General features: G+C 67.2%; 100 protein-coding genes and 1 pseudogene (2 of these 101 only partly in view). 53 read left to right on the top strand and 48 right to left on the bottom strand.

Features of this window, described 5'->3' with window-relative positions; genetic code table 11:
* Positions 1-974, bottom strand: the 5' portion of a protein-coding gene (gene norW, locus NAV27_RS01620) for an NADH:flavorubredoxin reductase NorW (protein ID WP_102827979.1). 160 nt of this gene lie to the left of the window's left edge; only the first 974 of its 1134 coding nucleotides appear in the window; the start codon lies at positions 972-974; its stop codon lies beyond the left edge, outside the window.
* Complete coding sequence (gene norV / locus NAV27_RS01615) at positions 971-2425, bottom strand: anaerobic nitric oxide reductase flavorubredoxin (protein ID WP_102828264.1); 1455 nt, start codon at positions 2423-2425, stop codon at positions 971-973. The genes norW and norV overlap by 4 nt, the downstream gene beginning before the upstream one ends.
* Before the next feature lie 168 nt (positions 2426-2593).
* On the opposite strand from norV, the gene norR reads away from it, so the two are divergent.
* Positions 2594-4114, top strand: coding sequence for a nitric oxide reductase transcriptional regulator NorR (norR, locus tag NAV27_RS01610; RefSeq protein WP_003286686.1), 1521 nt, complete (start codon positions 2594-2596; stop codon positions 4112-4114).
* 144 nt (positions 4115-4258) lie between these two features.
* Here the strand turns inward: norR and NAV27_RS01605 are convergent.
* From NAV27_RS01605 to NAV27_RS01595, 3 genes and pseudogenes are all read right to left on the bottom strand, one after another.
* Positions 4259-4519: pseudogene (locus NAV27_RS01605) on the bottom strand (transposase); the annotation flags it as partial.
* 102 nt (positions 4520-4621) lie between these two features.
* On the bottom strand, positions 4622-5296 hold the full coding sequence (locus NAV27_RS01600; RefSeq protein ID WP_102827980.1) for a DUF1028 domain-containing protein: 675 nt from the start codon (positions 5294-5296) through the stop codon (positions 4622-4624).
* 94 nt (positions 5297-5390) lie between these two features.
* Positions 5391-7031, bottom strand: a complete 1641-nt coding sequence (locus tag NAV27_RS01595) for a methyl-accepting chemotaxis protein (RefSeq protein ID WP_102827981.1) — start codon at positions 7029-7031, stop codon at positions 5391-5393.
* 561 nt (positions 7032-7592) lie between these two features.
* Here NAV27_RS01595 and NAV27_RS01590 point away from each other — a divergent pair.
* Positions 7593-8039 carry a DUF2147 domain-containing protein gene (locus NAV27_RS01590; RefSeq protein ID WP_102827982.1) on the top strand — a complete coding sequence of 149 codons (447 nt, stop codon included), beginning with the start codon at positions 7593-7595 and terminating at the stop codon, positions 8037-8039.
* A gap of 87 nt (positions 8040-8126) precedes the next feature.
* Here NAV27_RS01590 and typA read toward each other — a convergent pair whose 3' ends face one another.
* Together typA and thiI are read right to left on the bottom strand one after the other, a co-directional pair.
* Positions 8127-9947, bottom strand: a complete 1821-nt coding sequence (gene typA, locus NAV27_RS01585; protein ID WP_102827983.1) for a translational GTPase TypA — start codon at positions 9945-9947, stop codon at positions 8127-8129.
* A gap of 167 nt (positions 9948-10114) precedes the next feature.
* Positions 10115-11569, bottom strand: coding sequence for a tRNA uracil 4-sulfurtransferase ThiI (thiI, locus tag NAV27_RS01580; RefSeq protein WP_102827984.1), 1455 nt, complete (start codon positions 11567-11569; stop codon positions 10115-10117).
* Positions 11570-11909: 340 nt separating this feature from the next.
* Here thiI and glnA point away from each other — a divergent pair, with 340 nt between their 5' ends.
* The 5 genes from glnA (at position 11910) to ntrC (ending at position 17311) form a co-directional block, all read left to right on the top strand.
* Positions 11910-13316, top strand: coding sequence for a type I glutamate--ammonia ligase (gene glnA, locus NAV27_RS01575; RefSeq protein WP_102827985.1), 1407 nt, complete (start codon positions 11910-11912; stop codon positions 13314-13316).
* Positions 13317-13476: 160 nt separating this feature from the next.
* A complete protein-coding gene (locus NAV27_RS01570) occupies positions 13477-14013 on the top strand; it encodes a DUF4124 domain-containing protein (protein ID WP_102827986.1) in 537 nt (178 codons plus the stop codon).
* Positions 14010-14633, top strand: a complete 624-nt coding sequence (locus NAV27_RS01565) for a DUF4124 domain-containing protein (RefSeq protein WP_102827987.1) — start codon at positions 14010-14012, stop codon at positions 14631-14633. Before NAV27_RS01570 ends, NAV27_RS01565 begins: the two co-directional genes overlap by 4 nt.
* A gap of 171 nt (positions 14634-14804) precedes the next feature.
* Positions 14805-15887, top strand: coding sequence for a nitrogen regulation protein NR(II) (gene glnL / locus NAV27_RS01560; protein WP_008567089.1), 1083 nt, complete (start codon positions 14805-14807; stop codon positions 15885-15887).
* Positions 15884-17311, top strand: a complete 1428-nt coding sequence (ntrC, locus tag NAV27_RS01555; protein ID WP_102827988.1) for a nitrogen regulation protein NR(I) — start codon at positions 15884-15886, stop codon at positions 17309-17311. The genes glnL and ntrC overlap by 4 nt, the downstream gene beginning before the upstream one ends.
* Before the next feature lie 100 nt (positions 17312-17411).
* Here ntrC and NAV27_RS01550 read toward each other — a convergent pair whose 3' ends face one another.
* Complete coding sequence (locus NAV27_RS01550) at positions 17412-17861, bottom strand: hypothetical protein (RefSeq protein ID WP_043295394.1); 450 nt, start codon at positions 17859-17861, stop codon at positions 17412-17414.
* Here NAV27_RS01550 and NAV27_RS01545 point away from each other — a divergent pair.
* From NAV27_RS01545 to NAV27_RS01530, 4 genes are all read left to right on the top strand, one after another.
* On the top strand, positions 17860-18354 hold the full coding sequence (locus NAV27_RS01545; RefSeq protein ID WP_102827989.1) for a tRNA (cytidine(34)-2'-O)-methyltransferase: 495 nt from the start codon (positions 17860-17862) through the stop codon (positions 18352-18354). The two genes, NAV27_RS01550 and NAV27_RS01545, sit on opposite strands and share 2 nt — an antisense overlap.
* A 108-nt stretch (positions 18355-18462) precedes the next feature.
* Positions 18463-18999: an ATP-dependent protease subunit HslV gene (gene hslV, locus NAV27_RS01540; RefSeq protein ID WP_003286699.1), complete on the top strand. Its 537-nt coding sequence runs from the start codon at positions 18463-18465 to the stop codon at positions 18997-18999.
* Positions 19000-19021: 22 nt separating this feature from the next.
* Positions 19022-20365, top strand: coding sequence for an ATP-dependent protease ATPase subunit HslU (hslU, locus tag NAV27_RS01535; protein ID WP_102827990.1), 1344 nt, complete (start codon positions 19022-19024; stop codon positions 20363-20365).
* Between the two features lie 83 nt (positions 20366-20448).
* Positions 20449-20823, top strand: a complete 375-nt coding sequence (locus tag NAV27_RS01530) for a gamma-butyrobetaine hydroxylase family protein (RefSeq protein WP_102827991.1) — start codon at positions 20449-20451, stop codon at positions 20821-20823.
* A gap of 108 nt (positions 20824-20931) precedes the next feature.
* Here NAV27_RS01530 and NAV27_RS01525 read toward each other — a convergent pair whose 3' ends face one another.
* The gene (locus NAV27_RS01525) at positions 20932-21207 is read right to left on the bottom strand and encodes a polyhydroxyalkanoic acid system family protein (protein WP_008567081.1); all 276 of its coding nucleotides are present in this window, start codon (positions 21205-21207) and stop codon (positions 20932-20934) included.
* Between the two features lie 195 nt (positions 21208-21402).
* Here NAV27_RS01525 and ubiE point away from each other — a divergent pair, with 195 nt between their 5' ends.
* From ubiE to NAV27_RS01475, 10 genes are all read left to right on the top strand, one after another.
* The gene (gene ubiE / locus NAV27_RS01520) at positions 21403-22173 is read left to right on the top strand and encodes a bifunctional demethylmenaquinone methyltransferase/2-methoxy-6-polyprenyl-1,4-benzoquinol methylase UbiE (RefSeq protein ID WP_102827992.1); all 771 of its coding nucleotides are present in this window, start codon (positions 21403-21405) and stop codon (positions 22171-22173) included.
* The gene (locus NAV27_RS01515; protein WP_102827993.1) at positions 22173-22796 is read left to right on the top strand and encodes a ubiquinone biosynthesis accessory factor UbiJ; all 624 of its coding nucleotides are present in this window, start codon (positions 22173-22175) and stop codon (positions 22794-22796) included. Before ubiE ends, NAV27_RS01515 begins: the two co-directional genes overlap by 1 nt.
* The gene (gene ubiB / locus NAV27_RS01510) at positions 22793-24403 is read left to right on the top strand and encodes a ubiquinone biosynthesis regulatory protein kinase UbiB (protein ID WP_043295380.1); all 1611 of its coding nucleotides are present in this window, start codon (positions 22793-22795) and stop codon (positions 24401-24403) included. Before NAV27_RS01515 ends, ubiB begins: the two co-directional genes overlap by 4 nt.
* Before the next feature lie 43 nt (positions 24404-24446).
* A complete protein-coding gene (gene hisI / locus NAV27_RS01505) occupies positions 24447-24848 on the top strand; it encodes a phosphoribosyl-AMP cyclohydrolase (RefSeq protein ID WP_256055285.1) in 402 nt (133 codons plus the stop codon).
* A complete protein-coding gene (locus NAV27_RS01500) occupies positions 24841-25173 on the top strand; it encodes a phosphoribosyl-ATP diphosphatase (protein ID WP_008569470.1) in 333 nt (110 codons plus the stop codon). The genes hisI and NAV27_RS01500 overlap by 8 nt, the downstream gene beginning before the upstream one ends.
* A 21-nt stretch (positions 25174-25194) precedes the next feature.
* Entirely contained in the window at positions 25195-25425 is a 231-nt protein-coding gene (tatA, locus tag NAV27_RS01495; RefSeq protein WP_003286709.1) for a twin-arginine translocase TatA/TatE family subunit, read from the top strand.
* Positions 25426-25501: 76 nt separating this feature from the next.
* Entirely contained in the window at positions 25502-25903 is a 402-nt protein-coding gene (tatB, locus tag NAV27_RS01490; RefSeq protein WP_102827994.1) for a Sec-independent protein translocase protein TatB, read from the top strand.
* Complete coding sequence (tatC, locus tag NAV27_RS01485; protein WP_008569468.1) at positions 25900-26703, top strand: twin-arginine translocase subunit TatC; 804 nt, start codon at positions 25900-25902, stop codon at positions 26701-26703. The genes tatB and tatC overlap by 4 nt, the downstream gene beginning before the upstream one ends.
* On the top strand, positions 26700-27407 hold the full coding sequence (locus NAV27_RS01480; RefSeq protein ID WP_102827995.1) for a 16S rRNA (uracil(1498)-N(3))-methyltransferase: 708 nt from the start codon (positions 26700-26702) through the stop codon (positions 27405-27407). Before tatC ends, NAV27_RS01480 begins: the two co-directional genes overlap by 4 nt.
* A 220-nt stretch (positions 27408-27627) precedes the next feature.
* Positions 27628-28047, top strand: a complete 420-nt coding sequence (locus tag NAV27_RS01475) for a UPF0158 family protein (protein WP_102827996.1) — start codon at positions 27628-27630, stop codon at positions 28045-28047.
* A gap of 3 nt (positions 28048-28050) precedes the next feature.
* Here NAV27_RS01475 and dtd read toward each other — a convergent pair whose 3' ends face one another.
* The 7 genes from dtd to NAV27_RS01440 form a co-directional block, all read right to left on the bottom strand.
* The gene (gene dtd, locus NAV27_RS01470) at positions 28051-28488 is read right to left on the bottom strand and encodes a D-aminoacyl-tRNA deacylase (protein WP_054093990.1); all 438 of its coding nucleotides are present in this window, start codon (positions 28486-28488) and stop codon (positions 28051-28053) included.
* Entirely contained in the window at positions 28488-29462 is a 975-nt protein-coding gene (gene pip, locus NAV27_RS01465; protein WP_102827997.1) for a prolyl aminopeptidase, read from the bottom strand. The genes dtd and pip overlap by 1 nt, the downstream gene beginning before the upstream one ends.
* A gap of 129 nt (positions 29463-29591) precedes the next feature.
* Complete coding sequence (locus NAV27_RS01460; protein WP_369805885.1) at positions 29592-30134, bottom strand: lipocalin family protein; 543 nt, start codon at positions 30132-30134, stop codon at positions 29592-29594.
* 5 nt (positions 30135-30139) lie between these two features.
* The gene (locus tag NAV27_RS01455) at positions 30140-30394 is read right to left on the bottom strand and encodes a lipoprotein (protein WP_043295364.1); all 255 of its coding nucleotides are present in this window, start codon (positions 30392-30394) and stop codon (positions 30140-30142) included.
* 80 nt (positions 30395-30474) lie between these two features.
* Positions 30475-31080, bottom strand: coding sequence for a DUF924 family protein (locus NAV27_RS01450; RefSeq protein WP_102828266.1), 606 nt, complete (start codon positions 31078-31080; stop codon positions 30475-30477).
* A 4-nt stretch (positions 31081-31084) separates the two neighbouring features.
* Entirely contained in the window at positions 31085-32095 is a 1011-nt protein-coding gene (locus NAV27_RS01445) for a class 1 fructose-bisphosphatase (RefSeq protein WP_102827998.1), read from the bottom strand.
* Positions 32096-32231: 136 nt separating this feature from the next.
* Positions 32232-34685: a glycogen/starch/alpha-glucan phosphorylase gene (locus NAV27_RS01440; protein ID WP_102827999.1), complete on the bottom strand. Its 2454-nt coding sequence runs from the start codon at positions 34683-34685 to the stop codon at positions 32232-32234.
* Positions 34686-34874: 189 nt separating this feature from the next.
* Here NAV27_RS01440 and NAV27_RS01435 point away from each other — a divergent pair, with 189 nt between their 5' ends.
* Complete coding sequence (locus NAV27_RS01435; RefSeq protein WP_008569458.1) at positions 34875-35288, top strand: YkgJ family cysteine cluster protein; 414 nt, start codon at positions 34875-34877, stop codon at positions 35286-35288.
* Positions 35289-35442: 154 nt separating this feature from the next.
* A complete protein-coding gene (locus tag NAV27_RS01430) occupies positions 35443-35895 on the top strand; it encodes a thioesterase domain-containing protein (RefSeq protein WP_102828000.1) in 453 nt (150 codons plus the stop codon).
* Positions 35896-35956: 61 nt separating this feature from the next.
* Here NAV27_RS01430 and cysQ read toward each other — a convergent pair whose 3' ends face one another.
* Together cysQ and nudE are read right to left on the bottom strand one after the other, a co-directional pair.
* Positions 35957-36775, bottom strand: coding sequence for a 3'(2'),5'-bisphosphate nucleotidase CysQ (gene cysQ, locus NAV27_RS01425; protein WP_102828001.1), 819 nt, complete (start codon positions 36773-36775; stop codon positions 35957-35959).
* Positions 36772-37338 carry an ADP compounds hydrolase NudE gene (gene nudE / locus NAV27_RS01420; protein WP_008569455.1) on the bottom strand — a complete coding sequence of 189 codons (567 nt, stop codon included), beginning with the start codon at positions 37336-37338 and terminating at the stop codon, positions 36772-36774. The genes cysQ and nudE overlap by 4 nt, the downstream gene beginning before the upstream one ends.
* A gap of 111 nt (positions 37339-37449) precedes the next feature.
* Here nudE and yrfG point away from each other — a divergent pair, with 111 nt between their 5' ends.
* The 3 genes from yrfG to NAV27_RS01405 all read left to right on the top strand — a co-directional run bounded on the left by yrfG (position 37450) and on the right by NAV27_RS01405 (position 41488).
* Positions 37450-38130, top strand: a complete 681-nt coding sequence (yrfG, locus tag NAV27_RS01415) for a GMP/IMP nucleotidase (RefSeq protein WP_102828002.1) — start codon at positions 37450-37452, stop codon at positions 38128-38130.
* A 161-nt stretch (positions 38131-38291) separates the two neighbouring features.
* Complete coding sequence (locus NAV27_RS01410) at positions 38292-40886, top strand: PAS domain-containing hybrid sensor histidine kinase/response regulator (RefSeq protein WP_102828003.1); 2595 nt, start codon at positions 38292-38294, stop codon at positions 40884-40886.
* 143 nt (positions 40887-41029) lie between these two features.
* Positions 41030-41488 carry a YMGG-like glycine zipper-containing protein gene (locus NAV27_RS01405; protein WP_102828004.1) on the top strand — a complete coding sequence of 153 codons (459 nt, stop codon included), beginning with the start codon at positions 41030-41032 and terminating at the stop codon, positions 41486-41488.
* A gap of 75 nt (positions 41489-41563) precedes the next feature.
* Here NAV27_RS01405 and NAV27_RS01400 read toward each other — a convergent pair whose 3' ends face one another.
* The 4 genes from NAV27_RS01400 to NAV27_RS01385 are packed head-to-tail and all read right to left on the bottom strand — an operon-like array spanning position 41564 to position 46218.
* A complete protein-coding gene (locus NAV27_RS01400; protein ID WP_102828005.1) occupies positions 41564-41995 on the bottom strand; it encodes an acyl-CoA thioesterase in 432 nt (143 codons plus the stop codon).
* Between the two features lie 12 nt (positions 41996-42007).
* A complete protein-coding gene (locus NAV27_RS01395) occupies positions 42008-43165 on the bottom strand; it encodes an iron-containing alcohol dehydrogenase (RefSeq protein WP_102828006.1) in 1158 nt (385 codons plus the stop codon).
* Positions 43166-43186: 21 nt separating this feature from the next.
* A complete protein-coding gene (locus NAV27_RS01390; protein ID WP_102828007.1) occupies positions 43187-44977 on the bottom strand; it encodes an acyl-CoA dehydrogenase C-terminal domain-containing protein in 1791 nt (596 codons plus the stop codon).
* A gap of 2 nt (positions 44978-44979) precedes the next feature.
* A complete protein-coding gene (locus NAV27_RS01385; protein ID WP_102828008.1) occupies positions 44980-46218 on the bottom strand; it encodes a 3-hydroxyacyl-CoA dehydrogenase in 1239 nt (412 codons plus the stop codon).
* 102 nt (positions 46219-46320) lie between these two features.
* On the opposite strand from NAV27_RS01385, the gene NAV27_RS01380 reads away from it, so the two are divergent.
* From NAV27_RS01380 to NAV27_RS01355, 6 genes are all read left to right on the top strand, one after another.
* Positions 46321-47220, top strand: a complete 900-nt coding sequence (locus NAV27_RS01380) for a LysR family transcriptional regulator (protein ID WP_102828009.1) — start codon at positions 46321-46323, stop codon at positions 47218-47220.
* Positions 47221-47590: 370 nt separating this feature from the next.
* On the top strand, positions 47591-48100 hold the full coding sequence (locus NAV27_RS01375) for a hypothetical protein (RefSeq protein WP_102828010.1): 510 nt from the start codon (positions 47591-47593) through the stop codon (positions 48098-48100).
* A 9-nt stretch (positions 48101-48109) separates the two neighbouring features.
* The gene (locus NAV27_RS01370) at positions 48110-48550 is read left to right on the top strand and encodes a DUF421 domain-containing protein (RefSeq protein WP_014854517.1); all 441 of its coding nucleotides are present in this window, start codon (positions 48110-48112) and stop codon (positions 48548-48550) included.
* Between the two features lie 195 nt (positions 48551-48745).
* Positions 48746-49453, top strand: coding sequence for a succinate dehydrogenase iron-sulfur subunit (locus tag NAV27_RS01365; protein ID WP_102828011.1), 708 nt, complete (start codon positions 48746-48748; stop codon positions 49451-49453).
* Between the two features lie 98 nt (positions 49454-49551).
* Complete coding sequence (locus NAV27_RS01360; RefSeq protein WP_165593822.1) at positions 49552-49725, top strand: hypothetical protein; 174 nt, start codon at positions 49552-49554, stop codon at positions 49723-49725.
* Positions 49726-49857: 132 nt separating this feature from the next.
* Positions 49858-51879: a methyl-accepting chemotaxis protein gene (locus tag NAV27_RS01355; protein WP_102828012.1), complete on the top strand. Its 2022-nt coding sequence runs from the start codon at positions 49858-49860 to the stop codon at positions 51877-51879.
* Positions 51880-51939: 60 nt separating this feature from the next.
* On the opposite strand, the gene NAV27_RS01350 is transcribed toward NAV27_RS01355, so the two are convergent.
* From NAV27_RS01350 to NAV27_RS01335, 4 genes are all read right to left on the bottom strand, one after another.
* The gene (locus NAV27_RS01350) at positions 51940-52542 is read right to left on the bottom strand and encodes a nitroreductase family protein (protein ID WP_102828013.1); all 603 of its coding nucleotides are present in this window, start codon (positions 52540-52542) and stop codon (positions 51940-51942) included.
* A 163-nt stretch (positions 52543-52705) separates the two neighbouring features.
* Complete coding sequence (locus NAV27_RS01345; protein ID WP_102828014.1) at positions 52706-54250, bottom strand: phosphoenolpyruvate carboxykinase; 1545 nt, start codon at positions 54248-54250, stop codon at positions 52706-52708.
* A 156-nt stretch (positions 54251-54406) separates the two neighbouring features.
* Entirely contained in the window at positions 54407-55294 is an 888-nt protein-coding gene (hslO, locus tag NAV27_RS01340; protein ID WP_102828015.1) for an Hsp33 family molecular chaperone HslO, read from the bottom strand.
* 119 nt (positions 55295-55413) lie between these two features.
* Entirely contained in the window at positions 55414-55809 is a 396-nt protein-coding gene (locus NAV27_RS01335) for an RNA-binding S4 domain-containing protein (RefSeq protein WP_008569433.1), read from the bottom strand.
* Positions 55810-55899: 90 nt separating this feature from the next.
* On the opposite strand from NAV27_RS01335, the gene rimB reads away from it, so the two are divergent.
* Entirely contained in the window at positions 55900-56367 is a 468-nt protein-coding gene (rimB, locus tag NAV27_RS01330) for a retropepsin-like aspartic endopeptidase RimB (protein WP_043295333.1), read from the top strand.
* Entirely contained in the window at positions 56364-57269 is a 906-nt protein-coding gene (gene rimK / locus NAV27_RS01325) for a 30S ribosomal protein S6--L-glutamate ligase (protein ID WP_008569430.1), read from the top strand. The genes rimB and rimK overlap by 4 nt, the downstream gene beginning before the upstream one ends.
* Positions 57270-57303: 34 nt before the next feature.
* Here rimK and NAV27_RS01320 read toward each other — a convergent pair whose 3' ends face one another.
* Positions 57304-58623, bottom strand: coding sequence for an ATP-binding protein (locus tag NAV27_RS01320; RefSeq protein ID WP_054093975.1), 1320 nt, complete (start codon positions 58621-58623; stop codon positions 57304-57306).
* A gap of 88 nt (positions 58624-58711) precedes the next feature.
* A complete protein-coding gene (gene ompR, locus NAV27_RS01315; protein ID WP_008569428.1) occupies positions 58712-59446 on the bottom strand; it encodes an osmolarity response regulator transcription factor OmpR in 735 nt (244 codons plus the stop codon).
* A gap of 209 nt (positions 59447-59655) precedes the next feature.
* Here ompR and NAV27_RS01310 point away from each other — a divergent pair, with 209 nt between their 5' ends.
* The 3 genes from NAV27_RS01310 to gshA all read left to right on the top strand — a co-directional run bounded on the left by NAV27_RS01310 (position 59656) and on the right by gshA (position 64040).
* A complete protein-coding gene (locus tag NAV27_RS01310; RefSeq protein WP_102828016.1) occupies positions 59656-61971 on the top strand; it encodes a Tex family protein in 2316 nt (771 codons plus the stop codon).
* A gap of 2 nt (positions 61972-61973) precedes the next feature.
* Positions 61974-62363, top strand: coding sequence for a PaaI family thioesterase (locus tag NAV27_RS01305; protein ID WP_008569412.1), 390 nt, complete (start codon positions 61974-61976; stop codon positions 62361-62363).
* Positions 62364-62462: 99 nt separating this feature from the next.
* Positions 62463-64040, top strand: a complete 1578-nt coding sequence (gene gshA, locus NAV27_RS01300; protein ID WP_102828017.1) for a glutamate--cysteine ligase — start codon at positions 62463-62465, stop codon at positions 64038-64040.
* A 39-nt stretch (positions 64041-64079) separates the two neighbouring features.
* On the opposite strand, the gene argA is transcribed toward gshA, so the two are convergent.
* The 4 genes from argA to NAV27_RS01280 form a co-directional block, all read right to left on the bottom strand.
* A complete protein-coding gene (argA, locus tag NAV27_RS01295) occupies positions 64080-65378 on the bottom strand; it encodes an amino-acid N-acetyltransferase (protein WP_008569410.1) in 1299 nt (432 codons plus the stop codon).
* A 35-nt stretch (positions 65379-65413) separates the two neighbouring features.
* Complete coding sequence (gene argE / locus NAV27_RS01290) at positions 65414-66568, bottom strand: acetylornithine deacetylase (protein ID WP_102828018.1); 1155 nt, start codon at positions 66566-66568, stop codon at positions 65414-65416.
* 100 nt (positions 66569-66668) lie between these two features.
* Positions 66669-67934: an inorganic phosphate transporter gene (locus tag NAV27_RS01285; protein WP_102828019.1), complete on the bottom strand. Its 1266-nt coding sequence runs from the start codon at positions 67932-67934 to the stop codon at positions 66669-66671.
* A gap of 37 nt (positions 67935-67971) precedes the next feature.
* Complete coding sequence (locus tag NAV27_RS01280) at positions 67972-68649, bottom strand: TIGR00153 family protein (RefSeq protein ID WP_102828020.1); 678 nt, start codon at positions 68647-68649, stop codon at positions 67972-67974.
* Positions 68650-68816: 167 nt separating this feature from the next.
* On the opposite strand from NAV27_RS01280, the gene NAV27_RS01275 reads away from it, so the two are divergent.
* The 4 genes from NAV27_RS01275 (at position 68817) to NAV27_RS01260 (ending at position 74174) form a co-directional block, all read left to right on the top strand.
* Positions 68817-70289: an inorganic phosphate transporter gene (locus tag NAV27_RS01275; RefSeq protein ID WP_102828021.1), complete on the top strand. Its 1473-nt coding sequence runs from the start codon at positions 68817-68819 to the stop codon at positions 70287-70289.
* 90 nt (positions 70290-70379) lie between these two features.
* Entirely contained in the window at positions 70380-71747 is a 1368-nt protein-coding gene (locus NAV27_RS01270; RefSeq protein ID WP_102828022.1) for a CYTH domain-containing protein, read from the top strand.
* A gap of 107 nt (positions 71748-71854) precedes the next feature.
* On the top strand, positions 71855-73639 hold the full coding sequence (gene tfpB, locus NAV27_RS01265; RefSeq protein ID WP_102828023.1) for a type IV pilus assembly ATPase TfpB: 1785 nt from the start codon (positions 71855-71857) through the stop codon (positions 73637-73639).
* A 79-nt stretch (positions 73640-73718) separates the two neighbouring features.
* Entirely contained in the window at positions 73719-74174 is a 456-nt protein-coding gene (locus tag NAV27_RS01260; protein WP_102828024.1) for a metallophosphoesterase family protein, read from the top strand.
* Here NAV27_RS01260 and NAV27_RS01255 read toward each other — a convergent pair.
* Both NAV27_RS01255 and NAV27_RS01250 read right to left on the bottom strand, forming a co-directional pair.
* Positions 74167-74814 carry a YitT family protein gene (locus NAV27_RS01255; RefSeq protein WP_043295313.1) on the bottom strand — a complete coding sequence of 216 codons (648 nt, stop codon included), beginning with the start codon at positions 74812-74814 and terminating at the stop codon, positions 74167-74169. The genes NAV27_RS01260 and NAV27_RS01255 overlap by 8 nt on opposite strands.
* 83 nt (positions 74815-74897) lie before the next feature.
* Positions 74898-75413: a dihydrofolate reductase gene (locus tag NAV27_RS01250; protein WP_223249975.1), complete on the bottom strand. Its 516-nt coding sequence runs from the start codon at positions 75411-75413 to the stop codon at positions 74898-74900.
* A 150-nt stretch (positions 75414-75563) separates the two neighbouring features.
* On the opposite strand from NAV27_RS01250, the gene NAV27_RS01245 reads away from it, so the two are divergent.
* From NAV27_RS01245 to NAV27_RS01230, 4 genes are all read left to right on the top strand, one after another.
* On the top strand, positions 75564-76676 hold the full coding sequence (locus tag NAV27_RS01245) for a glycerophosphodiester phosphodiesterase (RefSeq protein WP_102828025.1): 1113 nt from the start codon (positions 75564-75566) through the stop codon (positions 76674-76676).
* A gap of 231 nt (positions 76677-76907) precedes the next feature.
* Positions 76908-78428 (top strand): nucleobase:cation symporter-2 family protein, encoded by a 1521-nt coding sequence (locus NAV27_RS01240; RefSeq protein WP_102828026.1) that lies wholly within the window; start codon positions 76908-76910, stop codon positions 78426-78428.
* An 81-nt stretch (positions 78429-78509) separates the two neighbouring features.
* The gene (locus NAV27_RS01235; protein ID WP_369805790.1) at positions 78510-79910 is read left to right on the top strand and encodes a DUF2868 domain-containing protein; all 1401 of its coding nucleotides are present in this window, start codon (positions 78510-78512) and stop codon (positions 79908-79910) included.
* On the top strand, positions 79903-81303 hold the full coding sequence (locus NAV27_RS01230) for a GTPase/DUF3482 domain-containing protein (RefSeq protein WP_102828027.1): 1401 nt from the start codon (positions 79903-79905) through the stop codon (positions 81301-81303). Before NAV27_RS01235 ends, NAV27_RS01230 begins: the two co-directional genes overlap by 8 nt.
* 71 nt (positions 81304-81374) lie before the next feature.
* On the opposite strand, the gene phoU is transcribed toward NAV27_RS01230, so the two are convergent.
* From phoU to NAV27_RS01205, 5 genes are all read right to left on the bottom strand, one after another.
* Positions 81375-82103, bottom strand: a complete 729-nt coding sequence (gene phoU, locus NAV27_RS01225) for a phosphate signaling complex protein PhoU (protein ID WP_043295305.1) — start codon at positions 82101-82103, stop codon at positions 81375-81377.
* A 176-nt stretch (positions 82104-82279) separates the two neighbouring features.
* On the bottom strand, positions 82280-83107 hold the full coding sequence (gene pstB, locus NAV27_RS01220; protein WP_054093961.1) for a phosphate ABC transporter ATP-binding protein PstB: 828 nt from the start codon (positions 83105-83107) through the stop codon (positions 82280-82282).
* A gap of 99 nt (positions 83108-83206) precedes the next feature.
* Positions 83207-84877 carry a phosphate ABC transporter permease PstA gene (pstA, locus tag NAV27_RS01215; RefSeq protein ID WP_102828028.1) on the bottom strand — a complete coding sequence of 557 codons (1671 nt, stop codon included), beginning with the start codon at positions 84875-84877 and terminating at the stop codon, positions 83207-83209.
* A 54-nt stretch (positions 84878-84931) separates the two neighbouring features.
* The gene (locus NAV27_RS01210) at positions 84932-87208 is read right to left on the bottom strand and encodes an ABC transporter permease subunit (protein ID WP_102828029.1); all 2277 of its coding nucleotides are present in this window, start codon (positions 87206-87208) and stop codon (positions 84932-84934) included.
* A gap of 167 nt (positions 87209-87375) precedes the next feature.
* Positions 87376-88341 (bottom strand): PstS family phosphate ABC transporter substrate-binding protein, encoded by a 966-nt coding sequence (locus tag NAV27_RS01205; protein ID WP_008569376.1) that lies wholly within the window; start codon positions 88339-88341, stop codon positions 87376-87378.
* A gap of 220 nt (positions 88342-88561) precedes the next feature.
* Here NAV27_RS01205 and NAV27_RS01200 point away from each other — a divergent pair, with 220 nt between their 5' ends.
* Positions 88562-88963, top strand: a complete 402-nt coding sequence (locus NAV27_RS01200; RefSeq protein WP_008569375.1) for an acyl-CoA thioesterase — start codon at positions 88562-88564, stop codon at positions 88961-88963.
* A gap of 7 nt (positions 88964-88970) precedes the next feature.
* Here the strand turns inward: NAV27_RS01200 and NAV27_RS01195 are convergent, their stop codons facing one another.
* Positions 88971-90170, bottom strand: coding sequence for a GGDEF domain-containing protein (locus NAV27_RS01195; protein WP_102828030.1), 1200 nt, complete (start codon positions 90168-90170; stop codon positions 88971-88973).
* Between the two features lie 176 nt (positions 90171-90346).
* Between NAV27_RS01195 and NAV27_RS01190 the strand changes: the two genes are divergently transcribed.
* On the top strand, positions 90347-91255 hold the full coding sequence (locus NAV27_RS01190; RefSeq protein WP_102828031.1) for an AEC family transporter: 909 nt from the start codon (positions 90347-90349) through the stop codon (positions 91253-91255).
* Here the strand turns inward: NAV27_RS01190 and NAV27_RS01185 are convergent, their stop codons facing one another.
* From NAV27_RS01185 to recC, 4 genes are all read right to left on the bottom strand, one after another.
* Complete coding sequence (locus NAV27_RS01185) at positions 91256-91699, bottom strand: hypothetical protein (RefSeq protein ID WP_102828032.1); 444 nt, start codon at positions 91697-91699, stop codon at positions 91256-91258.
* 139 nt (positions 91700-91838) lie between these two features.
* Positions 91839-93686 (bottom strand): exodeoxyribonuclease V subunit alpha, encoded by a 1848-nt coding sequence (gene recD / locus NAV27_RS01180; RefSeq protein ID WP_102828033.1) that lies wholly within the window; start codon positions 93684-93686, stop codon positions 91839-91841.
* Positions 93686-97234, bottom strand: a complete 3549-nt coding sequence (gene recB, locus NAV27_RS01175; protein WP_102828034.1) for an exodeoxyribonuclease V subunit beta — start codon at positions 97232-97234, stop codon at positions 93686-93688. The genes recD and recB overlap by 1 nt, the downstream gene beginning before the upstream one ends.
* Positions 97231-100485, bottom strand: a complete 3255-nt coding sequence (gene recC / locus NAV27_RS01170) for an exodeoxyribonuclease V subunit gamma (RefSeq protein WP_102828035.1) — start codon at positions 100483-100485, stop codon at positions 97231-97233. The genes recB and recC overlap by 4 nt, the downstream gene beginning before the upstream one ends.
* Positions 100486-100713: 228 nt before the next feature.
* On the opposite strand from recC, the gene NAV27_RS01165 reads away from it, so the two are divergent.
* The gene (locus NAV27_RS01165; RefSeq protein ID WP_054093950.1) at positions 100714-101607 is read left to right on the top strand and encodes a cache domain-containing protein; all 894 of its coding nucleotides are present in this window, start codon (positions 100714-100716) and stop codon (positions 101605-101607) included.
* A gap of 141 nt (positions 101608-101748) precedes the next feature.
* On the opposite strand, the gene NAV27_RS01160 is transcribed toward NAV27_RS01165, so the two are convergent.
* Entirely contained in the window at positions 101749-104298 is a 2550-nt protein-coding gene (locus NAV27_RS01160; protein ID WP_102828036.1) for a TRAP transporter permease, read from the bottom strand.
* A gap of 118 nt (positions 104299-104416) precedes the next feature.
* A complete protein-coding gene (locus NAV27_RS01155) occupies positions 104417-105382 on the bottom strand; it encodes a TAXI family TRAP transporter solute-binding subunit (protein ID WP_102828037.1) in 966 nt (321 codons plus the stop codon).
* Positions 105383-105740: 358 nt separating this feature from the next.
* Between NAV27_RS01155 and NAV27_RS01150 the strand changes: the two genes are divergently transcribed.
* A complete protein-coding gene (locus tag NAV27_RS01150) occupies positions 105741-107324 on the top strand; it encodes a methyl-accepting chemotaxis protein (RefSeq protein WP_102828038.1) in 1584 nt (527 codons plus the stop codon).
* 14 nt (positions 107325-107338) lie between these two features.
* Here NAV27_RS01150 and NAV27_RS01145 read toward each other — a convergent pair whose 3' ends face one another.
* Both NAV27_RS01145 and NAV27_RS01140 read right to left on the bottom strand, forming a co-directional pair.
* Positions 107339-108736: a sensor histidine kinase gene (locus tag NAV27_RS01145; RefSeq protein WP_008569356.1), complete on the bottom strand. Its 1398-nt coding sequence runs from the start codon at positions 108734-108736 to the stop codon at positions 107339-107341.
* The gene (locus NAV27_RS01140; protein WP_102828039.1) at positions 108729-109400 is read right to left on the bottom strand and encodes a response regulator; all 672 of its coding nucleotides are present in this window, start codon (positions 109398-109400) and stop codon (positions 108729-108731) included. Before NAV27_RS01140 ends, NAV27_RS01145 begins: the two co-directional genes overlap by 8 nt.
* A gap of 172 nt (positions 109401-109572) precedes the next feature.
* Between NAV27_RS01140 and NAV27_RS01135 the strand changes: the two genes are divergently transcribed.
* The 4 genes from NAV27_RS01135 to NAV27_RS01120 all read left to right on the top strand — a co-directional run.
* Entirely contained in the window at positions 109573-110829 is a 1257-nt protein-coding gene (locus NAV27_RS01135) for an OprD family porin (RefSeq protein ID WP_008569353.1), read from the top strand.
* A gap of 24 nt (positions 110830-110853) precedes the next feature.
* A complete protein-coding gene (locus NAV27_RS01130) occupies positions 110854-111828 on the top strand; it encodes a Bug family tripartite tricarboxylate transporter substrate binding protein (RefSeq protein WP_102828040.1) in 975 nt (324 codons plus the stop codon).
* A gap of 79 nt (positions 111829-111907) precedes the next feature.
* Positions 111908-112351 carry a tripartite tricarboxylate transporter TctB family protein gene (locus tag NAV27_RS01125; protein WP_008569351.1) on the top strand — a complete coding sequence of 148 codons (444 nt, stop codon included), beginning with the start codon at positions 111908-111910 and terminating at the stop codon, positions 112349-112351.
* Position 112352: 1 nt separating this feature from the next.
* Positions 112353-112824 carry the 5' portion of a tripartite tricarboxylate transporter permease gene (locus tag NAV27_RS01120; protein WP_102828041.1) on the top strand. Its footprint extends 1043 nt past the window's final position, so the window shows 472 of its 1515 coding nt (coding positions 1-472); it begins with the start codon at positions 112353-112355; its stop codon lies off the right edge, out of view.

Here is a 112824-nt window from a genome sequence, read left to right as displayed (position 1 = left end):
GCCAGTTGCAGCGGCAGGCGCGGGGTTTTCACGCGGATCAGCATGGGCGGCAGCTGCAGCGCCTGCGGTTGACCGAGCAACTTCCTGGCAAGGGCACTGGCCGCCAGTTGCGTCGGCTGCAGGAACGGCAGCACGCGGCCGTCGATCTCGGCGCAGTCGCCGAGGGCATGGATATGCTCGACGCTGCTGCGCAGGAGGCGGTCGACCTGAATGCCGCGGCCCACTGCCAGCCCGCTGCGGCGCGCCAGCTCCACGTTGGGGCGCAGGCCGATGGCGGCGATCGCACTGTCGCAGTCGACCACATGACCGTCGTTCAGATAGGCGCGAATGCCGTCGCCGCTTCGCTCGAGGCGCTGCAGGCCGCTGCCCAGGCGCAGCTGAACACCGCTGCCGACCAGGCAGGCCTGCAGCCGCGCGCTGACGGTCGCCGGCATCAGCGATGCCAGGACGCTGCTGGCCTGGTCGACCAGCACCACCTGCTTGCCGCTGCTGTGCAGGTCCATCGCCAGCTCGCTGCCGATCAGCCCGGCGCCCAGCACCAGCACGCGACGGGCGTCACGCAGCTGCGCCTCGGCAGCCTGGTACTCGCCCTGGCTGTTGAGCGTCAGCAGCAGCTCATGACCCGGCACGGGCGGCACCAGGGCATTGGCGCCGGTGGCGAGCACCAGTTGGCCGTAGGCATGGCTGGCGTCGGCGGTATGCACGCGGCGCGTCTGCGGGTCGATCGACTCGACCCGGGTGAAGGGCTGCACGGTCACCTGGTACTGCTCGGCGAAGCGTGCGGCGCTCAGACGGGTCAGGTCCGCGCTGCTGCGGCCCTGGCTGAATACATGGCTGATGTCCGGCTTGTTGTACTCGTCGCCGCTGTCGGCGGTGAGCATGCGGATGGGCACCTCCACGTCCAGTTTGCGCAGGCTCTTGACCAGTTGGCAGGCGGCGAACCCCGAGCCGATGATGAGGATTTCGCGGCTCATGCGGCTTTCTCCCGCAGCACGTCGAAGACATCCTTGCCCAGGCTGCAGTCGGGGCAGAGGAAATTGTCCGGCACCTCGCTCCAGGGGGTACCGGCAGCGACGCCTTGGATTGGTTCGCCGAGTTCAGGTCGGTAAACCCACTGGCAGACGCTGCACTGCATGGCCGGGCCGGCGTCGCCCGAAAGCACGACGGACGGCGGGATCGCCGCTTCGGGCGTGACGGGCGTGGCGCTCGGGTTGACCCCTGGCGGTGTGTTCAAGGCCCATTCGCGCGCCAGTTGCCGGCCATGCGCGCGGCAGGCTTCCAGAGCGCTGCCGTCGGGGCGCCATTTGCTCTTGAGCGATAGTGAGGTGCTGAAGCCGGCATCCATCAGGCGGGTCTGGATACGGTCTACGGCGCCGCCGTTCCAACCGTAGCTGCCGAAGGCGGCCGCCTTCTTGTTGCGAAAGCGCAGGCCGGTGATCTCCTCCAGCATGCCGGCGATCTTCGGCATCATCACATTGTTCATGGTCGAGGAGCCGACCAGGATGGCCTTGGAGCGGAACACCTGGGTGAGGATCTCGTTCTTGTCGTGGCGAGCGACGTTGAAGATCTTCACCGCCACGCTCGGATCGGCCTCGTGGATGCCTTGGGCCAGAGCGTCGGCCATCATCCGGGTGTTGTTCGACATGCTGTCGTAGAACAGGGTGATGCGGTTTTCCTGGTAGTGATCGGCCCATTCCAGGTACTTGCCTACGATCTGCGCCGGGTCGGTGCGCCAGACCACGCCGTGGGCGGTGGCGATCATCGACAGCGGCAGATTGAAGCCGAGCACCTCGTTGATCTTGGCGGTGACCAGCGGGCTGAAAGGCGTGAGGATGTTGGCGTAGTAACGCAGGCACTGCTCCAGCAGCTCCTGCTGATCGACCTCGTCGTTGAACAGGTGCTCGTCGCAATAGTGCTGGCCGAAGGCGTCGTTGCTGAACAACACGGCGTCGCCGCTGAGATAGGTCATCATGCTGTCGGGCCAGTGCAGCATCGGCGTTTCGATGAACACCAGTTGCTTGCCATTGCCGATGTCCAGGCTGTCGCCGGTCTTCACCGGGATGAAGTTCCAGTGCGGCTGGTGGTGATGGCCGGTGATCGAATCGATGGCGTTGGCGGTGCAGTAGATCGGTGTGCCCGGGATGTGCGCCATCAGCTCGGACAGCGCGCCGGCGTGGTCCTCTTCGGCATGGTTGATGACGATGTAATCGATGCTCGCCAGGTCGATCTGGCTGGCCAGGTTGAGGATGAACTCGCGGCTGAAGCGATGATCGACGGTGTCGATCAGTACGGTCTTCTCCTCGCGGACCAGATAACTGTTGTAGCTGGTGCCCTTGAGGGTCTTGTATTCGGTGCCGTGAAAGTCACGGACTTCCCAATCGCGTTGACCGACCCAGTGAATGTTGTCCTTGAGCAGAATTGTCATGCGGAGCATTACCCTTGCAGAGGTGGATAAGAAGCCTGCCCGCCTCTATTGCAGGTGCCGTGCCATAACTTAACTAGTTGATATATATAGTTTTTTATTATTCCGTTTGTCCAAATGACAAAGCCTCTGTATTGTCCGATCGACATATATGAGTCAAAAGGACACAGGATGGCGCTTTCGATGGACAGCCTGGCCCGCATCGCACTCGACCTGCAGTGGGGCATCTCCAACCAGGACCGTTTCCAGCAACTGATCAACAGCCTGCGTCAGTTGCTGCTGTGCAACGCGCTGGCCCTGCTGCGCTACGAGGGGCAGATGTTCCGCCCGCTGGCGATCGACGGGCTGGCCCCCGACGTGCTCGGGAGGCGCTTCCGCCTCGGCGAGCACCCACGCCTGGAGGCCATCGCCCGCGCCGGTGACGTGGTGCGCTTTCCTGCCGACAGTCAGTTGCCCGACCCCTATGACAACCTGATCCTGCCGAGCCGCGAGCAGCTCAAGGTGCATGCCTGCATCGGCCTGCCGCTGTTCGCCAACCAGACGCTGATCGGCGCGCTGACCATCGACGGTTACGACCCCGCCCAGTTCGATCACTTCAACGACGAGGAGCTGCGCCTGATCGGCGCGCTAGCCTCGGCGGCGCTGAGTAATGCGCTGCTGGTCGAGCGTCTGGAACAGCAGACTGTGGCGCCCATCAGTAACGCACCGGCAAACAAGCCCGGCGCCGACGAGATCGTCGGGCTGGCGACCAGCATGTTGCAGCTGAAGAGGGAGATCGGCGTGGTCGCCGGTTCCGATCTGAACGTGCTGATCACCGGCGAGACTGGGGTCGGCAAGGAGCTGGTGGCCAAGGCCATCCACCTCGCCTCGCCTCGCGCCGGTCATCCGCTGGTCTACCTGAACTGTGCCGCACTGCCCGAGTCGGTGGCCGAAAGCGAGCTGTTCGGCCACGTCAAGGGCGCCTTCACCGGAGCCATACACCACCGCGCCGGCAAGTTCGAGATGGCCGACAAGGGCACGCTGTTTCTCGACGAGATCGGCGAGCTGTCGCTGACCTTGCAGGCCAAGCTGCTGCGCGTGCTGCAGTACGGCGACCTGCAGCGCATCGGCGACGACCGCAGCCTCAAGGTCAACGTGCGCATCCTCGCCGCCACCAACCGTGACTTGAAAAGCGCGGTGCTGGCCGGGGAGTTTCGTGCCGACCTCTACCACCGCCTCAGCGTGTTCCCGATCAGGGTGCCGGCACTGCGCGAGCGGCAGGAAGACATCGCCCTGCTCAGCGGTTTCTTCTGCGAACGATGCCGCAGCCAGCTGGGCCTCGGCGGACTGGCGCTAAGCAAGGCCGCGCTGACGTTGCTGCAGCGCTACCCCTGGCCTGGCAACGTGCGCGAGCTGGAGCATGCTATCCACCGCGCCGCGGTACTGGCGCGGGCCGAACAGGGCACGGGAGAGGTGCTGCTAAAACCATCCTATTTCTGCCTGGAAGGGCCGACTGCCACCGTCAGCCAGCTGCCACCGGCACCCGCCGGCCTGTCCGGCGTTGGTTTGCGCGAGGCACTCGACGAATTCCAGGGGCGCCTGATTCGCCAGACGCTGGAGAGCTTCAACGGCAACTGGTCGGCCACCGCCCGCGAGCTGCAACTCGACACCGGCAATCTGCATCGCCTGGCAAGGCGCCTGGGCATCAAGTAGCCGGACACGCAGTCTGGTCAGCTCGCGTCGGCTGTCGTTTGCTCGCATACCGGCTCGCTCTGCGGCCCAGGCGAGCGGCACTGCAGCGAGTCGCTGCCATTGCGGGTCTCCCGGTGGTAGACGTAGCGGGAAAAGGGAACAGATCTATTTTCCCGTGCAGGCCGGCCTGCCTTGCCCTCTCCGCTCGATTCGCAGCCCGGCAATCCGCTCTACTTCGTCTACGAAGCGGCTATCCCCCGTCAGCTGGCCGCGCTGCAGACCTTCACGAATCAGGGATAGCTCCGCTTGCGATACGGCGCCATGAACGAACGTTCGATATCGCTCGCTCCGCTGCTGCGCAGTGTTCCCTAACGCCAGGTAGCAGGGATCGGCCACCATTGGTGCACGGACAGGGTTCAGTCGGAGACGCGCGAAGCGGTTTGTAGCGCGCGTGACGAACACGTCCGGAAAATAAATCCCTCCCCTTTTTGCTCACCGCGGTGCTAGCGCCGATGGCTGCCGGGCGCGTCAGATCGGCTCCTCGGCGGCCTTGCCCGCCGGGTTCGCCCGCGTCGGCATGGCGAGGATTTCCGGCACTACCTCGCGGGCAAACACCCGATGCAGCCGGCGCAGCTCCGTCAGCGGCTCGCGGTGATGATCGACGCGGATATCCCACAGCGGATATTCCTCCTGATCCACCACATAGACGGTCGCCGAGGACTCGCCGCAGCGGTCGCCACCACCGGCGTCACCCGCCGCGAGCGCTTCCATCAGCCGCTCCACCAGCGGGCGCACGCTGGCGCGGCGATAGGCCTCGGCCGCCGCCTCCAGCACCGTGCGCCCGGCGAGGCGGTTGCCCTGCACGCAGAACTGTTCCGCGGCGATGGCACCGGCCCAGGGCGGGCATTTCGCACCGGTCCAGCAGGCCACCTCGCCGCGTCGGTCGATCACCGCGCACTGGCGCAGCTCCATGCACGGATCGATGTCCCGGAGCCGCTCGATCACCTCGGCCGCGGCACACCCCTCGCGCAACAGACGCAGGCCGTCGATGCCGAGGTAAGGGTTGATCTGCGCCTGCGTCGCTACCGCGCCAACGCGCGCGGCGGCATGGCTTAGCAGCTTGCCGACCGCCGGCATGGCGGTGGCCGCAGCCACCCCGAACTGCCCCGTGCGCGGGCAGCGGGCGATGATCGAAAAGGTCATGGGCTCGATTCCGGGAGGGATGAACCTTTGAAGGCAACTCGCTGCGCTTCGTTCCAACCTCCGCACGAATCAGCGCAGCCTTCGACCCGCCCGCTCAGGCCGCGCGAAAATAGCCAACCTTGCGGTTGAGTTCCTGGGCGAGCTGGGTGAGGTCCGCGCTGGAGGAAGCGACCTGGTTCGACGCCGCCGAGCTGGCGACCGTCGAGTCATGGATGCGCGTCACGCTCTGGTTGACCTCTTCCGCCACGGCGCTCTGCTCCTCGGCGGCGGTGGCGATCTGCGCATTCATCTCGTTGATCGAGCCGACCTCCTGGCGAATCTTGGCCAGCGCGCTTTCCGCCTGCAGCGTCTGTTCGACGGTCTGTTGCGCCAGCTGCCGGCTCGACTGCATGACCTCCACCGCCCGGCCGGCGCCCGCTTGCAGCGAGGCGATCATGGCGCTGATCTCGCTGGACGACTGCTGCGTGCGATTGGCCAGCGAGCGCACCTCGTCGGCCACCACCGCAAAGCCGCGGCCATGCTCGCCGGCACGCGCCGCCTCGATGGCCGCATTGAGGGCCAGCAGGTTGGTCTGCTCGGCGATGGCGGTGATGACCTGCAGGATCTTCTCGATGTCGCCGCTTTCGGCCGACAGCTGGTTGACCGTATCGGTGGCAGTCTCCAGCACCTGGGCAAGGTTGTGGATCGACGACGCCGTCTCGCCCACGATGCGTGTGCCAGTCTCGACCTGCTCGTCCGCGCTCTTCGCTGCCGCCGCCGCCTGGGCCGCGAAGCTCGCGACCTCATTCACCGTCGCGGCCATCTGGTTGATCGCCGTGGCCACTTGCTCGGCCTCGGCAGACTGATGCTGGATCTGCTGATTGCTGCTCGCTGACGAGCTGAGCAATTCGCCCGACGCCGTACCGACGCCACTCGCCGCCGCGCGCACCTCGGCGATGATCGCCGTCAGCTGCGTGGCCATCTTCGCCGTCGCGCCCATGACACTATTGGGGAACGGCGTGACGATCACCTGTCCGAGGTCGCCACTGGCCAGGTTGTTGATCACGCGGGCCACCTCGTCCGGCTCGGCGCCGAGCGTCGAGCGCAGCTTGCGGATGATCACCAGGGCGATGGCCGCGCCGAGCAACACGGCGATCCCGGTCACCGCGACGATCAAGGCGAGGAAGCCGCTGGCGGTGTCGCGCACGATGGTCACGTCCTCGTTGATGCTCGCTTCCTGATGGTCGATGAACGCGTTGATCAGGCGCAGCCACTCGGTGTAAGCGTCAGCGACGTTATCCAGCAGGAAGGCATGGGCGCGCTCCGAGCCTTCGGCGAAGCGCAGCTCGACCACCTGTTGCGTCAGCGCGTTGGTTTTCGCCTCGATGGCTTCGATCTGCCCCATCAGCTGCTTCTCCACAGCGTCGGCCGCGGACTGCGCGAGCATTGCCTTCATCGGCGCCGCCGAGTCCGCATAGAGCTGCGCCAGGCGCTCGATCTCGGCCACCTGGCTACGCGCGAAAACCGGATCGGCGGCACTGACGGCATCGCGCACAGCGATTGCCCGGTCATGCACGCTGCCACGGAAGTTGATCGCGTAGCGCTGCTTCAGGCCTGCCTGGGTGCCGATCTGGTTCATACTGCGGTCGATGATGCCGACCTTCACGGCACTGAGGACCGCCACCGCGACCATCAGCGCCAGGATCACGCAGAACCCCAGCCCCAGGCGCATGGATACCGACATCTGCCTGTTCATTCGCTGTTTCCCCTGTTAGCTACTTCAATCGATACCGGCCGAACGAAGCTCGGCGGCCCTGAGGCAAAAAACCTGTACAAGATACTGTCACCCTGCCACTACTTTGTACAAGTTTTTCCGCACGCCGTACACGCGTCGAAAAGCCGTATAGCGCCAGAAACCGTCAAGCGGGCGGTAAGCAGAAGGGAACAAAATCTTTACGCCTGCAACATCCTGTACAGGTTGCGTGCAATGCGTGGCGGCGCGGTAGGCGCTGGCACCCCGCGCGGCGGAAGGGTCGTACCGCGGCGCCCGGACAGCCGACCTGCAACCGACAGGCGAATGCCGATCGAAACGACACGTCCGACGAGGCGCGGCGTGCTCGCCAAGCATCCTCCCGGCATGACGCATGCCGCGATCATCGCGGTCGCATCGCCGCCGACAGCGTCCGCAACAGAACCCCGAAACAGGACGACTCGAAGGGCATATGTGACGAGAACCAACCGGTCAGGCGGTCAGGCGCAACGGGGCGGAATCGTCGCTGGTAGAGTCGGCGGCGCCTTCCCGATCACTGGAGAAATCATGCGTCCACTGTTCAATGCCCTGTTGCTGGCCCTGCCCCTTTCGCTCTCGTCACTGGCCTTCGCTGCCGAGTCGCCAGCCGGGCGCTGGCAGACCATCGACGACGAAACCGGCAAGCCCAAGTCCATCGTCGAGATTCAGCAGACTGCTGACGGCTCGCTGACCGGCAAGGTCGTGGAAATCCTGCATTCGGAGCACGGGCCGAACCCGCTGTGCGACGAGTGCGAAGGTGAGCGCAAGGGCCAGCCCATCACCGGCATGACCATCCTCTGGGACCTGAAACCGGACGGTGAGCAGGTCTGGAGCAACGGCACCATCCTCGACCCGGCCAATGGCAAGACCTACCGGTCCAAGGCCACATTGCTCGATGGCGGCGACAAGCTCGAAGTACGCGGCTACATCGGCATCGAGGCGCTGGGGCGCAGCCAGACCTGGGTTCGTCGGTAACCCCCGCGAGCGGCCATCCGGGCCACCCGGCAGACAGCAAAAAGGCGCCCTTGGGCGCCTTTTTTGTTGCGGTCAGCTACCTGACGATCAGACCTTGCTGCGCTCGAAGCGCTTGCGGTCGTTCTCGTTGAGGTACTTTTTGCGCAGGCGGATCGACTTCGGCGTCACTTCCACCAGCTCGTCGTCGGCGATGAACTCCAGCGCCTGCTCGAGGGTGAACTTGATCGGCGGCACCAGGGCGATGACCTCGTCCTTGCCGGAAGCGCGCATGTTGTCGAGCTTCTTGCCCTTGGTGGGGTTGATCACCAGGTCGTTGTCACGGCTGTTGATGCCGCACAGCTGGCCTTCGTAGATCTCCTGGCCCGGCTCGAGGAACAGCTTGCCGCGGGCCTGCAGGGTTTCCAGCGAGTAGGTCAGCGCGGTGCCGGTGGCCATCGAGACCAGCACGCCGTTCTGGCGATTGGTGACTTCACCGGCCTTGATCGGGCCGTAGTGGCTGAACGTCGAGGTCAGGATGCCGGTGCCGGAGGTCAGGGTCAGGAAGTTGTTGCGGAAGCCGATCAGGCCGCGCGCCGGGATGGTGTATTCCAGGCGCACGCGGCCCTTGCCGTCGGGGATCATGTTGGTCAGATCGCCCTTGCGCAGGCCCATCTGCTCCATCACCGGACCCTGGTGCTGCTCCTCGATGTCGATGGTGACGTTCTCGTACGGTTCCTGCTTCTCGCCGGCCTCGTTCTCGATGATCACCACTTCCGGACGGCCGACGGCCAGCTCGAAGCCTTCGCGACGCATGGTTTCGATCAGCACCGACAGGTGCAGCTCGCCACGGCCGGAAACCTTGAACTTCTCGGGGCTCTCGCCCGGCTCGACGCGCAGCGCCACGTTATGCAGCAGCTCCTTGTCCAGGCGGTCCTTGATGTTGCGGCTGGTGACGAACTTGCCTTCTTTGCCGGCGAACGGCGAGTCGTTGACCTGGAAGGTCATGCTCACGGTCGGCTGGTCGACGGTCAGCGGCGGCAGCGCCTCGACGGCGTTCTGGTCGCACAGGGTGTCGGAGATGTACAGCTCGTCCATACCGGACACGCAGACGATGTCGCCGGCTTCGGCTTCGGCGACTTCGACGCGCTGCAGACCGGAGTGGCCCATGATCTTCAGGATGCGGCCGTTGCGACGCTTGCCGTCGGCGCCGATGGCGGTCACCGGGCTGTTGGCCTTGATGGTGCCGCGGGCGATGCGGCCGATGCCGATCACGCCGAGGAAGCTGTTGTAGTCCAGCTGCGAGATCTGCATCTGGAACGGACCGTCGAGGTCGACCTTGGGTGCCGGCACGTGGTCGATGATGGCCTGGAACAGCGGGTCCATGTTGTCTTCCAGATTTTCGTGGTCCAGACCGGCGATGCCATTCAGGGCGCTGGCGTAGACGATCGGGAAGTCGAGCTGCTCGTCGGTGGCGCCGAGGTTGTCGAACAGGTCGAAGATCTGGTCGACAACCCAGTCCGGACGCGCGCCCGGACGGTCGATCTTGTTGACCACGACGATCGGACGCAGGCCGGCCTTGAAGGCCTTCTGGGTCACGAAACGGGTCTGCGGCATGGGGCCGTCCTGGGCGTCGACCACCAGCAGCACGGAGTCGACCATGCTCATCACGCGCTCGACTTCACCGCCGAAGTCGGCGTGGCCGGGGGTGTCGACGATGTTGATGTTGTAGCCGTTCCACTTCAGCGCGGTGTTCTTGGCCAGGATGGTGATGCCGCGTTCCTTTTCCTGGTCGTTGGAGTCCATCACGCGCTCGTTTTCGGCTTCCTTGCGGTCCAGGGTGCCGGACAGGCGCAGCAGCTTGTCGACGAGGGTGGTTTTGCCGTGGTCGACGTGGGCGATGATGGCGATGTTGCGGAGATTCTCGATCACTGATTCGTTTCTCTGTAGAGAGCTTCGAGCTGAGGCTGGAAGCTTGAAGTAGTCCGGACGAAGGCTGGCTGTCCGAGGTTGTAACGGCACTGCATTGCGATCAGTGCAGGTCGGGGGGGCGGTGGCGGATGCTACCGCCCAGCAGTCCCGGCTGCTTCACCGAGGCGTCAGGCCGGACGATAGACGCGAACATTCACATGCCCCTCGCTCAGCAGATGGTGAGCATGCAGGCGGCTCATGACACCTTTGTCGCAATACAGCAGGTACTGGCGGTTTTCATCCAGTTCCTTGAAACGATTGTTCAGCGCATAGAACGGCAGCGTCTGTACTTCGATGCCCGCCAGTTCGAGCGGTTCGTCCTCGGCGGCATCCGGGTGACGAATGTCGAGGATGACCTGCCCGGCCATCGCCTCGCGGACTTCCTCGACCTTGATGTCCTCGCCCAGCTCGTCGATCACCCGGTCGATCGGCACCTGGCGCGCGCTGGCCAGGGCGCGCTCGAGGATGGCCATGTCGAACTGCTTCTCTTCGTGCTCGACGCGGTAGCGCTTGGCCTTGGTGGTCGGGTTCTTGGAGATCACGCCGCAGTACTCGGGCATGTTCTTGGCAAACTCGGCGGTGCCGATCTCGAAAGCGGTGTCGATGATGTCCTGCTTGTGGCTGGCGACCAGCGGACGCAGCACCAGCATGTTGGTCGCCGAGTCGATCACCGAGAGGTTCGGCAGGGTCTGGCTGGACACTTGGGAGATCGCCTCGCCGGTAACCAGCGCGTCGATGTGCAGACGCTCGGCGATCTGCGTGGCGGCGCGCAGCATCATGCGCTTCAACACCACGCCCATCTGGCTGTTGTCGACCTTCTCGAGAATCTCACCGACCACTTCCTCGAACGGCACGCTGATGAACAGCACGCGGTGCGAGCTGCCGTACTTCTTCCAGAGGTAATGGGCGACTTCCATCACCCCCAGCTCATGGGCGCGGCCGCCGAGGTTGAAGAAGCAGAAATGCGTCATCAGCCCGCGGCGCATCATCTGGTAGGCGGCGACGGTGGAATCGAAACCACCGGACATCAACACTAATGTCTGCTCCAGCGCGCCCAGCGGGTAGCCGCCGATGCCGTCATGCTGCTCGTGGACGACGAACAGGCGCTGATCGCGGATTTCCATGCGCACTTCGACTTCCGGCGCCTTCAACGAGATACCGGCGGCGCCGCACTGCTGGCGCAGCTGGCTGCCGACATGGCGCTCGACGTCCATCGAGGTGAACGGATGCTTGCCGGCGCGCTTGCAACGCACCGCGAAGATCTTGCCCGGCAGGCGCTCAGCGTAATGCGCCTTGCATTTCTCGACGATGTCGTCGAGATCGCCCAGCGGGTACTCGTGCACTTCCAGGCAATGGGCGATGCCCGGCGTGCAGCGCAGGCGCTCGATCATCTCGCGCAGCAGCTTCGGCTCGGTCAGCGCGGTTTCCACCTCGATGTTGTCCCACACCCCCTCGACCCGCAGCTCGGGGTCGAGCTCGCGCAGCACGGTGCGGATGTTCTTCGCCAGCTGGCGAATGAAGCCCTTGCGCACCGGCGGGCTCTTGATGGTGATTTCGGGGAAAACCTTGACGATCAGCTTCATGGGGGAAACAGCGCGTGCGCCGACATGGCGAAAAAACAGGGGCGCGGAGTATAGCGGAAACTGCTCAACATTTAGTCGGTTTTCTACGCGACGCGTTATTGCACCAAAATAGTGCAATGCCTATTGTGCGCGCACCATCCGGGCGCGCCCGCCGGGAGGTTCGCCTGCAAACTCCGAAGCCAAACTGCGCCGCCGCGCCATTTGGCGGCTGCAGGTCCATTTCGGAGCACTGGCATGCAATTTGCTCACTTGTGAGGCAGGTCGCCTTGGCGGAACATCGCCGCCGGCTCCGCCCTCGATTCGGAAGCGAACAGGCCGCTTCCACCATTTGGAGAACACCATGTCGAAGTCGCTTCAACTGATCAAAGATTACGATGTGAAGTGGATTGATCTGCGCTTCACCGACCCGAAGGGTCGCCAGCATCACATCACCATGCCGGCTCGCGACGCCGATGACGACTTCTTTGAAGTCGGCAAGATGTTCGACGGCTCCTCCATCGACGGCTGGAAGGGCATCGAGGCCTCCGACATGATCCTGCTGCCGGACGACAGCAGCGCCGTGCTGGACCCGTTCACCGAAGAGCCGACCCTGATCCTGGTCTGCGACGTGATCGAGCCGTCCACCATGCAGGGCTACGAGCGCGATCCGCGCGCCATCGCCCGCCGCGCCGAGGAATACCTGAAGTCCACCGGTATCGGCGACACCGTGTTCGTCGGCCCGGAGCCGGAGTTCTTCATCTTCGACGCGGTGAAGTTCAAGTCCGACATGTCCGGCTCGATGTTCAAGATCTTCTGCGAGCAGGCGTCCTGGAACAGCGACACCGACATGAACGGCGGCCAGGGCAACAACGGCCACCGCATCAGCGTCAAGGGCGGCTACCTGCCGACTCCGCCGAGCGATCCGGATCACGAGATCCGTACCGCCATGTGCAACGCTCTGGAAGAAATGGGCCAGGTCGTCGAAGTGCACCACCACGAAGTGGCCGCCGGGCAGAACGAGATCGGCGTGAAGTTCAACACGCTGGTCGCCAAGGCCGATGAAGTGCAGACCCTCAAGTACGTCGTGCACAACGTCGCCGAAGCCTATGGCAAGACCGCTACCTTCATGCCGAAGCCGCTGTACGGCGACAACGGTTCGGGCATGCACGTGCACATGTCGATCGCCAAAGACGGCAAGAACACCTTCGCTGGCGAAGGCTATGCCGGCCTGTCCGACACCGCGCTGTACTTCATCGGCGGCATCATCAAGCACGGCAAGGCGCTGAACGCCCTGACCAACCCGTCGACCAACTCGTACAAGCGTCTGGTTCCGGGCTTCGAAGCACCGGTCATGCTGGCCTACTCGGCACGCAACCGCTCCGCATCGATCCGCATCCCGTATGTGGCCAGCGCCCGCGGCCGCCGCATCGAGGCACGCTTCCCGGACCCGGCTGCCAACCCGTACCTGGCCTTCGCCGCGCTGCTGATGGCCGGTCTGGACGGTATCCAGAACAAGGTTCACCCTGGCGACGCTGCGGACAAGAACCTGTACGACCTGCCGCCGGAAGAGTCCAAGCTGATCCCGCAGGTGTGCGGCAGCCTGAAGGAAGCACTGGAGGCGCTGGAAGCCGACCACGACTTCCTGCTCAAGGGCGGCGTGTTCACCAAGGACTTCCTCGATGCCTTCATCGAGCTGAAGGCCGCCGAGGAGATCAAGGTGCGCACCTTCGTGCACCCGCTGGAATACGACCTGTACTACAGCGTCTAAGCAGCATCGCCTGTACGCAGAGGCCGCCTTCGGGCGGCCTCTGTCGTTTGCGCCGCCGTCACCGCGCGCAGCTTGTGCCGGCTCGCAAATCCGCATGCCCGGGCTTGCCTGGCGTCGCCCGCGGTGCAAGGCTCTCGCTGTCCTTCACGCGGAGCTTCCCATGCGCCACGCACTGTTCGGCCTGCTGCTGATCCTCAGCGCCCCGGCGATCGCCGAGATCTATACCTACACCGACGCCCAAGGCAACACTGTCTACACCAACCAGCCACCGGAAGGCGTCGCTGCCGAGCGCGTCGAGCTGCCGCCGCCCAACACCGTCGACATCCAGCCCCCCTCCGCACCGGCGCCCCTGCCGACGGACGCCGAAGCCGGACAACCGTACCGCTCGCTCGCGCTCAGCGGCATCCCGGACGAAGCCGCGCTACGCGCCAACAACGGCACGTTCGTGGTGAGTGCCGAGCTGGACCCGCCGCTACGACGCGGCCACCAGCTGCGCTTCGTCCTCGACGGCATTCCCCAGGCCGCCGCCAGCCAGGCCACCTCGCTGCAACTGAACAATATCGAGCGCGGCGAACACCGCCTGCAGGTCGAGGTGCTCAGCAATGGCCGGGTGATCCAGCGCAGCGAGCCGGCAGTATTCACCGTGCAACGCGTGCACACCTCCAGCCCCGCCCTACGCCACCGGGCAGCACCATGATCCGCAGCGGCCACTGGCTGACCGCGCTGCTGCTGGCGCTGGCGGCGCCGGCAAACGCGGGGATCTACAGCTACATCGATGCGGACGGCAACCGGGTGTTCACCGACCGCCCGGCCGGGCAGGCAGCCGAGCCGATCGAACTCAAGCCCACCAACGACATGCCAGCGCTGCCGCCCACCGCGCCCGCGGCGTCAGTGCCGGCCGCAACGGCGGCCATCCGCTACCAGTTGCAGATTGTCAGCCCAGCCGAGGACGAGACCATCCGCAGCAACGCCGGCGATCTGCTGGTCAGTGCCAGCGGCGACCCTGCGCCGCAGGCCGGCCACGGCTACCAGCTGCTGCTCGACGGCGAGGCGCTCAGCGCCGCCGGCCCCGAGACCCACTTCGAGCTGCACAACGTCGACCGCGGCACTCATCGACTGCAGCTGCGCGTGATCGACGCCGAAGGCCGCGAGCTGGCGCGCAGCCCGGCGCGCACCTTTCACCTGATTCGCACCTCGCTGGCCCAGCGGCGCATGGTCAATCCGTGCCGCAAGAACGACTACGGCGTACGCCCCGAATGCCCGCTCAAGGACAAGCCGGCGGAAAAACGCGACATCCCCTTCATTCCTTTCCTATGATCATCATGTGCACCCTTTTGGTGCACATGAGTGGCGAATAACACCCCCGCTCACCCTTTTGGTTCACGCAGGCCGGGCGCCAGATGCCGCCAGCACGCCGATGCGCGCCGTTTTGGCGCGTCTGGTTTGCTTCTTGCATTTGCCGGCCTACCCAAAGGATGCAGACCCGCCATGCTGACCGAAGCCCTGCAACGCCTGCTGATCGAGAACCTGACCACCGCGACGCTGCTGCTCGACGCGCGGTTGCGCCTGGAGTACATGAACCCGGCGGCGGAGATGCTGCTCGCCGTCAGCGGCCAGCGCAGCCACGGCCAGTTCATCAGCGAGCTGTTCACCGAGTCGCCCGAAGCGCTGGCCGCCCTGCGCCAGGCGGTCGCCGAGGCACACCCGTTCACCAAGCGCGAGGCCACGTTGACCTCGGCCACCGGCCAGACGCTGACCGTCGACTACGCGGTGACGCCGATTCCCGGCAGCGGCGAAACCATGCTGCTGCTCGAAGTGCTGCCGCGCGACCGGCTGCTGCGCATCACCAAGGAGGAGGCGCAGCTGTCCAAGCAGGAAACCACGCGGATGCTGGTGCGCGGCCTGGCCCACGAAATCAAGAATCCACTCGGCGGCATCCGCGGCGCCGCGCAACTGCTGGCCCGCGAACTGCCCGACGAACACCTGCAGGACTACACCGAGGTGATCATCGAGGAAGCCGACCGTCTGCGTAACCTGGTCGACCGCATGCTCGGCTCGAACCGCCTGCCGCGGCTGGAGATGACCAACATCCACGAGGTGCTGGAACACGTCGCCAGCCTGATCGAGGCCGAATGCCAGGGCAGCCTGGTGCTGGTTCGCGACTACGACCCGAGCATCCCCGAGATCCTCATGGACCGCGAGCAGATGATCCAGGCCGTGCTCAACATCATGCGCAATGCCATGCAGGCGCTGGCCGGGCAGACCGAACTGGGCCTGGGCCGCCTGACCCTGCGCAGCCGCACGGTGCGCCAGTTCACCATCGGCCACATCCGCCACCGGCTGGTGGCACGCATCGAGATCATCGACAACGGCCCCGGCATCCCGGCCGAACTGCAGAACACCCTGTTCTACCCGATGGTCAGCGGCCGCCCGGACGGCACCGGGCTGGGCCTGGCAATCACCCAGAACATCATCAGTCAGCACCAGGGCCTGATCGAGTGCGAAAGCCATCCCGGGCATACCGCCTTCTCGATCTTCCTGCCGCTCGAACAAGGAGCCCCCTGCCCATGAACCGAAGCGAAACCGTCTGGATCGTCGATGACGACCGCTCCATCCGCTGGGTCCTGGAGAAAGCGCTGCAGCAGGAAGGCATCGCCACGCAGAGCTTCGAAACCGCCGACAGCGTGCTCGGCCGCCTGACGCAGCAGCAGCCGGACGTGATCATCTCCGACATCCGCATGCCCGGCACCAGCGGCCTCGATCTGCTGGCGCAGATCCGCGAGCGGCACCCGCGTTTGCCGGTGATCATCATGACCGCGCACTCGGACCTCGACAGCGCCGTGGCCTCCTATCAGGGCGGCGCGTTCGAGTACCTGCCCAAGCCGTTCGACGTCGACGATGCGGTCTCGCTGGTCAAGCGCGCCAACCAGCATGCCCAGGAGCAACAGGGCCTGCAGGCGCCGGCCAGCCAGGCCCACACGCCGGAGATCATCGGCGAAGCGCCGGCGATGCAGGAGGTGTTCCGCGCCATCGGCCGCCTCTCGCACTCCAACATCACCGTGCTGATCAACGGTGAGTCCGGCACCGGCAAGGAGCTGGTCGCCCATGCCCTGCACCGTCACAGTCCGCGTGCGGCCTCGCCGTTCATCGCCCTGAACATGGCGGCAATCCCCAAGGACCTGATGGAATCCGAGCTGTTCGGCCATGAGAAGGGTGCGTTCACCGGCGCGGCGAACCAGCGCCGCGGGCGCTTCGAGCAGGCCGACGGCGGCACGCTGTTCCTCGACGAGATCGGCGACATGCCCGCCGACACCCAGACGCGTCTGCTGCGCGTGCTGGCCGACGGCGAGTTCTACCGCGTCGGCGGGCACACGCCGGTGCGCGTGGACGTGCGCATCATCGCCGCCACCCACCAAGACCTCGAGGCGCTGGTGCAGGCCGGCAAGTTCCGCGAAGACCTGTTCCATCGCCTCAACGTGATCCGCATCCACATTCCACGGCTGGCCGATCGCCGCGAGGACATCCCTGCGCTGGCGCAGCATTTTCTCGCCGCCGCCGCCGAGGAACTGGCCGTCGAGACCAAGCTGCTCAAGAGCGAAACGGCGGCCTTCCTGCAGCAGCTGCCGTGGCCGGGCAACGTGCGCCAGCTGGAGAACACCTGTCGCTGGATCACCGTGATGGCGTCCGGGCGCGAGGTGCACATCAGCGACCTGCCGCCGGAGCTGCTCAGCCTGCCGGCCGATGCCCAACCGATGCACAACTGGGAACAGGCGCTGCGCAGCTGGGCCGACCAGGCGCTGACGCTCGGCCAGTCGAACCTGCTGGAAACCACCGTGCCGGCGTTCGAGCGGATCATGATCGAGACCGCGCTCAAGCACACCGCCGGTCGCCGCCGCGACGCCGCGCTGCTGCTGGGCTGGGGACGCAACACCCTGACCCGCAAGATCAAGGAGCTGGGCATGGGTGATGGCCGGGATGAAGAGGAGGAGGAATAATCTGGCAGCGTCGTGCGTGGATGTCGCTTTTTACATCCAGCGCGACGCCGCTCGGCGGCTCAACCGCGGGATCGATGCGAAGACGTAATTCGAGACAGCCTCATGGAAGATCGTCCGCGGGCGCCAGCCGCAGCTCCAGCACCCAGTCAGCCTCCTCTTGCCGCTCGCTCGGCTGCACCCGCAGCGGCCTGAGCGCGACCAGATTCAGCAGCAGGTCCTGCCCGATGGCCTGGATGCGCCAGCGCACGCGCTGCCCGTCCACTTGCAACTGCCCGTCACGCTCGCCGCCCCGCGCCTGCAAGAGCAGCGCATAGGCGCCGTCGACCGTTTGTGCGCGGTACTGCGTCGGCGCACTGAAGCGCAGCAGCAGGCTTTCACCGATGCTCTCGACGGCGAGCAGCCGCGCCGGTTCGGGTGTCGTCAGCCGGCCGATCATCATCCCCACCAGCAGGCCGATCAGCACCAGCGAGGCGAAAAAGCGCCGCCGCAGGCGCGGCCGCGGGTCCGGCGCAGTAGAATCGCCGCCGTCGTCCAATCGGGTGCTGCGCATGTTTCACGTGATCCTTTTCCAGCCGGAGATTCCACCGAACACCGGCAACATTATCAGGCTCTGCGCCAATGCCGGGTGCAGCCTGCACCTGATCGAGCCGCTGGGCTATGAACTGGACGACAAGCGCTTGCGCCGCGCCGGCCTGGATTACCACGAATACGCGCCGCTGCGCCGGCATGCCAGCCTCGAGGCCTGCCTCGCCGAACTGGGCATTGCGCCACCCGGGCAGACCGGCGCTGACGACGCCCCACGCCTGTTTGCCTTCACCACCAAGGGTTCGCAGCCGTTCCATCAGGTCGCATTCCGCCGTGGCGACGCCTTCCTCTTCGGCCCCGAGAGCCGTGGCCTGCCGGACGCGGTACGCGACGCCTTCCCCGCCGAGCGCCGCCTGCGCCTGCCGATGCGCCCGGACAGCCGCAGCCTGAATCTGTCCAACACCGTCGCCATCGCCGTCTACGAGGCCTGGCGCCAGCTCGGTTTCACCCTGGACTGAGGCGAGCGCTGCGCTAACCGATGGTCGAGCGGCGTTGAAAAGCCTGCGACGGTGCCCCATATCACCCTGCATTCGGGCATTCATCGCCCCGCAGCGTGGAGATTTCCCTTGACCACCATCGTTTCAGTGCGCCGCAACGGCAAAGTCGTCATGGGCGGCGACGGCCAGGTTTCCCTCGGCAATACCGTCATGAAGGGCAACGCCAAGAAGGTCCGCCGCCTCTATCACGGTCAGGTGCTGGCCGGTTTCGCTGGCGCCACTGCTGACGCCTTCACCCTCTTCGAGCGCTTCGAGGGTCAGCTGGAGAAACATCAGGGCCATCTGGTGCGCGCCGCCGTCGAGCTGGCCAAAGACTGGCGCACCGACCGTTCGCTGAGCCGCCTGGAAGCCATGCTCGCGGTGGCCAACAAGGACGCCTCGCTGATCATCACCGGCAACGGCGACGTGGTCGAACCCGAGCACGGGCTGATCGCCATGGGGTCCGGGGGCGGCTTCGCCCAGGCCGCCGCCATGGCCCTGCTGCAGAAGGCCGGCGACGACATGAGCGCCCGCGAAATCGCCGAGACCGCGCTGAACATCGCCGGCAGCATCTGCGTGTTCACCAACCAGAATCTGACCATCGAAGAGCTGGACTCGGCCATCTGAGCCGTGCCGCTGGAGTAATCGCATGTCCATGACGCCCCGCGAGATCGTCCACGAACTCAACCGCCACATCATCGGCCAGGACGACGCCAAGCGCGCCGTGGCCATTGCCCTGCGCAACCGCTGGCGGCGCATGCAGCTGCCGGCCGAGCTGCGCCAGGAAGTCACGCCGAAAAACATCCTGATGATCGGCCCGACCGGCGTCGGCAAGACCGAGATCGCCCGCCGCCTGGCCAAGCTGGCCAACGCGCCATTCCTGAAGGTGGAAGCGACCAAGTTCACCGAGGTCGGCTATGTCGGCCGCGACGTCGAATCGATCATCCGCGACCTGGCCGACGCCGCGCTGAAGATGCTGCGCGAGCAGGAGGTGCACAAGATGCGCCACCGCGCCGAGGACGCCGCCGAAGAGCGCATCCTCGACGCCCTGCTGCCGCCGGCACGTCCGGTGGGCTTCTCCGAGGAGCCGGTGCAGTCGGCCGATTCCAACACCCGCCAGCTGTTCCGCAAGCGCCTGCGCGAAGGCCAGCTGGACGACAAGGAAATCGACATCGAGGTCGCCGAAAACCCGGCGGGCGTGGAAATCATGGCGCCGCCCGGCATGGAAGAGATGACCAGCCAGCTGCAGAACCTCTTCGCCAACATGGGCAAGGGCAAAAAGAAGAGCCGCAAGCTGAAGATCAAGGAAGCCTTCAAGCTGATCCGCGACGAAGAAGCCGCGCGCCTGGTCAACGAAGAAGACCTCAAGGCACGCGCCCTGGAAGCGGTGGAACAGAACGGCATCGTCTTCATCGACGAGATCGACAAGGTCGCAAAGCGCGGCAACACCGGCGGCGCCGACGTTTCCCGCGAGGGTGTGCAGCGCGACCTGCTGCCGCTGATCGAAGGCAGCACGGTCAACACCAAGCTCGGTATGGTCAAGACCGACCACATCCTGTTCATCGCCTCGGGCGCCTTCCACCTGTCCAAGCCCAGCGACCTGGTGCCCGAACTGCAGGGCCGCCTGCCGATCCGCGTCGAGCTCAAGGCGCTGTCGCCGGAAGACTTCGAGCGCATCCTCACCGAGCCGCACGCCTCGCTCACCGAGCAGTATCGCGAGCTGCTGAAGACCGAGGGCCTGCACGTGGAATTTCTCGACGACGGCATCAAGCGCATCGCCGAGATCGCCTGGCAGGTCAACGAGAAGACCGAGAACATCGGCGCGCGCCGGCTGCACACACTGCTCGAACGCCTGCTGGAGGAAGTCTCCTTCAGCGCCGGCGACCTGGCGGCCAAGCAGGACGGCGAGGCGATCCGCATCGATGCCGCCTACGTCAACCAGCACCTCGGCGAACTGGCGCAGGACGAAGACCTGTCGCGCTACATCCTTTAACAGCAGCCACGAGTCGCCCGCGACGAGCCGCAGACAACACTGCCTCGGCTGGTCGCTCGCGGCTTGTCGCTTGGAGCTGACCCATGCGTATCCCCACCGCCATCAAGCTGCACAAGGCATCGAAGACCCTGGAACTGGAGTACGGTGCCAACGAGCGCTACGTGCTGAGCGCGGAATTCCTGCGCGTGCATTCGCCTTCGGCGGAGGTGCAGGGCCACGGCAATCCGGTGCTGCAGACCGGCAAGCTCAACGTCGGGCTGGACAAGCTGGAACCGGCCGGCCAGTACGCGCTGAAGCTGACCTTCAGCGACGGCCATGACAGCGGGCTGTTCACCTGGGATTACCTGGAGCGCCTGGCGCTCGACCAGCAAGCGCTGTGGGACGACTACCTGCAGGCGCTGGAGAAGGCCGGCAAGTCGCGCGACCCGGACGAATCGGTGGTCAAGCTGATGCTGTAACAGCCGCTGCGACTGCCCGCTGGATCAGATGCCATCGGGTGGCTGCTTCAGCCTCGCGGGGCGGAGGTGGAAAGCTGCATCTACCCAACGCCCGGAAGCTTCACCGACTCAGGCCAGCGCCTTGTCCAGCGCCCGCTCGATCTGCCCCTGGATGCTTGCACCCATCGCCGACAGCAGCAGACCCAGGTTGAGCTGCACCTTCACCCGGTTCTCGCCCACCTCGATCTGTCCATCGGCGCCACTGCGCCGCACCGCCAGCACGTCGCCCTGCCAGCGGTAACTGACGCCGTACTCGCTGGCCAGCCGACTGGCCAGCTGCTCGGCCTTGGCGCGAGCGGCTTCGCGACCGAGACTGTGGGAACGCTCGACGATGATTCTGGACATGCCGACTCCTGACTGCAGGCCGATGAACGGCCGGCACTATACAGCAGCCACTGCGCCGACGGACGACGGCACTTGCACCGGACCCGACCGTAATCAAGTTTTCCTGTATTAGCGCGTCGGCGCGGCTTCGCACCTGAAGCGAGGTGCAGTCTTTTGGGTTTAGAATGCGCGGCACATTCTTCCGGTGACAGTGACATGACCGATCCACGCAAAGCGCATGACGCGGAACCGACCACCCATTTCGGCTACAAGAGCGTGCCGGAAAGCCAGAAGGCACAGAAGGTGGCCGAGGTATTCCATTCCGTAGCCGCTAAGTACGACCTGATGAACGACCTCATGTCCGGTGGTATTCACCGGCTGTGGAAGCGCTTCACCATCGAGCTGTCCGGCGCCCGCCCGGGCAATCGCATCCTCGACATCGCCGGCGGCACCGGTGATCTGACCCGCCAGTTCTCGCGCATCGTCGGCCCTACCGGCGAGGTGGTACTGGCCGACATCAACGCCTCGATGCTCAAGGTCGGCCGCGACAAGCTGCTGGACAAGGGCGTGGCCGGCAACGTCAAGTTCGTTCAGGCCGACGCCGAGAAGCTGCCCTTCCCGGACAACCACTTCGATGTGGTCACCATCGCCTTCGGCCTGCGCAACGTCACCCACAAGGAAGACGCCATCGCCTCCATGCTGCGCGTGCTCAAGCCGGGTGGCCGCCTGCTGGTGCTGGAATTCTCCAAGCCGACCAACCAGCTGTTCTCCAAGGCTTACGACGCCTATTCGTTCAGCCTGCTGCCGATGATGGGCAAGCTGATCACCAATGACGCCGGGAGCTATCGCTACCTCGCCGAGTCGATCCGCATGCACCCCGATCAGGAAACCCTCAAGGGCATGATGCAGACCGCCGGTTTCGAGCGCGTGACCTACCACAACATGACCGGCGGTATCGTCGCGCTGCACCGGGGCATCAAGCCCTGATGCTGCGCACAGCCCTGCTGGCCAGCGCCGAGCGCGGCCTCAACGGCATCCTGCGCCTGGACCCGGCCGCACTGCCGCGGCTGGCCCGGCTTAGTGGCCGCATCATCGAGATCGAGTGCACGGCGCCGAACTGGCGTCTGTTCGTCCTTGCCGATGAAGAGGGCCTGCGCCTCGCCTCGAGCTGGGCCAGCGATGCCGATTGCCGCCTGCGCGCCCCGGCGAGCAGCCTGCTCCGGCTCGCCGTCAGTCGCAACAAGACGGCCGTACTGCACGGCCCGGACGTCGAGATCGACGGCGACAGCGGCGTGCTGATGAATCTCGCCGAGGTGCTGCAGGACCTCGAACTGGACTGGGAATACGAACTCTCGCGCTGGCTCGGCCCGGTCGCCAGCCAGCTGCTCGGTTCCAGCGTGCGCGCGCCGTTGCGCTGGGCGCGCGACAGCGCCGACTCGCTGCGCCTGGACCTGGCCGACTACCTCAGCGAGGAAAGCCGCGCACTGGTCGGCCAGGCCGAAGCCGAAGCGCGCTTCGCCGAGCTGGACGCACTGAAACTGGCCCTCGACCGACTCGAGGCACGCGTCGAACGCCTCGCTCTCCACCTGAAACCAGATCAAGCCGAATGAAGCTGTTCGCTGCCACTGCCCGCCTGTTCCGCATCCTGCTGGTGGTGATCCGTTACCGCCTGGATGACATTCTGCTCGACCTGCCGATGCCCTGGTGGCTGCGTACCACCAGCTACCTGCTGCCCTGGCGCTGGGTTCCACGCCGCCAGAGCACGCTTTCGCGCGGCGCGCGCCTGCGCCTGGCGCTGGAAGGGCTGGGACCGATCTTCATCAAGTTCGGCCAGCTGCTGTCCACCCGTCGCGACCTGCTGCCGGCCGATATCGCCGACGAGCTGGCCATGCTGCAGGACCGCGTGCCGCCGTTCGATTCCGCACATGCCATCGAGCTGATCGAGCAGCAGCTCGGCGCGCCGGTCGGCGAGCTGTTCGCCCGCTTCGACAGCACTCCGCTGGCCTCCGCCTCGGTGGCTCAAGTGCATGCCGCGCGGCTGCACAGCGGCGAGGAAGTCATCGTCAAGGTAGTGCGGCCGAACCTGCGTCCGGTGATCGGCCAGGATCTGGCCTGGCTGTTCCTCCTGGCCAAGACCGCCGAGCGCGCCTCGATCGACGCCCGCCGGCTGCATCTGGTCGAGGTGGTCGAGGATTACGCCAAGACGATCTACGACGAACTCGACCTGCTGCGCGAAGCGGCCAACGCCAGCCAGCTGCGGCGCAACTTCGAGGGCTCGCCGCTGCTCTACGTGCCGCAGGTGCATTGGGACTATTGCCGCCCGCAGGTGCTGGTAATGGAGCGCATCTATGGCGTGCCGGTCACCGACATGGCGGCGCTCGCGCGGCAGAACACCGACATGCGCCAGCTCGCCGAGCGCGGCGTGGAAATCTTCTTCACCCAGGTGTTCCGCGACAGTTTCTTCCACGCCGACATGCATCCGGGCAACATCTTCGTCAGCACCCATCAGCCGTGGAGCCCGCAGTACATCGCGGTGGACTTCGGCATCGTCGGCAGCCTGACGCCCGAGGACCAGGACTATCTCGCGCGCAACCTGATGGCCTTCTTCAAGCGCGACTACCGCAAGGTGGCGCAGCTGCACATCGACTCGGGCTGGGTGCCGGCGGAAACCAAGGTCAACGAATTCGAGGCGGCGATCCGCACGGTGTGCGAGCCGATCTTCGAGAAGCCGCTCAAGGACATCTCCTTCGGTCAGCTGCTGGTGCGCCTGTTCCAGGTTGCCCGGCGCTTCAACATGGAAGTACAGCCGCAGCTGGTGCTGCTGCAGAAAACCCTGCTGAACATCGAGGGGCTGGGCCGTGAGCTGTATCCGCAGCTCGACCTCTGGACCACCGGCCAGCCCTATCTGGAACGCTGGATGCGCGAGCGCATGAGCCCGCGCCAGCTGCTGAAGAACGTGCATGCGCAGATCGAGCAGGTTCCGCACCTGGCACACATGACGCGCGAGCTGCTCGAACGCATGGCCCATCCGCACGCCGACAATCCGCCGCCGCCCTGGCGCGAGCGCAACCGCGGCTGGCCGCTGCGGCTGATCGGCGCGCTGCTGCTGGGTAGTGGCGCCACGCTCGCCGCCGGCGCCGAGCACCTCGTCGGGCCGCAAACCTGGCCGGCCTGGGTGATGCTGGTGGCCGGCACGTACATCGTCGTGCGCCGATAGCCAGGCTCGATGGGGGCTGGCACACTTGACGCACTCAGCGGAGATATCGATGAACTGGCTGGACGAGATCAACTGGAATAGCGACGGGCTGGTCCCGGCGATCGCCCAGGACCACAAGACCGGCCGCGTGCTGATGATGGCCTGGATGAATCGCGAGGCGCTGACGCTGACTGCCCGCGAGCAGCGTGCCATCTACTGGTCACGCTCGCGCGGCAAGCTGTGGCGCAAGGGCGAGGAGTCCGGCCATGTGCAGAAGCTGCACGAGCTGCGCCTGGACTGCGACGCCGATGTGATCATCCTGCTGGTCGAGCAGATCGGTGGCATCGCCTGCCATACCGGACGCGAAAGCTGCTTCTACAGGGTCTTCGAGAATGACGCCTGGAAGGTCGTCGAGCCGGTCCTGAAGGACCCGCACGCCATCTATGCGGAGCACAAGCATGAGTGACACCCTCACCCGCCTGGCCGAAGTGCTGGAAGCCCGCAAGGGCGCCGCACCGGACAGTTCCTACGTGGCCAGCCTGTACCACAAGGGCCTGAACAAGATTCTCGAAAAGGTTGGCGAGGAGTCGGTGGAAACCATCCTGGCCGCCAAGGACGCCGCCACCAGCGGCGACTGCAGCGATCTCATCTACGAAACCGCCGACCTGTGGTTCCACAGCCTGGTCATGCTCGCCGCCCTCGGCCAGCATCCCCAGGCAGTGCTGGACGAACTGGACCGGCGCTTCGGTCTCTCCGGACACGCGGAAAAAGCCGCGCGTCCGCAAACCTGATTCTATCTGGAGTATCAAATCATGGGTCTTGGCGGCATTAGCATCTGGCAACTCCTGATCATCCTGCTCATCGTCATCATGCTGTTCGGCACCAAGCGCCTCAAGGGCCTGGGCTCCGACCTCGGCGATGCGATCAAGGGCTTTCGCAAATCGATGGGCACCGACGACGACAAGCCAGGCGTCGAGGAAAAGCCCGGGCAGACCATCGACGCCCAGGCGCGCAAGGTCGAAGAGCCGACCCGCAAAGACTAGTCGTCCGCAGCCCCGACAGGCCTGAGCAGCGCTCGGGCTGTCGGCGCGCACCTTCCCTGATGATGAGCACGTCCTGATGTTCGATATCGGTTTTACCGAACTGCTTCTGGTCGGTCTGGTGGCCCTGGTGGTGCTGGGGCCGGAACGCCTGCCCGGAGCCGTTCGCACCACCGGCCTGTGGGTCGGCCGGCTGAAACGCAGCTTCAGCAACATCAAGGCCGAGGTCGAGCGCGAGATCGGCGCCGACGAGATTCGTCGCCAACTGCACAACGAACGCATCCTCGACCTCGAACGCGAGATGAAGCAGAGCATCATGCCGCCGGCTTCGACCAGCGGCAGCTCCGCGGCATCCACAGCCGCCGCAGCCCCCGTGGCCGAGGCAGCCGCCAGCCCCCCCGCTGCCGCACCGACGCCAGAGCCCGCCAAACCCGCCGAGTCGGCCCCCGTTACCCGTCCTGACAGATCGCCAGAGCCATGAGCAAGCCTTCCCTCGACGATCAGGAAATGCCGCTGATCGCCCACCTGACCGAACTGCGCAAGCGCCTGCTGCACTGCGTCATCGCGATCCTGGTGCTGTTCGGCGGCCTGTTCTATTTCTCCCAGCAGATCTATTCGCTGGTCGCCGCACCGCTGCGCGCCTACCTGCCCGAAGGCGCGACGATGATCGCCACCGGGGTCGCCTCGCCGTTCCTGACGCCGTTCAAGCTGACACTGATGGTCGCGCTGTTCCTCTCGATGCCGATCATCCTGCACCAGATCTGGGGCTTCATCGCGCCCGGCCTGTACAAGCACGAGAAGCGCATCGCCGTACCGCTGCTGATTTCCAGCATTCTGCTGTTCTACGCCGGCATGGCTTTCGCCTACTTCGTGGTGTTCCCGATCATGTTCGGCTTCTTCGCCAGCGTGACGCCCGAAGGCGTGGCGATGATGACCGACATCGGCCAGTACCTGGACTTCGTGCTCACGCTGTTCTTCGCCTTCGGCGTGGCGTTCGAGATTCCGGTGGCGACCTTCCTGCTGATCTGGGTTGGCATTGTCGATGTCGCCACCCTGCGCAAGAGCCGTCCTTATGTGGTCGTCGGCTGCTTCGTCGTCGGCATGGTGCTGACCCCGCCGGACGTGTTCTCGCAGACCCTGCTGGCGGTGCCGATGTGGCTGCTGTTCGAGGCCGGCGTGCTCTGCGGCAGCATGGTCAAGAAGCGTGAGCAGGAAGAGGCCGAGCTGGCAGACGAGCAACAATCGGACGCCGGCAGCCAGCCGCCCGCCCCGCGCCCGTGAACCTGCTGCTGCTCGAGCCGGCTGATTTCGTCGCCGAGCGCCGCGTATTGCTGCGCGACCGGCGGCTGACCCACCTGCAGGACGTGCACCGCGCCGAGCCCGGCGCGACTCTGCGGGTCGGCCTGCTGGGCGGCGCGATAGGACAAGGCCGGTTGCTGCGCCTGACGACCGCCGAGGCCGAGCTCGAGGTCGAGTTCGACCAGCCGCCACCCGCGAAGCTGCCACTCACCCTGCTGCTCGCACTGCCCCGGCCGAAGATGCTCAAGCGTGTGCTGCAGACCGTAGCCAGCATGGGCGTGCCGCGGCTGGTGCTGCTCAATAGCTACCGGGTAGAGAAGAGCTTCTGGCAGACCCCCTTTCTCGAACCGGCGGCGATCCGCGAGCAGCTGATTCTCGGCCTGGAGCAGGCCCGCGACACCGTACTGCCGGACGTCATCATCGAGAAACGCTTCAAACCCTTCGTCGAAGATCGCCTGCCGCAACTGGCTGCCGGCACCCTCGGGCTGGTCGGGCATCCCGGCGACTACCCGACCTGCCCGCGCGCCGTCGAGGGGCCGGTGACGCTCGCCATCGGTCCGGAGGGTGGCTGGATCCCCTACGAAGTCGACAAACTCGCTGAAGCCGGCCTGCAGCCGGTGCAGTTGGGCGAGCGCATCCTGCGGGTGGAGACCGCGGTCAGCGCGCTGCTGGCCCGCCTGTTCTGAGCCCACTCCGGAGACGCCGCCAGCGCGCGGCGCGCGGCGCGCATTCTCCGATGAGCGTGACGCACCCACCCGGTGCCGGGCGGTCAGACGCTACAGGCCGTTTATAACGACCCACTCCATGCGGTTGGTTTTCCCCGGCCCGCCAGGGCTCGATCGCATTTCAGCTGCGCCAGCCGTTGCGCCGGCGCGTCCCACGATCACTGCACGAGAGCGGCCTTTCATGCGACCACTGACCATCGATATGCACCGTCTGGAATTCGCGCTGGATGGGCGCGACACCGCCGAGTACTACCTCGACCTGGAGAGTGGCGAGATTCGCGCGATCTTTCCTGGCGATCCGACCCCCGGCGTCATGGACAAATACGACATCCAGCAGGATCGCTATCTGCACATCGCGCCGCTGGAGCTGGCGCAGGCCATCGCCATGCGCGAGGCCTTCCTGTTCACCCAGCACGACCCTATCGCGCATGCCGTGTTGAGCAATGCGCTGAAGGGGCGCAAGCCGCTGCGCACCTTCGACTTCAAGCTGGAGGACTTTCCCACGGTGCGCGAGGCCTGGTTGCGCTATCAGACGGTCCAGTTACGCGAATATGCGCTCAGCTGGCTGCGCGACAACGACCTGGAACCGGCGCGCTCCTGAACCTCAGCTCTCCAGCAGGAAGGTCACCGGTCCGTCGTTCTGCAGATGCACCTGCATCTCGGCACCGAAACGCCCGCAGGCGACCTGTGGGTGCTGCCGACGGGCCTGCGCCAGCAGGTAGTCGTAGAGCGCCTCGCCCTGTGACGGCGGCGCCGCGCTGGAGAAGCTGGGGCGCAGACCGCTGCGGGTATCGGCGGCGAGGGTGAACTGCGACACCAGCAGCAGACCGCCACCGACGTCCTTGAGCGAGCGGTTCATGCGCCCTTCGGCATCGGCGAAGACGCGGTAGTTGAGCAGTTTGTGCAGGAGCTTGTCGGCGCGCGCCTGGTCGTCCTCGCGCTCCACACCGATCAGCACCAGCAGCCCCTGATCAATCGCGCCGACCACCTCACCCGCCACCTCGACCCGCGCGTGCCGCACACGCTGCAGCAGCGCCTTCATCAGGCGTCATCCGCCGGCGGTACGTTGGTCAGGCGCTGCGCGATATCGGCGGCGGCGCGCACCAGCGCATCGGTGATGCCGCTTTCGGCCGCCGAATGACCGGCGTCGCGGATGATCTGCAGCTCGCTCTCCGGCCACGCCTGATGCAGTGCCCAGGCGTTGTCCAGCGGGCAGATGGCATCGTAGCGGCCATGCACGATGATGCCGGGCAGATGGGCAATCCGCGGCATGTCGCGCAGCAGCTGGTCCGGTTCGAGAAAGGCCTGATTGACGAAGTAGTGGCATTCGATGCGCGCCATCGACAGCGCGCGATGGGGATCACCGAAACGCTCCACCACCTGCGGATTGGGCCGCAGCGTGGCGGTGCGGCCTTCCCAGCACGACCAGGCCTTGGCCGCGTGCATCTGCGCGATCTGGTCGGCGCCGGTCAGGCGCTGGTAGAACGCCTGCATCAGATTGCCGCGCTCCTCCGGTGGAATCGGCGCGACGAAATCGTCCCAATAATCAGGGAACAGCCGGCTCGCACCTTCCTGGTAGAACCAGGCCAGGTCCTGCGGCCGACAGAGGAAGATGCCGCGCAGGATCAGTGCATGCACATGCGCGGGGTGCGCCTGGGCGTAGGCCAGCGACAGCGTCGAGCCCCACGAGCCGCCGAACAGCACCCACTTGTCGATGCCGAGAAATTCGCGAATGCGCTGCATGTCGGCGATCAGATGAGCAGTGGTGTTGTTCTCCAGGCTGGCGTGCGGTGTGGAGCGCCCGCAGCCGCGCTGATCGAAGGTGATGATGCGATAGACCGTGGGGTCGAAGAAGCGCCGACTCAGCGCATCGCAGCCGCCGCCGGGGCCGCCATGCACGAACAGCACCGGCAGGCCATCCGGAGTACCGCTCTCGTCGACGTAGAGCACATGCGGTTCCTCCACCGCCAGCTCGTGTCGCGCATAGGGTTTGATCTCCGGATACAAGCTCTGCATGGCACACTCCCGATCTGCATGGCCGGCGGCCGGCCCCTGGATATGTCCGGCATCATAGCGAGGATCACCCGCACGGGCATGCCGCTGCGTAAATTGATCCGCCTCGCCTCAAGACGCCCGGCGGGCGCGCTACTGCTGTTCGCCGCGCCAGACCAGCGATTCGGTGTGGTAACCGCGGGCCTGCGCTTCCTGCAGCAGGCGGTCGCGTACCTGCGCGGAAACCTGCGGCGTGCGCGCCATCAGCCAGAGGTATTCGCGATCAGGGCTGCCCACCAGCACGCTCTGGTAGTCGTCGTCGAGGAACAGGATCCAGTAGTGGCCGCGCGTCAGCTGCGGAAACAGGCGGCTGAACCAGTTATCGAAGCGCACCCACAGACGATCGGTGCGTCCCGGCTCCTGCGCCACCGCCTGGCCGACAGCCTGCTGCCAGTCACCGCCGGCAGTGCGGCAACGGTTGATTACCGCGACGCTGGCGTCGTCCTGCAGACGGTAATTCGCCTCGGATTCCAAGCAGTTGCGCTGAAAGAACATCGGCAGTCGCGCCAGCTCGTACCAAGTGCCCTGGTAGCGTTCGAGATCGACCTGGCCGGCAGTGGTCGGAGGTGCCTCGCTGCTCGTCGCGCCGGCACAGCCCAGCAACAGTACGCACGACAGTGCCGCCAGCATGCGCATGACCATCATTTGAGCCCCTTGCCGGAAAACATCATCACCTTGTCGCCGGCGAACTGGATGCTGATGAAGCGATTCTTGTCGCCCCAGGTGCAGCTGGACATACCCAGCGCGCCCGCGCACTCCTCCGGCTTGCCGAGCAGCTGTTCGACCTCGACGCGGGGCATGCCAGGCTTGAGCTGGGCGAAATTGTCCTGGGTGATCTTGCTGCAGGCACCCAGCAGCAAGGCGATGGCGATCAGGGCGGAAAAGCGCAGCGGCATGAGCAAACTCCTTGTCAGGTACGGAAAGACTAGCGCCTGGCCGGCAGCCGTGCCGGCCATGGGCCGAACGGCGCAATCACCTAGAAGCGCGATCCCGGTTCGGTGAGGAACGCGCGCTCGGCTTCGCTCGACTCGCGCCCGAGCGTCGCATTGCGATGCGGGAAACGGCCGAAGCGGGCAATCACGGCGCGGTGGCGCCGGGCGTAATCGAGAAAGTCGTCGAACAGCAGCTGTTCATCCGCCGCGGCAATCTCGCGCAGCTGCTCGAAGTGCGCGACGGCCAGCTCTTGCTGCGCCAGGTCCTCGGCGTGTTCCAGCACCAGGTAGATGAACACCCGCTGGATCGGCGCCAGCAGCACATCGCCACCGTGCGCCAGCCCCTGGCGCACCAGTTGCTGTGCCCGCGCATCGCCAGCGAAGGCCTGCGGCGTACCGCGGTGAATCATCCGCGGCAGCTGGTCGAGCAGCAGGATCAGCGCCAGCCAGCCCTCGGGGCTGGCCGTCCAGGCATCATCGAGTTCGCCACGCAGTGCCTGTTCGCACAGCGCGCCGAAGCGTTCGCGCGCCTGGGCGTCCTGCGCGTTCCGGTAGCCGAACCAGAGCACATGCTTTTCGGCCGAGATCTCGCGCGCCGTGGTGCCCTGGCCGAACCACCAGTCCAGCAGTTGCTGCCAGGGCACGGGCATCACATCAGGCCTGGTGATAGCCGGTGACGCGCTCGACTTCTTCCTTCGAGCCGAGGAACACCGGCACACGCTGGTGCAGCGAGGTGGGCTCGATGTCGAGGATGCGTTGCTTGCCATCGGTGGCGGCGCCACCGGCCTGCTCGATGATGAACGACATCGGGTTGGCTTCGTACATCAGCCGCAGCTTGCCGGGCTTCTCCGGCTCGCGGGCGTCCCACGGGTACATGAACAGGCCGCCGCGGGTGAGGATGCGGTGCACGTCGGCCACCATCGAGGCGATCCAGCGCATGTTGTAGTTCTTGCCCAGCGGCCCTTCCTGACCGGCCAGCAATTCTTCGACGTAGCGCTTGACCGGCGCCTGCCAGTGGCGCTGGTTGGACATGTTGATAGCGAATTCTGCAGTGCTCTGCGGCACGCGGAGGTGTTCGTGGGTCAGCACGAAGCTGCCCAGCTCGCGGTCGAGGGTGAAGCCCATGACGCCGTGGCCGAGGGTCAGCACCAGCATGGTCTGCGGACCGTAGATCGCGTAGCCGGCGGCCACCTGGCGGGTACCCGGCTGGAGGAAGGCTTCCTCGCCCAGCGAGTCGTTCTGGCTGAAGCAGTCACCCGGGCAGCGCAGCACGGAGAAGATGGTGCCGACCGAGACGTTGACGTCGATGTTGCTGGAGCCGTCCAGCGGATCGAACAGCAGCAGGTAGGCGCCTTTGGGGTAGCGGCCGGGAATCTGGTACGGCTTGTCCATTTCCTCGGACGCCATGCCGGCCAGGGTGCCGCCCCACTCGTTGGCTTCCAGCAGGATCTCGTTGGACAGCACGTCGAGTTTCTTCTGCACCTCGCCCTGCACGTTCTCCGTATCCATGCTGCCGAGCACGCCGCCCAGCGCGCCCTTGGACACCTGATGGCTGATGGCCTTGCACGCGCGCGCCACCACCTCGATAAGGAAGCGCAGATCCGCGGGAGTGTTGTTGCTGCGGGTCTGCTCGATCAGGTAGCGACTCAGGGTTACGCGTGACATGGAAAAGGCTCCAGAGAGGGGAGAAAACCCGCGCAGTTTAGCAGGCCGGCAAAAAACTAACTCCCCTCAGACCGACACCGCCGCAGTGGAGTTCAGCGCAGCGGCATTAGCCGCCGCGCTGCACTCCGGCGCCGCGCTACATCACCTTCCAGATCTCGCTGGCGTATTCGCGAATGGTGCGGTCCGAAGAGAACCAGCCGGTGCGTGCGGTGTTGAGCACCGCCGAACGCCACCACTGCTCCGGATCGCGCCAGCGCGCCTCGACCTCCAGCTGCGCCTGCCAGTAGGCCTCGAAGTCGGCGCAGACGTGGTAGGTGTCGTGCCAGTAGAGCCCGTCGATCAGGCCCACGTAGCGCCCCGGATCGTCGGCCGAGAAGGCGCCGTCGCGAATCGCCGAAAGCACCTCGCTGAGGCGCCGCGAGCCGATGATGGTGGCCTCGGCGTTGAATTCGCCGGCACGCTTGCGCGCTTCGACCTGCTGCGCCGTGAGGCCAAAGATGAACATGTGCTCGCGACCGATCTGCTCGCTCATCTCGACGTTGGCGCCGTCCAGCGTGCCGATGGTCAGCGCGCCGTTGAGGGCGAACTTCATGTTGCTGGTGCCCGACGCCTCCAGTCCGGCGGTGGAAATCTGCTCGGAGAGGTCGGCCGCCGGGATGATGTCCTCGGCCAGGCTGACGTTGTAGTTGGGCAGGAACACCACCTTGAGCAGGCCGCGCACGGTGGGGTCGTCGTTGATGGTGCGGGCGATGTCGTTGGCCAGTTTGATGATCAGCTTGGCCTGGTGATAGCTGGCGGCCGCCTTGCCGGCGAAGATCTTCACCCGAGGCACCCAGTCGCCACCCGGATCGGCGCTGATCGCGTGGTACAGCGCCACGGTGTGCAGCAGGTTGAGCAGCTGACGCTTGTACTCGTGGATGCGCTTGACGTGCACATCGAACAGCGCCGCCGGATCGACGCTCACGCCCAGCCGCTCCTGGATCAACGCCGCCAGATGACGCTTGTTGGCCATGCGCTGCTCGGCGAACTGCAGGCGGAAGGCGGCCTGCTCGGCGAACGGCTCCAGATCGCGCAGGCGATGCTGCGGATCGTCCAGCAGCGCTTCGCCGAGGCTGCTCACCAGCAGCCCGGTGAGGTGCGGGTTGGCCTGGTACAGCCAGCGGCGGAAGGTGATGCCGTTGGTTTTATTGTTGATCCGCTCGGGATACAGCGCATGCAGGTCGGTGAACACCGTCTTGCGCATCAGCCCGGTGTGCAGCGCCGACACGCCGTTGACGCTGGACGAGCCGAGAAACGCCAGATTGCCCATGCGCACGCGGCGCCCGTGATCCTCCTCGATCAGCGACACCGAGCGCAGCAGCTCGGCATCCTGCACGCCGCGCTGGCGCAGACTGTCGAGGTGATGGGCGTTGATCAGGTAGATGATCTGCATGTGCCGCGGCAGCAGGCGCTCCATCAGCCCCACCGGCCAGGTTTCCAGCGCCTCGGGCAGCAACGTGTGGTTGGTGTAGTTCAGCGTCGCGGTGGTCAGCTTCCAGGCGTGTTGCCATTGCAGGCCGTGCACGTCCACCAACAGGCGCATCAGCTCGGCCACGGCGATCGCCGGATGGGTGTCGTTGAGCTGGATCGCCGCATAGTCCGGCAGGTTGTCCAGCGTGCCGCGCTGGTCGAGGTGACGGCGCAGCAGGTCCTGCAGCGAGGCGGCGACGAAGAAATACTCCTGGCGCAGACGCAGCTCCTGACCGGCCTCGGTGCTGTCGGCCGGATAGAGCACCCGCGAGATGCTCTGTGCCTTGGCCTCCTCGGCCACCGCGCCGATGTGGTCGCCGGCGTTGAAGCGCTCCAGATGGAAATCCGCCTCGGCCCGCGCGCGCCACAGGCGCAGGGTGTTCACGCTGGCGCCGCGCCAGCCGACGATCGGCGTGTCATAGGCGATCGCCCGCACGCCCTCGGCCCAGTGCCAGAAGTGCCGGGCTTCGCCGCCGCTCTCGCCGGGGATCGCCGTGACATGGCCGCCGAAGCCGATCAGGTAGCTGACTTCCGGCCGCTCGAACTCCCAGGGATTGCCGAAGTCGAGCCAGGTCTCGGTCTGCTCGTGCTGCCAGCCGTCGACGATGGCCTGGCGGAACAGCCCGTGGTCGTAACGGATGCCGTAGCCATGCGCCGCCACCTGCAGTGTCGCCATGCTTTCCATGAAGCACGCCGCCAGCCGGCCGAGGCCGCCGTTGCCCAGCGCCGCATCGGGTTCGAGCAGGCGGATGCGTTCGATGTCGACGTCCAGCTCGGCCAGCGCCTCGCGCGCCACCTCGAACAGGCCGAGGTTGCTCAGGCTGTCGACCAGCAGACGGCCGATGAGAAATTCCAGCGAGAGGTAGTACACCCGCTTGCAACCGCCCTCGTAGGTTTGCCGGGTGCATTCCATCCAGTGGTCGATGATGTGGTCGCGTGCGGCAAGCGCCACCGCCTCGAACCAGTCGTAGTCGGAAGCGCTTGCGGAGTCCTTGCCGACCGAATAGGTCAGCTTGCGCAAGACCTTCTCGCGGAACGCGCTGACTTCGTCGGAAGGGGAAACGCCGGATTCCTGCGTCATGGATGGTCCTCGCGGCTGGAAAACATACAAGAGGGACTCGTGGCGGTGCGGCCGGTTCACCTCATCGGGCAGTCCAGACAGGTTTGCAGGTTTCCTTTACATCTGCGCGACCGCCCGTCCGGCGTACGCCGCTGGCAATTGCCGCGCAGCCCGTTATGATCGCGCACCTTTTTTATCGAAACGCGCGCCGTGAAACACTCGCTGATCGCCTCATCCGACCCGGAACGCCTGGAGACCTGGGCCCGCTACAGCAACGGCCTGTGCCGCGACTGCCACGCGACCTGCTGCACCCTGCCGGTGGAGGTGCGCATCGACGACCTGATCCGCCTGGGGCTGGTCGACGAGTTCGAGCGCGACGAACCGGCCAAGCAGGTCGCCCGGCGTCTGAGCCGCGAAGGGGTGGTCGAGCACTTCAACCACAAGCGCGAGATTTTCACCCTGACCCGCCTGGCCAATGGCGACTGCCTCTATCTCGACCGCCAGACGCGCCTGTGCACGGTCTACGCCAAGCGCCCGGACACCTGCCGCAACCACCCGCACGTCGGCCCGCGTCCGGGCTACTGCGCCTACCAGCGCAAGAGCGAGCGGCGCACCAGCCGCTGAAACCTGCGCCGCAGCGCCGGTTCGCCGCCGGCGCAGGCAGCCGGACAGCGCACTGCCGGGCGAGATGAAGCATGACTAGGCTGGCAAAATCGTGACTCAACAGTCATGCTTGGCGTCTTTCCTGTCTCCGCCACGTTTTAGGAATCTCCCCGGCATGAGCCGCGATAGCCGCTACCTGGAAGCCATCCTCCATCACGACATTCCGCTGACGCGCTCGCTGGGCCTGCGCGTCGCGCAGTGGGAAAACCACGAACTGCGCCTGAACGTGCCGTTGCAGCCGAACATCAACCACAAGAGCAGCATGTTCGGCGGCAGTCTGTACTGCGCCGCGGTGTTGGCAGGCTGGGGCTGGCTGCATCTGCGTCTGCGCGAAGCCGGCATCGAGGATGGCCACATCGTCATCCATGAAGGCCAGATCGAATACCCGCTGCCGGTGGTCGACGATGCGATCGCCACCTGCTCCGCGCCGACGCCGGAAGCCTGGGAGCGCTTCGAAGCGATCTACCGCCGCCGCGGCCGCTCGCGCCTGGAACTGCACAGCCGCATCCTCGCCGCCGATGGCCGCGACGCGGTGCGGTTCACCGGGCAGTTCGTGCTGCACAAATAGCCCCGCCCGGCAGCCTTGCGATCATCCCGCCGTTAGCGCAGCGCCGGCCTCAGGGCCGGCCTCAGGGCCGCTGCGCCATGTCCAGCAGTTCGTCACGCCAGTCGGCGCCGGCCGGCAGTGCCAGGAACGACGGATTGAGATAGCCCTCGCGCGCCTCGTAGGTCAGCGGCGCGCCGGCGATATCCAGCACTTCGCCGCCCGCCCCTTCGAGCACACCCTGCGCGGCCGCGGTATCCCACTGCGAAGTGGGCGCCAGGCGCGGATAGCAGTCGGCGGAGCCCTCGGCGAGCAGGCAGAACTTCAACGAACTGCCGACATTCGCCAGCGCGAGTTCGCCGAAGCGCTGCCGCAGGCGTTCGAGCAGCTGTTCCTGCGCCGGGCTGCTGTGCCGCCGGCTGGCCACCACGGTGAAAGCGCCGACTGGCTGCGGACGAGTGCGCAGTGGGCGGAGCGTGCCGTCCACCTCGCCACACCAGGCACCCAGCGCGGCGCCGCCGTAATAGCAGCGCCCATCGGCGGGAATGCCCACTACGCCGAAGCACACCCGGCCGCGCTCGATCAGCGCCACGTTGACGGTGAACTCCTCGCTGCCGGCGATGAATTCCTTGGTGCCGTCCAGCGGATCGACCAGCCACCAGCGCGTCCAGCCGGCGCGCTCGGCCAGCGGTAGCGCGCAGTCCTCTTCGGACAGTACCGGAATGCCGGCATCCAGCGCCGTCAGGCCGTCGAACAGCAGCCGATGCGCAGCCATGTCCGCCGCCGTCACCGGCGACTCGTCGGCCTTGGTCTGCACCGCCAGCTCGCGGCGCCAGTACGGCAGGATCGCCGCACCGGCCGCGCGCACCAGCTCGATCACCGCCGGCAGGTAGGGATGACTCATTGGCCGAACTCCCCACGCTGGGTCAGCAGATCGCGCGCGAGATACAGCGCGGCCAGCGCGCGGCCCTCGCTGAACTGCGGATGCTGGATCAGGCTCGACAGCTCGCTCAGCGGATACTGCTCGACGCGCATCGGCTCCGGCTCGTCGCCCGGCAGGCGCTCGGGATAGAGGTCGCGCGCCAGCACCACCTGGATCTTCTGGCTCATGTAGCCCGGCGACAGCGACAGCTCAGTCAGCAGTTCCAGGCGGCGCGCGCCGAAACCGGCTTCTTCCTTGAGTTCGCGGTTGGCCGCCTCGAGTACGTCCTCGCCCGGCTCGATCAGGCCCTTGGGCAGCGACAGCTCGTAGCTGTCGGTACCGCCGCAGTATTCTTCGATCAGCAGCACGTTGTGCGCATCGGCCAGCGCCACGATCATCACCGCGCCGTAGCCGGTTCCCTTGCCGACCAGGCGCTCGTAGGTGCGCTCGACACCATTGGAGAAGCGCAGCTGCAGCTCCTCGACGCGGAACAGGCGGCTGCTCGCAACGATCTCACGGGCAAGCACGGTGGGTTTCTGGCGCATGGGACACTCCTGCAAACGCGAGCAGCTATCATAACCCGGCTTCTGACGGCAGCCGTGAACGCTTTGCTGCACGCCACCGTCTCAACCCTATCCGACCACCAAGAGCCTGCCATGATCGCCGCCCCGCCCTGGTCCACCATCGATACCGTCCTGCTCGACATGGACGGCACGCTGCTGGACCTGCATTTCGATAATCACTTCTGGCTCGAATTCCTGCCGCAACGCTACGCCGAACGCCACGGCATCAGCCGCACGATGGCCGAAATGGAGCTGACGCCGCTGTTCAACGAACACCAGGGCAAGCTGACCTGGTACTGCCTGGACTTCTGGACCCGTGAGCTCGGCCTGCCGATCCGCGAGATGAAGCGCGAAATCGCCCATCTGATCGCCCTGCGCCCCGCCGCCGACCAGTTTCTCGCCGCACTGCGCGATGCCGGCAAACGCGTGGTGCTGATCACCAATGCCCATCGCGATTCGCTGTCGCTGAAGCTTGAGCGCGTCGAACTGGCACCCTGGTTCGACCGTCTGATCAGTTCGCACGATTATGGCTTCCCCAAGGAAGACCCGCAGTTCTGGCACGCCCTGCGCCAGGATCTGGAGCTGGCACCGGAGCGCGCGCTGTTCATTGACGACAGCCTGCCGATCCTGCGCAGCGCCCGCGCGTTCGGCATTGCCCATCTGCTGGCCGTGCGCGAACCGGACAGCCGGCGCGGCCACAAGGACACCGAGGAGTTCGCCGCGGTCGAAAGCTATCCGGAGCTGATCCGCAGCTTGCAGGGGCGCGCTGCCTGACAAAGCGCGCTTTTCTACCGCGAGTAACCCCGTAGAATCGTCGCGCTGCGAGCGCCACGACCATGACGCGCCTCGCAGCGCCTCCTGCGCGTTGGCCGGCCCGCGCACAGGCTCATCTTCCGGCCACACAGCCGACCACGGTGCAAGGAATGGAACAGGTTATGCCGACAGCTGAGCGCTGGCCGCACAGCAGCAGCGAAATGGGCGAACGGATTCGCCAATACGACTGGCAAGTCACCCCGCTGGGTTCGCCCGCGAACTGGCCGGCGGCCCTGCGCCTGCTGGTCGATACGATCCTCGATGCCCCCGGGCCCATGTGCATCCTCTGGGGCGAGGACAACATCCAGCTGTACAACGACGCCCACGCGCGGCTGATCGGCCGGCGCCATCCGGCCGAGCTCGGCAGCCCGGCCTGCGGCACCTGGGGCGCCACCTGGGAACTGCTCGAACCCGCCTGCGACGGCGCGCGCCGCGGCGAGGCGCGCCTGCTGCACAACCGCCACATGCTGATCGCGCGCCACGACGACGCGGAAGATGCCTGGTTCGACATGGCGCTGAGCCCGATCCGCGACAGCCGCGGCAAGATCGCCGGCCTGCTGCTGTGCCTCAACGAAACCAGCGAGCGCATGCGCAGCGAGGCCCGCCTGTCGCAGACCGCGCTGCGCTACAAGCTCAGTGCCGAGGCCTATCGCCTCAGCGAACAGCGCCTGCAGCTGGCGCTGGAAGCCAGCGACCTGATCGGCATCTGGGACTGGGACGTGCAGGGCGGAGCGACCTGCGAGCAGGTCGAGCTGCTCTGCCATGTGTCGGAGCAGGACTATACGAGCCCCCAGCAGAGCCTCTCGGTCCAGCCGTTCGTCGAGCACATCCACCCCGACGACCGCGCCCGCGTGCTCGCGGCGATGCAGCAATGCGTCGCCGGCAACGGCACCTTCGCCGAGCGTTACCGGCTGCACGCTGACGACGAACAGCCGCGCTGGGCCTACGCGCGCGGGCGCTGCCACTATGGTGAAGACGGTCGCGTGCTGCGCTTTCCCGGCGCGGTGATGGACATCAGCCGCCAGCACGCCAGCGAACTGGCCCTGCGCAAGAGCGAGGCGGAGATCAAGATGATCACCGACGCCCTGCCGCTGCTGATCGGCTACATCGACGACCAGGAACGCTTCCGCTTCAACAACCGCTACTACGAGGACTGGTTCGGCTATCCACCGGAATGGCTGCGCGGCAAGACGGTGCGCGAGATCCTCGGCGAGGCCGGTTACCAGCTGCGGCGTGCCAACATCCGCGCCGCGCTGAACGGCGAAACGGTGACCTTCGAGGCCCACAGCCCGCACCGCGACGGCGGGCAACGGCGCTCGCTGGTGCACTACCTGCCGCGCGTCGACGTCAACGGCAAGGTGATCGGCTTCTTCGTCATGGCGCTGGACGTCACCGAGCGCTGGCGCGCCGAACAGGCCCTGCGCGAACTCAACGAGACGCTGGAAAGCCGCATCCAGGAACGCACCCAGGCGCTGGCCGAGGTCTACGAACGCCTGCTCAAGGAAATGGCCAGCCGCGAACAGGCCCAGGACGCCCTGCGCCAGGCGCAGAAGATGGAGGCCGTCGGCCAGCTCACCGGCGGCATCGCGCACGACTTCAACAACATGCTCACCGGCATCATCGGCGGGCTGGACCTGATCCAGCGCTACATCCAGTCCGGCCGCCACGGCGAAACCCAGCGCTTCATCGACGCCGCGGTCACCTCCGCCAATCGCGCCGCCGCACTCACCCATCGCCTGCTGGCCTTCGCCCGCCGTCAACCGCTGAACCTCAAGCGGGTCGAACTCAACGCGCTGATCGACTCGATGCACGACCTGCTGATCCGCACGCTCGGCAGCCATATCCAGATCGAAACGCAGCTGCAGGCCGATCTGTGGCCGGCCTACAGCGACGACAACCAGCTGGAAAGCGCGCTGCTCAACCTGGTGATCAACGCCCGCGACGCCATGCCCGATGGCGGCACGCTACGCATCGGCACCGCCAACGTGGTGCTCGAGCGTGCTCGTCAGGTCGGCGACCTGGCGCCCGGCGCCTACGTCACCCTGACGGTCGCCGACAGCGGCTGCGGCATGACGCCCAAGGTCCTGGCCAGCGCCTTCGAGCCGTTCTTCACCACTAAGCCCATCGGCCAGGGTACCGGCCTCGGGCTGTCGATGATCTACGGCTTCGCCCGGCAAGCGGGCGGGCACCTGCAGATCACCAGCGAGCCGGACGCCGGCACCGAAGTCTGCCTGTACCTGCCGACCCACGCCGAGGCGGTACCCTGCGCCCCGGCGCCCAGTGCCGCTGCCGCGGTGCTGCGCGCCCAGCAGGGCGAATGCGTGCTGGTGGTCGAAGACGACCCGGCGGTGCGCCTGCTGGTGCTCGATGTGCTGGAAATGCTCGGTTATCAGGCTCTGGAAGCGGCCGAAGGCACTGCGGCGGTGGCAATTCTGGAATCGGAGCAGCGCATCGATCTGCTGGTCACCGACGTCGGCCTGCCGGGCATGAATGGCCGCCAGCTGGCCGATATCGCCCGCCAGCGACGCCCGCAGCTGCCGGTGCTGTTCATGACCGGCTATGCCGAGCGCGCTGCCAGCAGCGGGTTCCTCGACAGCGGCATGGACATGATCAGCAAGCCCTTCACCATCGACCAGCTGGCGCAGCAGATCAGCGCCAGCCTGGCCGAGAACGATGGCCAGCCAGACCGCGTGCAACCCCTCCAGAACCAGTCCTAGACCGCTTCGCTTGTTTGAAGTTCCTTTTTCAAAACAAATACTTGCGGAGTTTGCGCAAGATCACACCTTTCATCGGCGGGCGCTTGCAGCGCAGCGGCATGGCGGGTAAGGATCGCGGCGCCATCCACTCTGAGGTTGCGTCAATGAAGTATTCCTCGATTCTGCTGTTGTCCGCGAGCCTGCTCAGCAGCGCCGCATTTGCCGGAAGCAATACCGAAGCGGCCGTTGGCGGCGCGCTGGGCGGCGCGCTGGGCTCGGTGGTCGGTGAACACCTGGGCGGCTCCACTGGCGCCGCCATCGGCGCCGGTGTCGGCGGCGCGGCCGGCGGTGCAGTCGGCGCGGACCGGCGCAACCGTACCGAAGCGGCCATCGGCGGCGGCCTGGGCGCGGCCGGCGGCAACGTCATCGGCCAGCGGGTCGGCGGCAGCACCGGCGGCCTGATCGGTGCGGCGGTCGGTGGCGGCGCCGGCGGCGCGCTGGGCAATGCCTACGGCGATGACGACCGCGGCTACCGCGATCGTGACCGGCGCTATTACCGCGACGGGCATCGTCACCCCGGCAAGGGCCACTACAAGAACAAGTGGCACAAGCACCACCGCTGAGCACTGCCAGCGGGCAGCCACGCAGGCATGACGAAGAGGCCGGGCGGATCATTGATCCCCCGGCCTCTTCGCCGTTCAGGCCAGCGCTTCGAGCGCGCGGCGCAGACTGTCCGGGATCGGCGTCGGACGGTTGTCGGCGCGACGCACGAAGACGTGGACGAAACGCCCGGCAGCGCAGGCCTCCTCTTCGTCACGGCGAAACACCGCCAGCTCGTACTGCACCGACGAACTGCCCAGGCGGGCAACGCGCAGGCCGACTTCGATGGCATCCGGGAAGGCGATGGACGCGAAGTAGTCGCATGAGGAGCTGACCACGAAGCCGACCACCTCGCCGTCGTGGATATCCAGCCCGCCGCGCTGGATCAGGTAGGCATTCACTGCCGTATCGAAAAAACTGTAGTAGGTCACGTTGTTGACGTGGCCGTAGAGGTCGTTGTCGTGCCAGCGCGTGTTGATGGCATGGAAATGCCGGTAGTCGTCGCGCAGATGCCGGGCTTGTTCGGACATACGGGAGCTCCTTCAGTAGGCGGCGCGGTAGATGGCCAGGGCGTCGGCCTCGGTGACTTCGCGCGGATTGTTCACCAGCAGGCGCTGCTGCTGCATCGCCTCCTTCGCCAGCTGCGGCAGCATGTCTTCCGGCACGCCGGCATCGCGCAGGCGGGTCGGCAGACCGACGCGGGCACTCATCTGCTCTAACGCCTCGATCAGCTGCTCGGCGGCGCAGCGGCCGGCATCCAGCGCATCGCCCAGCACCAGCGGCGCCAGCTCGCGATAGTGCGGGCGCGCCGCGGCGAGGTTGAAGCGCAGCACGTGTGGCAGCACCAGCGCGTTGGACAGCCCGTGCGGAATATGGAAGTTGCCGCCCAGCGGATAGGCCAGCGCGTGCACCGCCGCCACCGGTGCGTTGGCGAAGGCCTGGCCGGCGAGGCAGGCGCCGAGCAGCATGGCCTGGCGCGCCTCGCGGTTGCTGCCGTTGTGCACCGCCTCGTCCAGATTCGCTGCCAGCAGACGCAGCGCCTCGCGCGCCAGCAGGTCCGACAGCGGATTCTTCTTCAGCGCACTGGTATACGCCTCGATGGCATGCACCATCGCATCGATGCCGGTCGCCGCAGTCACCGCGGGCGGCAGGCCGAGCGTGAGGTCGGCATCGAGCAGCGCCAGATCCGGCAGCAGCAGCGGCGAGACCACGCCCATCTTGGTCGTCGCGCCGGTAGTGACGATGGCGATGGGCGTCACCTCCGAGCCGGTGCCGGCGGTGGTCGGCACCTGAATCAGCGGCAGCCGCTGGCCCTTGGCGTTGCCGACGCCGTAGATGTCCGGCAGCGTCTGCTTGTTCTGCGGATGCGCCAGCAGCGCCACCAGCTTGGCGACGTCCATCGAGCTGCCGCCGCCGAAGCCGATGATCAGATCGGCCTGCGCGGACTGCGCCTGCGCCACCGCCGCCAGCACGACGCTCTCCGGCGGATCGGCCAGCACTTGGTCGTAGACGGCGACCGGCAAGCCTTCGCTGGCGAAGCCCGGCAACACCTCATCGAGCAGGCCGAAGCGGGTGATGCCCGGATCGGTCACCAGCAGCACCGAACGCGCGCCGCGCTCCCGGCACAGGCTGGCCAGACGGCGTGACGAGCCGGGTTCGCAGATCAACTGGGCGGTGGTGGCAAAGCTGAACGGATGCATGGTGCCTCCTGTAGTCGAGTGTCAGAACGCGAACGCGCTTTCCGGCAATGCCATCAGGCACGCCGCGCCGCCCTGGATCGCTTCGCGGTGCGCGCTGGCACGCGGCAGGACACGGCGCAGGTAGAACTCCGCACTGGCCAGCTTGGCCTGATAGAAGTCTTCCTCGCCGCTGCCCTGCTCCAGTGCATCCTGAGCCCGCGCCGCGGCCTGCAGCCAGAAGCCGGCCAGCAGCACGTAGGCCGAGTACTGCAGGAAATCCACCGACACCGCACCGATTTCCTGTGGATCGCGGCCAGTCGCGGCGATGATCTCGGCGCTCAGCTCGCGCCATTCGCCGATTCGCGTCTGCACCTTGCTGGCCATCTCATGCAGCGCCGGTCGGTCGATCTGCTGGTCGCAGACTTCGCTGAACTCTGCCTGTAGCGCCGACAGCTCCGCACCACCGTCGCCCAGCAGCTTGCGACGGATGTAGTCGAGTGCCTGGATGCCGTTGGTGCCCTCGTAGAGCTGGGTGATGCGGCTGTCACGCATCAGCTGCTCCATGCCCCACTCGCGGATGTAGCCGTGGCCGCCGTAGATCTGCACGCCAAGACTGGCGACTTCCTGGCCCATGTCGGTGAAGAAGGCTTTGACGATCGGGATCAGCAGCGCCGCCCGCTTGCTCGCGGCCTTTCGGTAGCCCCGCTCGGGATGGCCGTGTTCGAGATCCAGCTGGCGCGCGGTATAGGCCGCCAGCATGCGGCTGCCTTCGACCAGCGTCTTTTGGGTCAGCAGCATGCGGCGCACGTCCGGGTGGACGATGATCGGGTCGGCCGGCTTGTCTGGATGCTGCGCGCCGGCCAGTCCGCGCGATTGCAGACGCTCGCGGGCATAGGCCAGCGAGCCCTGATAAGCCTGTTCGGCAATGCCAAGCCCCTGCAGACCGACCTGGAAGCGCGCGTCGTTCATCATGGTGAACATGCAGGCCAGGCCCTGGTTCGGCTCGCCGACGATCCAGCCGGTGGCGCCGTCGAAATTCATCACGCAGGTCGCCGCACCCTTGATGCCCATCTTGTGTTCGATGGCACCGCAGCTCAGCGCGTTGCGCGCGCCCGGCGTGCCGTCGGTATTGGCGATGAACTTGGGCACCAGCAGCAGGCTGATGCCTTTCACCCCGGCCGGCGCATCCGGCAGGCGCGCCAGCACCAGATGCACGATGTTCTCGCTCATGTCGTGCTCACCGCCGGAGATGAAGATCTTGCTGCCGCTGACCTTGTAGCTGCCGTCCGCCTGCGGCTCGGCGCGGGTGCGCAGCAGCGCGAGATCGGTGCCGGCCTGCGGTTCGGTTAGGCACATGGTGCCGCTCCAGCGGCCGCTGACCAGCTTCTCCAGATAGGTATTCTTCAACGCGTCGCTGCCGTGCTTGTACAGCGCCAGCACCGCGCCCTCGGTCAGGCCGGAATAGATGCGGAAGGACAGCGACGCCGCCATCAGCATCTCGTGAAAGTTGCAGGCCACCAGCTGCGGAAAGCCCTGGCCGCCGTATTCGCTCGGCCCGGTCATGCTCGCCCAGCCGTTGTCGACGTACTGCTGGTAGGCCTCGACGAAGCCCTGCGGCGTCTTCACCTCGCCGTTGTGCAGGGTCACGCCCTCCTCGTCGCTGTTGCGATTGAGCGAGGCGATCTCGCCGCCGGTGTAGCGCGCCGCCTCTTCCAGCACGCCGTCGATCAGCTCGCGGTCCAGGCCGTTGCCGAGCAATTCGCAATGACTGGTGGCGTCGAACAGCTCGTGCAGCACGAAGCGCATGTCACGCAGGGGAGCCTTGTATTCCATGCTCAAGCCTCCTTCCGGTAGTCGGCGAAGCGGCCGCCAAGGGTCGCCAGGCTGTCGATCAGCGCGGCCGGCTGCCAGTGCGCGCCGTGGCGCTCGGCCAGTGCGTTCAGGCGGTCGCGAATGGCGGGCAATCCTTGGCGATCGGCCCAGGTCATCGGCCCGCCGACTTCCGCCGGGAAGCCGTAGCCGTAGAGGTAAACGGTGTCGATGTCGGCGCTGGACTCGGCCATGCCTTCCTCGACAATCTTCGCGCCCTCGTTGACCAGCGCCAGCAGGCAGCGCTCGAGGATTTCCTCTGGGCCGATCTCGCGACGCTGGAAGCCGAGCCGCTCGGACTCGCGCTGCACCAGCGCATCCACTTCGGGGTCGTGCTCGGCCTGGCGACTGCCCTCGGCGTAACGGTAGTAGCCCATGCGCGACTTCTGGCCGAAGCGGCCCAGCTCGCAGAGGCGGTTGTCGATCTGTACGTCCGGCTCGTCCTGGCCCTTGCCGGCCAGCTCGCGCGCGCGCCATCCCAGATCGATACCGACCACGTCGTACATGCGGAACGGCCCCATGGCGAAGCCAAACCCCTGCAGCGCGCCGTCCACCTGATGCGGATAGGCGCCTTCGAGCAGCATCGCCCGCGCCTCACGCACGTAGGTCTTGAGCATGCGGTTGCCGATGAAGCCCGGGCAGTTGCCGGCGACCACGCAGACCTTGCCCATGCGCTTGCCGAGCGAGGTGGATGCCTCGAGCACGGCTTTGGCGGTCTTCGCCCCGCGGACGATTTCCAGCAATTTCATGATGTGCGCCGGGCTGAAGAAGTGCAGGCCCAGCACCTGCTCCGGGCGCCCGGTGACGGCGGCGATGGCGTCGATATCCAGCGCCGAGGTGTTGCTGGCGAGAATGCCGGCGGGCTTCACGATGCCGTCCAGCTCGCGGAAGATCTTCTGCTTGAGTTCGAGGTTTTCGTAGACGGCTTCGATCACCAGATCGGCGTCCTTCAGCGCCTGGTAATCGGCCGCCTTGCCAATGCAGGCGCGCCGCGCCTGGGCCTGCGCCTCGTCGATACGGCCCTGACGGACGTTGTGCGCGTAGGTGTCGGCCACCACGCCCAGCGCCTGTTCGAGCATTTCCGGGTTGTTGTCCAGCCACAGCACCCGCACGCCGGCGTTGGCCAGGCTCATGACGATGCCGCGGCCCATGGTGCCGGCGCCGATGACGGCGGCGGTCTGGATATCGAAGCGGGTTTGGCTCATTGCAGCTGTCCTCGTTGCACGGCTGGAAAAACTGGAGACCAACCATAGACGAAGACGCTACTATTTTTGAAATTTAGTCTTGTGATGTTTCGGATTCACCGAATGAATATCAACAGCTTCGATCTCAACCTGCTGCGCGTGCTCGACGCCCTGCTGCGCGAACGCAGCGTGTCCCGTGCTGCGCAACGGCTATCGCTCAGCCAGCCGGCGGTCAGCAATGCGCTCAATCGCCTGCGTGAAGTGCTCGACGACCCGCTGCTGGTACGCGTCGCCCGCACCATGCAGCCGACGCCGCGCGCGCTGAGCCTGGAAGCGCCGATCCGTGAGGCGTTGCAGCAGATCGAGCACACCCTCAACGCCGGCGATTTTTTCGACCCGGCGACCAGCCGCCAGCGCTTCGCCATCGCCGTCACCGACTACGTCGAGCTGATCTGCATGCCGCCGCTGATGGCTCATCTGGCCAGGGTGGCGCCGGGGATTCAGCTGGCGATCGAGCACCTGAGCCCGACGCTGCCGATCGAGGCGCTGGATAACGGTGAACTGGATCTGGCGCTGGGCCGCTTTCTCGAGGTGCCGACGCGTTTTCAGCGCCGGCGCTGGACCAGCGAGACCTTGCAGGTCGCGCTGCGCCGGGATCATCCGCTGGTGGATGGGGGGCTGGATCTGGACGGGTTCCTGCGCCTGCGCCACCTCTGGGTGCATGGCGGGCAGACGCGCGGCATGGTCGATCAGTGGCTGGAAGAACAGGGCCTGAGCCGAGAAGTGGTCTACACCACGCCGAACTACCTGCAGGCGGCGCATATCGTCGCCAGCAGCGACCTCGCCGCTGTGCTGCCGACCCAGCTCGCGCGGCATTTCGCCAGGCTGCTGCCGCTGCAGCTGTTCGACCTGCCGTTCGATCTCGGCCCCTTCCAGCTGGATATCGTCAGCGTCGCCCAGCGCGAGAAGGATGCGGCCCTGCAGTGGCTGATCGAACAGATGGTGGCGGTTGCGCAACACTGACCACCGCGACGGTTTCCTGTGCTGCAGACAGCAGAAAGCCCGCCGAAGCGGGCTTTCTCTGACCATTTCATTCCTTGAGCTGCCGTCCTGGCGTGGCCGATCTTCCATGATCCCGAGCGCGTCCTGCGCTGCGGAGACGGGTATAGATTAAGCCGCCGACCGGGGCGGACAAAGCAGCCATCGGCGCGACGGCGTGTAAGCCTTTTGCCATAGCTGCGCGAATGAGCGCTTGTGCCCGTTTTCAACGGATCGACGTGAATACCTGCGCTATCCGCCGCCGCAGCTGGCGTGCGCGCTGGACGAATGAACTTCGCCGCGGCGGCCGGGCTCTACCTCTTAGCGCCTCCGCCGACTCCCCAGGAGCAGACGCATGTCATCCGAGCAAGACGAGCTCTCTGATCGGGATTACCCCATCCAGGAAGACATGGGCTTCCAGGAAAAGCTCTGGAAGCTGGAGCGCGCCGGCTGGGTTGCCCTGTCGCTGGTCGTCGCGATCACACTGCTGGGCGTGTTCGGCGCCGGCCCCCTAAGCCAGACCCATGCACAGACCCCCGGTGGCGATCTGGATATCCGCTACCAGCGCTTCGAGCGAAACGGCGCGGCCAGTCAGCTGCAGGTCAAAGCCAAGGCCGGTAGCGACGGCCAGGTCTGGCTGGCGATTGATGGGGCGCTGCTGGAACGCTTCTCCGTCGAAAGCATTCACCCGCAGCCCCTCGTCGCCGAAGCGTTTGGCAATGGCATGCGGCTGCAGTTTCAGCCCGATGCACAGGGCTGGGCGACGGCCTACCTCACGCTGCGCCCCGACGGCGTAGGCCCGGCGAAAAGCGTGGCGCGGCTGAACGGACAGTCGGTGACGCTTAGCCAGTTCGTTTATCCCTAGGAGCGTGACATGGACTCCGTGCTTCGTGCCGCGGCGATCTATCTGGTGGTGCTGGTGGTCTTTCGGCTGGCCGGCAGGCGCACACTGTCGGAACTGACCACCTTTGACTTCGTCCTGCTGCTGATCATCGGCGAAGCCACGCAGCAGGCGCTGCTGGGCGATGACTTTTCGATCGTCAACGCGATGGTGGTGATCGTGTCGCTGGTGGTCTTCGACATCGCCCTGTCGCTGCTGAAGAACAAGTCGCGCTGGCTCTCCAAGCTGATCGATGGCGAGCCGATGATCATCGTCGAGCATGGCCAGGTGCTCGAACGCCGGATTCGCAAAGCCCGTATCGATGAAGGCGACATCCTCGAGGCGGCGCGGCATTCGCAGGGCCTCGAACGAATCGACCAGATCAAGTTCGCCATCCTGGAGAAGGATGGCAAGATTTCCATCATTCCTCGCTAGCGACTGCATCCACGGGGCGCAGGGGCCACTTGCTCGCGCAGCGCGCCCGGCAACCACCGCCATCGACTCGCATCGATGCATCCTCCTGTCACCAAGCGTGATCATTCCATTCGCTGATCTATGCTGTAGCTGATTCGCTCCGAAGTGGACAGGAACAGCCTGTCGTTTCTCCACCGCCCAAGGGGGGCCAGACGGATGCTCGACGTACAGCTGTATCGCTACAACGCAGAACGGGACGCCAAGCCCTACATGCAGTCGATGCAGGCGCCCGATGAGTTCCGCCAGCGCATGGTGCTGGACGTTCTGGAATATCTGCGCGAGCAGGACCCGTCGCTGGCCTACCGCCGCTCCTGTCGCGAAGGCGTCTGTGGCTCGGATGGCATGAACATCGGCGGCAAGAACCGCCTGGCCTGCATCACGGCGGTCTCCGACGCCCTGGATGGCGCGGGTCGCCTGGTCATCCGGCCCTTGCCCGGCATGCCGGTGATCCGCGATCTGGTGGTCGATCAGAGCCAGTTCTTCCGGCAATACGAACGCACCCGTCCGTGGCTGATCAACGACCAGCCAGCACCGAGCATCGAGCGCCTGCAATCGCCAGAAGAGCGTGCCCGGCTCGATGGCCTGTACGAATGCATCCTCTGCGGCTGCTGTTCCTCGCAGTGTCCGTCCTGGTGGTGGAACCCGGAGAAATATATCGGCCCGGCCGGTCTGCTGCAGGCCTGGCGCTTTATCGTCGACAGCCGCGACACCGCTGCCGCCGAGCGCCTGGCGGACCTGGACGATCCGTTCAGCGTGTTCCGCTGCCGCAGCATCGGCAACTGCAGCTGGGTTTGTCCGAAGGGACTCAACCCGATGGGCGCGATCGGCCATATCCGTCGTGAGCTGCTGGCGCGGGGCACCTGACCGAGCGGCCGAAACCAGTAGTGGCACTTTGCCTTAACGATGTTTAATCTCTGCCACCGCCGCGGCCCCGCCGCTCCCGAGCTCAGCCGCCAGCCGTCATGGACCGCCACCGCCCTTCCGCCACTTCTGAAGCCTCGCCGCCGCCACGCCGGTCACGTGCGAGCGCGCTGGTTTCGCTGGGTTATGTCCTCGGCCTGCTGCTGGTCTTCGCCTTCAGCCTCTATCTGCTGCCGGCACACACCGGGGTCGGCAAGCTCCTCTGGGGCAACTGAACCGCGCGAAGCCCGACCGGCGGTAGCTACTTTGGTAGCAGCCCCATAGTTGCATAGCCGCCCGCCGCGCATGCTCGTAACGTCGCCTTGAAAGCAGTGCATCCGTCCTGCAGCCTCACGAGCGAAGCCGTCATGCTGTCAATTCTTCGATCCCGCTCCGGTGCCCGTCAGGGCGATGGTGTCACCAGCCTGCTCGGCAGCGCCGCGCAGTTGCCCGAACAACTCGCGGCGCTGCGTCTGGAGCCGACCTACATTGCCGGCTTCGTCTCGCCGCATGTCGATCTCGATGCGGTCGCACGCCTGATCCGCCAGCGCTTCCCGCAGGCGGTCATCAGCCTGTGCACCACCGCCGGCGAGCTGTCGAGCCAGAATACCCAGCTGTACTGCAGCACCGGTGCGCATTGGGATCGCGTGGCGCTGCAACTGTTCGACGCCAGCGTGATTGCCGCTGCCGAGATCGTCCACGTACCGCTGGAATGCGAGGACATCCGCGGCCAGGGCACGCGCCTGAGCATGGCGCAACGCATCGCCCGGCTGACCGAGTCGCTGCGGCGCCTGCAGGTGAAGATGCCGATCGACTATCGCGACACCCTGGCGAACATCGTCTTCGACGGCCTTTCGGCGTCCGAATCGTTCTTCATGGAAGCGCTCTACGAATCCGGCCGCTTCCCCTGCCTGTTCGTCGGCGGCTCGGCCGGCGGCAAGCTCGACTTCAAGGCCACCCAGCTGCATGACGGCACGCGTGCCTACCAGAACCATGCGCAGATCGTCTTCCTCAAATGCGCCCGCGACGTGCGCTTCGGCGTGTTCAAGAGCCAGAACTTCGAGCCGACCGCGCTCAGTCTCAGCGTCCTCAGCGCGTCGCTGGAAGACCGCTACATCAGCCAGGTGGTCGATGCGCGCGGCAACATCCGTTCGATGGTCGCCGCCCTCTGCGAGGCGCTGCATTGCACGCCGGGCGAGCTGGAGGCGCGGCTGGCGGATTATTCCTTTGCCATCCGCGTCGGCGAGGAGGTGTTCGTGCGCTCGATCGCGCGGATCGACTTCGCCAACGAGCGCGTACACCTGTTCTGCGACGTCGCCCCCGGCGAGGAGCTGGTGATGGTCAAGCGCACGCCGCTGGTGGAAGCCACCCGCCGCGACTTCCAGCGCTTCATGCGCGACAAGCCCGGCCGGCCGCTGGTCGGCATTCTCAACGACTGCATCCTGCGCCGGCTGAACAATGCCCAGGCGCTCGACGGCATGCACGCGGTGTTCGGCGACACACCGGTGCTCGGCTACTCCACCTTCGGCGAGATCCTCGGGCTGAACCTCAACCAAACGCTGACGGCGGTGTTCTTCTTCCGCACCAGCGATCAGGCCGCGTTTCGCGACGAATACACCGACAACTTCATCGCCTATCACGGCGAGTTCAAGGCGTTCTTCCTGCGCCGGCAGATCAAGAAACTCACAGGCCTGAGCCAGGTGGTGGTCAAGCAGATCGACCAGTTCAAGCGCCAGGACTACCAGAGCAGCCTCGACATCAACGGCCTCGACGAGCATATCCGCCCGGTGTTCCGCGGCCTCGCCGATCTCGGCGCGGTGCTGCTCGATGCCGACCGCCAGCGCCAGCACATGGCCGACCAGCTGAGCCAGTGCGCCACCGACCTGCACGGTTCGATGGACGAACTGGCGCTGACCATCGACCAGCAGGCGCAGGTGATCGACCAGGCCGGCACGTCGGTCAGCCAGATGGTCGATCAGGCCGATGCGGTGGTCGGCAGCGCGCGCGCCCTGGCGCAGTCGAGCCAGCGCATCCAGTCGGTGGTGCAGACCATCCAGCAGATCGCCGGACAGACCAACCTGCTGGCGCTCAACGCAGCGATCGAAGCCGCACGCGCCGGCGAGATGGGCCGCGGCTTTGCCGTGGTCGCCGACGAGGTGCGCAAGCTAGCCGAGATCACCCGCCGGAACGCCGAGGAGATCGGCACCGACATCGACCGTCTGGCCGATGCCATACGTGCGGTGGCGCAGCACATCGAGAGCCAGTCGGCGGACGTCGGCTCGCTGACCGATGTACTCGAAGCGCTGCAGAGCACCAGCGAGGCCACCGCTGGCACGTCGCGGCGGACCAAGGGCGTCGCCGACCATCTGCTCGGCCTGACCACCCACTGAGTTTCGCCGCGGCAACGAAAAAGGGCGTGCCGAAGCACGCCCTTTTTACTTTCCGTCCGCTCAGAATCGGTCGCGCAGCACCAGCTCGTCGAACGGCAGCTTGCCGACGCGCGGCTTGGGCTCGAGCGTGCGCTTGCCCACCGCGACCATCAGGCCGATCACATGGTTGGCCGGCAGGTTGATCAGCTGCGCCACGGCATCGAAATCGAAGCCGTCCATCGGGCAGGAGTCCAGCCCCTTGCCGCGCGCCGCCAGCATCAGCGTCTGCGCCAGCAGGCCGCAGCTGCGCATGGTCTCGTCGCGCTGCACCTGCGGCTTACCGCGGTAGTAATTGTCGATGGCGCCGGCCATGTAATCCTGCACCTGCTCCGGCGCACCTTCCCAGACGCGGCGCGCATCCGCTTCCCAGCTGTCGAGCTTGGCGCAGACCACCACCAGCATCGAGGCCTCGGTCATCTGCGCCTGGTTCCAGCCCACCTCGCGGATCTGCGCGCGCAGCGCCGGATCGCTGATCTCGACCAGTCGCACGTGCTGCAGGTTGAACGCCGACGGTGCGTGCAGCGCCAGGCGCAGCAGCTCGTCCTTCTCCTCGCGGCTGAGCTGGAAGTCAGGATCGTAGGCTTTGATCGCACGGCGGCTCTGGATGGCGTCTTCGATGGTCATGGGCTTCTCCCGAATCAAGAATGGCCGCCATGCTAGCGACGCGAAATGATCGAAACCACCGGTACTTTCCGATCAAACCGATCGAGCAGCACGATACTTTGCGCGGCGAACGCCCACGAAAAAGCCGCCCGAAGGCGGCTTTTGTTGAACGACGGATCGCAGCTTAGAGTTGCGGGCCGGCGTTCTTGATGGCGTCGGAGACGTCGAACTTCTTGAAGTTCTCGACGAACTTGCCTGCCAGCTCCTTGGCCGCCAGATCGTAGGCGCTCGGGTCAGCCCAGGTATTGCGCGGGTTGAGCAGCTGGGTTTCGACGCCCGCAACGGCCTTCGGCACGTCCAGGTTGATGATCGGCAGGTGCTCGGTTTCGGCACCGACCAGCGCGCCGCTCTGGATCGCCGCGATCACCGCGCGGGTGGTCGGGATGTTGAAGCGCTTGCCGACGCCGTAGCCACCGCCGGTCCAGCCGGTGTTGACCAGATAGACCTTGGAGCCGAAGGCGTTGATGCGCTTGATCAGCAGCTCGGCGTACTCGCCGGCCGGACGCGGGAAGAACGGCGCGCCGAAGCAGGTGGAGAAGGTCGACTTGATGCCGCTGCCCGAACCCATTTCGGTGGAACCGACCAGCGCGGTGTAGCCGGACAGGAAGTGGTAGGCCGCCTGCTCGTTGTTCAGGATCGACACTGGCGGCAGCACGCCGGTCAGGTCGCAGGTCAGGAAGATCACCGCTTTCGGCTCGCCGCCGAGGTTCTTCTCGGAACGCTTCTCGACGTGCTCCAGCGGGTAAGCGGCGCGGCTGTTCTGCGTCAGGCTGGCATCGGCGTAGTCGGGCAGGCGGGTCTGCTCGTTGAGCACGACGTTTTCCAGCACGGCGCCGAACTTGATGGCCTTCCAGATAACCGGCTCGTTCTTCTCGGACAGGTCGATGCACTTGGCGTAGCAACCGCCTTCGATGTTGAACACGCGACCCACGCCCCAGCCGTGCTCGTCGTCACCGATCAGGTAACGCGATTCGTCGGCCGACAGGGTGGTCTTGCCGGTGCCAGACAGGCCGAAGAACAGGGTGGTGTCGCCGTCTTCGCCGATGTTGGCGGCGCAGTGCATTGGCAGCACGTCGACGTCCGGCAGCAGGTAGTTCTGCACGGAGAACATGGCTTTCTTCATTTCACCGGCGTACTGCATGCCGGCGATCAGCACTTTCTTCTCGGCGAAGTTGAGGATCACGCAGCCGTCGGAATGGGTACCGTCGCGCTCCGGCTCGCACTGGAAGAACGGCGCGTTGAGGATGCGCCACTCGCTCTTGCCGGCCGGGTTGAAGGCGGTCGGCTCGATGAACAGGCAACGGCCGAACAGGTTGTGCCAGGCGGTTTCGGTACTCATCTTCACCGGCAGGTAGTGCTCGGGGTCAGCACCAACATGCACGTGGGAAACGAAGCTGTCACGCTCGCCGAGGTAGGCTTCGACGCGGTTCCACAGCGCCTCGAACTTGCCGGCCGGGAACGGGCGGTTGATCGGCCCCCAGGCGATGTGGTGCTGGGTGCTCGGCTCTTCGACGATGAAGCGGTCAGCCGGAGAACGACCTGTGCGGTGCCCGGTCTTAACCACCAGAGAGCCATTGGCAGCCAGCTCACCCTCACCGCGCTTGACGGCTTCTTCAATCAATTGCGCGATGCTGATGTCGGTGTACACGGCGTTGGTCGCTTGCGTCATGAGTGTCCCCGTCGGCCCTGGGCCGATTCCTCCATGCTGTTGTAGTGCACCAGACGGTGAACTACATCGAAAAAAGTGCGCGCGATTATGCCAGAAAACACGGCGCGCTGGGTATGAGCCCGTGATGGCCAAAAGGTTCACTGTGGCATGGCGCCATCAGTGACGGGTATCCGAGGCCGGCTGAATGCCACCACCGGCGAACAGCTGGCCGATGTCGGCGGCATCGAAGACGTACCGTTCGTTGCAGAACTGGCAATCCACGGTGATGGTGCCGCCCTGCTCCTGCAGCAGCTGTTCGGCATCGTGCTGGCCCAGGCTGACCAGCGCATTGGCCGAGCGCTCGCGCGAGCAACTGCAGCGGAAGCGGATCGGCTGCGCCTCGAACAGCCGCAGCGGTTCCTCGTGGTAGAGCCGATGCAGCACCGTCTCGGTATCCAGCCCCAGCAGTTCCTCGGCGCTGAGCGTATCGGCCAGGGTGCGCAGGTGCTGCCAGCTGGCTTCGCGCTCTTCCGGATCGTGAATGCGGTCGGCGGGCAACTGCTGCAGCAGCAGGCCGCAAGCGCGGCGGCTGTCGGCGGCGAGCCAGAAACGGGTCGGCAGTTGCTCGGAGGCGGCGAAGTATTCCGACAGGCACGCGGCCAGGTCGACGCCTTCCAAGCCGACGATGCCCTGGTAGCGCTGGCCCTTGGCCGGATCGACGGTGATCGCCAACATGCCTTCGGGCATCAGCTCGCGCAGGGTTGCGTCCGGCGCGATCTGCTCGGCATGGTAACGGGCGATACCGCGCACCTCGCGGTCGCTGGAGCATTCGACCATCAGCAGCGGCACCGGCCCTTCGGAGCGCGCCTGCAGCGACAGCAGGCCGTCGAACTTCAGCGTGCCGACCAGCAGCGCCGCGGCAGCCAGCAGCTCGCCGAGCAGCTGGGCGACCGGCTCAGGGTAGGCGTGCTTAGCCAGCACGTGCTGGTAGCTTTCGGCGAGCGTGGCGGTTTCGCCGCGCACGTCGTTGTCGTCGAAGAGAAAGCGTTGGGTCTGGTCGGACATGCCGGATGCTCGCAAGGTGGCCGCGGAAAAAGTCGTGCATTTTACACGAAGCGTCGGCACCCCGAGGCACCCGCCGTCGATTCGGTGGACCGGTCGTGGAGTCGGCCGTTCCCTGCCGCTCAGCCCTTGAATGCGCGCAGCAGCTCGATCTGCCGGCGCTGCTTCTTGCTCGGCCGGCCGTCGGTCTGCACGCCGAGCGCGCCGGCCTTGCGCTGCGCCGCCGCTTCTTCGCGGCGCGCCAGGCTGTCGGCGGTTTCCTCGTAGAGCAGCTGGGCCTGGGGCGCGCCACGGCGCACCGCCGACAGCTCGCGAATGATCACCGTGCGCTCGTCGAAGCCGATGCGGATCACCAGCTCGTCGCCGACCCGCGGCTCCTTGCCCGGCTTGCAGCGCTCGCCGCGACAGTGCACCTTGCCGCCCTCGATGGCTTCCTTGGCCAGCGCGCGGGTCTTGAAGAAGCGCGCGGCCCACAGCCACTTGTCCAGGCGCACCTTGTCGTCGTCTTTTTCGCTCATGTTCAACCTGCGTTTCGCCTTGTGGTCTCAGCCGTGTGCAGTTGTCATGCACCACGACTAGAATGCCCGCAAATCTTACGGATGCCACGCTTGGACTGTCTCGATCCCCACACGCTGATCGGCCTGCGCGAATGGGTCGCCCTGCCCGAACTGGGCGTGGTCGGCCTGCGCGCGAAGATCGATACCGGCGCCAGCACCTCGGCGCTGCATGCCACCGAGATCAGCGAATTCGAGCGTGACGGCAGGCCCTGGGTGCGTTTCACCGCGCATCTGGGCACGCTGGTCCAGCGCCGCCATCGCTGCGAGGCGCCGCTGGTGGCGCACAAGACGATCAAGAGCTCCAACGGCCAGGCGCAGACGCGTTACGTGGTGCGCACCCTGCTGGCGCTCGGCGACCATGTCTGGCCGGTCGAATTCACCCTGACCTGCCGCAAGACCATGCGCTACCGCCTGTTGCTCGGCTCCAAGGCGCTGGTCGATGGGCAGTGGCTGATCGATCCGTCGCGCTCTTACATCCAGGACAAACCCCAGGTTCTCACTTCCCCCGGTGCCCAATGAAAATCGCCGTGCTGTCGCGCAATCCGCGCCTGTATTCCACCCATCGCCTGGTCGAAGCCGGCCAGCAGCGTGGCCATGAGGTGGTGGTGATCGACACCCTGCGCGCCTACATGAACATCGCCAGCCACAAACCGCAGATTCATTACCGCGGCAAGCCGCTGGAGGGTTTCGACGCGGTGATCCCGCGCATCGGCGCCTCGGTGACCTTCTACGGCTGCGCGGTGCTGCGCCAGTTCGAGATGCAGGGCGTGTTTCCGCTCAACGAATCGGTGGCCATCGCCCGCTCGCGCGACAAGCTGCGCGCGCTGCAGCTGCTGTCGCGGCGCGGCGTCGGCCTGCCGGTGACCGGCTTCGCCCACTCGCCCGACGACATTCCCGACCTGATCCAGATGGTCAACGGCGCGCCGCTGGTGATCAAAGTGCTCGAGGGCACCCAGGGCATCGGCGTGGTGCTGTGCGAGACCGAGAAGGCCGCCGAATCGGTGATCGAGGCGTTCATGGGCCTCAAGCAGGACATCATGGTGCAGGAGTACATCAAGGAGGCCGGCGGCGCCGACATCCGCTGCTTCGTCGTCGGCGACAAGGTGATCGCCTCGATGAAGCGCCAGGCCAAGCCCGGCGAGTTCCGCTCCAACCTGCATCGTGGCGGCACCGCCAGCCTGATCAAGATCACCCCGGAAGAACGCATGACCGCGATCCGCGCCGCCAAGGTGATGGGCCTGAACGTGGCCGGCGTCGACATCCTGCGCTCCAACCACGGCCCGCTGGTGATGGAGGTCAACTCTTCGCCGGGCCTGGCCGGCATCGAGGAAACCACCGGCAAGGACGTTGCCGGGCTGATCATCGAGTACCTGGAAAAGAACGGCGGCCCGCACCTGACCCGCACCAAGGGCAAGGGCTGAACGCAGCGCGCTGACAACCAGCGCGCGCTCGCCATCAGGTTTTTATCGCGTCCCTCGGCAGCAGCAGCCCCAGCGGCAGGCTGACCCGCGCCTCCAGGCCGCCACCCTCGCGGTTGCGCAGCTCGACGATGCCGCCGTGCTGGTTGGCGATGCGCTTGACGATCGCCAGCCCCAGGCCGGAGCCCTTGCCACCGCGCGCGCGGTCGCCGCGGATGAACGGATTGAAGATTCCCTCCAGCTCGCTCGGCGCGATGCCAGGTCCGCGGTCGAGCACGCTGAGCACCACGTACGGCGCATTGCTGTCGCCGGTTACCGAGGCGGCGACCTCCACGCCTTCGCCGCCGTAGCGCCGGGCGTTCTCGATCAGGTTGACCAGCAGGCGCTTGATCGACACGCGGCGCAGCGCCAGTTCCGGCATCGGCTCGACGCACAGGCGCACCGACTCCTCATGCTGGTTGTACGGCGCTACTACCTCGCGGATCAGCTCGCCCAGGTCGAGCTTCTCCACCGGCTCGTCGCTGCCGTCACGGACGAAGGCGAGGAACTGGTCGAGAATCGCGTCCATGTCCTCGACGTCGCGGATCATGTCCTCGGTCAGCTCGTCGTCGCCAGCCATCAGCTCCAGCGACAGGCGCAGGCGCGTCAGCGGCGTTCGCAGATCATGCGACACCCCGGCGAGCATCAGCTCGCGCTCGCGCCCGGCCTGCTCGACGTCCTCGGCCATCTGGTTGAACGCGCGATACACCTCGGTCATCTCGCTCGGCGTATCGCCGATCGGCAGGCGCACGCTGCGACCCTTGCCGATCTGCCGCGCGGCGTAGACCAGCCGCTTGAGCGGCAGGTTGAGCTGGTTGACGAAGATCCACGCCGCCGCCGTCGACAGCAAACCGATGCCGAGGAACCAGCCGAGCACGCTCCAGATGCGCTGGCCGCGTAGCGGATAGGCATACAGCGGCACCCGTACCCAGTCCGCGCCGAGCTCCGGTGCGCGCACCCAGATCGCGGTGGACGGCTGGATACGCACCCGTACCTCGGTCTCGGCGCCCAGCTCGGCGCGCATCTGCCGCTGGAAGATGTCGGTGTAGGGCCAGTGGTATTCGCCGCGCGGTACCTGCAGCTCCGGCACCGTCTGCAGACCGGCGGCGCGACCGATGCGTGCGCGGTCGGCAGCGTCCGCCGCCCAGTAGGCTCGCAGCGTCAGCGCCGCGCCGTGGCTGTACTGGCGGTCCACCAGCACGTCCTCGTTGGCCATCAGGTAGAACAGCGTCAGCACCTTGGAGAACAGCACCACCACCAGCACCATCCACAGGGTGCGGGCGAAGAAGCTTTGCGGGAACCACAGCGGCGCTTTCACCCGCGACGAGCCTCGCGCCGCGCGCTGCCAGTGGACGCGCAGGCCGCCCGCGTCACCTGCCGCCTGCCGCCTGCGTGAAGCGCGAATGTCACTTGTTGCCGTCCGGCACGAACACGTAGCCCACGCCCCACACGGTCTGGATGTAGCGCGGCTTGGACGGATCGGGTTCGATCAGCCGACGCAGGCGCGAGATCTGCACGTCGATGGATCGCTCCAGCGCGTCCCACTCGCGACCACGGGCGAGGTTCATCAGCTTGTCGCGTGTCAGCGGCTCGCGGGCGTGCTGCACCAGCGCCTTGAGCACGGCGAACTCGCCGGTGGTGAGCATGTGCACCTGATCGCCGCGCGTCAGCTCGCGGGTCGCCAGCGACAGCTGGTAATCGCCGAAGGTGACGATCTCCTCCTCGCTGCCCGGCGCGCCCGGCACCTGCGGCGTCTGCCGGCGCAGCACGGCGCGGATGCGCGCCAGCAGTTCACGCGGATTGAATGGCTTGGCCAGGTAATCGTCGGCGCCCTGCTCCAGGCCCTGAATGCGGCTGGCCTCGTCGCCCTTGGCGGTGAGCATGATGATCGGAATCTGGTTGTTGCTCTCGCGCAGGCGCCGGCAGGCGGACAGGCCATCCTCGCCGGGCATCATCAGATCGAGCACCACCAGCTGGAACAGCTCGCGGCTGAGCAGGCGATCCATCTGCTCGGTGTTCTCCACGGTCCGCACGCGGTAGCCCTGCTCGTCGAGAAAGCGCTCGAGCAGGCGCCGCAGGCGGGCGTCATCATCGACGATGAGGATCTTTTCACCTTCGTTGGCGGACGCAGTGCTGCTCATGGGAACTCCCGAATTTATCGACGGCGCATTATGCGCCTGCGGATGAAAAGGCATTCGTCAGCCATTGTTAGCAGATTTTGCGGGCGAAGCGGTCGTCGATACGCCGCGCTTTTTCGTCCGCAGCGCCGCAGCAAGCCGGCCGCTGCCTTTATACTCCCGCGCTTTCGCGCAGGCCCGGCCTGCATGGTTCGACTGACCCAGGTAGCTTCATGGACAGCATCAACTCCCGTATCGCCAACGAGCTGGGCGTGCGCCCGCAACAGGTAGCCGCCGCCGTGGCGCTGCTCGACGAGGGCTCCACCGTGCCCTTCATCGCCCGTTACCGTAAGGAAGTCACCGGCAGCCTCGACGATACCCAGCTGCGCAATCTGGAGGAGCGCCTGCGCTACCTGCGCGAGCTGGACGCGCGCCGCGTCTCGATCCTCGCCAGCATCGAGGAACAGGGCAAGCTGACCCCCGAGCTGAAGCGCGAGATCGATCTCGCCGACACCAAGACCCGCCTCGAAGACCTCTACCTGCCCTACAAGCAGAAGCGCCGCACCAAGGGCCAGATCGCCCTGGAAGCCGGCCTCGGCGAGCTGGCCGATGCGCTGTTCGGCAATCCGGAGCTGAATCCGGAGGAGGAAGCCGAGCGCTTCATCGACGCCGAGAAGGGCTTCGCCGATGTGAAAGCGGTGCTCGAAGGCGCCAAGTACATCCTCATGGAGCGCTTCGCCGAGGACGCCGACCTGCTGGCCAAGCTGCGTGACTTCCTCAAGCACAACGCCACCCTCAGTGCGCGCGTCGTGCCGGGCAAGGAAGCCGAGGGTGCCAAGTTCAGCGACTACTTCGAGCATGACGAAGTACTGAAGAACGCGCCGTCGCACCGCGCGCTGGCGATCTTCCGCGGGCGCAACGAGGGCATCCTCAGCGTCAGCCTCAAGGTCGGCGACGAAGCGCCGGGCAGCATGCACCCGGGCGAGGCCATGATCGGCGAGCGCTTCGGCATCACCAACCGCGGCCGCGCCGCCGACAAGTGGCTCGGCGAGGTGGTGCGCTGGACCTGGAAGGTCAAGCTCTATACCCACCTGGAAACCGACCTGCTCGGCGAGCTGCGTGACAAGGCCGAAGACGAAGCCATCTCCGTATTCGCCCGCAACCTGCAAGACCTGCTGCTCGCCGCGCCGGCCGGCCCGCGCGCGACCCTGGCGCTGGACCCGGGCCTGCGCACCGGCTGCAAGGTCGCGGTGGTCGACGCTACCGGCAAGCTGCTGGAAACCGCCACCGTCTACCCACACGCACCGCGCAACGACTGGGACGGCACCCTGGCGATCCTCGCCAAGCTGTGCGCCAAGCACGCCGTCGACCTGATCGCCATCGGCAACGGCACCGCCAGCCGCGAATCGGACAAGCTGGCCGGCGAGCTGATCAAGAAGGTGCCCGGCCTCAAGCTCACCAAGATCATGGTCAGCGAAGCCGGCGCCTCGGTGTACTCGGCCTCCGAGCTGGCCGCCAAGGAATTCCCGGATCTGGACGTCTCCCTGCGCGGCGCCGTGTCCATCGCCCGCCGTCTGCAGGACCCGCTGGCCGAGCTGGTGAAGATCGACCCGAAATCCATCGGCGTCGGCCAGTACCAGCACGACGTGTCCCAGCTCAAGCTGGCGCGCTCGCTGGATGCGGTGGTGGAGGATTGCGTGAACGCCGTCGGCGTCGACGTGAATACCGCTTCCGCCGCCCTGCTGGCGCGCATCTCCGGTCTCAACGCGACGCTGGCGCAGAACATCGTGCAGTTCCGCGATGCCAATGGCGCGTTCAAGTCGCGCAGCGAGCTGAAGAAGGTGCCACGTCTGGGTGACAAGACCTTCGAACAGGCGGCCGGCTTCCTCCGCGTAATGAACGGCGACAACCCGCTGGACGCCTCCGCCGTGCACCCGGAGACCTACCCGCTGGTCAAGCGCATCGCCGCCGATACCGGCCGCGACATCCGCTCGCTGATCGGCGACTCGGCGTTTCTCAAGCGCCTGGACCCCAAGCAGTTCACCGACGAGACCTTCGGCCTGCCCACCGTCACCGACATCCTCAGCGAACTGGACAAGCCCGGCCGCGATCCGCGTCCGGAGTTCAAGACCGCCGAGTTCCAGGATGGCGTCGAGAAGCTCAGCGATCTGGAGCCGGGCATGGTGCTCGAAGGCGTGGTGACCAACGTGACCAACTTCGGCGCCTTCGTCGACATCGGCGTGCATCAGGACGGTCTCGTGCACGTGTCGGCGCTCTCCGAGAAGTTCGTCAAGGACCCGTATGAGGTGGTCAAGGCCGGTGACATCGTCAAGGTCAAGGTCATGGAAGTGGACATCCCGCGCCAGCGCGTCGGCCTGTCCATGCGCATGAGCGATACCCCAGGCGAGAAGACCGACGGCCCGCGCGGCGGCAGCAAGCCACGCGGCAACGCCCCGCGCAGCGAACGCCACGCCCGGGAAGACAAGCCCGCGCCGGCCAACGCGGCGATGGCCGCGCTGTTCGCCAACGCCAAGCAGCTGAGGAAATAAGCATGAGCATGCAAGTCGAGGCGGTGGGCAACTCCAGCGCCTTCGGCCGTCTGCTCGGCCTGGAAATCCACCAGGTCGGTAATGGCGAGGCCGTGCTCGGCCTGACCATGCACGACGGTCTGCGCAACCTGCACGGCAAGCTGCACGGCGGCGCGCTGTTCTCGCTGATCGACACCGCCATGGGCCAGGCCAGCCACAGCCTCGGCGATGGCTCGCCGAACAGCGTGACGCTGGAATGCAAGGTCAACTACATCCGCCCGGTCACCGATGGCGAGCTACGCTGCCGGGCGTGGGTGGTGCATGGCGGCCGGCGCACCCAGGTGCTCGAAGCTGAGGTGCACCAGGGCGACAAGCTGATCGCCAAGGCGCAGGCCACCTTCGCCTGCCTGTAACGCCGCGCCACCAATCCTGTGCCCGCGCAAACGCCGCTCTTGTGCAGCGGCGTTTGCGTCCCCATATTGGGCCGACTGTCGCGTGAAGGAATCCACAAGTTGAGCGATCTTCTCTCTCATCGTCTGGCACTGCTGGCCGAGCAAACCAACCTGCCGCTGCTCAGCCAATGCCTGCACGGGATCGAGCGCGAATGCCTGCGCGTCGATGCGCACGGGCAGCTGGCCCACAGCCCGCATCCGCGTGCCCTCGGCTCGGCGCTGACGCATCCACAGATCACCACCGACTATTCCGAGGCGCTGCTGGAGTTCATCACCGGCACCGACCAGGACCCGCGCAACACGCTGGCCGAGCTGGAGACCATCCACCGGTTCACCTACGCCAAGCTCGACGGCGAATTCCTCTGGAGCCCGTCGATGCCCTGTCCGCTGCCAGACGAGGCGGACATTCCCATCGCCGAGTACGGCAGCTCCAACGTCGGCCGGCTCAAGCACGTCTACCGCCAGGGCCTGGCGCTGCGCTACGGCAAGACCATGCAGTGCATCGCCGGCATTCACTACAACTTCTCGCTGCCCGAGCAGCTGTGGGCGGTGCTGCAGGCCGACGACGGCGACCCGCGCAGCGCGCAGGACTATCGCTCCAGTCGCTACATCAGCCTGATCCGCAACTTCCGTCGCCACAGCTGGCTGTTGATGTACCTGTTCGGCGCCTCGCCGGCGCTGGATGCCGGCTTCCTGCGTGGCCGCGCGCACCAGCTCGAATCGCTCGACGAGCACACGCTCTACCTGCCCTGGGCGACCAGCCTGCGCATGAGCGACCTGGGTTACCAGAACAACGCCCAGGCCGGTCTGACGCCCTGCTACGACGACCTGCCCAGCTATACCGAAAGCCTTTACCACGCGGTCTCCACGCCCTACCCCGAGTACGTGGCGCTGGGCACCAAGGATGCCGCCGGCAACTGGCAGCAGCTCAACACCAACGTGCTGCAGATCGAAAACGAGTACTACTCCAACATCCGCCCCAAGCGCGTCACCGCGGTCGGCGAACGGCCGCTGCAGGCGCTGCGGGCGCGCGGCATCCAGTACATCGAAGTGCGCTGCCTGGACATCAACCCGTTTCTGCCGCTGGGCATCGACCTCGGCGAGGCGCGCTTCCTCGATGCCTTCCTGTTGTTCTGCGCGCTGGATGACAGCCCCTGTCTGGCCGAAGGCGAATGCGGCGCGGCCACCGACAACTTCCTCAAGGTGGTCAAGGAGGGCCGGCGTCCGGGCCTGGAGCTGCGCCGCCGCGGCGAGAGCGTGCCCCTCACCGTGTGGGCCGGCGAGCTGCTCGACGGCATCGGTCGTGTCGCCGCGCTGCTCGATCGCAGCCACGGTGATGCGCGGCATGCCGAGGCGCTTGCCGAACAGCGCGCCAAGGTTGCCGACAGCCGCCTGACCCCGTCGGCACGCGTGCTCGACGAGCTGCGCCGCAGCGGCGAGAGCTTCAGCCGATTCGCCATGCGCCAGACGCTCCGCCATGCCGAGCATTTCCGCGCAAAGCCGCTGGCCGCCGAGGTGCTGGCCGGTTTCGAGGCTGCGGCGCGCCAGTCGCTGGAACAGCAGGCGGCGACGGAAGCCGCCGACCGCCTGGATTTCGACAGCTTCGTCGCCGACTACCAGCGCAGCCTCGACGCCTGATCGTTGCCTGCGGCGGGCGCGATGCCCGCCGCCAGCGCCTCAGAGCGCTTTTTCGAAGATCTTCGAGTTGCGCTGGAAGTTGTACAGCGAGGCGCGTGCCGCCGGCAGGTGCTCGACGCCGATCGGCTCGAAGCCGCGCTCGCGGAACCAGTGGGCGGTGCGCGTGGTGAGCACGATGAGCTTCTTCAGCCCCAGCTTGCGCGCACGCTCCTCGATGCGTTCGAGCAGCTCGTCGCCGCGCCCGCCATGGCGGTATTCCGGGTTGACCGCCAGACAGGCCAGCTCGCCGGCATCCGAATCGGCGATCGGATAGAGCGCCGCGCAGGCGATGATCAGCCCGTCGCGCTCGACGATGCTGAACTGCTCGACCTCACGCTCCAGCACTTCGCGCGAGCGCCGCACCAGAATGCCCTGCTCCTCCAGCGGGGTGATCAGGTCGATCAGCCCGCCGACGTCCTCGATGGTTGCCTCGCGCAGCTGCTCGAACTGCTCCTGGGTCACCAGCGTGCCGGCGCCGTCGCGAGTGAACAGCTCGTTGAGCAACGCGCCGTCGTCGGCGTAGCTGACCACGTGACTGCGCCGCACGCCGCCGCGGCAGGCCTGCGCGGCGGCATCCAGCAGCTCGGCCTGGTACTGGCTGCCGAGGCGTTCGACGTAGGCCGGAATCTGCTGCGGGCGCAGCTCGCGCACCAGCCGGCCGCTCTCGTCCAGCAGCCCGGTTTCGGCGCCATAAAGCACCAGCTTGTCGGCCTGCAGATCGATGGCGGCGCGGGTGGCGACGTCCTCACACGCGAGGTTGAAAATCTCGCCGGTCGGCGAGTAGCCCAGCGGCGACAGCAGCACGATGGTGCGCTCGTCGAGCAGGCGGCCGATGCCCTTGCGGTCGATGCGCCGCACCTCGCCGGTGTGGTGCAGGTCGACCCCGTCGAGCACGCCGATCGGTCGCGCGGTGACGAAGTTGCCGCTGGCCACGCGCAGCCGCGCACCCTGCATGGGCGAGGCGGCCATGTCCATCGACAGCCGCGCTTCCAGCGCGATGCGCATCTGCCCGACCGCATCGATCACGCATTCCAGCGTCGCTGCGTCGGTGATGCGCAGGTCACGGTGATAGCGCGGCTCGATGCCGCGCGCCGCCAGGCGCGCCTCGATCTGCGGGCGCGAGCCGAACGCCAGTACCAGACGCACGCCGAGGCTGTGCAGCAGCACCAGGTCGTGGACGATGTTGGCGAAGTTGGCATGCTCCAGGCCGTCGCCCGGCAGCATGACGACGAAGGTGCGGTCGCGGTGCGAATTGATGTAGGGCGAGGAGTCGCGAAGCCAGGTGACGTAGTCGTGCATGGATGAACCCGTGGGATTGACGTAGAGGCGCGGCGTCAAGCCCGCGCCGGTTGCAGACAATAGTGCTCGATCATCCGCCGCAGCAGCTGCACGGTCGGCTCGATACGCGCCAGCGCAAGATACTCGTCCGGCTGGTGCGCGCAGGCGATGTCGCCGGGGCCGAGGATCAGCGTCTGGCAGCCGAGCTGCTGAAGATAAGGCGCTTCGGTGGCGAACGCCACCGCGTGGGCGGCGTGGCCGGTGAGGCGCTCGGCAAGCTGCACCAGCTCGCTATCGGCGGCCTGCTCGAAGGCCGGCACGCTGGGGAAGATCGGCGCCAGCTCGATGTTTACCCGATGCTGCTCGGCCAGCGGCTGCAGGCGCTGGCGGATCGCCGTGCGCAGCTGCGCCGGGTCCATGCCCGGCAGCGGGCGCAGGTCGAATTCCAGCGCGCACTGGCCGCAGATGCGGTTGGGATTGTCGCCGCCGTGGATGCAGCCGAGATTGAGCGTCGGCCCCGGCACGTCGAACAGCGGGTTGTTGAACTCGGCCTGCCACTCGCGGCGCAGCGCCAGCAGCTCGCCCATCGCCGCGTGCATCGCCTCCAGTGCGCTGTGGCCGTAGGCTGGATTGGACGAGTGACCGCTCTGCCCGAGGATGTCCAGGCGCTCCATCATGATGCCCTTGTGCAGCCGCACCGGGCGCAGGCCGGTGGGCTCGCCGATCAGCGCGGCCCGCCCGAGCGGCTGACCGGCCGCCGCCAGCGCGCGGGCGCCGGACATCGAGCTTTCCTCGTCACAGGTGGCGAGGATCAGCAGCGGCTGGCGGAACGGCTGGTCGAGCAGCGTGCGCACCGCCTCGATCACCAGTGCAAAGAAGCCCTTCATGTCGCAGCTGCCCAGCCCGTACCAGCGGTCGTCGGCCTCGCGCAGGCGCAGCGGGTCGGACGTCCACAGCCCGGCATCGTAGGGCACGGTATCGCTGTGTCCGGCCAGCACCAGGCCGCCCGGGCCGGAGCCGTAGACGGCCAGCAGGTTGAACTTGCCGGGGGCAACTTCGGGGGTCTCGCAGGCGAAGCCCAGCTCACCGAGCCAGCCGGCCAGCAGCTCGATCACGGCGCGGTTGCTCTGGTCCCAGCCGGGCTGAGTGCAGCTCACCGACGGCGCGGCGATCAGCGCGGCGAACTGCTCCTTGAGAGAGGGGATGGGCACGGACGGCTCCTCGGCATGGCGAACGACGCGTGCAGTGAAGCATGAAACCCGTCGCGATGCCGAAATCGCGCCGCCCAGCGACCAGCGGGCGGCGCCGCAATCAGCCGAACAGGCCCTGCAGGATGCTGAAGAACACGATCGACAGCAGTGCACCGGCCGGCAGCGTGACGATCCAGGAAACGAAGATCTTGCCGATCACACCCAGATTCAGCGCGCCGATGCCGCGCGCGATGCCGATGCCGAGCACCGCGCCAACCAGCGTATGGGTGGTGGACACCGGCAGGCCGATGGCCGAAGCGCCGACCACGGTGGACGCCGTCGCCAGTTCGGCGGCGAAACCGCGGCTGGGCGTCAGCTCGGTGATTTCCTTGCCGACGGTGGCGATCACCTTGTAACCGTAGGTAGCCAGGCCGATGACGATCCCCAGCGCACCGAGCAGCAGCACCCAGCCCGGCACGGCGGACTTGGCGGCGATGTCGCTGGCACCGCCGGACTCGATCACGCCGACGATGGCCGCCAGCGGACCGACTGCGTTGGCCACGTCGTTGGCACCGTGGGCGAAGGCCATCGAGCAGGCGGTGAACACCATCAGTACGGCGAACACCTTCTCCACGCTGGCGAAGTGGAAGGTGCGATCCGCTTCCGCGTCGACCTTGATGCGCGACAGCAGCGCGATGCCGGCGAACATCACCAGCAAACCGATGGCCACCGCCAGCAGCAGGCCCTGCGCGCCGGAAAGGTGCAACCCGACATGCTTGAGGCCCTTGGTCACAGTCATCAACGCGACCATGAAGCCGGTGGCGAACATGTACAGCGGCACATAGCGCTTGGCGTTACGGAACGGTTCTTCGGTATCCATGATCAGCCGCTGCACGCTCAGGAACAGGCCGAAAGCCACCAATCCGGAAAGGAACGGCGTGATCACCCAGCTGGCGACGATCGGGCCGATCGCGCCCCAATGCACGGCGTCCATCGAGATGCCGACGGCGGCGAAGCCGATCACCGCGCCGATGATCGAGTGCGTGGTCGACACCGGCCAGCCGCGTGAGGTCGCGATCAGCAGCCAGGTGCCGGCGGCCAGCAGCGCCGACATCATGCCCAGCACCATCAGGTCCGGCGTAATGATCTCCGCATCGACGATGCCGTTCTTGATCGTCTCGGTCACTTCGCCGCCGGCCAGGTAGGCGCCGCAGAATTCGAAGATCATGGCGATGAAGATCGCCTGGCGGATGGTCAGTGCCTTGGAGCCGACCGAGGTGCCCATCGCATTGGCCACGTCATTGGCGCCCACGCCCCAGGCCATGAAGAAGCCGAACAAGCAGGCGAGCACGAGGAGTACGAAACCGTATTCCGAGAGAAGAGACATAAGGATTACCTGTTGAAGCCAGAAAGGATGCTGGCGCTCAGCGCGCCAGCAATTGTTCCAGTCGGTTGCCGACGCGTTCGGCACGGTCGGCGATGTCGCCAACCCATTCGATGATCTTGTAGAGGAAGATCACATCCACGGGCGGAAGGTCCTTTTCCAGCTGATACAGGTTGCGCCGCACGGCGACCTGCATGCGGTCGGTGTCGCGCTCGATGTCTTCGAGCTCCTCGACCATTTTCTCCACGAGTGCGGCTTCGCGGCCGCTGAAGCCGGTTTCCAGCAGAGCGTCGAGTTCCTTGAGCGCCTTGAGCGCCTGGGTGCTGGCATCGACGCAACGCTGCACATAAGCCAGCATCTGCGGCTGCAGCTGCGGCGGAATGTTCATGCAGCGGCCGAGCATCAGGCCGGCGATGTCCTTGGCCCGATTGGCAATCTTGTCCTGCACGCTCAGCAGATCGAGCAGGTCCGAGCGCGGCACCGGCAGGAACAGACTCTTGGGCAGGTGCTGGCGGACGCTCTTTTTCAGTTTGTCGGCCTCGTTCTCCAGCTGAACCATTTCCTGCTGGATCTGCTCGACGCGTTCCCAGTCCTGCGCCATCACCGCCTGGAAGAACGGAACCAGGTTCGCCGCGCATTCGTGGGATTTGGCCATGTGCTGCTGCATCGGGCCAATGGGCGAACGGCCGAAGAGACTGACAAACGGATTGATTGGCATAGACAGCGCCTTTCGGTAAGGAAGCCGCGATTATAAAACTAATGTGACCGCCTGGCGGAAAAACCTTGGCCGGGCCGGGCGCCGGGCGTCGGTTACATATCCAAAGGCCATGATGTGAACCTTCTGGCATAATCGCGCGCCTCCAAAGAACCCCCGCGGACACTCTCATGTTCGATCTCTTCAGCGGCCTGGACTTCTGGGTCGCAGCCAGCCTCGTCCTCGCCCTGCTCTTCGTCCTCAGTTTCGAGTTCATCAACGGCTTCCACGACACCGCCAACGCAGTGGCAACGGTGATCTACACCAATGCGATGCCGCCGCACCTGGCAGTGGTCTTCTCCGGCATCTTCAACTTTCTCGGCGTGCTGCTCGGCGGCGTCGGGGTGGCCTACGCCATCGTCCACCTGCTGCCGGTGGAACTGCTGATCAACGTCGACACCGGGCGCGGCCTGGTGATGGTATTCGCCCTGCTCGCCGCGGCTATCGCCTGGAACCTCGGCACCTGGTACTTCGGCATCCCGGCCTCCAGTTCGCACACGCTGATCGGCTCGATCCTCGGCGTCGGGCTGGCCAATGCGATGCTCACCGATATCTCGGTGGCCGACGGGGTCAACTGGAAGAAGGCCATCGACATCGGCCTGTCGCTGATCTTCTCGCCGCTGGCGGGCTTCCTGATCGGTGCACTGCTGCTGTGGCTGCTGCGCAAGCGCTTCCCGGTCAACAAGATGCACGACACCCCGCACATCCGCTCGCAGCACAAGGGCAAGAAGCACCCGCCGTTCTGGAACCGCCTGGTGCTGATCGTCTCGGCCATGGCCATGAGCTTCGTGCATGGTTCCAACGACGGCCAGAAAGGCATCGGTCTGATCATGCTGGTGCTGATCGGCATCGTCCCGGCCAAGTTCGTGCTCGACCAGACCAGCACCGGCTACGAGATCGAACGGACCCGTCACGCCGCCGTCCACCTGCAGCAGTTCTATGCGCGTAACCACGACGCGCTGCAGGACTACCTGGCGCTCGGCAAGAACGGCCAGACCGAGCTGCCCCGCCACTTCCGTTGCGACCCGCAGCTCACCGAGCCGACCATCGATGCACTGCTGGGCAGCCTGGACGGAATCACCAACTACCGCGACATGCCGGCCAAACGCCGCATCGAGGTGCGCCGCTACCTGCTCTGCCTGGACGACACGGCGAAGAAGGTCGGCAAGCTGAAGGGCATCCCGAAGCGCGAGCAGGCCGACCTCGACAAGCTGCGCAAGGACCTCACCGCCACCACCGAATACGCGCCGTTCGGCGTGATCCTCGCCGTGGCCCTGGCGCTCGGCCTCGGCACCATGGTCGGCTGGCGGCGCGTGGTGCGCACCGTCGGCGAGAAGATCGGCAAGCAGGGCATGACCTACGCTCAGGGCATGTGCGCGCAGGTCACCGCGGTGTTCGCCATCGGCATGGCCAACCTCTACAGCCTGCCGGTTTCCACCACGCACATCCTCTCCTCCGGCGTCGCCGGTACGATGGTCGCCAACAACAGCGGGCTGCAGATCAACACCATCCGCACGATCCTGATGGCCTGGGTACTGACATTGCCGGCCACCATCGCGCTTTCCGCCGGCCTGTTCTGGCTGGGGACCAAGCTGTTCGTCTGACCCGGCCGCCCGTGCGTGCTACAAAGAGGGGGCTTCGGTCCCCTCTGCCATTGGCAGCGGCACCCGAATCCACCCTATTGCGAGTCGAAGATGGCCAAGGAAACCGAAATCAAGCTGCGCGCCAGCCGTGAAACGCTGCTGGCCCTGCGCGAGCACCCGCTGCTGAAGAAGCGCAACAAGAGCGGCTGGGCGAGCCACGAGCTGTTCAACCAGTACTACGACAGCCCCGACCGCGCCCTCGCGCGCGCCCGGGTCGCCCTGCGCCTGCGCCGCGACGGCGAGCAGGTCATCCAGACGCTCAAGAGCCGCGGCCAGAGCGTTGCCGGGCTGTCCGAGCGTAACGAGTGGGATTGGCACCTGGACAAGGCCAAGCTGGACCTGAAGAAGCTCACCGACGACTGCTGGCCGGCCGAACTGGCCGAGCTGGACAAGAAGACCCTCAAGCCCATCTTCAGCACCGACTTCGTCCGCGAGAAGGCCGAGATCGCCTGGGGCCGCGGCAAGGCCAAGGTGGTCATCGAGGCCGCGCTCGACCTCGGCCAGGTCGAGGCCGGCAAGCGCGCCGAGGAAATCTGCGAGCTGGAGCTGGAACTGCGCCAGGGCGAGCCCGAAGCGCTGCTGGAGCTGGCCATCGAACTGGCCGCCGACCTGCCGCTGATGCCCTGCGACATCAGCAAGGCCGAGCGCGGCTACCGTCTCTACGATGCCGAAGGCTATGGCCTCAATCTGCCAGCACCGGTGCTGGACGCCAGCATGCCGCTGGACGACGCGGTGCCCGCGCTCGGCTGGCAGCTGCTCGGCAACAGCCAGCGGCTGGCCGAGCAATACCGCTTCAATGGTCACTGGAAGCTGCTGAACGACTGGCTGGCGCAACTGATCGAGCTGCGCGCGCTGCTCGGCAGCCTCGGCCAGGCCGCGCCGCGCGCCAGCAGCCGCGAGCTGCGCGAGCTGCTCGATGCCTTGATCGGCGACTGGCGCCCGCGCCTGGAAGCCGGCCAGGATGACGAGGCGATCCGCCAGGCCGCACCGGCAGAATTCGCCGCCGAACTCGGCCGCACTCGCTGGGGCCTGTTCTCGCTGAAGGCCTCGCAATGGCTGCTGCAGCGCGGCTGGACCGTCGGCCGCAATGCACGGGGCGATCGCCAAGGCGCTGCCGAGCTGGGCAAATGGCTGATGCACCTGCTCGCCGAGGAAGCCAAGGCGCTGCAATTGCCGCGCTACCAGCGCCAGCCCGAAGACCTGGTCGAGCAGAGCCCGCGCATGGAGCGCCTGCTGGTCTGGCTGCACCTGGCCCGCGGCGTGCTGCTGGAACTGCCGGAAACCGATCGCCTGTATGGCGAACTGGCCAAGCTCCATGAGCTGGCGCGCCAGCCGCTGACCGACGAGGCCCGCCAACTGCGTGCCGAGCAGGCGCATATTGTGTGGACGCTCAAGGCCTGGAAACTGCTCGAGAAGTAAGCTGCGCAGCGCGGGTCAGGCCGGCGCCAACGGCGCCACCGACCCTGCGCCGCCGAAGCGGAGTCGGCCCACGGCCCGCCGCTGCCTTTGCCCAGGAGTCGCTTTTCATGTCCGCCTTCGCCCCGTCCCTCGCCGACCGACCGCTCGACCTCAACGACCTGCTGCGCGAGCTGGTCGCCCAGGGTCGCGTCGACCAGGAAAGCGCCGAGCAGTGCCTGGCGGTACGCCGCAGCGCGGTGAACAACCAGCAGCATCCGCTGGAATTTCTCGCCGCGCAGCAGCTCGACGACCGCCAGCGCGCCGGCAAGAAGCTCGACCTGGAAACCCTCACCGCCTGGCTGGCGGAGCTGGCCGGCCAGCCCTACCTGCGCATCGACCCGCTGAAGATCGACGTCGCCGCCGTCACCCCGCTGATGTCCTACGCCTTCGCTCAGCGCCACAAGATTCTCGCCGTGGCGGTAGACGGTCATAGCGTGACCATCGCCAGCGCCCAGCCCTTCGTCAAAGGCTGGGAAGCCAACCTCACGCACGTGCTCAAGCGCCCGATCACGCGCGTGGTGGCCAACCCGGCAGACATCCAGCGCTTCACCGTGGAGTTCTACCGCCTGGCCAAGTCGGTCAGCGGCGCCACCGCCACGGACCAGAAGATCAGCGGCGTCGGCAACTTCGAGCAGCTGCTCAACCTCGGCGCCAGCGACCAGGAACCGGACGCCAACGACTCGCACATCGTCAACATCGTCGACTGGCTGTTCCAGTACGCCTTCCAGCAGCGCGCCAGCGACATCCACATCGAACCGCGGCGTGAGCAGGGCACCGTGCGCTTTCGCATCGACGGCGTGCTGCACAACGTCTACCAGTTCCCGCCACAGGTGACGATGGCGGTGGTCAGCCGCCTGAAATCGCTCGGCCGCATGAACGTCGCCGAGAAACGCAAGCCGCAGGATGGCCGGGTCAAGACCAAGACCCCGGACGGCGGCGAAGTCGAGCTGCGCCTGTCGACGCTACCGACCGCCTTCGGCGAAAAGATGGTGATGCGCATCTTCGACCCGGAGGTGCTGCTCAAGGGCTTCGACCAGCTGGGCTTTTCCGCCGACGATCTGCGCCGCTGGCAGAGCATGACCTGCCAGCCCAACGGCATCATCCTGGTCACCGGGCCGACCGGCTCGGGCAAGACCACCACGCTCTACACCACGCTCAAGCAGCTGGCGACGCCCGAGGTGAACGTCTGCACCATCGAGGACCCGATCGAGATGATCGAGGGCGCCTTCAACCAGATGCAGGTGCAGCACAACATCGACCTGACCTTCGCCAGCGGCGTGCGCGCGCTGATGCGCCAGGACCCGGACATCATCATGGTCGGCGAGATCCGCGACCTGGAAACCGCCGAGATGGCCATCCAGGCCGCGCTCACCGGGCACCTGGTGCTCTCCACCCTGCACACCAACGACGCGCCCAGCGCCATCAGCCGACTGCTCGAACTCGGCGTGCCGCACTATCTGCTCAAGGCCACCGTGCTCGGCGTGATGGCCCAGCGGCTGGTGCGCACGCTCTGTCCGCACTGCAAGACGCCGGTGCAGCTGGACGCCGACGACTGGACCGCGCTGACCAAGCCGTGGAACGCGCCGCTGCCCACCCATGCGCAGCAGGCGGTGGGCTGCCTGGAATGCCGCGACACCGGCTATCGCGGGCGCGCCGGCGTCTACGAGATCATGCTGCTCAACGATGCGATCAAGCCGCTGATCACCGCCGACACCGACCTCGTCGCCCTGCGTCGTCAGGCCTTCAAGGACGGCATGCGCAGCCTGCGCCTGTCCGGCGCACAGAAGGTCGCCGCCGGCCTCACCACCCTCGAAGAAGTGCTGCGGGTGACGCCGCAGAGCGAGCAGCGCTGAGGCCCGCCGCTCGGCAAGGCCGGAACGCCGCCGGCCGGCACCTGCTACCCTGATCCGCCCGACCGCGAGGAGCACCGCAATGCGCATCGGCCTGATCGCCGACACCCACGGCCTGCTCCGCCCCGAAGCGCTGGCGGCGCTGCGCGGCTGCACGCAGATCATCCATGCCGGCGACGTCGGCAAGCCCGCGGTGCTCGACGGGCTACGCGCGATTGCGCCGCTGGCGGCGATTCGCGGCAACGTCGACCACGGCGACTGGGCGCTGGCCCTGCCGGAACGACTGGACCTGCGCATCGCCGGGCTCACCCTCCACGTGCTGCATGACCTCAAGCAACTGGATCGCGACCCCGTCGCCGCCGGTATCGATGTGGTGATCGCCGGCCATTCGCACCAGCCGAAGGTCGAGCGGCGCGACGGCGTGCTCTACGTCAACCCGGGCAGCGCCGGGCCGCGGCGCTTCAGCCTGCCGATCAGCCTCGCCGTGCTGGAGCTGGATGGCGGCCAAGCGCAGGTCGAGCTCATCAACCTCAGCTGACGCCCATGTAGCGTCCGGCGCGGTGGTTGATCGCCAGCACCAGATTCAGCGCCACCGCGCCCAGCACCGACAGCAGCACCCGCTCCGGCGCGACGACGAACACCGCCGCCAGCACGATCAGCGCATCGATGGCCATCTGCACCTTGCCGGCGCGCAGGCCGAAGCGTTCCTGCAGGAACAGCGCGAGGATGTTCACCCCGCCCAGGCTGGCGCGATGACGGAACAGGATGAGCAGGCCGACACCCATCGCGAAGCCGCCGAACACCGCGGCGTAGACCAGATTCAGCTCGGCGAAGCGCACCCACTGCGGGGTCAGCTCGGCGAACAGCGACACCAGCGCCACCGCACAGACCGTGCGCAGGGTGAATTTCCAGCCCATGCGCCAGATTGCCAGGGCGTAGAACGGCAGGTTGAGCAAAAAGAACGCCGGGCCGAACGACCAGTCGGCCAGGTATTTGAGCAGGAAGGCCAGCCCCACCGTGCCGCCGGTGAGCAGCCCGGCGTGGGCGTAGAACGCGATGCCGAGGGCGACCAGCGCCGTGCCGGTGAGCAGCGCCAGGGCATCTTCCCAGAGCGGGTGGCGAACGAAGATCGCCGATACGCGCCCGGCTGGCGGTACGTCGGATTCGCGGGTCTGCATCGGATGGTCTCGCAATGATGGCTGCGCAAGGATAGAAGCTGGGCCGGCCGAGGACCTTGGCGCCGATCAAGCGAGCCCGAAAGTCAGCGCCGCGTCCAGGTCTCGAAACGGTAGGCCGGCGCCTCGCCTTCGGCCGGATGGGCCTGGCTGTCGACGCATTGCCATTGGTTCTCGTCGAATGCCGGGAAGAAGGCATCGCCCTCCGGCTGCGCATCGATGCGGGTCAGATAGAGCCGCTGCGCCCGGCCCAGCGCCTGCGCGTAGAGCTGCGCGCCGCCGATCAGCATCAGCTCGTCGACACCCTGCTCGCGCGCCCACTGCTCGGCACGCACCAGCGCGGCCTCGAGTTCGGTGAAAGTCTCCGCGCCATCGAGCTGCAGATCCGTCTGGCGGCTGACCACCAGATTGAGCCGTCCCGGCAGCGGCCGACCGAGCGAATCCCAGGTCTTGCGGCCCATGATGATCGGCTTGCCGAGGGTCATGGCCTTGAAATGCTTGAGATCGGCGGGCAGGTGCCAGGGCATGCGGTTGTCGAGACCGATCACGCGGTTGTGCGCGAATGCGGCGATCATGGCGAGGGGCAGGCGGGTCTGATTCATGGCGGCGAGCATAGCAGAGCGCCCCGGCGCGCTGCAGCGCCAACCGTTTGTCGGTTTCATGGTGCTGCAACAGGCGCGACCGCGAAGCGTCAAGCTACGGTCATTCGCGTCGCGCAGGCTGGGGTTTCCCATCCCGAGGAGATGCCACCCATGGCACGCACCATCGTTTCCCTTCGCCCCTGGCTGGCCGCCTGCGGCCTGCTGCTGCCGCTCGCCGGCGTCGCCGCGCCGGACGACCGTCAGGCACAACGCCATGCCGAACGCGCCGAACCCGCGCCGCTGGTGATCGCCCACCGCGGTGCCAGCGGCTATGTGCCCGAACACACCCTGGCCGCCTATGCGCTGGCGGTGCTGCAAGGCGCCGACTACATCGAGCCGGACCTGGTGATGACCCGCGACGGCCAGCTGGTCGCCCGCCACGACAACGAGCTGGGCCTGACCACCGATGTTTCCCAGCGCCCCGAGTTCGCCACGCGTAAGCGCACCCAGCAGGTCGATGGCGTGGCGCTCACCGGCTGGTTCAGCGAGGACTTCACCCTCGCCGAACTCAAGACCCTGCGCGCCATCGAGCGCATACCAGAGATCCGTCCGGGCAACGCCCGCCTCGACGGCGGCCTGGAGATTCCGACGCTGCAAGAGATCATCGATCTGGTGAAGACGCTGCAGCTCAGCCAGGGGCGGCGCATCGGCCTGTACCCGGAAACCAAGCATCCGACCCACTTCCGGCAGCTCGGCCTGGCGATGGAGAAGCCGCTGGTACGCATTCTCGCGCGCAACGGCTACGTCGGCCGGCAGGCGCCGGTGTACATCCAGTCGTTCGAGGTGGACAACCTCAAGACGCTGAGCAGCCTCACCCGCCTGCGCCTGGTGCAGCTGTTCGGCTCTGGTCAGCCCTACGACCAGCAGGTGCGCGGCAGCCAGCTGACCTACGCGCAGATGGCCACGCCGGCGGGCCTCAAGGCCATTGCCCGCTACGCCAGCGGCGTCGGCCCGGAGAAGGGCTACATCATCCCGCGCGACGCCGACGGCAACCTCGGTGCGCCGACCCGCTTCGTCGCCGACGCCCACGCCGCTGGCCTCAAGGTGCACCCGTACACCTTCCGCGCCGAGAATGCCTTCCTGCCGACCAGCCTGCGCAGCAGCGACCAACCCCAGGCCCGCGGCGACGTCGAGGCGGAGATCCGCGCCTTCCTCGACGCCGGTATCGACGGGCTGTTCATCGACCAGCCGGACGTGGCCGTGCGTCTGCGTCAGACCCGCTAAGCGTTACGGGCGGCCACGCGGCCGCCCTTAACCGATCCGACCGCTCGTCGCTTTTCTCGCCCTCGGCGAATCTGCGCAGCTACCTGTAACGCCGTGCCGACGCGGGCCAGGCGAAAGCCCCGGCCTTCATCCAAATCTTCCAACAGAAAAGTTGTATACAACCACTGGCGTAACTCGCATCCAATTATCTACAGTGGCCGACACAATAAAAACGAACGGGAGAAGCTACCCATGACTGTGTCCGCCCCCGAAAGACGGCCCGAGGACGAAAACCTCGGTGTCGGCGCCAACCTGGCCTACGGCCTGCAACACGTGCTCACCATGTACGGCGGTATCGTCGCCGTGCCGCTGATCGTCGGCCAGGCCGCCGGCCTGTCGCCCGCCGACATCGGCCTGCTGATCGCCGCCTCGCTGTTCGCCGGCGGGCTGGCGACCCTGCTGCAGACGCTCGGTTTGCCATTCTTCGGTTGCCAGTTGCCGCTGGTACAGGGCGTGTCCTTCGCTGGCGTGGCGACCATGATCGCCATCATCGGCAGCGACGGCGCCGGCGGCCTGCCGGTGGTGTTCGGCGCGGTGATCGCCGCCTCGCTGATCGGCCTGTTCATCACACCGGTGTTCTCGCGCATCACCAAGTTCTTTCCACCGCTGGTCACCGGCATCGTCATCACCACCATCGGTCTGACGCTGATGCCGGTGGCCGCGCGCTGGGCGATGGGCGGCAACAGCCAGGCGCCGGATTTCGGCAGCGTGGCCAACATCTGCCTGGCGGCCTTCACCCTGTTCACCGTGCTGGCACTGAGCAAGGTCGGCAATGCGAGCATCTCGCGCCTGTCGATCCTGCTGGCGATGGTCATCGGTACGCTGGTGGCGGTGTTCTTCGGCATGGCCGACTTCTCCCAGGTACTCGACGGTCCGCTGATGGCGCTGCCTTCGCCGCTGCATTTCGGTGCGCCGGAGTTCCAGCTGGCGGCGATCCTGTCGATGCTGATCGTGATCATCGTCACCCTGGTCGAAACCTCGGCGGACATCCTCGCCGTCGGCGAGATCATCGACACCAAGGTCCACTCCCGCCGCCTGGGCGACGGTCTGCGCGCCGACATGATTTCCAGCTCGCTGGCGCCGCTGTTCGGCTCCTTCACCCAGAGCGCCTTCGCGCAGAACGTCGGCCTGGTCGCGGTGACCGGCGTGAAGAGCCGCTACGTGGTCGCCACCGCCGGCCTGATCCTGGTCACCCTCGGCCTGCTGCCGGTGATGGGCCGGCTGATCGCCGCGGTACCCACCGCCGTGCTCGGTGGCGCCGGCGTGGTGCTGTTCGGCACCGTCGCGGCCAGCGGCATCCGCACCCTGGCGCAGGTCGACTACCGCAACAACATGAACCTGATCATCGTCGCCACCTCGATCGGCTTCGGCATGATTCCGATCGCCGCGCCGAGCTTCTACCATCACTTCCCGGCCTGGTTCGAGACCATCTTCCACTCCGGCATCAGCTCGGCGGCGATCATGGCGATCCTCCTCAACCTGGCATTCAACCACCTCAAGGCCGGCAACTCCGACCAGCAATCGGTGTTCGTCGCCGGCAGCGAGCGCAGCCTGCGCTACCGCGACATCGCCGCGCTGCATGAGGGCGACTACTTCCGCAACGGCAAGCTGTACGACATCGATGGCAACGAGGTGGCGGTGGTCGATGCCCATCACCAGCCCGAACCGCCGGCGCAGCCGCGGATGCACGCCGCCAGCTCCGGCAGCAGCTGAGCACAGCGGCCGGGCGGCGCCGTGCACCGCCCGCCCGGCTGCGGTTATGCTCTGCGCTCATCCCCGGCCGCGGAGCCCCCGGTGAGCGATCCCCGCATTCCCCTCCCCTCGCTGTCCCGTGTCGATCGGCTGTGGCTTACCGAAGCCGTGCGCCTGCGCGAGGAACACGCCGGCCCGCTGGACGACGAGGAAGCCAACCGCCAGGCCCGCGCCGGCGGCGGCGACCTGCCCACCCTCATCGAACGCCGCGCGCTGTGGCTGGCCCGCCGCGACGGCCTGCTCGAAGCGCTGCGCCACTGGCGCCAGGGCGCACGGCTCGGCGCCGTCGCCCTCGCCGTGCTGGCGGTCTTCACCGGCACCGGCCTGGCCTTCGCCGCGCTGGGTGACGGCCAGCGCCCGGTCAACGTGTTCTGGGCGCTCGGCAGCCTGCTCGGGCTCAACCTGCTGACCCTGCTCGGCTGGCTGCTCGGCCTGACTCTGGCCGGCGACAGCGGCGGCGCGCTCGGCCGGCTGTGGCTCTGGCTCAGCGAGAAGCTCGCCCGCGATGCGCGCGCCGCGCAGCTGGCGCCGGCGCTGCCGGTGCTGCTGCAGCGCCAGCGCCTCGGCCGCTGGCTACTCGGCCTCGGCGTGCATGGGATGTGGCTGCTGGCGATGGCCTGCGCGCTGCTCATGCTGCTCGCCCTGCTGGCGACCCGCCGTTACGGCTTCGTCTGGGAAACCACCATCCTCGGCGACAGCGCCTTCCTCGGCCTGACCCAGGCGCTCGGCGCGCTGCCTGCGCTGCTCGGCTTCGGCGTGCCGGATGCCGAGCAGATTCGCGCCAGCGGCACGCTCGCCGGCGATCTGGAAAGCGCGCGGCGGCAATGGGCCGGCTGGCTGGTCGGCGTGGTGCTGGTCTATGGCCTGCTGCCGCGCCTGCTGCTCGCCGCGCTGTGCCTGTGGCGCTGGCGCCGCGGCCGGGCCGCACTGGCGATCGATCTCGAACAGCCGAGCTATCGCCTGCTGCGCGAACGTCTGCAGCCACCCAGCGAACGCCTCGGCATCCGCGATGCCGCGCCGGCACAGCTGCACGCGCCGAGCGCCGGCGCGCAGCTCGATGCCGGCGCCGGCGCCGTGCTGGTGGCCGTCGAGCTGGACGGCAGCCGCGCGTGGCCGCCGCCGCTGCCCAAGGGCGTGGCCGATGCCGGCGTGCTCGATGATCGCGAAGGCCGGCGGCGCCTGCTCGATCAGCTCACGCGCTTCCCGCCGGCACGCCTGGCGATCGCCTGCGACCCGCGGCGTTCGCCGGACCGCGGCACCCTGGCGCTGCTCGGCGAGCTGTCGCGCTGCGCCGCCGCCACCCGCGTCTGGCTGCTGCAGGCGCCGGCCGGCGAGGCGCTGGACAGCGCCCGGCTGGACGCCTGGCATCAAGCGCTGGATGCGCTGGGTCTGGCGCATTCGAGCGCTGCGCCGCTGAACTGGCTGGAGAACGGACATGACTGATGCGCTGAAGCTCGCCGTGGTCGGTCACACCAATGTCGGCAAGACCTCGCTGCTGCGTACGCTGACTCGCGACCGCGGTTTCGGCGAGGTGTCGCACCGCCCCAGCACCACCCGTCACGTCGAGGGCGCGCGGCTGTCGGTGGATGGCCAGGCGCTGCTCGAACTCTACGACACCCCCGGCCTGGAGGACGCCATCGCCCTGCTCGACTACCTCGAGCGGCTGGAGCGCCCCGGTGAGCGCCTCGATGGCCCGGCGCGCACGGCGCGTTTTCTCGACGGCGCCGAGGCGCGCCAGCGTTTCGAGCAGGAAGCCAAGGTGCTGCGCCAGCTGCTGGCCAGCGACGCCGGGCTGTACGTGATCGACGCGCGCGAGCCGGTGCTGGCCAAGTACAAGGACGAGCTGGCGGTACTGGCCGGTTGCGGCAAGCCGCTGCTGCCGGTGCTCAATTTCGTCGCCCAGCCAGGGCATCGCGAGGAGGAGTGGCGCCAGGCGCTGGCGCGGCTCGGCCTGCACGCGCTGGTGCGCTTCGACAGCGTGGCGCCGCCGGTGGACGGCGAGCGCCGCCTGTACGAAAGCCTGGCGCTGCTGCTGGAGCAGGCGCGGCCGCAGCTGCAGCGGCTGATCGAGGAGCACGAAGCGCAGGCCGCCGCACGCCGGGCCAGCGGCGAGCGGCTGATCGCCGAGCTGCTGGTGGATGTCGCCGCCTGTCGGCGCAGCGTGGCGGCGCAGCCGGAACTGGAGCGCGGCGCCATCCGCGACCTGCACGATGCGGTGCGAGGCCGCGAACAACGTTGCGTCGAAGCACTGCTGCGCCTGTACGCCTTCGGCAAAGACGACGCGGCCGCCGGCGAACTGCCGCTGCTCGACGGCCGCTGGGGCGACGATCTGTTCAACCCCGAGACACTCAAACAGCTCGGCGTGAAGATCGGCGGCGGTATGGCGGCCGGTGCGGCGGCCGGGGCCGGGGTCGACCTGATGGTCGGTGGCATCACCCTCGGCGCCGCGGCGCTGCTCGGCGCGCTGGCCGGCGGCGGCGCGCAGACCGCACGGCACTATGGCAACCGCCTGCTGGGCAAGCTCAAGGGCCAGCGCGAACTGAGCGTCGACGATGCCGTGCTGCGTCTCCTCGCGCTGCGCCAGCGCCAGCTGCTCGCCGCCCTCGCCGCGCGCGGCCACGCCGCGCTGGAGGCGATCCGTCTGAGCGGCCCGCAGGATCGCGGCTGGCGCGAAGGCCGCCTGCCCGAGGCGCTGCAACGCTGCCGCGCGCACCCCGAGTGGTCGTCGCTCAACCCCGGCGCGCGCCTGCAGGATGCCGAGCGCCAGGCGACGCTGGACACGCTGCAAGCCGAGCTACACACAGCTGAGACAGGCAGGCTGTTGGTCTGCGCATAAGCCTCTGGTGGGCTGAAGCCCACCCGAGTGGTGCGCAGACAGACGTTTAAGCCCATCCTACGAGCGGCGGCTCAACGCTCCTTGGTGCCTTCCACTTCCTCGGCCATGCGTGCCAGGCCAAGGTGCCGCACGTCCGTGCCGCGCACCAGGTAGATCACCAGTTCGGCGATGTTGCGTGCATGGTCGCCGATGCGTTCCAGCGAGCGCAGCGCCCAGATCACGCTGAGCACGCGGGAGATCGAGCGCGGGTCTTCCATCATGTAGGTGACCAGTTCGCGCAGCGCGGTCTTGTACTCGCGGTCGACGGTCTTGTCGTACTGCGCCACCGACAGCGCCAGGTCGGCGTCGAAGCGGGCGAAGGCGTCGAGCGCTTCCTGCACCATCTTGCGCACCTGGTCGCCGATGTGGCGCACCTCGACGTAGCCCTTGGGCGACTCGCCTTCCTCGCACAACTGGATGGCGCGGCGGGCGATCTTGGTCGCCTCGTCGCCGATGCGCTCGAGGTCGATCACCGACTTGGAGATGCTGATGATCAGGCGCAGGTCGGAGGCCGCCGGCTGGCGGCGGGCGAGGATGCGCACGCACTCCTCATCGATGTTGCGCTCCATCTGGTTGATCTGGTCGTCGACCTCGCGCACTTGCTGGGCCAGGCCCGAATCGGCCTCGATCAGCGCGGTGACCGCGTCGTTGACCTGCTTCTCCACCAGGCCGCCCATCGCCAGCAAGTGGCTGCGCACTTCCTCCAGCTCGGCGTTGAACTGCTGGGAGATGTGTTGGGTGTGGTTGTCTTTGCTGATCATTGTTCTCGCTCCGAGGAGACTGCCGCTAGGCGGCTCTGGTGCGCAGCGCACCTGGAAATAGTCGAGTCGACATTGAGGCCCTTGGGAAATCTTCGCTGGCGCGGAGGGCGTGCGCAGACAGTACATCTAGTACGGCAAGCGCGCCCGACAAAGCCAGGGGAGATTTCCCCATGGCCTCAGCCGTAGCGGCCGGTGATGTAGTCTTCGGTCTGCTTCTTCGCCGGGTTGGTGAACAGCGTATCGGTGTCGCCGTACTCGATCAGCTTGCCCATGTACATGAATGCCGTGTAGTCGGAGACGCGCGCGGCCTGCTGCATGTTGTGGGTAACGATGACGATGGTGTACTTGGACTTCAGCTCGTAGATCAGTTCCTCGACCTTCAGCGAAGAGATCGGGTCGAGCGCCGAACTCGGTTCGTCGAGCAGCAGCACTTCCGGCTGCACGGCGATGGTACGGGCGATCACCAGACGCTGCTGCTGACCACCGGACAGGCCGAGCGCCGACTCGTGCAGGCGATCCTTGACCTCGTCCCACAGCGCCGCGCCCTTGAGCGCCCATTCGACGGTCTCGTCGAGCACGCGCTTGCCCTTGATGCCCTGGATGCGCAGACCATAGACCACGTTCTCGTAGATGCTCTTGGGGAACGGGTTGGGCTTCTGGAACACCATGCCGACGCGACGGCGCAGGTCGGCGACATCCTCGCCCTTGCGGTAGATGTTGTGGCCGTCGAGGTTGATCGCGCCTTCGATGCGGCAGCCGTCGACCAGATCGTTCATCCGGTTGAAGCAGCGCAGCAGCGTGGACTTGCCGCACCCGGACGGGCCGATGAAGGCCGTCACGCGCTGGCGCGGGATGTTCATGCTGACGTTGAACAGCGCCTGCTTCTGCCCGTAGAACAGACTCAGGTCGGGCACCTCGATGGCCACCGGTTCGGTGGCCAGGTCCAGCACGCGCTTGTCGCGGCCGAGCGAAGAAATATCGATGGAATGGGTGTTGCTTTGCATGTGCTCACTCCGTTCGCAGCTGCAAGCTGCAAGCTACCGCCGCACGCCTCGGCCGCTGCCCCGTTCCTCCGGAGACTGGCCTGAAGCGTGCCGCTTCAATTAATGGTCGAGCGCCTTGTACTTCTCGCGCAGGTGGTTGCGGATGACGACCGCACTGAAGTTCAGCACTGCGATGACCAGCACCAGCAGGAACGCGGTGGCGTATACCAGCGGCCGCGCGGCCTCGACGTTGGGGCTCTGGAAGCCGACATCGTAGATGTGGAAGCCCAGGTGCATGATCTTCTGATCCAGGTGCAGATAGGGGTAGTTGCCGTTGAGCGGCAGGTTCGGCGCCAGCTTGACCACGCCGACCAGCATCAGCGGCGCCACTTCACCGGCGGCCCGCGCCACGGCGAGGATCAGGCCAGTCATCATCGCCGGGCTGGCCATCGGCAGCACCACGCGCCACAGCGTCTCGGACTTGGTCGCACCGAGCGCCAGCGAGCCTTCGCGGATCATCCGCGGGATGCGCGCCAAGCCCTCCTCGGTGGCGACGATCACCACCGGCAGGGTGAGGATCGCCAGCGTCAGCGAGGCCCACATCAGCCCCGGCGTGCCGAACACCGGCGCCGGTGCGGCTTCGGGGTAGAAGATGCGGTCCAGTGAGCCACCCAGCACGTAGACGAAGAAGCCCAGGCCGAACACGCCGTAGACGATCGACGGTACGCCGGCGAGGTTGTTCACCGCGATGCGGATCACGCGGGTCAGCACGCCCTGCTTGGCGTATTCGCGCAGGTAGACGGCCGCGATCACGCCGAACGGGGTGACGATCACCGCCATGATCAGGGTCATCAGCACGGTACCGAAGATCGCCGGGAAGATGCCGCCTTCGGTGTTCGCCTCGCGCGGCTCGTCGCTGACGAACTCCCACAGCTTGGCCGCATAGAAGCCCAGCTTGTCGGTGGTGGACATGGCGTTCGGCCGGTAGGCGCGCACCACCTTGCCCATGCTGATCTGCTGCTCGCGGCCGTCGACGGTGCGCACGGTGATGCTGTCGCGGTTGAACTGCTGCTGCAGCGCGATCAGCTCCTGCTCCAGCACGCGGTACTCGGCGTCCCATTCGGCGCGCTCGGCGTCCAGCTCGGCCTGTGCCGCGGCATCCAGACGACCGTCCAGCTCCAGCTTGCGGGTCTTCAGGCGCAGGCGCTCGAGGCCGTGGTTGATCCGGCCGATCTCGACCTTCTCCACCTGACTGATCTGCCCGTGCAACTGCTCGACCCGTTCGAGGCGGCGCTGCAGCTCGGCCCAGGCGGCGTCGCCCTCGGCCACCAGCTGCCCGGCCTCCTTGACGTTGAGCAGCTCGCCGTAGAAGTTGCCCCACTCGCGGCGCTCCAGCACCACCATGTGGTGCGGCGTGCGCGGGTTGCTTAGCCATTCGCCGACCACCCAGGAGAAATCCGCACCGTAGACTTCACGGTTGCCGACCTTGAGCAGTTCGCGGGTCATGAACTCGCCACCCTCGACATTGACCGGCAGGCCGCTGGCCGCCAGCCGCGCGCGCGGCACTTCCTCGGCTTGCACCACCTCGCCGGCCAGCACGCGCGGTGCCTCGCCGGGAACCTGGTAGTCGGCGACCATCACGTCGGCCGGCCAGAAATGCGCCAGGCCGCGCACGCCAATCACGGCCAGCAGGCCCAGGGTCATGATCACCGCGATGGCCACCGCACCGGCGTTCATCCAGATCCACGGAGTGCCACTCTTGACCCAGGTGTTCAACGAATCCTTTTTCACGGATCGATACCTTTTCGAAAATCTCGGCGCAGCCGCCCGCGGGCGGCGCGTGCATTACAGGCTGGCGTACTTGCCGCGCAGGCGCTGACGGATCAGCTCGGCCAGGGTGTTCATCACGAAGGTGAACATCAGCAGCACCAGCGCGGCGAGGAACAGCACGCGGTAGTGGGTGCCACCGACCTCGGATTCGGGCATTTCCACCGCGACGTTGGCCGCCAGGGTGCGCATACCCTCGAAGATGTTGGCCTCCATGATCGGCGTGTTGCCGGTGGCCATCAGCACGATCATGGTTTCGCCCACGGCGCGGCCCATGCCGATCATCAGCGCCGAGAAGATGCCCGGGCTGGCGGTCAGCAGCACGACGCGGGTCAGCGTCTGCCAGGGCGTGGCGCCGAGCGCCAGCGAACCCAGGGTCAGGCTCTTCGGCACGCTGAACACCGCGTCCTCGGCGATCGAATAGATCGTCGGGATCACCGCGAAGCCCATCGCCAGGCCAACCACCAGGGCGTTGCGCTGGTCGAACGGAATGCCGAGGTCATTGGACAGCCACAGGCGCATGTCGCCACCGAACAGCCAGTTCTCCAGATGCCCGCTGATCGCCAGCGAGCCGACACCCACCAGCAGCACCACCGGAATCAGCAGCAGCGCTTCCCAGCCTTCCGGCACGCCCAGGCGCACGCGCTCGGGCAGGCGGCTCCAGCTCCAGGCAGCGAACAGGATGCCCAGCGGCATCAGCAGCAGCAGGCTGAAGATGCCCGGCAGGTGGTTCTCCAGGAACGGCGCGAGGAACAGGCCGGCGAAGAAACCGAGGATCACCGTCGGCAGCGCCTCCATCAGCTCGATCACCGGCTTGATCTTGCGGCGCAGCGCCGGGGCCATGAAGTAGGCGGTGTAGAACGCCGCGCAGATCGCCAGCGGCGCCGCCAGCAGCATCGCGTAGAAGGCGGCCTTGAGCGTGCCGAAGGCCAGCGGCGCGAGGCTCAGCTTGGGCTCGAAATCGGTGTTGGCGGAGGTGGACTGCCAGACGTAGTCGGGCTCGGCGTAGCTTTCATACCAGACCTTGCCCCACAGCGAACTCCAGGAAATCTCCGGATGCGGGTTGTCGACCACGAAGCGCTGCAGGCCCTGCGGCGACTCCACCAGCAGGCGCGTGGCGCGCGGCGACAGCGCGGCCAGCGCGGCGCCGTCGGCCACCTGCTCCTTGAGCAGCGTGCGGTGCGCGGTGCTGTGGAAGATACCCAGCGTGCCGGCGCGGTCGAGCGCGAGAAAGCCCTTGCGGCGCTCTTCCGGGAGGATCTGGCTGACCGGGCTGTCGGCCAGCGTGAAGTTGCGCACGTTGCGCAGCTCAGCCGAGCCGTCGGCGCCACGCACCATGAACCACTGGCCGATGCCGCCCTTGGAGTCGCCGATCATCAGCGAGATGCCGCCGAGCAGCGGGCTGACGGCGGTGATCTCGGCACCGTCGGCGACCAGCTTGTAGCGACCGTTGAGCTGCTTGCGGCGCAGATCGAAGACGTCGGCGCTGGCCTTGCCGCTGACCGCGTACAGCCACATGTGGCGCGGATCGATCTGCAGCGCGCGGATCGGCTCGGCGAGCTGCGGCAGATCCAGGCGCTGCTGTTCCAGGGTCACCTCGCCGGTCAGCAGGTTCTCGCTGCTGGCGATGCGCTGGGCATGCAGCGTGGTGCCGGTGGCGCCGGCGACCAGCAGGGTCTTACCGTTGAGGCTGACAGCCGCCTGCTCGATCGCACGGCCCTCGCCGTCGAGCTGCAGCGGCTGCTCGCCGAACGGATAGACGATCCGCGGCGTGATGGTCTTCTGGTTGTTCGGGTAGGTGATCTGGTACTCGTGCTCGATGACCAGCGCCTGACCGTTGCTCAGACCGAGCACCAGGCGGCGGGTGCCGGGGGTGTCCTGGCCGACCGAGACGATGCGGCTATCAGCCGGCAGCGCCAGGGCGATATTCGCGAGCGGCGCGCCATCGGCCAGTGTGAAGAAGCGCACCTGACCATCGGCGTTCAGGCGCATCGCCACCTGGTTCTGCTCTTCGATCGCCAGCAGCAGCGCCTGGTTGTCCTCGGCCAGCCAGGCCGGGCGCTGGACTTCCCGTGCTTCGAGTTCAGCGCCCTGGAACATGGGCAGCACGACCTGCCCCAGGTAGAAGAAGATCAGGGTGATCGCGCCCAGCACCGCCAGGCCACCGATGGTGACGTACCAGCGCGCCAGGTGATCTTTCAGCGCGCGAATGCGGCGTTTACGCTGCAGGGCCGGCGTATTGAAATCCAGCCGTTGCACATCGGAGTTCGCGGTCATGGGCTCTATGTCGTTCATGCCAAGGTTCCTGGGCCGGGCGGCCCCGTCAGGGCGACTAATCTAATCAAGCCGTGTGACAGAAAAATTACAACCGGGTGACACGACGAAACCCGCCAGCGCGAAGTGCGTGGCGGGCATCGTGACGCAGGACCGGCGGGGTGGCCGCCGATCCTCCGTGCGGGTCGTTAGAGACCCAGGTCTTGCATGGTCTTGTCGACCACTTTCTTCGGCAGCGGGATGTAGCCGTCCTTGACCACGACCTCCTGGCCCTGCTTGGACAGCACCAGCTTGATGAACTCGGCATCGATCGGGCTCAGCGGCTTGTTCGGCGCCTTGTTCACGTAGACGTAGAAGAAGCGCGCCAGCGGGAACTTGCCGGCCAGGGCGTTTTCTTCGTTGGCCTCGAAGGCTTCGCCACCCTTGGACAGCGGCACGGCGCGCACGCTGGAGGTCTTGTAGCCGATGCCCGAGTAACCGATGGCGTTCAGGGTGCTGGAGATCGACTGCACCACCGAGGCCGAGCCCGGCTGCTCGTTGACGTTGGATTTGAAGTCGCCCTTACACAGCGCTTCTTCCTTGAAGTAGCCGTAGGTGCCGGATACCGAATTGCGTCCGAACAGCTGGATCGGCTTGGCCGCCCATTCGCCGGTCAGGCCCAGGTCACCCCAGGTCTTGATGTCCTGAGCGCCACCGCACAGGCGGGTGCTGGAGAAGATCGCGTCGACCTGTTCCATGTCCAGGCTCTTGATCGGGTTGTCCTTGTGCACGAACACGGCCAGGGCATCGATCGCGACCGGTACGGCGGTCGGCTTGTAGCCGTACTTCTGCTCGAAGGCCTGGATCTCGTTGTCCTTCATCGGGCGGCTCATCGGCCCCATGTTGGCGGTGCCTTCGGTCAGCGCGGGCGGCGCGGTGGAGGAACCGGCGGCCTGGATCTGGATGTTGACGTTCGGGTAGCTGCGCTTGAACTCTTCGGCCCACAGCGTCATCAGGTTGGCCAGAGAATCGGAGCCGACGCTGGAGAGGTTGCCGGAAACACCGGAAGTCTTCTCGTAGCTCGGCAGAGCCGGATCGACTGCCGCAACCGCGCTCGCGGCACCCACACCAGCGGCCACGAAGGTCAGCGCCGCCATCAAACGATTCAGTTTCATACCTTGCTCCTAGCAGAGGTGTGTTCGAGTGTGTTGGAACGGGGGCCAGTATCTGCAGGCCGTATGAACACTCTATGAAGCGAGTGTGACAATCTTGTTACCGTCGGCAATCTTGACCGGGGGCGGTCGCTGCACCGTCTGAGTGCCGTTATACTGCGCGCTTCCCGCCCTATCGCGGGGTTTTCGCGCCAGAACAACAATCGCGCCGCGAGTCCGACCGATGAAAGAATACGAACAGGAAGATCCGATTCCCCAGGGCGACCTGGCCCTGCAGCTGACCGCCCTGCCGCGCGAAACCAACGGCTTCGGCGATATCTACGGCGGCTGGCTGGTCTCGCAGATGGATCTGGCCGGCACCGCGATGGCCAGCCGCGTGGCCGGCGGCCGTGTGGCGACAGTGTCCATCGACCGCATGGCCTTCATGGTGCCGGTGGCAGTTGGCGCGCAGCTGTCCTTCTATACCCAGACGCTGGAGGTCGGGCGCAGCTCGATCCGCATGCTGGTGGAAGTCTGGAGCGACGATCCGCTGTCCAGTGAATGGCGCAAGGTCACCGAGGCGGTGTTCGTCTTCGTCGCCATCGACGGCAGCGGCCGCACCCGCCCAGTAACGCCGCGGCGCTGAGCGCCGCTCAACCGGCGGCCGGCAACTCGTCCGGCCCGGCGAAGCGGTTCTTGCCGGCCTGCTTGGCGCGGTAGAGCGCCGCGTCCGCCGCCGAATACAGCTGCCCTGCGTTCTGCCCGGGCTGCAGCGTCGCGATGCCGATGCTCACCCCGACCCGTCCCTGCGCCGATGCCGGATGCGCGATGGCCTGCCGGCGCAGCGCGGCCAGCACCTGAATGGCGATCTGCTGCGCGGCATCCTCGGTGCAGTCGTAGAGCAGCAGGGCGAACTCTTCGCCACCGACGCGCGCCGCCTGATCCAGCGGCCGCCGCGCGAAGCTGGCGAGCAGCCGGGCGAACTCACCGATCAGCGCATCGCCAGCGGGATGGCCGAGGCGATCGTTGTAGGCCTTGAAGTCGTCCAGATCGAGCAGCAACAGACTCACCGGCACGTCGTCGCGCCGCGCCTGCGCCAGCCGCTGACGCAACGCCTCGTCATGGCTGCGACGGTTGGGCAGCTCGCTCAGCGCATCGTGCGCGGCGACCCAGCCCAGCAGCTTGCGCATGAGGAACTGCTGGCGCTGCGAGTACTCGTGCACATAACGGCTGATCGCGCCGATCACCAGCAGCAGCAGGTAGTAGCTGACGGCAATCCAGTGCTCGGGCAGGCGGTCCGAAGGCAGGATCTGGCTGGCCATGAACACGTCGATCGCCACGATCGACAGCGCGCAGAGCAGCGAATGCCAGAACGTCATGCCGAGGAAGAAGAACGAACTGATGATCAGCAGGCCGGCGCCATAGCGAAACGCGTAGGGCTGCGCCGCCAGTTCGTACTGGATGTCGATGATCGCGGCGACCACGCCGATCAGCACCAGCAGCATCGGGAACAGCTGGTTGGCGCGCGCCTGGTAGGTCTTGCTGAAAAAGCTCAGCAGCAGCACCAGCACCCCCGGCGACAGCTCCACCAGACGCAGCACCGTGAGCCGGCTCAGCCACTGCGGATCGTCATGCGGGACCAGCACGCGCTCGGCATACAGGTAGCCGCCGACGGCGACGATCAGCAGCAGCGCGGCGACTCGCTGCGCGCCGCGCGCCTGGCGATCGAGGAAGCGGCGGAATTCGGCTTCCAGCTCGGGCTTGAACAACAGCAGGCGAAAGCCCCGCAGCAACTGCCGCCCGTAGGGGGTGTCGCTGAAGTCGGCCGCCGATGAATGCTCGGTGATGCGCATGAAACAAGCCTGCTGTGGTGGCACCGGATGATATCACTACGCCATTACTGGGACGCAAACAACCGTCCGCCGGCGAGCCTGACTGACGAACGGAGCCGGTTCCGGCGCGGCAGGACGGCTTGCGGCGCACGGCAAGAGCCGCCAAGATCGGCCTTCCTATCGCCCGAACGCACCCCGTGACCGCTCTTCTGCTCGCCCTCTGGCCCCTGTTTGCCCTGATCGTCGCCGGCTATGTGCTGCGTCTGCGCGGCTTCCCCGACGACGCCTTCTGGCCGGGTGCCGAACGGTTGAACTACTTCGTCCTGTTTCCGGCGTTATTGTTCAACAGCCTGGCGACCGCGCCGCTGGACAACCCGGCCTTGCCGCGCCTGGGCGCCGCGGTGCTGCTCGCCCTGGGGCTGGCCTGGTGCGTCCTGCTGCTCGGCCGGCGTCTGCGCGGCTGGCCGGCGGCGCGCTTCGGCGCGCTCGCGCAGGGGGCGTTGCGCTTCAACACCTATCTGGGCCTGGCGGCCGTCGGCAGCCTGTTCGGCAAGGACGGCCTGGCGCTGGCGGCGCTGATGCTGGCGCTGATGGTGCCGACGGTGAACGTGATGTCGGTCTGGGCGCTGACCGCCGAACGTGGCATTAGCGCTCGCAGCCTGCTGCTGCCGATCGCGCGCAACCCGCTGATTCTCGCCTGCCTGGCCGGTGCGCTGGTCAACCTGGCCGGCTTTGGCCTGCCCGGCGGCAGCGACCGCCTGCTCGGCCTGCTGGCCGCCGCCAGTCTGCCGCTGGGGCTGCTGTGCGTGGGCGCGGCGCTGAAGCCCAAGGAACTGAGCGGGGAAATTCCGACGCTGGGCTGGAACAGCGCCGTGCGTCTGCTGGCGGTGCCGTTGCTTGCATATGGCGTCGCCGCACTGCTCGCGCTGCCGGCGATGGAAACCACCATCCTCGTGCTGTTCTTCGCCCTGCCGACCGCACCGACCGCCTATGTGCTGACCCGTCAGCTCGGCGGCGACAGCCACCTGATGGCCGGCATCATCACCCTGCAGACGCTGCTCGCCGCCGCCAGCCTGCCGCTGGTGCTGACCCTGCTGGAAGGCTGATCAGCGCGCCACCTGCCTGCGCAGCAGGCGCAGCAGCGCCAGTGCCAGGCCGATGCCCAGCGCGCAGAGCACCAGCAGCGGTCCGAGATAGCCGAGTGCGTCCTGCAGCCAGCCGAGCAGCTGGTGCAGCCAGGCAGTACGCCGTGACGCCGTCACCGCCACATAGCCGCCCTGCTCCCAGATCCGGTAGGCCGCATGCAGCGGAATCAGCGCCAGCGGCAGCAGGATCAGGCACAGCCAGTAGCCGCTGCGCCGATGCGGTCCCAGCAACCCCCACGGCAGGTAGGCGGCGCGAATCAGCCCGCCGAAACAGAAGCTGTAGTAGCCGACCATGCCGAGGAACAGCAGATTGGCCAGGCTCGCCTGCTGCCACACGGCGAACAGCGCCAGACCGCCCAGCCCGAGGCTGACGGCTGCCCAGAGGAGATAGAAGAGCTTTTCCATACGTCCGAATCCGCGTGCGCTGACGAACACGCATCGGAGCAGAAACCCACCCGCGATATCGGCAACCGCTTCACGAAACCGTCGACGCACTGCCGAGAAAGCCGCCACAGCCCGCAAGTTGCCGACTTTTGGCTGACGATCAGAACAGACTGAGCTGATCCTGCGCGCCGCTCGCGGCCCCCGTCGGCATCACCGCCGTGAGCGGGTCGACCGCCAGCCGTTCGGCCAGCCCGGCCGCGCGTTCGGCGCGGGTGTTCACAGCCTCGGTCAGCCGCGCCGGCAACGCCCAGATTTCCACCTTGCGCTTGGCGCGGGTGATGCCGGTGTAGAACAGCGCGCGGGTCAGCAACGGGCTGGGCTGCTCGGGTAGCGCCAGCAGCACGTCGCCGAACTCCGAGCCCTGGCTCTTGTGCACCGTCATGACGAAGGCGCTGTCGTGGCTCGGCAGGCGCGCCGGCGCGAACGCGCGATGGCCGTCGTCGCCCTCGAAGAACACCCGCCAGCCGAGCTCGGTCCACAGGCACAGGCCGATATCGCCGTTGAACAGGCCGAGCGCGTAGTCGTTCTGCCGCACCATCACCGCACGGCCGGCATACCAGCGCTCACGCACCGACACACCGGCACGGCGCCGCAGCCGTGCCTCCAGTGCCTCGTTGAGACCGTTGACGCCGAAGGCGCCTTCGCGCTGCGCGGTGAGTGCGCGGAAATCGTTGAACGCCGCGAACGCCTGTGCCGGATCGCCCTGCCGCGCGGCCTGCAGGTAGGGCCGATAGCCCTCCTCCAGGCGCTCGACCAGCGCCGGCGCGGCGGGTGCCGCGTTCCAGCGCAGATCGGCCCGCGTCTCGTCCAGCAACGCCAGCGTGCCGCGCGCGTCACCGCCGTTGATCCGCCGCGCCAGTTCGCCGATGCCGCTGCCACCGGCGAAGCGGTGGCTGTGCGTCAGCAGCACCACCGCGTCGCCGAGACGCGAGTGCGGCGTTTCGACCGCCACGGCCTGCCCGGTGATGCGCTCGAGATCGGCCGCCGCCTGGGCATCGAAGCCGCGTCCTTCGCAGAGCTCGGCGAACACCGCGCCGGCTTCCACGGCGGCGAGCTGGTCCTTGTCGCCGAGCAGGATCAGCCGCGCCTTGGGCGGCAGCGCGGCGACCAGCTTGGCCATCAGCGCCAGATCGACCATCGACGCCTCGTCCACCACCAGCACGTCGAGCGGCAGCGGATTGGCCGCGTCATGGCGCACCCGCGGACTGTCGCCGCGGCTGCCAAGCAGGCGGTGCAGGGTGCGTGCCTCGTCGGGCAGCGCCGCCTTGACCGCGTCACTGACCGGCAGCTCGGCCTTGGCGTGGCGGATCGCCTCGGCCATGCGCGCCGCCGCCTTGCCGGTGGGCGCCGCCAGGCCGATGGCCAGCCGCTCGCCGCCGGGCTGTTCGAGCAATGCCGCGAGCAGGCGCACCACGGTGGTGGTCTTGCCGGTGCCGGGGCCGCCGGAAATCACCGCCAGCCGCCGGCGTACCGCCTGCGCCGCGGCCAGCCGTTGCCAGTCCGGGCGCTGCTGATTGAAGGCGAACAGCCGCGCCAGGCTCTCGCCGAGCTGCGCTTCATCGACCGGCGGCCGATCGCCGGCACGCGCCAGCAACTGTTCGGCCAGCTGCCGCTCGTAGGCCTGGTAACGGGCGAGGTAGAGCCGCTCGCCGTCGAGGATCAGCGGCGCGTAGGCGCCGGGCGCGCCGACCAGCGACGAGGCGCGCAGGCAGGCGCGCCAGTCGGCCAGCGCCGGCAGGCGGATATCGTGCTCCGGCCACGGCCTGCGCCCGGCCAGGCGCGCCAGCGGCAGGCAGACATCGCCTTTGCCCAGCGCCTCGCAGCACAGCGCGGCGGCCAGCAGGACCGGCACCGGCGCCGTCGGCTCGAGGCGCTGCAGGCTGGCGATGAAGGCGCGTTCCAGCGCACCCAGCGGCAGTTGCGCCAGCGTTGCGGCGGTGTCGGCCATCAGTGTCCCTCCTCGAACAGCCGGTCCAGCGCATCGAGCAACGCATCGTCGGGACGGGCGAAATACACCCCGGCCGCGGGCATGCCGCGCAGGAACAGGTAGAAGGCGCCGCCCAGCTGCTCGTCGCGGAAATCCGCCAGGCGCTGGCGCAGGAAACGCCGCAGCGCCACCAGGTAGATCAGGTACTGCAGGTAGTAGTGTTCGCCGGCGAGCGCCTGCAACAGCCGCTCGCCGCCGTAGTAGCTGGCGTCCGGGCCGAGCCAGTTGGACTTGTAGTCGGCGATGTACCAGCGCCCGTCATGCTCGAAGGTGAGGTCGATGAAACCCTTGAGAAAGCCGCGCAGGGTGTCGAACTCCAGCCGCGCCGCCGCCTCGCGCAGCGGCGCCGGCAGCCCGCTGGCCGGATCGGCGAGCAGCGCGCGCAGGCGCGTGACGTCGAGCTGACGCACCGGGAAGGTAAAGCCCAGCTCCGGCAGGCGCCGTGCAGTGTGCAGGCTGGCCAGCGTCAGCCCGGCGCCGTCGAGATCGGTCGTCAGCACCTGCTCCAGCTGGGCGATGGCAATGTCGCGCCATTCCAGCGGCAGACCGAAGGCCTGCAGCGCCGGTTCGACCCGCTCGGCCAATGCGCCGCGGCCACGCGCCCAGTCTTCGAGGATCGCGTGCAGGCAGGTACCGGCGCGCGCGCCACGCGGGAAGGCGAAGAAACCGCTGCCCGGCTCGGCCGCATCCGGCATGGCCAGCGCGTCGTGGTCCGGCGCTTCCATGTGCAGGCCGGCGGCGAGTCCGGAGAAGCTGCCGATGCGCCAGGCGCTGTGCAGGCTGCGCTCGAGCCGCGCCAGCTGTCGCGGCGCGACGGCGCGCAGGTTGTTGGCGGTGCTCGCCTCATGACTTTCTAGGGGCAGGCAGGCAGTACTGCCGGCGCTCGCCTGCGCCAGCCGTTCGACCTCGCTGCGCAGGCCGACGCCGTCCAGCGTGGCCAGATGGCCGCCGAGTTCACCGAGCGCATCCGCACCGCCCAGCTCGCGGCCGTGCAGCAGCCAGGCCAGGGCGCTGCTGTGCAGACCTTCCTCGGGCAGCTCGCCGTCCTTCTTCGCCTTGGGCAGCGCCACCGGCCCCCAGTGCAGCCACAGCCGGTCGCGCGCGCGGGTCAGCGCCACGTAGGCCAGGCGCAGCTGCTCGGCGAAGGTCTCGCGGCGCGCGCGCTGCAGGTTTTCCGGTAGCTCGGCGCTGCCCAGGTCCAGCAGCGGCCGGCCGTGTTCGTCGTGGCAGCGCGCACTGTCGAGATTCTTGCCGAGCAGCTTGCCGTCCCAGAGGAACGGGCAGAACACCAGCGGGTATTCCAGGCCCTTGCTGGTGTGGATGGTGACGATCTGCACCCGTTCGGCATCGCTTTCCAGGCGCAGCAGCGCCTCGTCGCCGGCGCCTTCGCCACCGCGCTGGGCGTTGAACCACGCCAGCAGCGGCTCCAGCCCCGGCCGCAGCAGGCTCTCGGCCTGCAGCAGCTCACCCAGGTGCAGCAGATTGGTCAGCCGCCGCTCGCCATCGAGGCGCCGCAGCAAGCGCTCGGCCACCGCCTGCTCGTCGAGCCAGGCGCGGAACACGCGCATGAAACCCTGCTGCTGCCAGAGCTGGTGATAGCGCTCGGCCGCCTCGCGCTCGCCGTCCCATTGCCGCTGATCGTCCTGGCAGCGCGCCAGATCGGCGGCGCTCCGCCCGAGCAGGCGCGTGGCCAGGGCGTGGCGCAGCAGGCCTTCGCGGCCCGGCTCGGCGTAGGCGGCCAGCACCGCGGCCAGCTCGGCGGCCTCCTCGCTGGCCCAGACGCTATCGCGCCCGCGGCGCACGCTGGGTACGCCGCGGGCGGCCAGTTGCTCGGCGATCAGCGCGGCTTGGCGGTGGTTGGCGACCAGCACGGCGATGTCGCCGCCCTTGAGCGGGATGAACTGGCCGTCCTGCTCGAAGCCGGCACGGCCCTCGGCCGCGGCGGCCAGTTGCCGCGCGATGCGCCGGGCACAGTCGCGGGCGGCGAGCTCGGCGGCCTCGGCCTTGCCCAGCGCATCGTCGCCGAGCCAGACCAGCGCCAGCGGCGCGCCGGCTTCCTCTTCGTCCAGACGCAGGGTAGCGCGCGACTTGTCGGCGGCGGTCACCGGCGGATAGTCCAACCCGTCTTCGGAGAACGGTCGCGGGCGGGCGAACAGGCGATTCAGCGCATCGATCAGTTGCGGCGTCGAACGGTGGTTGACCGGCAGGTCATAGGCCGGCCGGTCGATCTGCTGGCGGGCCTGCAGGTAGGTCGCCAGATCGGCGCCGCGAAAGGCGTAGATCGCCTGTTTGGGGTCGCCGACAAAGCACAGCGAGGCGCCGCTGCCGTGCGCGTAGATGCGATCGAAGATGGCGTACTGGATCGGATCGGTGTCCTGGAATTCGTCGATCAGCGCCAGCGGATACGTGCTGCGCAGCGCGGCGGCCAGGTCCTCGCCCACCGGCCCCTGCAGCGCCTGGTCGAGGCGGTTGAGCAGGTCGTCGAAGGCCAGCAGGCGCTGCGCCGCCTTGCGCTCGGGCAGCTCGCGGTTGAGCCGTGCGAGCAGCGCCACCTGCAGCGCGACCAGCCGCTGGCGGCCGGCCGGCAGCGCCTCGGCGAGGCGGTCGGCGAGTTCATCCAGCGCCTGCGCCAGCGCGCAGTCGGGGGCGTCGAAGCCCTTCTTGCAGGCCTTGGCCAGCGCCCGCGCGCCGAACTTGAGCAGGCCGTCCGGGGCGTCGTAGAGCGCCGCCGGATCGGCGAACCAGGCGTCCAGTTCGCTGCGCCAGAGCGGGAATTTCAGCGCCTTGTGGGTGCTCTGGCTCAGCCCGCGATGGGCGTCGAGTTCCTCCACCCAGGCGCTGCCGTTCTGCTGCCAGAGCGTCGCGGCGCGCTGCCAGGCGGCCTCGACGGCGCGGCTGTCGGTGGGCGCCGGCGGCTCGTGCGGCTCGACGCGCAGGTACGGCTTGCCCAGGTGCGCGCGCAGGCGCTGGCGCAGCCATTGCGGGGTGATCTTCTGCTTGGCCAGCAGGCGCGCCCACGCCGGATCGGCGGCGGCCAGCTCGCCACGCCAGGCATCGGTCAGCAGCGCGTCGATCAGTTCGCGGTCGTCGGCGGCGAGTTCACTGTCGAAGTCGCCGCCGGCCTCGAAGGCGGCGTCCTGCAGGGCACGCTGGCAGAAGCCGTGGATGGTGAATACCGCGGCCTCGTCGAAGCCGTGCACGGCGAGCAGCAGGCGCCGGCGCGAGGCGTCGTCGGGGAAGCGCGCGTGCAGCCGGTTGAGGAAGTCGTCGTCGCTCGGCGTGCCGTCATAGACCGTCAGCAGCGTGGCCAGTCGCGCGCGGATGCGCTCGCGCAGTTCGGCGGTGGCGGCGGTGGTGTAGGTGACCACCAGAATCTGCCCCACCGATAGCTGGCGCTCCAGCAACAGCCGTGCGTAGAGCGCAGTGAGCGTCCAGGTCTTGCCGGTGCCGGCGCTGGCCTCGATCAGCGAGCGGCCGTCGAACGGCGAATCGAGCAGGTCCAGGCTCATGCGTCTTGCTCCTCGTCCGGGGCCAGGGCATCCAGCGCCGGGCCGATCAGCTGCTCGGCCAACGCCTCGAAGCGCGCATCCAGCGGATCGCGGTCGCGGAAGGCCAGCGCGTTCCAGGGATCGTCGCACTCGCCGGCGATGGGGCTGAACTCGGCGCCCAGCCACGCCTCGCGGGCACGCTTGCGCGCCGTTTCGATGGGTTCGCTGCCGCGCGCCGGATTGCGATAGCCGCGGGCGAACGCGTGGCTGCTGCGCGCCAGCAGCGGCAGCGGCTCGCGGATGGCACTGCGATAGGCAGCGAGCCAGGGTTCGAGCAGCGTGGCGGCGTTCGCCAGCGGGCCCAGCTGCCAGTCGCCGGCCGGCGAGAGCAGCAGGCTGTGGCGTTCGATACCCGGCGTGGCGGCCAGGTTGAGCAGCAGGTGGCGCAGCCAGAACGGCGCCAGGTCCCATTCGCCAAGGCGGCCGAGCTTCCAGCCGAACAGCCCACTCGGCGTCACGCCGTCCAGCCAGCCGTGGATGCGCACGCCGGCGAGGGTGATGTCGATCGCCAGCGGCTCGGGTACGGCCTGCGGGCGCTGCTCGAACAACCGCGGGGCGAACGCACGCACCGGCCCGCGCAGCCGCCCCCACAGCGCCTGGCCGAGTTCGCCGGGCGGCAGCCAACCGGCGGCGCTGGCCAGCCGACGCTCGTCGCGGTCGCTCCAGCCGTGCTCGACGGCCTGCAACGACAGCTGACGCAGGCCATTCCAGGCGGGCAGCTCCAGCTCGAACGGCTCGTCACTGGCCAGCGCCTGCTGGGCCTCGGCCAGGCGCAGGCCGAGGCGCTGCTCGAGCAGGAAGCGCGGCGGGTGGCGAAAGCACTGCAACAGCTGCGACGGCTCGATGGTCAGCCAGGCGGCGTCCGGCTCGGCGAGCAGGCTGGCGAACGGCACCACGTCCCGTGCGGGTGCCGCCAGCGCCTGGGCGGCGCGGAACCAGGCGGCGGCAAAGCCGGCATGCGCGCCGTCGGCAAAGTTGCCCGGGGCGAAGGGCTGCAGCGGATGGGCGATGGCGATCCGCTCGCTGGGCTTGCCGCCGTCGGCCAGCACCGCAGTGAGGTCGACTGCCTCCAGCACCTCGCTGAGCAGCACCGAAGGCGGCAGCTCGGCGTTGTCGCGCGGGTCGCGGCCGACGTAGGACAGGTACAGCGCCTCACGTGCCGAGAGCAGGGTTTCCAGCAGCAGGTAGCGGTCGTCCAGGCGCCGTGCACGGTCACCGCGGCGCGGATGGCGGGCAATCAGGTCGAAGCCGGCCGGCGGATTGCGCCGCGGGAAGGCACCGTCGTCGAGACCGAGCAGGCAGACCAGGCGGAACGGCAGGCTGCGCATCGGCACCATGGTGCAGAAGGTCACCGCGCCGGTGAGAAAGCCCGCCGCCCCGCCGCCCTGCTGCAGCGCCGCGCTGAGCTGTTGATGTACCAGCTCCACCTCGATCGGCCGGGCCAGGTCCGCCGCCTGCGCCTGCTCGCGCAGCGCCGCGCAGGCCTGCGACAGCAGCAACAGGGTATCGCCGGCCTCGCGCTCATCGAACAGCTCGTCGAGCAGCAGCTGCAGATCGTCGGCCCATTGCGCCAGCGATCGCGGGCGGGCGAGCCGGTCGGCCAGCTCGCCGAGGCGCTCGACGAATGCCACCAGCCGCCCGAGCAGCTGGCCGCGCGCGCCTTCCAGGGCATCCAGCGGCCAGTGCTCGCCGAGCAGCGGCGCGGCGTCGCCGGCCAGTTGCGGCGGCGCGGCAAAACCCAGCAGCAGGCGATCCAGCCCCTGGCGCCAGGTGAACGCGGCCTCGTCGGGCAGGCCGAGCGCGGCGCGCTGGCCGGCATCGCGACCCCAGCGCACGCCGGCGTCACGCAACCAGTCGCGCAGCAGCGGCAGGTCTTCGTTGTCGATACCGGCGCGGCGGGCAATGGCCGGCTGCTCCAGCCAGGCGAGGACTTCCTCGGCGGTGAAGCGGCTCTGCGCCAGCAGCAGCAACTGCAGGAACGCCTCGATCAGCGGCACCTCGGCGCGCAGGCTGCGGTCGGCCAGGCTGTAGGGAATGCGCGGCACACCCTCGCGGGCGGCGAATACCGCCTCGATGAACGGCGCGTAACGCTCGATATCCGGCGTCAGCACCACCACCTGATCGGGGCTCAGCGCCGGGTCGGCGGCAAAGCGCGCCAGCAGCTGGTCATGGAGGATTTCCACCTCGCGCAGCGGTGAATGCGCAACGTGCACTTCCAGCGAACGGTCGTCGGCGGCCAGCGCCATGCGCTCCTCCGGCCGGCGCGTGCGCAGGCGCAGGATGTCGTGCTGCAGCGCGTGCAGCAGGCTGTCGTCACGCAGGTCCGCGTCCTCGGAGTACAGGCCGAACTCCGCGCCGTCGAGGGCGAACAGCGCATCGAAGAAATCGCGGCCCTGCTTGCCGAGGCTGGCCAGCAGCGGGTGGCCGACGTCGAGGTACCAGTCGTCCGCAGCGCTTTCGGGCCGACGCGCCAGCTCGCGGATATCGCGGATTTCGCCCCAGGCCTCGCGGCTCGGGTTGAGCGCGCAGACCACCACGTCGATGTGCCGCGCCAGGCCGTCGAGCACGCGCAGGTGATGCGGCGGCAGGCTGCTGATGCCGAACACCAGCAGCCGTTCGGGCAGTGCGGTCAGCGGCTCGTCGCGGTACAACCGCTGCAGCAGGTCGCCGAGCAGACGCGCGCGGTGCGGGTGGCCGTTCTTGGTCAGTTCGCGCCAGAGCAGCGCCTGCCAGCTTTCATCGGCCCCGAGGTCGAGGGTTTCGCCGCGCTCCCAGGCGGCCAGCCAGTCGTCGCGGTAGAGCAGGTACTGGTCGAAGGTGTCGGCGATCTTCGCCGCCAGGCTCAGCCGCCGACGCTCGTCGCCACCGTCCAGGTACTGCGCCAGACGCGGCGTCAGCTGCAGATTGGCCGGCTCGCTCAGCCAGCCGTACAGCCGCCAGGTGAGCGTCGACGGGGCGAACGCCGACTGCTCCGGCAGGCTGCCGAGCACCGTGCGGCTGAGATCCCAGACGAAGGCGGCCGGCAGCTGCAGGTCGAGCTGCATGGCGATGCCCTGCTTGCGCGCCAGCTCCAGGGTCAGCCAGCGGCCCATGCCCTGGCTGGGCACCACGATCCGCGCCGGGGCGAAAGGGTCGGCCAGCGGCTGGGCGAGCAGCGTGGTGGCCAGTTCGCCGAGGGTTTCCAGATCGGGGGCGTGGTAGAGGTTGAGCATGCGCGCACCACAGCAAGGTTGAGCGGGCAAGGTTACAGGCCACCTGCGCGAGTGGCGAGCCGGCCGGGCGCCGCGGCATGGCGTCGCAAGGCATCGGCGGCGGGGGGTTTCTACTCCTTTCGCCTGCCACTTCCTGTTCCGACGACCAATATCATTTCCGCCGACGAACCCTAGGATGGGGTGCGATGGGGCGATCGAATACCGCCCATTACCCGCCAGGAGTCACCCATGAATCGCACGCATACTCTGCTCATGCTGTCTCTCACTGCCGCCCTGGGTGTCATGCCGCTGGCGCATGCCGCCACGCCCGCTGCACCGGCGACGGCCGTCGGCTCGCTGGAGCGCGCACAGGCCAAGCAGGCCAAGGCGCTGCTCGACAACGCCGCGCTCTACCTGCAGGCCAACGGCCCGGAACAGGCGCTGGCCGCGTTCAACGACCGCGATGGCGCCTTCGCCAAGGGCCAGTACTACATCTTCGTGCTCGGCACCGACGGCACCATGCGCGCCAGCGCCGGCACCTCGGCCAGCCTGGTCGGGCTGAACGTGCGCGACCTGAAGGACGCCAGCGGCAAGCCCTTCATCAACGACATCCTCGAAGCGGCCAAGCGTGACGACAGCGGCGCGGTGGCCTACCACTGGCTGAACCCGGCCGACAACAAGGTGGAGAACAAGCTCAGCCAGTTCCGCAAGGTCGGCGAGAACATCCTCTGCGTCGGCTACTACATCCCGCGCGCGACGGCGGAACAGGCCCAGGCGCTGCTGGACAAGGCGGTGGCACGACTGCGCGAAGTCGGCGGCGAGACGGCCTATCGCCAGTTCAACGAGCGCAACGGCGAATTCTTCGTCAACGACGAGTATGTGTTCGTCATCGGCCTGGAAGACGGCAAGTACCGCGCCAGCGGCGGTTCGCCGAACCTGGTCGGCGTCGACGTGCGCGCGGTGAACGACGCCGCCGGCAAGCCGCTGTTCCGCGAGATGATCGAGCTGGCCCGCAAGGACGGCACCGGCACGGTGGAATACGTCTGGCGCAACCCGGTGACCAATGCCGTGGAGCACAAGCGCACGCTGATCCAGCGGGTCGACGACGTGCTGCTCGGCGTGGGCTACTACACCCCGCGCTGACCGCACGGCTCTGCCTATCAGCCGGGCTGGCTGATCTGCGGTCTGTCAGCCCGCCCTCCTCCAGAAAGACCACTTCCCAACAAAAAACCCCAGCCATGCTCACGCATGGCTGGGGTCAGGCGATGCCGGCAAGCGCTTCGCTCAGCGCGTCTGACGGCGGCGCTGCAGCCAGACCACCAGGCCGAACAGCAGCAAGCCCGGCAGCCACATCAGCTCCTTCGGCCAGCGCTCGGTCGGTGCGCGCACCGTGAGGATCTCCTGGTCGAATTCCAGACCCGCCTCGGCGGCCAGACTGCCGAAGGTCACGCTGTCGACCAGCACCTTGCCGTCTTCCTCGTAGGTCATCAGGCCGATCTTCTCCAGCTTCTGCGCACCGGATGCAGCTTCCGGCACCGGCAGCAGCACGGCGAACTCGCGCGCATCACCCACCGCGTCCTCGCCGCGGATGCGCAGGCGCAGCTGGCTGTCCGGCTGCACCGCGTCGAGCGCCTCGACCAGCTGAGCCGGCGGAATGTCGCGGTACGGGTCGTGCACCATGTCCATCCAGAATCCCGGGCGGAACAGGGTGAACGCCACCAGCAGCAGCAGCACGTTCTCGTACCAGCGGCTGCGCACCAGGAAGAAGCCCTGGGTACCGGCGGCGAACAGCAGCATGGCCACCGTCGCCACCATGAAGATCAGCACGCCGTGCCAGAAGCTCACGTCGATCAGCAGCAGGTCGGTGTTGAAGATGAACAGGAACGGCAGCGCCGCGGTACGCAGGCTGTAGTAGAACGCCGCGATACCGGTCTTGATCGGGTCGCCCTTGGACACCGCCGCGGCGGCGAACGAAGCCAGCCCCACCGGCGGGGTGACGTCGGCCATGATGCCGAAGTAGAAGACGAACAGGTGCACCGCGATCAGCGGCACGATCAGCCCGTTCTGCTGCCCCAGCGAGACGATCACCGGCGCCAGCAGGCTGGATACCACGATGTAGTTGGCGGTGGTCGGCAGACCCATGCCGAGGATCAGGCTGAACACCGCAGTCAGCATCAGCATCAGCAGCAGGTTGCCCATCGACAGCACTTCCACCACGTCGGCCAGTACCAGGCCGACGCCGGTCTGCGACACCGCGCCGACGATGATGCCCGCCGCGGCGGTGGCGATGCCGATGCCGATCATGTTGCGCGCACCGGCGATCATGCCCTCGCGCAGGTCGATCAACCCGTCCTTCGCCGTGCCGTGGGTCGCGCCGCCGTCGCCGCGCATCCAGGAGAGCAGCGGACGCTGGGTCAGCAGGATGATCACCAGCATCACCGAACCCCAGAACGCCGAGAGGCCGGGCGACAGCCGCTCGACCATCAGGCACCAGACCAGCACCACCACCGGCAGCAGGAAGTGCAGACCGGAGAGCAGCACGGCGCGGGTGTTGGGCAGTTCATCGAGGGGCTTGTCCGGGTCTTCGGCCGGCAGCGGCGGATTGCTCGCGGCGACCTTCAGCAGCGCCAGGTAGGCCAGCGCCAGCAGCACCGAGATGCCCGGCAGCGCGTAGTCGCCCAGCACCGGCTTGAGCCAGCCGAGGCCGTAGTACACCGCCAATGACAGCCCCGACACCAGCGCCGCACCGAAGGCGAAGCCGGTCAGGCGGCGCAGCCAGGGCTTGGGCTGGCGATTGCCGATCGGTTGCATGCCCTGCTTGAGCGCTTCCAGATGCACGATGTAGAGCAGCGCGATGTAGGAGATCGCCGCCGGCAGAAAGGCGTGCTTGATGATCTCGACGTACGGCATGCCGACGTACTCGACCATCAGGAACGCCGCGGCGCCCATCACCGGCGGCATGATCTGGCCGTTGACCGACGAGGCCACTTCCACCGCGCCGGCCTTTTCCTTGGAGAAGCCGACCTTCTTCATCATCGGGATGGTGAAGGTGCCGGTGGTCACCACGTTGGCGATCGACGAGCCGGAGATCAGTCCGGTCATGCCGGACGCAACTACTGCGGCCTTGGCCGGGCCGCCACGCATGTGGCCGAGCAGGCTGAACGCCAGCTGAATGAAGTAATGCCCGGCGCCGGCACGTTCGAGCAGTGCACCGAACAGCACGAAGAGGAAGACGAAGCTGGTGGAAACCCCGACGGCGATGCCGAACACCCCTTCGGTGGTAATCCACTGGTGGTTGGCCATCGCGGTGAAGCTGACCCCGCGGTGCGCCAGCAGCCCTGGCATCCATGGGCCGGCCAGGCTGTAGAGGATGAACACCAGGGCGATGATCGCCAGCGGCGGGCCAAGCGCGCGGCGGGTGGCTTCCAGCAGCAGCGGAATGCCGACGCAGGCGGTGATCAGGTCCAGCGTGGTGAGGTTGCCCGGCCGCTGCGCCAGCTGTTCGTAGAAGATGAACAGGTATGCAGCGCTGGCCGCGGCCACCAGCCCGAAGGCGATGTCCAGCAGCGGTACGCGGTCGCGCGGCGAGCGCTTGAACGCCGGGTAGGCAAGAAAGGCCAGCAGCAGCGCGAAGGCCAGGTGAATCGAGCGGGTCTCGGTATCGTTGAGCACGCCGATGCGAAAGATGAACGGCAGCGGCGAGGCGATCCACAGCTGGAACAGCGACCAGGCCAGCGCCAGCCCGGCGATGATCTGCGCCATCGCACCTTCGGGCAGGCGCGCGCCGACGTCCTGGGCGATCAGCTCCTCGGTGGACAGTTGTTTGTCTTGCATGAAATGAGGCCTGTTTTTTCAGGTGACGGAAACCACGAAAACCCGTGACCGAACGGTGCACGGGTTTTCCGGCTGAGCGAAGCAAGAGCAGGCGGCCGCCGGAGCGGCCGCGCGACCCTTACATCCAGCCGCGTTCCTTGTAGTAGCGCTCGGCACCTTCATGCAGCGGCGCGCTCAGGCCGACCTTGATCATCTCCTCCGGCTTGAGGTCCTTGAACGCCGGGTGCAGGCGCTGGAAACGCTCGATGTTGTCAAACACCGACTTGACCAGCTGGTAGACCACCTCGGCATCGACCTTGGCCGTGGTCGAGAGCACGGCCTTGCCGCCGATGGACGAGGTCGGCGCATCGCTGCCCTTGTAGATCCCGCCGGGGATCTCGGCCTTCGTGTAGTAGCTCTTGGCGGCCAGCAGCTTGTCGATTTCCGGGCCGGTGATCGGTACCAGCACGGCGTCGACGGTGGTGGTGGCTTCCTGGATGGCGCCGTTGGGATGGCCGACGAAGTAGGTCATCGCGTCGATGTTGTTGTCGCCCAGCGCGCTGGCCTGCTCGGCCGGCTTCAGCTCGGCGGCCAGGGCGAATACCGACTTGTCCCAGCCCTTGACCTGCATGATCTCCTCGAGGGTGTCACGCTGGCCGGAACCGGGGTTGCCGATGTTGACGCGCTTGCCCTTGAGGTCGTCCAGGCCCTTGATGTCGGCATCGCGGCGCGCCAGCACGGTGAAGACCTCGCTCTGCAGCGAGAACACGGCGCGGATGTCATCCATCTTGCCTTCCTTCTCGAAGGGCGCGACGCCTTCCATCGCCTTGTACTGGTGGTCGGACTGCATGATGCCGAAGTTGAACTCGCCGCTGCGCAGGCCGTTGACGTTGGCCACGCCGCCGCCGCTGGCCGGCGCGTTGCACTTGATGTTCTCGGCGTTGCGGTTGACGAAGCGGCAGATCGACTGCCCCGCCACGTAGTAGACGCCGGTCTGACCGCCGGTGCCGATGGTGACGAACTTCTCCTGGGCCTGTGCTGTGCCACCCAGGCCGCTACCCGCCAATGCGACGGTAAAGATCCATGCCAAGGATTTGCCTTTCATGGATGAACTCCTTTTGGTTGTTTTTGATGACCCGGCAGCCCTCTTGAGCCTGCCCGGAAGCCGGGAGTCTAGCAGGACCAGTTCGACTGCGCGGCCGGTACGCCGGAACACGGGCGCGAGTCCGCCTTTCATGGACTGCGCCGCCGCGAAAGCGTTTCCACTGCGGCATCAACAAGCGGCTAGCGGCGCCGACACGATGCTGGCACACTGCCATACAAGTGTCATGAAACTGGCATAAAGTCCGCCGCAGCCGTCACTGGCGGTCCATCACGAGATGCTGCCGATCCTCCGATCAGAGCCGCACCACCACCCGCCTCGCGAAATCGTCCCTCTGTTCCCACGGAAGAGATTCGCCCACATGCGAACCAACCTGCCTGTCACCGGCCGTGAAGTCAGCGTCCGCGAAAACGCCAACATCCTCTCCACCACCAACCTCAAAGGCCAGATCACCTACGCCAACACGGATTTCATCGAAATCTGCGGCTACAGCGAAGCCGAACTGCTCGGCCAGCCACACAACCTGATCCGCCACCCGGACATGCCGCCCGCCGCCTACGCCGACATGTGGAGCACGCTGCAGGCCGGCCGGCCGTGGATGGGGCTGGTCAAGAACCGCTGCAAGAACGGCGATCACTACTGGATCGATGCCTACGCCATGCCGATCAGCCGTGACGGCAAGGTAGTCGAGTACCAGTCCGTGCGCACCAAGGCGCAGCCCGAACAGATTCGCGCCGCCGAGGCGCTTTACGCCCGCGCCGGCACGCCCGCCGGTCTGGCGCAAAGCCGTTGGCGGCCCGGCTTCCAGGCCCGCGTCGCGCTGTGCGCCGGCCTCGGCAGCCTGTTCGGCGCAGGGGCGACGGCGCTGCTCGCCGGCCTGACATGGCCGCTGGCCCTGCTCGCCGGCGCTGCCGGCGGGTTCGCCGCCGCGCTGCTCAGCCTGCTGGCGCTGGCGCCCCTGCGCACGCTGCGCAGCCAGGCGCGGCGCATCGGCTACAACCCGCTGAGCCAGCTGATCTACACCGGACGCAGCGATGAACTGGGCGAGATCGCCTTCGCCCTGCGCATGCTCGAAGCCGAGGCCGGCGCCGTGGTCGGCCGTATCGCCGACTCCAGCCGGCAGATCAGCGAGCACGCCCATGAACTCGCCGACGCCCTGCAGGAAAGCACCGCCAGCGCGGCCTCCCAGCAACAGCAGACCGACCTCGTGGCGACCGCCATCGACCAGATGGTCGCCAGCGTGCGCGAGGTTGCCGCGAGCACCCAGCGCACGGCGCAGGCGGCGGCGCTCGCCGACGACGATGTCGCCAGCGGGCGTGGCATGGTCGGCGAGACCGGGACCAGCATCGCTCGCCTGGCCGGCGAGATTCAGCGCGCCGCCGAGGTGATCCAGCTGCTCGAAGGCCACAGCCAGGACATCAGCCGGATGCTCGAAGTGATCCGCAGCATCGCCGAGCAGACCAACCTGCTGGCGCTCAACGCCGCCATCGAGGCGGCGCGCGCCGGCGAGCAGGGACGCGGCTTCGCGGTGGTGGCCGACGAAGTGCGCGGCCTGGCCTCGCGCACCGCCGAGGCCACCGCGGAGATTCAGGGCATCATCGGTACGCTGCAGGCCGGCTCGCGCGAGGCGGTAGCGGTCATGCAGCGCAGCCGCGAGCAGGCGCAGATCAGCGTCGACCGCGCCGAACACGCCGAACGTTCGCTGCGCGACATCAACGATCAGGTCACCGACATCAGTGGCATGAGCACGCAGATCGCCACCGCGGTCGACCAGCAGAGCGCCGCCGCCGCGCAGATCAACCAGAGCATCGTCAGCATCCGCGCCGGTGCCGAGCGACACGCGGTGGCCGGGCTGCAGAGCCAGCAGAGCGCCGCCGGCGTCGCCGGGCTGGTGGTCGGCATGCAGCAGCTGGCGCAGCAGTTCTGGAGCCGCCGCCGCGCCTGAACGATGTGCCTTGGCTACGCCGCGCCGGGGAAGCGTACCCGCACCAGCAGACCGCCGAGCCGGCCCTGATCCAGGCTGATCTCGGCGCGATGGGCACGCACGATCTCGCCGACGATGGCCAGGCCGAGGCCGGCGCCGTGCCCACCGGTATCGCGACGGTAGAAGCGCGCGAACACCCGCTCGCGCTCGTCGGCGGGAATGCCCGGACCGTCGTCCTCCACCTCCAGCACGGCGCCGTCGAGCACCCGCAGCACCACATTGCCGCCATCGACGGTGTGCGCCAGCGCGTTATCCAGCAGGTTGCTCAGCAGCTCGCTAATCAGCGTCGGCTCGCCGTCGATCCATACCGGCGCCTCGGCCTCCAGCGCCAGGGCGACGCCGCGCTTGTGCGCCAGCGCCGCCAGCGCCAGCCCCAGCTCACGAGCCAGCTGCGACAGGTCCAGGCGCTGCGCGCCACCCTCGGCGATGGACTGCGCACCGCTCTCGATGCGCGCCAGCGAGAGCAGCTGGTTGGCCAGGTGGATGACCTTGTCGGTGCTCTGCCCGGCGTCTTCCAGGGTGGTGCGCCAGACATTCGGCTGCGCCTCGCGCAGACCCAGCTCGATGCGCGCCTTGAGCGCCGCCAGCGGCGTGCGCAGCTCGTGGGAGGCATCGGCGATGAAGCGCGCCTGGCGCTCGAACTGCCCGCGCAAACGCTCGGTGAACTGGTTGAGCGCAGCCACCAGCGGCTTCAGCTCGCGTTGCACGTCGACCAGCGGCAGCGGCCGCAGATCATCCGGCGCGCGATCCTGCACCGCCTCGCTGAGCCGGGCCAGCGGGCGCAGCGCGGCGCTGACCGCCAGCCACACCAGCAAAAGCGCGGCGAGCGCCAGCAGACCCAGGCGCCACAGCGTGTCGTTCAACAGGCTGCGCGCCATGCGCTCGCGCGCGCCGAGCGTCTCGGCCACGCGAATCTCGGCGATGCCGTTCAGCTCAGGCTCGCTGACCGGCTGCAGCAGGCTGACCAGACGCACGCCCTGGCCCTGGAACTCGCCGTCGTAGAAGCGCGCCAGCGCCGGGTAGTCGTCGGTGCGGCGGACCTCGGCGCCCGGCGCGGGCAACTGTTCGTAGCCACTGACCAGACGCCCTTCGGTGTCCAGCACCTGGTAATAGATGCGCCCCGCGCTGTCGTAGGCGAAGGTGTCCAGCGCCACGTAGGGCACGTTGGCGCGCAGCCTGCCGTCGCTGGTCACCAGCCCATCGGCAATGGCCCGCGCGGACGCCAGCAGGGTGCGATCGTAGGCGGTATCGGCGGCGGCGCGGCCGTTCCAGTAGGCACTCCAGGCCCCATACAGCAGCAGCGGCGTGAGCAGGATGGTCAGCCGCAGCAGCAGCCGCGCGCGCAAACTGCCGGCCGCGGTGCGCTCAGCCATCGAGCGCCTCGAGCATGTAGCCCAGGCCGCGGAAGGTGACGATGCGTACCGGCCGTCCTTCGAGCTTCTTGCGCAGGCGATGGATGTAGATCTCGATGGCCTCGGCGCTGGCATCCTCGTCGAGGCCGAACACCTGCGCGGCCAGCTGGTCCTTGCTCATCACCCGACCGGGGCGGGCGATCAGCGCCTCCAGCACCGCCTGCTCGCGGGAAGTCAGGCTCAGCGGCTCACCGGCCAGGCTGAAGCGCCGCGCATCCAGATCGTGGACCAGCACGCCGCAGCGCTGCTGGCGCTCACCGCCGGCGACGCTGCGGCGCAGCAGCGCCTTGACCCGCGCCTCCAGCTCGGACAGCTCGAACGGCTTGGCCAGGTAGTCGTCGGCGCCGAGGTTGAGGCCGTGCACGCGGTCGCTGACCTCGCCGCGCGCGGTGAGCATCAGCACCGGCAGAGTCTTGCCGCGCTGACGCAGGCGCGCCAGCACCTGAAAGCCGTCGAGCCGCGGCAGGCCGACGTCGAGAATCGCCAGGGCGTAATCCTCGCTGGCCAGCGCCAGGTCGGCGGCGATGCCGTCGGCGAGCAGGTCCACGGTCCAACCGGCGGCGCGCAGCGCCTGCGTCACGCTCTCGGCCAGCGGCGGGTGGTCCTCGACCAGGAGAATGCGCATTGCCTGTCCCTTCGATCTGCCAACGGAGCGCCAGTGTAGCGGCAGAAATCAGCCCACGGCGCGCTGAAAGGCTGGCGAAAGCTTGACTGCCTAGGATCGCTCGCAGGTGGCTCGATCCACCTCCGCACGGCGCATGTGCCGTGACAACAAAAACAACAACTGGAGATACCCAATGCTGACTGTCGTCAGACCCACACCTGCCCGTCTCGCCCTTGCTGTCGCCGCCGCTTCGCTGACGCCCTTCGCCCAGGCCGCCTTCATCGAGGACAGCAGCGCGACCCTGCAGACGCATAACATCTACCTGAACCGCGATTTCCGCGAAGGCGATGGCCAGTCCAAGCGCGAGGAATGGACCCAGGGCTTCATCCTCGACGTGCGCTCCGGCTTCACCGAAGGCACCGTCGGCGTTGGTCTCGACGCGCTGGGCATGCTCGGCGTCAAGCTCGACTCCGGCGGCGGTCGCGCCGGCACCGATCTGCTGCCGGTGCAGGACGATGGCGGCACGCCGGACGCGTTCAGCCGCCTGGGCCTGACCGCCAAGGCGAAGATCGCCGCGACCGAGCTGCGCTACGGATCGCACATCCCCGAGCTGCCGGTGGTCAAGGCCAGCGACAGCCGCACCCTGCCGCAGGTCTTCGAAGGCGCCACCGTCACCTCGACCGACATCGACGGCCTGACCCTCACCGGCGGGCGCCTGGACAAGGTCATCGACCGCGCCTCGACCAACTCCCAGGACCTGCAGCTGAACAACAAGAACAGCCGCTTCGCCAGTGCCGCCGAGGCCGACCACCTGACCTTCGCCGGCGCCGAATACGCCTTCAGCAAGAACCTCACCGGGCGCTACTACTACGGCGAGCTGGACGACGTCTACCGCCAGCACTTCTTCGGCCTGCTGGGCGTCAAGCCGCTGAGCGACAACTCCGCGCTGAGCGCCGACCTGCGCGTGATGCTCAGCGACGACAGCGGCGCGGCCAACGCCGGCAAGATCGACAACCAGGCCTGGAACGGCATGCTCGGCTACAGCCTGGGCGGCCACAAGTTCAGCCTTGGCTACCAGCAGATGCGCGGCGACACCGGCTATGCCTACATCGACGGCGGCGATCCGTTCCTGGTCAACTTCGTGCAGATCAACGACTTCGCCAACGCCGACGAGCGCTCCTGGCAGGCGCGTTACGACTACAACTTCGCCGCCATCGGCATCCCCGGCCTGACCTTCCTGACCCGCTACATCTCCGGCGATAACGCCGAGTACTCCGGCGGCAGCAACGGCAGCGAGTGGGAACGCGACTTCGAATTCAAGTACGTGGTGCAGAGCGGCCCGCTGAAGAACGTCGCACTGCGCTGGCGCAACGCGATGTTCCGCTCCGATTTTGCCCGCGACGCCGACGAAAACCGCCTGATCGTCAGCTATAGCCTGCCGATCTGGTAAACAGAACAAGAAGAGGACCTTTCGATGAAAACCCGACTCAGCCGTTTCGCCCTGCTGTCGTCCTGCCTGCTGCTGTCGAGCCAGCTGCTGGCCGAACCCAAACGCCCCGAGTGCATCGCTCCGGCCAAACCCGGCGGCGGTTTCGACCTGACCTGCAAGCTGGCCCAGAGTGGCCTGAAGGACGCCGGCCTGCTCGAGGCGCCGATGCGCGTCACCTACATGCCAGGCGGCGTAGGCGCGGTGGCCTACAACGCGGTGGTTGCCCAGCGCGCTGCCGATCCCGGCACCATCACCGCCTTCTCCAGCGGCTCGCTGCTCAACCTCGCGCAGGGCAAGTTCGGCCGCTACGACGAGAACGCCGTGCGCTGGCTGGCCGCGGTCGGCACCGACTACGGCGCCATTTCGGTGCGCGCCGACGCGCCCTACCAGAACCTCGACGAGCTGATTGCCGCGGTGAAGAAGGACCCGGGCAGCGTGGTATTCGGCGCCGGCGCCACCATCGGCGGCCAGGACTGGATGCAGACCGCGCTGATCGCCCGCGCTGCCGGTGTCGATCCGAAGAAGCTGCGCTACGTCGCCTTCGAGGGCGGCGGCGAAACGCTGACCGCCATGCTCGGCGGCCACGTACAGGTCACCTCCAGCGGCCTCGGCGAAGTCACCCCGCAGCTCGACGCCGGCAAGATCCGCATCCTCGCCGTGCTCGCCGACGAGCACCTGCCGGGCAAGCTGGCCGACATCCCCACCGCCAAGGAGCAGGGCTACGACATCAGCTGGCCGGTGATCCGCGGTTTCTACATGGGCCCGGAAGTGCCTGACGAGGACTTCAACTGGTGGAAGACCCAGTTCGACACCCTGCTCACCGACGAGGACTTCGCCAAGTTGCGCGAACAGCGCGACCTGTTCCCGCTGTCGATGACCGGCGATGAGCTGGAAGCCTTCGTCAAGCAGCAGGTGCAGGACTACAAGGCCCTGGCCGGCGAGTTCGGCCTGCTCAAGTAACGCCAGAACCGGCCCGCGCCCGCGGGCCGCACGGCTCGCCCGCAACGCTCGGGCGGCCGCATCCTTGAGGTATCCCGTCATGTACGTACGTGTCTTCGCCGCGCTGTGGCTGCTCGCCTGCGCCGGCCTCGCCCTGCTCGCCTGGGGCTTCGAGGCGCCCTTCGCCTACGACCCGGTCGGCCCACGCGCCTACCCGCTGCTGCTGCTGTTGCTGATGGGCTGCGGCGCCCTATGGCTGCTGCTCAAGCCGCAGGGTGAACCGACGCCGGCATTCGACTCTCCGGGCGCCGTGCGCGCGGTGCTCTGCGTGCTGGCGCTGCTGGCCTACGCGCTGCTGTTCGAAACCCTGGGTTTCGTCATCAGCACCGCGCTGACCGGCTTTGCCCTCGGCCTGCTGTTCAACGGTCGCCTGTGGCCCAGCCTGATCAGCGGCGCGCTGCTCGGCGTGCTGCTCTACGGGCTGTTCGATTACCTGCTGGACGTGCCGCTGCCGCTCGGCCTGCTGCGGCTGCTGGAGAGCTGATATGGAAACTTTGAATTTCTTGCTGCAGGGCTTTGATGTCGCCACCCGGCCGACCAACCTGCTGGTGGCGCTGTTCGGCGCCTTCGTCGGCACCGTGGTCGGCCTGCTGCCGGGGCTCGGCCCGATCAACGGCGTGGCGCTGCTGCTGCCGCTGGCCTTCGCCCTCGGCCTGCCACCGGAGACGGCGCTGATCCTGCTCGCCGCGGTGTACCTGGGCTGCGAATACGGCGGGCGCATCTCGGCGATCCTGCTCAACGTGCCGGGCGACGCTGCGGCGGTGATGACCACCCTCGACGGCTATCCGCTGGCGCGTCAGGGCAAGGCCGGCATTGCGTTGTCGCTGTCGGCGGTGAGTTCGTTCGTCGGCAGTTTCATCGCCACCTGCGGCGTGGTGCTGTTCGCTCCGCTGCTGGCGAAATGGGCGGTGGCGTTCGGCCCGGCGGAGTATTTCGTGCTGATGATCTTCGCCATCG

The organism is Stutzerimonas degradans (assembly GCF_024448505.1).
GTDB classification, from domain to species: domain Bacteria; phylum Pseudomonadota; class Gammaproteobacteria; order Pseudomonadales; family Pseudomonadaceae; genus Stutzerimonas; species Stutzerimonas degradans.
The sequence above is the reverse complement of the archived record's forward strand: the minus strand, read 5'-3'. Positions and strand labels throughout refer to the sequence as shown.

Excerpts from the sequence above, each read along its gene's own strand:
- NAV27_RS01145 (WP_008569356.1), bottom strand. The coding sequence starts at position 108,736 with ATGGCTGAGCGCACCGCGGCCGGCAGTTTGCGCGCGCGGCTGCTGCTG.
- NAV27_RS01230 (WP_102828027.1), top strand. The coding sequence starts at position 79,903 with ATGACTGATGCGCTGAAGCTCGCCGTGGTCGGTCACACCAATGTCGGC.
- norR (WP_003286686.1), top strand. The coding sequence starts at position 2,594 with ATGGCGCTTTCGATGGACAGCCTGGCCCGCATCGCACTCGACCTGCAG.
- norV (WP_102828264.1), bottom strand. The coding sequence starts at position 2,425 with ATGACAATTCTGCTCAAGGACAACATTCACTGGGTCGGTCAACGCGAT.
- NAV27_RS01350 (WP_102828013.1), bottom strand. The coding sequence starts at position 52,542 with ATGACCATCGAAGACGCCATCCAGAGCCGCCGTGCGATCAAAGCCTAC.
- hslU (WP_102827990.1), top strand. The coding sequence starts at position 19,022 with ATGTCCATGACGCCCCGCGAGATCGTCCACGAACTCAACCGCCACATC.
- NAV27_RS01240 (WP_102828026.1), top strand. The coding sequence starts at position 76,908 with ATGACTGTGTCCGCCCCCGAAAGACGGCCCGAGGACGAAAACCTCGGT.
- NAV27_RS01335 (WP_008569433.1), bottom strand. The coding sequence starts at position 55,809 with ATGAGCGAAAAAGACGACGACAAGGTGCGCCTGGACAAGTGGCTGTGG.
- NAV27_RS01450 (WP_102828266.1), bottom strand. The coding sequence starts at position 31,080 with ATGCCCGTGCCCTGGCAGCAACTGCTGGACTGGTGGTTCGGCCAGGGC.
- NAV27_RS01525 (WP_008567081.1), bottom strand. The coding sequence starts at position 21,207 with ATGTCCAGAATCATCGTCGAGCGTTCCCACAGTCTCGGTCGCGAAGCC.
- NAV27_RS01545 (WP_102827989.1), top strand. The coding sequence starts at position 17,860 with ATGTTTCACGTGATCCTTTTCCAGCCGGAGATTCCACCGAACACCGGC.
- NAV27_RS01390 (WP_102828007.1), bottom strand. The coding sequence starts at position 44,977 with ATGGAATACAAGGCTCCCCTGCGTGACATGCGCTTCGTGCTGCACGAG.
- NAV27_RS01285 (WP_102828019.1), bottom strand. The coding sequence starts at position 67,934 with ATGTCTCTTCTCTCGGAATACGGTTTCGTACTCCTCGTGCTCGCCTGC.
- NAV27_RS01440 (WP_102827999.1), bottom strand. The coding sequence starts at position 34,685 with ATGACGCAGGAATCCGGCGTTTCCCCTTCCGACGAAGTCAGCGCGTTC.
- NAV27_RS01210 (WP_102828029.1), bottom strand. The coding sequence starts at position 87,208 with ATGAACGACATAGAGCCCATGACCGCGAACTCCGATGTGCAACGGCTG.
- NAV27_RS01250 (WP_223249975.1), bottom strand. The coding sequence starts at position 75,413 with ATGAATCAGACCCGCCTGCCCCTCGCCATGATCGCCGCATTCGCGCAC.
- NAV27_RS01135 (WP_008569353.1), top strand. The coding sequence starts at position 109,573 with ATGCTGACTGTCGTCAGACCCACACCTGCCCGTCTCGCCCTTGCTGTC.
- NAV27_RS01385 (WP_102828008.1), bottom strand. The coding sequence starts at position 46,218 with ATGAGCCAAACCCGCTTCGATATCCAGACCGCCGCCGTCATCGGCGCC.
- recC (WP_102828035.1), bottom strand. The coding sequence starts at position 100,485 with ATGCTCAACCTCTACCACGCCCCCGATCTGGAAACCCTCGGCGAACTG.
- nudE (WP_008569455.1), bottom strand. The coding sequence starts at position 37,338 with ATGCGCCAGAAACCCACCGTGCTTGCCCGTGAGATCGTTGCGAGCAGC.
- NAV27_RS01360 (WP_165593822.1), top strand. The coding sequence starts at position 49,552 with ATGGACCGCCACCGCCCTTCCGCCACTTCTGAAGCCTCGCCGCCGCCA.
- NAV27_RS01590 (WP_102827982.1), top strand. The coding sequence starts at position 7,593 with ATGCGTCCACTGTTCAATGCCCTGTTGCTGGCCCTGCCCCTTTCGCTC.
- argA (WP_008569410.1), bottom strand. The coding sequence starts at position 65,378 with ATGCACGACTACGTCACCTGGCTTCGCGACTCCTCGCCCTACATCAAT.
- NAV27_RS01155 (WP_102828037.1), bottom strand. The coding sequence starts at position 105,382 with ATGAAAGGCAAATCCTTGGCATGGATCTTTACCGTCGCATTGGCGGGT.
- NAV27_RS01460 (WP_369805885.1), bottom strand. The coding sequence starts at position 30,134 with ATGCGCATGCTGGCGGCACTGTCGTGCGTACTGTTGCTGGGCTGTGCC.
- NAV27_RS01160 (WP_102828036.1), bottom strand. The coding sequence starts at position 104,298 with ATGCAAGACAAACAACTGTCCACCGAGGAGCTGATCGCCCAGGACGTC.
- NAV27_RS01515 (WP_102827993.1), top strand. The coding sequence starts at position 22,173 with ATGCTGCGCACAGCCCTGCTGGCCAGCGCCGAGCGCGGCCTCAACGGC.
- phoU (WP_043295305.1), bottom strand. The coding sequence starts at position 82,103 with ATGATCAGCAAAGACAACCACACCCAACACATCTCCCAGCAGTTCAAC.
- tfpB (WP_102828023.1), top strand. The coding sequence starts at position 71,855 with ATGTCCGCCTTCGCCCCGTCCCTCGCCGACCGACCGCTCGACCTCAAC.
- NAV27_RS01260 (WP_102828024.1), top strand. The coding sequence starts at position 73,719 with ATGCGCATCGGCCTGATCGCCGACACCCACGGCCTGCTCCGCCCCGAA.
- tatA (WP_003286709.1), top strand. The coding sequence starts at position 25,195 with ATGGGTCTTGGCGGCATTAGCATCTGGCAACTCCTGATCATCCTGCTC.
- NAV27_RS01125 (WP_008569351.1), top strand. The coding sequence starts at position 111,908 with ATGTACGTACGTGTCTTCGCCGCGCTGTGGCTGCTCGCCTGCGCCGGC.
- recD (WP_102828033.1), bottom strand. The coding sequence starts at position 93,686 with ATGGCCGACACCGCCGCAACGCTGGCGCAACTGCCGCTGGGTGCGCTG.
- ntrC (WP_102827988.1), top strand. The coding sequence starts at position 15,884 with ATGAACCGAAGCGAAACCGTCTGGATCGTCGATGACGACCGCTCCATC.
- yrfG (WP_102828002.1), top strand. The coding sequence starts at position 37,450 with ATGATCGCCGCCCCGCCCTGGTCCACCATCGATACCGTCCTGCTCGAC.
- rimK (WP_008569430.1), top strand. The coding sequence starts at position 56,364 with ATGAAAATCGCCGTGCTGTCGCGCAATCCGCGCCTGTATTCCACCCAT.
- tatB (WP_102827994.1), top strand. The coding sequence starts at position 25,502 with ATGTTCGATATCGGTTTTACCGAACTGCTTCTGGTCGGTCTGGTGGCC.
- NAV27_RS01310 (WP_102828016.1), top strand. The coding sequence starts at position 59,656 with ATGGACAGCATCAACTCCCGTATCGCCAACGAGCTGGGCGTGCGCCCG.
- NAV27_RS01455 (WP_043295364.1), bottom strand. The coding sequence starts at position 30,394 with ATGCCGCTGCGCTTTTCCGCCCTGATCGCCATCGCCTTGCTGCTGGGT.
- ubiE (WP_102827992.1), top strand. The coding sequence starts at position 21,403 with ATGACCGATCCACGCAAAGCGCATGACGCGGAACCGACCACCCATTTC.
- NAV27_RS01245 (WP_102828025.1), top strand. The coding sequence starts at position 75,564 with ATGGCACGCACCATCGTTTCCCTTCGCCCCTGGCTGGCCGCCTGCGGC.
- NAV27_RS01400 (WP_102828005.1), bottom strand. The coding sequence starts at position 41,995 with ATGTCCGAACAAGCCCGGCATCTGCGCGACGACTACCGGCATTTCCAT.
- glnL (WP_008567089.1), top strand. The coding sequence starts at position 14,805 with ATGCTGACCGAAGCCCTGCAACGCCTGCTGATCGAGAACCTGACCACC.
- ompR (WP_008569428.1), bottom strand. The coding sequence starts at position 59,446 with ATGAGCAGCACTGCGTCCGCCAACGAAGGTGAAAAGATCCTCATCGTC.
- thiI (WP_102827984.1), bottom strand. The coding sequence starts at position 11,569 with ATGAAGCTGATCGTCAAGGTTTTCCCCGAAATCACCATCAAGAGCCCG.
- NAV27_RS01375 (WP_102828010.1), top strand. The coding sequence starts at position 47,591 with ATGTCATCCGAGCAAGACGAGCTCTCTGATCGGGATTACCCCATCCAG.
- NAV27_RS01570 (WP_102827986.1), top strand. The coding sequence starts at position 13,477 with ATGCGCCACGCACTGTTCGGCCTGCTGCTGATCCTCAGCGCCCCGGCG.
- hslO (WP_102828015.1), bottom strand. The coding sequence starts at position 55,294 with ATGTCCGACCAGACCCAACGCTTTCTCTTCGACGACAACGACGTGCGC.
- NAV27_RS01205 (WP_008569376.1), bottom strand. The coding sequence starts at position 88,341 with ATGAAACTGAATCGTTTGATGGCGGCGCTGACCTTCGTGGCCGCTGGT.
- NAV27_RS01565 (WP_102827987.1), top strand. The coding sequence starts at position 14,010 with ATGATCCGCAGCGGCCACTGGCTGACCGCGCTGCTGCTGGCGCTGGCG.
- NAV27_RS01395 (WP_102828006.1), bottom strand. The coding sequence starts at position 43,165 with ATGCATCCGTTCAGCTTTGCCACCACCGCCCAGTTGATCTGCGAACCC.
- NAV27_RS01200 (WP_008569375.1), top strand. The coding sequence starts at position 88,562 with ATGAAAGAATACGAACAGGAAGATCCGATTCCCCAGGGCGACCTGGCC.
- NAV27_RS01185 (WP_102828032.1), bottom strand. The coding sequence starts at position 91,699 with ATGGAAAAGCTCTTCTATCTCCTCTGGGCAGCCGTCAGCCTCGGGCTG.
- NAV27_RS01305 (WP_008569412.1), top strand. The coding sequence starts at position 61,974 with ATGAGCATGCAAGTCGAGGCGGTGGGCAACTCCAGCGCCTTCGGCCGT.
- NAV27_RS01500 (WP_008569470.1), top strand. The coding sequence starts at position 24,841 with ATGAGTGACACCCTCACCCGCCTGGCCGAAGTGCTGGAAGCCCGCAAG.
- NAV27_RS01355 (WP_102828012.1), top strand. The coding sequence starts at position 49,858 with ATGCTGTCAATTCTTCGATCCCGCTCCGGTGCCCGTCAGGGCGATGGT.
- NAV27_RS01255 (WP_043295313.1), bottom strand. The coding sequence starts at position 74,814 with ATGCAGACCCGCGAATCCGACGTACCGCCAGCCGGGCGCGTATCGGCG.
- NAV27_RS01195 (WP_102828030.1), bottom strand. The coding sequence starts at position 90,170 with ATGCGCATCACCGAGCATTCATCGGCGGCCGACTTCAGCGACACCCCC.
- NAV27_RS01445 (WP_102827998.1), bottom strand. The coding sequence starts at position 32,095 with ATGTCACGCGTAACCCTGAGTCGCTACCTGATCGAGCAGACCCGCAGC.
- NAV27_RS01280 (WP_102828020.1), bottom strand. The coding sequence starts at position 68,649 with ATGCCAATCAATCCGTTTGTCAGTCTCTTCGGCCGTTCGCCCATTGGC.
- glnA (WP_102827985.1), top strand. The coding sequence starts at position 11,910 with ATGTCGAAGTCGCTTCAACTGATCAAAGATTACGATGTGAAGTGGATT.
- NAV27_RS01380 (WP_102828009.1), top strand. The coding sequence starts at position 46,321 with ATGAATATCAACAGCTTCGATCTCAACCTGCTGCGCGTGCTCGACGCC.
- NAV27_RS01430 (WP_102828000.1), top strand. The coding sequence starts at position 35,443 with ATGAGCCGCGATAGCCGCTACCTGGAAGCCATCCTCCATCACGACATT.
- dtd (WP_054093990.1), bottom strand. The coding sequence starts at position 28,488 with ATGAAGGCGCTGCTGCAGCGTGTGCGGCACGCGCGGGTCGAGGTGGCG.
- recB (WP_102828034.1), bottom strand. The coding sequence starts at position 97,234 with ATGAGCCTGGACCTGCTCGATTCGCCGTTCGACGGCCGCTCGCTGATC.
- NAV27_RS01150 (WP_102828038.1), top strand. The coding sequence starts at position 105,741 with ATGCGAACCAACCTGCCTGTCACCGGCCGTGAAGTCAGCGTCCGCGAA.
- NAV27_RS01595 (WP_102827981.1), bottom strand. The coding sequence starts at position 7,031 with ATGAACAGGCAGATGTCGGTATCCATGCGCCTGGGGCTGGGGTTCTGC.
- NAV27_RS01600 (WP_102827980.1), bottom strand. The coding sequence starts at position 5,296 with ATGACCTTTTCGATCATCGCCCGCTGCCCGCGCACGGGGCAGTTCGGG.
- NAV27_RS01370 (WP_014854517.1), top strand. The coding sequence starts at position 48,110 with ATGGACTCCGTGCTTCGTGCCGCGGCGATCTATCTGGTGGTGCTGGTG.
- NAV27_RS01475 (WP_102827996.1), top strand. The coding sequence starts at position 27,628 with ATGCGACCACTGACCATCGATATGCACCGTCTGGAATTCGCGCTGGAT.
- NAV27_RS01275 (WP_102828021.1), top strand. The coding sequence starts at position 68,817 with ATGTTCGATCTCTTCAGCGGCCTGGACTTCTGGGTCGCAGCCAGCCTC.
- NAV27_RS01550 (WP_043295394.1), bottom strand. The coding sequence starts at position 17,861 with ATGCGCAGCACCCGATTGGACGACGGCGGCGATTCTACTGCGCCGGAC.
- tatC (WP_008569468.1), top strand. The coding sequence starts at position 25,900 with ATGAGCAAGCCTTCCCTCGACGATCAGGAAATGCCGCTGATCGCCCAC.
- pip (WP_102827997.1), bottom strand. The coding sequence starts at position 29,462 with ATGCAGAGCTTGTATCCGGAGATCAAACCCTATGCGCGACACGAGCTG.
- NAV27_RS01410 (WP_102828003.1), top strand. The coding sequence starts at position 38,292 with ATGCCGACAGCTGAGCGCTGGCCGCACAGCAGCAGCGAAATGGGCGAA.
- NAV27_RS01130 (WP_102828040.1), top strand. The coding sequence starts at position 110,854 with ATGAAAACCCGACTCAGCCGTTTCGCCCTGCTGTCGTCCTGCCTGCTG.
- cysQ (WP_102828001.1), bottom strand. The coding sequence starts at position 36,775 with ATGAGTCATCCCTACCTGCCGGCGGTGATCGAGCTGGTGCGCGCGGCC.
- ubiB (WP_043295380.1), top strand. The coding sequence starts at position 22,793 with ATGAAGCTGTTCGCTGCCACTGCCCGCCTGTTCCGCATCCTGCTGGTG.
- NAV27_RS01165 (WP_054093950.1), top strand. The coding sequence starts at position 100,714 with ATGAATCGCACGCATACTCTGCTCATGCTGTCTCTCACTGCCGCCCTG.
- NAV27_RS01270 (WP_102828022.1), top strand. The coding sequence starts at position 70,380 with ATGGCCAAGGAAACCGAAATCAAGCTGCGCGCCAGCCGTGAAACGCTG.
- NAV27_RS01140 (WP_102828039.1), bottom strand. The coding sequence starts at position 109,400 with ATGCGCATTCTCCTGGTCGAGGACCACCCGCCGCTGGCCGAGAGCGTG.
- NAV27_RS01530 (WP_102827991.1), top strand. The coding sequence starts at position 20,449 with ATGCGTATCCCCACCGCCATCAAGCTGCACAAGGCATCGAAGACCCTG.
- NAV27_RS01345 (WP_102828014.1), bottom strand. The coding sequence starts at position 54,250 with ATGACGCAAGCGACCAACGCCGTGTACACCGACATCAGCATCGCGCAA.
- NAV27_RS01405 (WP_102828004.1), top strand. The coding sequence starts at position 41,030 with ATGAAGTATTCCTCGATTCTGCTGTTGTCCGCGAGCCTGCTCAGCAGC.
- pstB (WP_054093961.1), bottom strand. The coding sequence starts at position 83,107 with ATGCAAAGCAACACCCATTCCATCGATATTTCTTCGCTCGGCCGCGAC.
- NAV27_RS01365 (WP_102828011.1), top strand. The coding sequence starts at position 48,746 with ATGCTCGACGTACAGCTGTATCGCTACAACGCAGAACGGGACGCCAAG.